The organism is Chroococcus sp. FPU101 (genome assembly GCF_017312365.1).
Taxonomy (GTDB): Bacteria; Cyanobacteriota; Cyanobacteriia; order Cyanobacteriales; family Microcystaceae; genus Chroococcus.
Window position 1 is genome coordinate 1 of sequence record NZ_BLJI01000009.1, and the last position, 115343, is coordinate 115343.

Here is a 115343-nt window from a genome sequence, read left to right on the forward strand (position 1 = left end):
GCTACAATTCGCAACTTGGTATAATGTGCCAATGGACATCATTCTCGTTCAAAGAAAAGGGAAAAAGTTGAGTGCTGATGCAGCTCAACCGATTTGGCTAGCTTGTTTGATTGAAAAAATGCCATTACTCGAAAAAATTTGGCCGTTCTATCAACGACGCTTTGCCGTTGACCATTGGAATCGGTTTGCCAAACAAAGGCTACACTGGACTCTGCCAAAACTCTCGACTCCTGAACAAAGCCAACGATGGAGTGATTTAATGCCTTTGTTAACTTGGTCGTGCCGCTCGCTGACTTTGAAAGTCAGCGATACGGCGCACGACTGCCTTCCGCAGCAATTATGGCTGGCTCGTGAGATAGTAATTGATAACCCCCTACCTTGGCAAAAACCTCAGCACTCAGAGCAGTTAACTCCTGGAAGGGTTGCTCAATCTTTTGTCGGAATTTTAGTGGCGATTGGTACACCAGCCTGTGAACCCAAACCCAGAGGAAAGTCTTCAGGCTGGCCTAAAGGTCAGAAACGGCAGAAGAAAATCCGTTATCCTGTTGTCAAAAAACGCTATTCTCCCACAACTAAATCGAAAGAAACCGCCTCTTAATCCCTCATCATTCTTTTTTCTCTCTTTCTCAGCTTTTCCCCTTGTCTGAGTCACTTTTTGTGGCAAATTAGTCTAAACTCCAGATACAAGATGTTGATACAAAAGATACAAGATGTTGATACAAAAATTCACCAGACTACGATGGCGAGAATGCTCGAGAAAGAGAAATATTTTTGAGTTTGTCGATGATTGTCCAGACAATAGAGCGTGTACGCGATTACAAGCTCTAAGACGAATATGATCGAGTCTGAGTGCATTCCACCTTGTTGTAGGCAGTGTAAGTGAGCGTATTTAAACAAATACTGTGGCAATCTAAGCAATTATGAATATAATAGTGAATTTCTGGGTTAATTTGATTCAAGTTAACTGATGAATCATGATTTTTTCCTTAATTGTTTGGAATACAAGCAAAGTCTTTAACTTTGTATTTTTATCTTAGTTAACCCCTCACTTCTTCACTCCTGTCTTTTGCAGTAATTCAACATTTCAACTATTGATACTTTTAATTTCATCCTAATTTCATTTTTAGCTGTAACAATTTGTTATTAAAGTCTTCGTTACGATTTCTGAGCAAAAAATTATGGCTTTTCGCTTAACACACCAGTTAGCTAAACCTTTTAACATAAAGTTAGTTACTTAAAAAAGGAGTTCAAAGATATGTCCCTTCAACTAACTGTACCTAATATGGCTTGTTCTGCTTGTGGAGATACTATCACTAAAGCGATTCAAAAAATTGATGCCAACGCAACAGTAAAAGCAGATCCAAAAACCAAATTAGTCAGTGTTGACACCTCAGCATCTCCTACCGAAATTAAACAAGCGATTCAAAATGCGGGCTATACCATTACATAAAGGAGGCTAAAGTGGAAAATGCTACCCTCAAACTGCGTGGGATGAGTTGTGCTTCCTGTGCGAGTAATATCGAAAATGTTATTCGTTCTGTTGCGGGTGTTGAAAGGTGTTACGTTAATTTTGGAGCCGAACAAGCAACGGTTACTTATGACTCTAATCAAACTAGCGTAGCAGATATTCAAAGTGCAGTGGATGAAGCGGGTTACTCTGCACAACCGATCCAAGATGATCGACTGGATATAGAAGATGATAGCGAAAAACGGACACGACAAGCTGAAAATCGTGATCTAACCCGTAAAGTTTGGCTGAGTGGCATGATTAGTAGCATCCTCTTCATTGGTTCACTTTCTGCAATGACAGGTTTACCAATTCCTCTCATCCCAATGTGGCTACATCATCCATTGTTACAGCTTATCTTAACTGTACCTGTGCTGTTTTGGGCGGGTCGTTCTTTTTTTATTAATGCTTGGAAGTCTTTGAAACGTCGTACCGCAACGATGGATACTCTTGTTGCACTCGGTACTGGTGTAGCATTTTTATATTCACTTTTTCCGACTTTCTTTCCTCAATGGTTTATTACTCAAAATATCGAACCAGATGTCTATTTTGAGGCAGCATCAGTCATTATTACTCTCATCTTATTAGGAAAACTCCTAGAAAATCGTGCTAGGGGACAAACGTCAGAAGCAATTCGTCAATTAATCGGTTTACAAGCAAAAACGGCTAGAATCATTCGCAATGGACAAGAATATGATGTACCGATCGCTGATGTTATTTTAAATGATCTGATCCTAGTTCGTCCAGGTGAAAAGATTCCTGTAGATGGGGAAATTGTTGAAGGTTCATCCACCATTGATGAAGCGATGGTAACAGGTGAAAGTCTTCCAGTAAAAAAACAAGCAGGTGATGAGGTGATCGGTGCGACACTGAATAAAACGGGTAGTTTTAAATTTCGAGCAACACGAATCGGAAAAAATACATTTTTAGCGCAAATTGTCAAGCTCGTCCAACAAGCCCAAAGATCAAAAGCACCCATTCAAAGATTAGCGGATCAAGTAACAGGTTGGTTTGTCCCTGTTGTGATTACTATTGCTCTTGTGACGTTTATCTTTTGGTTTGTTTTCATGGGTAATTTAACAATCGCTTTAATCACCACAGTCGATGTTTTAATTATTGCTTGTCCCTGTGCGTTGGGTTTGGCGACACCTACATCCATCATGGTAGGAACGGGAAAGGGTGCAGAGAATGGAATCCTGATTAAAGGTGCAGAAAGTCTAGAATTAGCCCATAAAATCCAAACGATCGTATTTGATAAAACAGGCACGATTACCCAAGGTAAACCGACTGTGACCGATTTTATTACACTTAAAGGTATAGCTAATCACAATGAGTTAAATCTTCTACGTCTAGCGGCTTCAGTCGAACACGATTCAGAACATCCTTTAGCAGAAGCGATCGTACAATATGCCCAATCCCAAGGCGTTGAGTTAGCGAATGTTCAGTCTTTTGAAGCGGTTACAGGAAGTGGTGTACAAGGATTTGTCCGAAATAAATTAGTACAAATTGGCACACAGAGATGGTTTAAAGAATTAGGAATCAATACAAACGAATTACAACAGGATTGGGAACGTTTGGAATTTCTCGGTAAAACGGTTGTCGGGATGGCTGTCGATGGACAAATTGAAGCCATTATGGGAATTGCCGACGCGGTTAAACCCTCCTCCGCTAGTGCCATTCGGAATTTACAACGGATGGGTTTCAAGGTGGTGATGCTGACAGGTGATAACTATCGAACTGCCGAAGCGATCGCATCATTAGTCGGTATTAGAAAGATTATCGCAGAAGTACGACCCGATCAAAAAGCCGCACAAATCGAAAAACTACAGAAAAAAAGAAAGATCGTGGCAATGGTGGGAGATGGCATTAATGATGCACCAGCCTTAGCTCAAGCCGATGTCGGTATTGCGATTGGAACTGGAACCGATGTCGCTATTGCTGCTAGTGATCTTACTTTAATTTCAGGTGATCTACAAGGGATTGTGACAGCGATTCAGTTATCTAAGGCTACAATCTCCAATATCCGACAAAATCTATTTTTTGCTTTTATTTATAATGTAATCGGTATTCCGATCGCTGCTGGTGTTCTAATTCCTTTTTTTGGATGGTCATTGAGTCCTATGATCGCAGGAACAGCAATGGCGTTTAGTTCTGTATCGGTTGTTACTAATGCTCTACGACTACGGAATTTTCGACCCAAAATTATCTTGAATTGATTCTTTACCTCACCCCGCCTTCGGCACCCCTCAACTAATAAAATTAATTCCACTTATCCCCCTCCTTCAGGAGGGGCTAGGGGAGGTGGAGAGGGGGAGAGGAGAGGTCATCACCCCTATTGATTTAGATTGCGCTTTCGATCACCTTATCAATCAAACCGTATGCCACTGCTTCATCTGCAGACATGAAATAATCACGATCGGTATCTTTTTCGATCTTCGATAAAGGTTGTCCAGTGTGTTTGGCTAACAATTCATTTAATTCACTACGCACCCGTAGTATTTGTTTAGCCTCAATTTCGATATCAGTAGCTTGACGACGACCTGTCCCGCCGAGGGGTTGGTGAATCATAATACGACTATGGGGTAACGCCAGACGTTTTCCTTTAGTCCCTGCGGCAAGGAGAAAAGAACCCATCGAAGCGGCTAAACCAACACAGATCGTAATCACTTCACACTTGATATACTGCATCGTGTCATAGATCGCCATTCCAGCAGTGACTGAACCCCCAGGAGAGTTGATATAAAGATAAATGGGTTTGTTAGGATCGTCAGAATTGAGGAATAACATATAAGCAACGATCGCATTAGCAATACCATCATCGACTTCTTCAGTTAAAAAGATAATCCGTTCCCTAAATAGACGATCTTCAAGGTCGATCCACTGTTCATAGGAACCACCAGGCAGACGATAAGGAACTTTTGGAACACCGATAGGCATAGTTTTTTCCCTTGTGGTAGACGTTTACAGTTTGGTTGTTTCTAAAACGCGATCAATTATTCCGTATTCTTGGGCTTGAGATGGGGTTAAATAGAACGTACGATCAGAATCTTTTTTAATCCGTTCGACGCTTTGCCCCGTTTCTTTGGCCAAAATCTCTAAAATCGTGGCACGTTTATCAATTACTTCTTCTGCATTAACTTGGATATCACTCGCTTGTCCTTGGGTGCCTGTTTTCGCTGAGGTTAGGACGATTTCGGCGTGAGGTAAACTAACTCGTTTGCCTTTGCTTCCTGCGGCGAGTAGCAATGCTGCCATTCCCACCGCTTGCCCTAAGCAAATGGTTGTCACCTCAGATTTAATGTGTTGCATAGTGTCGTAGATAGCTAAACCTGCGATCACTGAAACCATTCCCGCACTAATATCGCCCATCCCTAGATCAAGAGGATCACCAATGGAATTGATATACAAATTAATTGGCTTACGATTATCTTCCGATTCGAGGTAGAGTAACGCCGAAATAACAGAATTAGCCACACCATCGCTTAACGGTTGATTAAGAAAAATAATCCGTTCTTGGCTTAAACGAGTATAAATACTTACCCACTGCCAATAAGGACTTCCAGGAATGTTATAAGGAACACGGCGGATATCATTGGTAATCAACATAAAAGCCTCAACTTAGACCAAAGCAGGAATCGGTTTAGGCAGATCTTTAACGCTTTCTAAGACTCGATCAATTAACCCGTATTCTTTAGCTTGTGGTGGAGTTAGATAAAACATCCGATCAGTATCTTTAGCAATTTTTTCGGGGGGTTGTCCCGTATTTTTGGAAAGAATATCTAGCATCGATGTTTTATTCGCTAGAACTTCTTTAGCGCGAATTTGAATATCGGTAGCTTGGCCTCTAGCACCTGTTCGGGGTTGGTTGAGAACGATCGTCGCATGGGGTAAACTAGCTCTAAAGCCTTTTGTCCCTGCTGAAAGAATCATCGCGGCAGTTCCCATCGCTTGACCTAAACAGATCGTATGAACAGGCGGTTTAATATAATTAATCGTATCGCAGATAGCAAAAGCTTCAGTTTCAAAGCCGATCGCATCTCCTGTATACCACGATGTCCCTGTAGAGTTGATATAGAAATAAATCGGTTTTTCAGGATCATCGAACTGTAGATACAATAACTCAGCAATAATCAGTTTAGTGACATCTACACCGATTTGACGCTTATACTGATCATCACTAAAAAGGGGCGTTCCTAAGTAGACAATCCGTTCCTTAAGGAGTAAGGAAGGTAAGTCTGGCGGTGGTGTACGGTAAGCTGCGTCCCCATAATATGCAGTTTGTACTGCTTTGATTGGTGATTCCATCTTAGTGTGTCTACTTATTCTTCAGTTGTCTTGAATTTGATTCTAACTTACTTCTGTAAGGGTTTTTCCAATCCTAAAGGTGGGCATTACCCCCCATAACTTTAAAACGACTCAAACCCTATCCAAAATTTACAGTCAAATCGCTCAAGCTAAGATATGATGTAATATGCAGCCTATCTGTTGAAGCTAATTTTAGAAAAATGCTTGCGTCTAATCAATCAGACGGAAGAAAATTTTTTTAAGATTCGAGCGATAAAAATACATTTGGCATGATATAACATTTTTTAATCCGATCTGTTGTCGCGTAATTTATAACTCACGCAAGTGCTGTTGCATGGTTCTGTCAGGAGGAATCAACCCAAAATGAAAAATCTATTTCGTGTTTGTGCTATTCTGCTAGTTTTGATCAGTGGACTATGGTTTAGTTCTCCCGCTAATGCGGTAATCTCCAGCCGTACTAATGAGGCTGATGCTAAACTCTCTACCGAATATGGTCAAAAAATTGACTTAAATAATAGTCATATTCGTGAATTTCGTGAACTACGTGGCTTTTATCCTACATTAGCAGGTGTCATCATTAAAAACGCACCTTATGATAATGTCGATGATGTTCTAAAAATTGCTGGATTAACCGAAACCCAAAAAGAACGTTTACAAGCTAACCTTGATAAATTCACCGTGACCGAACCTTCTAAAGAATTAATCGAAGGTGACGATCGGATTAATCCAGGTGTTTACTAAATCGATATTCTAAAAAAAATAACCCATCTCTATTTATTTAGAAATGGGTTGTTTTTTAACCGTTAATAAAAAGATTATTGATTTTGTGCTTGGGATAAGGTACCAACTGGAATATCTAAATTAACTGTTCTGCCTTGTCGATCTAACTGTAAAGAAAGACGTTGACCAATAGGTGTTTGCTCAACCAAATCCTGAACTTTACTCGGTTGTACAACTGCTTCACCATTAATATTAGTAATCACATCTCCCGCTTTAATTCCACCATTATCCGCAGGGGAATTCGGCATCACTCTGACAATCAACACGCCTTCATTTTTGTTGACCGTGAATTGTTGTTGACTGGCTTGTAATTGCTCTTTAAGTTCTGGGGTTAATTGTACCATTTGTACACCCAAATAAGGATGATCAACCTTGCCATTAGCAATCAGTTGTTCGGCAATAGTTTGAGCTTTAGAAATCGGAATCGCAAAACCTAAACCTTGAGCATTCCGAATAATCGCTGTATTAATGCCAACGACTTCACCTCTTTCATTGAGTAAAGGCCCACCCGAATTACCAGGGTTAATTGCCGCGTCGGTTTGAATAAAATCAACCCGTCTATCAGCGACTCCAATTTGTGAACCACTTCGTCCTGTTGCACTGATAATTCCAGTAGTGACGGTATTATCTAATCCTAATGGGTTACCAATTGCGATCGCCCATTCACCCACTTCTAAATTATCAGAATTACCCAATTTAGCAACAGGTAAGTTATTTGCTTCGATTTTAACGACTGCAACATCAGTTAAGGGGTCAGTTCCTAATACTCTTCCTTGATAGGTGCGACCATCTTTGAGAATAACAGAAACTTTATCTGCTCCGTCAATGACATGAGCATTGGTTAAAATCTTACCATCGGTACTAATAATAAAACCTGAACCCGTCCCGCGCTGTACCTCTTTATCTGGAAAAGCAGGCATTTGAGAACCAAAAAAGCGACGGAAAAAAGGATCATTAAACATCTCTGGTTGCTTGACAGAAACGGTTCGAGATGCGTTAATCTGAACTACAGCAGGCCCAACTTCTTTGACGACTTGGGTCACAAAATTGGTCGGTACTGCGATCGAGGTTTGGGGTTGAGTCGAGGGATTTTTTTGAGTTTGAGCAATCGCCGCAGGATTTACTATCTGCGGATTATTTAAAATATATGATCCGCCAATCCCCACACCTGCGCCCGTTAGCAACAATGCACCATAACCTATTACTTTATTTAAAGGGGAAGCCACAGTTTTAGTCATCTCTAGTCGATTATTTCTATTTTTTTCTATTTTAAACAATAATGAAAGTCAGCCAATCGGTGTAAGGAGCGTTCGGGAAAACGGCATTCGGCTGACACTTTCTAATATAGGCAACAGATGTGGCGTTTCAATGTCAATCGTATGAAATTTTGATTGCACGAAGATTTTGGCTTAGTTCAAAGTCTTTTAAACGTTTAGACTGCAACGCCTCTAGGTTAGATAAACATCAATACATTGGATTGAAATTAGGCTTTTTTAGCCGACAAAAGACCTCATAATTAAAAGCTTGTCTTTTTGGCACGCTCAGACTCAATATTGTATCCTAACTGCTTTAAGATATTTATTAAAAAAATATTAAATTTTATAATTAAAAACTTTTTTATAGATTGGTTGTCTTTTGAGGAAGATGTTATATTATCTAAAAAAAGAAACTGAAAACTAATCTGTGTGTTTACTGAAAAAATTCGCAAACTTTTCCGAGCAATGGCTTGACCGACAGGATATAATCGGAAATAGTTTAAAAATTTAATTTAAAAATATAAAATTTAGTTAATCAACTTATGAATAGTATTAAACAAAAAATTGAATCGATATTACATCAGTTGCCCGACGATTGTTCCGTAGAAGATATTCAATATCATTTGTATGTATTAGAAAAAGTGCGTCAAAGCTTAAATCTCACAGGAATTGAGAACACATTAAAGCAGGAGGATGTTGAGGGGATTCTCAGTAAATGGCTTATCGAGTAATTTGGTCATCAAAAGCAGTTGAAGACGTTGATGCAATTGCGACTTATATCGCCCGTGATTCCCCTTCCTATGCGGCTGCGGTGGTTCGTCGGATCTTAGACACCACCCGCCAACTTCAAGAAGAACCCATGACAGGTAAAATTCCACCCGAATTTACTACAGAAACGATTCGAGAAAAAAATGCTTACACCTATCGAATTATTTATCAGGTGAAAGATGATTTAGTATTTGTCGCTGCGATCGTTCATACTAAAGCTTTAATTGTCATGGAAGTATAAAATAGTATTTATTTAAGATGATCATGCAAACTTCCCTTTTGTCTTCAGTTAATGCCGATCGCATTTTACTAAATGATGTCAGTTGGGAAACGTATGAAAAATTACGAGAAATTTTTGCTGACTATTCATCAATTCGTCTAAATTATTACAAAGGTTTACTAGAGTTAATGACTCCGCTTCTGGGACATGAAATCTATAGTTGGACTCTTGGACGTTTAGTAACGATTTTATCTGAGGAATTGGATTTAGAGATTAAAGGCTTAAAATCCACAACTTGGCGTTCTCAAACTCAAGAAGTAGGAAAAGAGGCTGATGAGTGCTTTTATATTCAAAATGAACCTTTAGTTAGAAATAAATTAAAGATAGATTTACAAGCCGATCCACCTCCTGATCTAGTCATAGAAGTCGATTTAACCCATTCAGCCATTAATAAGTTTTTAATTTATGCAGGATTGAAAGTCCCAGAAATTTGGTGTTATCAAGACGGAAAGCTACAGATTTATTTATTAACAGCGACAGGCTATCAAGAATCTCAAACCAGTTTAGCTTTTAAATCTTTTCCAGTAAAGCAGATCGTTCAATTTATGCAGCTAGATCTGAATAAGGGAGAAAATGCCAGAATGAAAGAGTTTAGAAAATGGGTCAGAGAAATATTAAGTAACCAGAGTTTTGATTAAGCACAAAGTCTTAAGTTTAAAAAACAATCATTTCAACCAGTTGAAAATTCTCTTGAATATTGATTAATTTATCAATTTTTGATATTTTCGACTCAAAACTAGACGACAATTTCTACTATATCAGTTAGGGAATTTACTTATTAATTGAGGTAAATATTAACTCATATCAAGGATTAATGCAACAAAATTAATTTTTCTATGAATGACACCGTATTTCAATTTTAAGATTTTAAATTAGATTTACTTTTTTTCATACTTGTTTAAACAAAACTCAGGTTAAGTAGCTAACGCTTCACTATTTCGGTTATCACTCCCTGATCTAGTCTTTCATCTGAGGGATTCTTTGCGTTAATCTAGGCTATAAATATAAGTCCGCAAATGGAAAGAAGAGATATGACTGCAACGGTAATCGAAAATCCTCTCCTCATTGGTCAAGGACTACCGCCTTTTGAAAAAATTAAATCAGAACACGTTATCCCTGCGATGACGCAACTTCTCGAAGAACTCGATAGTGAATTAACCCAGTTAGAAACTAACTTAACCTCCACATGGTCGGGTTTAGTCGAACCTCTGACCCGTCTTGAAGAACGTTTAAACTGGAGTTGGGGAATTGTTGCCCATTTAATGAGTGTTAAAAATAGCCCAGAACTTCGTCAAGCTTACGAAACTATTCAACCGCAAGTCGTCCAATTTTATACGAAACTCAGTCAAAGCCAAGCCATTTATCAAGCGTTTAAAAATCTTAGTGAAAGCGATACTTGGTCAAGCTTAGAACCCGCGCAACAACGCATTATAGAAGCAGCAATACGAGATGCAGAATTATCGGGTGTGGGACTCGAAGGTGAAAAAAAAGAACGCTTTAACGCCATTCAGCTAGAAATGGCAGAAATCACCACGAAGTTTTCTAATAATGTTTTAGATGCAACTAAAGCCTTTAAACTAAAATTAACCTCACCAGAAGACATTGCAGGTTTACCCGATAGTTTACTGAGTCTAGCCGCCCAAACCGCCCGTACTGAAGGGGAAGAAAACGCGACACCGACTGATGGGCCTTGGGTGATTACTTTAGATTATCCGAGTTATATTCCCTTCATGAAATATAGCGCGAATCGGGAATTAAGAGAAAAAATCTATAAAGCATCGATTAGTCGGGCATCTAGCGGAGAATGGGACAATAATCCTCTGATTGTTCGAATTCTTGAACTTAGAAAAGAACAAGCACAACTACTCGGCTATGATAATTACGCTGAAGTCAGTCTAGTGCGAAAAATGGCGGGTAGTGTTGCAGAAATCGAAAAACTATTAGAAGAACTCCGTCAAGTCAGCTATGATGCAGCTAAACAAGATTTAGATAATCTAAAAGAGTTTGCCCAAACCGATGATTTAGCCCCTTGGGATATTGCATATTGGTCTGAAAAACAGCGAGAAGCTAAGTTTAGCTTTACTGCCGAAGAATTACGCCCTTATTTCCCACTCCCTCGCGTTTTAGATGGGTTATTTGGTTTGGCTAAACGAATTTTTGGTGTAACGATTACTTCTGCTGATGGACAGGCTCCCGTTTGGCAAGAGGATGTAAAATATTTTCAGATAGCCGACGAAACTGGTGAAGTAATTGCACATTTCTATCTCGACTCCTACAGTCGTCCTGCTGAAAAACGCGGTGGCGCATGGATGAATGACTGCATTGGACGGGCAACCATAAAAGTAGATAATCATGTGACAACCCGTTTACCTGTAGCCTATCTCATCTGTAACCAAACGCCACCCGTAGACGGAAAACCCAGTCTAATGACCTTTGATGAAGTGAATACGCTTTATCATGAATTCGGTCACGGTTTACAACATATGTTAACCAAAGTCGATTATTCTGGGGCGGCGGGTATTAATAATGTCGAATGGGATGCGGTTGAATTGCCGAGTCAATTTATGGAAAACTGGTGTTATGATCGCCCGACGTTGTTTAATATGGCCAAACACTACGAAACAGGCGAAACGCTACCCGAACACTATTATCAAAAGTTACTAGATGCACGTAATTATATGAGTGGTTCGGCCATGTTGCGTCAGTTACACTTTAGTTTAGTCGATCTAGAATTACATTCGCGCTATCAACCAGGTGGCAGTGAAACCCCCAACCAAGTTCGAGAACGCATCGCTAAGAATACAACTGTACTGGCTTCTTTACCCGAAGATGCTTTCTTATGTTCCTTCTCTCATATCTTTGCAGGTGGTTATGCGTCGGGATACTATAGCTACAAATGGGCTGAGGTCTTGAGTGCTGATGCTTTTTCCGCATTTGAAGAAGCTGGCTTAGACGATGAAAAAGCCGTGGCAGAAGTGGGACATCGTTTTCGTGATACGGTTTTAGCATTAGGTGGGAGTCAGCATCCGATGGAAGTGTTTAAAGAATTCCGAGGACGTGAACCCTCTACCGAACCGTTACTGAGACACAATGGTTTATTGCAAACCGCATAATAAATATAGGTGGGTCATTCCCCACCTTTCTCTTTAACACTTATGTCTCAATCTACTCCAGAACGAATTGTACGCCGAGGTCGCATTTTCGGTGAAATTCAATTGACAGAAGCAGAAAAAGTGTAACATCAAGTCAAACAAGAGGCTTTTTATTTACTACAGTCGCTCAATATAGTACAAACTGGAGAACTCTTGAATATGTCTACTGTTGAGATTTACGATCGCTCTTTTTGCGGTATCCTTGAACTGACAGGCAAGGATCGAGTACGTTTTCTGCACAATCAAACAACCAACCAAATTAATTTATTAAACTCTGGACAAGGGTGTGATGTCGTTTTTGTCAACTCAACTGGACGAACTTTAGAGTTAGCGACAGCCTATGTCACTGAAGAAAGCATTTTAATTGTAGTTTCTCCGAACCGTCGTCAATTTTTACTAGACTGGATGGATCGTTATATTTTTCCCATGGATAAGGTCACTGTATCAGATCTATCCCCAGAATTAGCGATTTTTACTTTACTAGGTTCTGAAAGTCGTGATTTTCTAGAACAATTCGGCATTAGTAGTAATATATTAGACCAAAGTGAAGCCAGTCACGAATTAGTCGCTCTAGCAGGCATTCAAGTCAGAATTGCGGTAGGAACAGATTTAGGACTATCGGGCTATACTTTAATTCTGCCCATTGCTCAAGCGGCAAAACTATGGAAAGAGCTAACCGAAAAAGGTGCCATACCAATGAGCGATCGCCAATGGGAGGAATTACGCATCTCCCAAGGTAGACCCATGAGCGAACAAGAACTAACAGAAGACTATAATGCTTTAGAGGCTGGATTATGGCGAGCCATTTCTTTTGATAAAGGCTGTTATATTGGTCAAGAAACGATCGCACGTTTAAATACCTACAAAGGCGTTAAACAGAGATTATGGGGACTTAAACTCAATCAAAGCGTCGAACCCTTGACCCCCATTAGTTTAGATGACGAAAAAATTGGTGTTTTAACTAGCTGTCTGGAAACAGATGAAGGTGCAATCGGACTAGGGTATATTCGTACTAAAGCGGGTGGGGCTGGAATGACTGTTAAAATTGGTGAAGCGATCGCACAAGTAATTGCAGTGCCTTTTTTAAGTCATGATTATTATGATCCGTCGTCGGAAACAAAATAAAAGTAATTAATAGATAGTTACTTCTCTATTGATCCCTGATAGAATTAATCCAATGATGTTTTTGCAAATACCCTTTGCTTCTTGATCCCAATTGTTGTAGCATAATCGACAAGTCATAAAAAATTTAATATTAACTGCCTAAGTAATAATGCTTTCAATTAATGAAAACAATTTTTCCAAGCTTGTTCTAGAATGTCCATATCCTGTACTGGTTCATTTTTGGGCCCCTTGGTGTGGACTGTGTCGGCTGATTCAACCTAATCTTTTAGCATTTCAAGCACAATGGGAAGGTCAAATACATTTAGTGGGAGTAAATGCCGATGAGAATTTTCGTTTAGCCAATAAGTATCAACTCCGCAATTTACCTACATTAATTCTCTTTGATGGCGGAAAGCCCATACAACGCATTGAAGGAATGACGAGTCGAGATGAACTACAAAAGATTTTAAACACTATAGCGATTCATTCTCTGGTTAGATCAGCTTAACGCCCTAAACTGTGAAGTTGATTGATGAGTAACGCACATTGAGCAGTAGTCTGTTCCAAATCTTCTCGTTTAGTCGAATGAGGTGGCTCGATCAAGTTTCCGATACGAACGGTTACTGGAACCGAACGAGGATAAGAAGAACCTTTGAGCAAGATTTTCTCAGTTCCCCATAGACTGACGGGTAATAGGGGAACATTTGCCTTAGCTGCGATTAATGCTGCCCCTAATTTCGGTTCAATAATTCGTGCATCTGGTGTACGGGTACCATCTAAAAAAATTCCTGCCGCCCAACCCTGTTCTAAGACCTTTAAAGCGGCTCGAATGGCATTATGATCGCTGATCCCTCGTTTAACTGGATAAGCCCCATAAAGGCGCATTCCTTGGTTAAGAAGAGGAATTTTAAATAATTCTTCTTTAGCCATATAAGCGACGGGACGACAGACTGCACAAGACAACAGCAAAGGATCAAAATAACTAGCATGGTTACTGACTAGAACAAAAGGCCCTTTTTGGGGAACATTTTCCACCCCATCGACTTTCCCTCGAAAATAAATATTGATGACTGGACTGACGATCGACCATTTGAATAGATAATACAGAACGAGACTCGATAAAGGTTCACGTTTTCTAATTAAGGACGTTTGGGCCATCATTAAGATTGATTTCCTCAAATATGTATATCAATACACAATATTAATATCTTGTCGAAACCCATACATAGATGATTTTATGTTTTATGAGCGAACTATCCGTTTAGCCGATACCGATGCAGCAGGTGTTATTTATTTTGCCTCGCTTCTGTCAATTTGTCATGAAGCTTATGAAGCCTCGCTAGAAGAAACAGGGATCAGTTTACAATTATTTTTGAAAGATACGTCAGTGGCTATTCCTATCGTTCATGCTGAGATTGATTTTTTCCGTCCCCTCTACTGTAACGACAAGATTAAAATTACCCTTAAACCCCAATGGCTGAACGAACATGAATTCGAGATTGAATATTTGATTGCAGGCATCTTACAACCCGAAAAATCAATAGCTAAGGCTAAAACACGCCATGTCTGTATTGACCCCCAGAAAAGATGTAAGATTACTTTACCTGATTCTTTCAGGGCTTGGTTTGGTGCAAAGAATTACTAAAAAATAGAGAAACTGTAGGAATGTTTACAAAAATTTCCATTTCTTAGATGGTAGAAAGTGTCAGGCTAGATTTATAAATAAATAGACGAAGACTAGCAATTTAATGAGGAGTTAAGAACTTGAAAAAAGTAGAAGCGATTATTCGACCCTTTAAACTAGACGAGGTGAAAATTGCTCTCGTTAATGCGGGAATTGTTGGTATGACCGTTTCCGAGGTACGTGGTTTTGGTCGTCAAAAAGGTCAAACTGAACGTTACCGAGGTTCTGAATATACGGTTGAATTTCTCCAAAAACTGAAAGTAGAGATCGTAGTAGAAGACAATCAAGTTGATATGGTTGTCGATAAACTAATCTCGGCGGCCCGCACTGGTGAAATTGGCGATGGTAAGATCTTTATCTCTCCTGTCGAACAGATTATACGAATTCGGACTGGAGAAAAAGACTTAGAAGCCATTTAAAAAAACAAGGGTGGGAATATTAATCCCCCACCCTTTAATTATAAAATCAATGCCCATTGAATTCGGCTTTAGAGATGCGTTCAGAGATCGGAATATAGGGCATATCGTGAAAGCCTGTATAAACCTGTGTCGGGCGAAAAATACGGTTAACTGATAATTGTTCTTTCCAGTGGGCTAACCATCCCGCGACACGTGCGATCGCAAAAATCGGTGTAAACAAATCATCTGGAATTCCCAATTTTCTATACACTAAACCTGAGTAAAAGTCAACATTTGGATAAATTCCTTTACCTCCTAATTTTTCTTCGACGACTTTTTCGACCTCCAAAGCAATATCGTAATATTTGTCTGACCCTAACTCAGAAAATAACTGTTCAGCCATACTCTGTAGGATGATAGCGCGAGGATCTTTAACCTTGTAGACTCGATGTCCAAAGCCCATAATTTTCTTTTTCTGTTCAATGAGAGATTCAATATAAGGGCGGACATTCGCAACCGACCCAATTTCCTCTAACATAATTAGTACTTCTTCATTCGCACCACCATGCAGAGGCCCCGCCAACGTTCCGACAGCAGAAGCGACTACCGCATAAGGATCAGTGAGAGTCGAAGCCGTCACTAAAGCGGAAAAAGTCGAGGCATTGATCGTATGTTCTGCATGAAGCGTTAAACAAACGTCAAAGACTTTAGCCGCATAGGGAGTAGGAATTTTTTCGGTCAGCATATAAAGAAAATTCGTTGCATAGTCTAGCTCGTCTTTGGGCATGACTGCATAATTTCCCTTGCGTACCATCTGAAAAGCGGCGACCATCGTTGGAATTTTGGCTAATAGTCGGACAACAGCTTGACGAATATAAGCAGGATCATCGAGGGCGCGACGGGCATAAAATAAACCTAATGCTGCTGCTGAAGTTTGCAAGGCATCCATCGGGTGACCATCATTGGGAAAAAGTTTGAGCATATCCCCAATTTGGTATTTCATCCGTCGATGGTAGCGAATTTCTGTTTCAAAAGATTCTAATTCGTCTTGGGTGGGAAGTTCTCCCCAAATCAGTAGATAGGCGACTTCAATAAAGCTACTATGAGTAGCTAATTCTTGAATAGGAATGCCACGATATTCGAGAATACCTTCTAGTCCATTGACATAGCTAATGCTTGATTGTGCCGCAGGAATTCCCTCTAAGCCGGGCTTATATTCGCAGACTGTCATAGTTTGTTTACCTGTAACGTTAAACTTAATCTAAAATTTTTTGATCTTAACACCCTCTCAACGCCTCTCATTCTACAAAAGAAGCTTTGATCTGCTCAAGCTTTTCTAAAATAACCATTTAGGTGAGGAGAGCAAAAATAAATTACTTTTACCAATGGGGTCACTTCCTACAGGTAATTCTAATCCAATTACACCCGATTTTTTGAGAACAAGTTTATCTTGTGGTTGTCCCCAAATCAATGTTTCTGCCCAATGTCCTAAGTTAGGCTCGTGTCCAACGAGGGCAAGACTTGACTCTTCTAACTTGTAGCGAGATTCTAGCCACCAGTTAACCCATTCTTGAATATGACCATTGGGGGCTAGGGCGGAAAATTCTTCTAATTCGTCACTTAAACCGTGTTTTTGTAAGATTTCTGCTGTCTGTTTGGCTCTCACTAAAGGACTGGTTAGGAGCAAATCAAAGTGAATGCCGATTTCTAAAAAACGTTGAGCAACTTTTTCGGTTTTCTGACGACCTTTGTCAATTAATGGACGTTCTTCATCATTTTTGTATTCTGTCTTTTCTGCGGCAATACCATGACGAATAATGTACAGTTGCATAGGTTTAATGGTGACAACAATTACGTCTAATTTTTATTCTAAATTTATTTTAGATAACTTAGATCAAGAAAAAATTCTTCCTGAGAAGTAATTGTTTTAGTGTTTTCTCAGATATTTACAAAAATTAACTTTTGCAATTAAGCTAAAACCGTTAAGCCCTGCAAATAATCGGTTAATTGTTGCTCATGATCGTGACTCAAATTTCCTAATGGTAAATCACTAGGTGAAAAGGCTTTGACTTCTGTAACTTCTAAAACATCTTGAATATTAAAAGTTCCATCAACATCGGCTTCAATTAAAATCGAAATTGAATGAATTCTCGGATCTCGATGAGGAGAGGAATAAACCCCCACCAAACGACGAATTTTTAATAATTTCAATCCTGTTTCTTCTTTAAGTTCCCGATGGGCGGCAGTTGAAATATCTTCACCCCAATCAATAATCCCACCAGGTAAGCCCCATTGTCCCGTATCTTGGCGACGGACTAAAACAATTTGACCATTAGGTAAGATCGGAATAATGGTCGTCCCCGTAATGGGATGTCGAAAAATTATTCCGAGTACCGTTTGAAAAATTTGCCAAAGACGACCCATAAACAATGTTAAAAAACTTAGATGGTTGCCTCAGAGTTTAGCAGAGTTTTGGCTTTGGTGATGGCCTGTTTTATCTGATCAAATCCCGTACCTCCGTAACTATTTCGTGCCGATACGACTTGTTTTGGTGCGATCGCATCATAAATATCGGCTTCAAACCCTGGGTGGAGTTCTTGCCACTCGTCTAAGGTTAAGTCTTTCAATAACTTACCCGATGCGAGACTGGTTTTAACCACTTTCCCCACCAAGTTATAAGCTTCTCGAAAAGGTACCCCTTTTGCGGCTAAATAGTCGGCGACATCTGTGGCATTAGAAAAGTCTTCGGCGACAGCTTGGGCAAGGCGTTCGGTACGAAAAACTAATCCTTCACTTAACAAAATTGTGGCGGCTTCTAAACAAATCTTAACAGTTTGCACACTATCAAAAATGGCTTCTTTGTCTTCTTGCAAATCCTTATTATAAGCTAGGGGTAAGCCTTTCATCAGTGTCAGCAAACCTTGTAAATGTCCAAAAACTCGACCCGTTTTGCCGCGAATGAGTTCGGGTACATCAGGGTTTTTCTTTTGGGGCATAATACTCGATCCAGTGGCACAGCGATCGGTCAGTGAAATAAAACTAAACTCTTGGGATGCCCACAAAATCACCTCTTCACTCAACCGACTTAGATGCACCATAATTAGACTAGCAGCACCAAGAAACTCAATGGCAAAATCACGATCGCTCACCCCATCAAGGCTATTATCATAGGGTTTATCGAAATGAAGCAAAGTCGCGCTGTAGTGACGATCTATCGGAAATGTTGTACCCGCTAAAGCTCCAGAACCGAGAGGAGAAATATTCGTCCGTTTGCGAATTTCTCCTAAGCGTTCCCAGTCGCGTTGTGCCATCTGAAAATAAGCCATCAAGTGATGAGCTAAACTAATGGGTTGAGCGCGTTGTAGGTGGGTATAACCAGGGATCAAGGTTTCTAGATGCTCATCAGCTAAAGACAACAGGACTTTTTGAAACTCTCGTAAAAGAGAACGAATTTGATCGATTTGATCTCGTAAATAAAGACGGATATCGGTTCCGACTTGATCATTACGAGAACGTGCGGTATGAAGTTTTTTCCCCACATCGCCAATTAGTTCAGTCAGTCGTCTTTCTACAGCAAAATGAACATCCTCTTGATCAATGCCTGGGTTAAATTTTCCGTCTCGATATTCAGCGCGTATTTGTTCTAAACCCGCTACGATCTGTTGACCTTCTTCGGGGGAAATAATACCCGTATGGGCTAACATTTGAGCATGAGCCACAGAACCCGTGAGATCATATTCAATCAGTGCGATATCAAAACCGATACTGGCATTGAATAATACAATTGACGGATGTAGGGTACCTTCAAAGCGATCGCTCCACGTTTTTTTCTCAGTCACAGCTTTTTGGGGGTAGTCAATAATAAGTTAGTAGGACGTAAAGCCTTTAAACATATATCCCACCACAATACCAATAATTAAAGCCCAAACTTGTCCAGTGACAACAAATTTATGAAAAGCTGTTTGCACATTACCGATAATATCGACATCTTTGTCACTAATGGTGGCTAAAAAGTTAATCATCGCAGGATGATAGAGCCAAGTTTGTGATCCCGTCATTAAACTTAAAAGATATTGTTCGGCCAAGTGAATCATAATCAAGTTACTCCTTGTGACTTATGCGATCTTCATCACAATCAAAGTCATATCGTCACTGTTATTATTCCCAACTCCGATAAATTGTTGAACTTGGTTGAACAAATAATCTAAAATTTCTTGTGGATTTTGCTCCATCTTACAGGCTTGATGTACTGCTTGTTGCCAACGTTCCTCCCCAAAGCGTTCCCCATTTTGGTTCATCGCATCCGTAAAGCCATCGGTATAGTAAACGATCGTATCATTTGATTGTAGTTGGATCTGAGCGTCTTCATAGTCTGAGTCTGGATCTAAACCGATTAACATTCCTTTGGTATCTAAAGCAAAAATTTGATGATTTGCTGTTTGCCAGATCAACGGTGGGTTATGGGCTGCATTACTATAAGACAAGATCCGCGTTTTGGGATTGTATTCAGCATAAAACAATGTCACAAAACGATGAGAATTATCTAAATCTGCATACATGACTCGATTGAGATGCTGCAAAATATGGGAAGGGGTGTGACGGTTTAAGACTTCTGCTCGTAACATTCCTCGCGTCATGGTCATGATTAAACCAGCTGGAACTCCTTTACCCATCACATCACCAATTACGATACTCCAAGGAACCGAAGTCGAAACGGTTTCCTCTGAATGATTAGAGCGTAGTTGATCATAATTGGTGGGAATGAAATCATAATAATCGCCACCGACTCGATTGGCTGTTTTACATTTTGCCGCTAAAATGACTCCTTGAATGTTGGGGCATTTTCTCGGTAAGAGACGTAATTGGATATCTGAAGCAATTTCAAGTTCTCGATCTTGACGTTCTTTGGATCGCAGTTCTAGGGTTAATTCATTATTGGCGATCGCTACAGCCGTTTGATCTGCTACCAATTGTAAGAGTTTGCGTCGGGTTGGAGTCCACACATATTGAGGAGGGCGGCTAAATACATAAAGCCTTCCTCGTTCGATATTTTTAACTAAAATTGGGGTGCAGTATGATTTCAGGGTGGGATTGAGAATTTGTCTAATTTGATAGTCTAGATAATCAGGCAAAGAAGCGTTCGCTTGAGGCGGTTGTTGAGTTAGCTCAGATGTATTAACTTGAGCGATGACACTTTCTAGTTTTTGACGAATTTCTTGACTGACTTGAGCATCTTGGAAATGAAGATGAGCCAGTGTAATTTGTTCATTGGGTTTGTATAAAATCAGTGCGCCGCCATCCGCATCAGTAACGCGGGCTGCCATTAGAGGAGTTAATTCTAAAAACTGATTTAAGTTATTAAAACTCCGTAGCGCAAACCCAAGAGAACTTAACAAGTTTTGCACCTTGGTTTGTTCCCGATATACACTCGCCACCAGTTCCTTAAGAGCTAAAACTGATGTCGTCTCTGGGGGAAATTCTCTGGGGGATGATGGCTGGTGAGGGAAGGGAAGGGCAGTCATGAATGATTAAAGGATTTATATTTAAAGAAAGTATATCGATTTTTGCGTAAAGATCTTGACAACTAGACGCTGATCTGGGCTAATGTGCTTAGTTAGACATAATAGTATAGTTGATTCGTTAGACAAATTGGCGAAATAATCACATTATTTTTTTAATGATTAAGAAGACCCAACTTGCTTTTCATCTAAGATTAGGTTGATCTACTTATTAATAATGTTGATGATGACTCGATTGACCCAGACTTTTTTTCTAGCCATCTTCTTATTGTTCGTTTACACCATGAACAGTACTGTTAAGGCTAATCCAGTTCCGAAGCTCAGTGACAGCCAAATTCAACAACAGCTAATACGTTTACCCGATTGGACGCAACAAAATCAGCAATTACAACGAACCTTTATTTTGAAAAATTTTGTTGAAGCGATTGCCTTTGTTAATCAATTAGTCGAACCGTCTGAACAACTGCAACATCATCCTGATCTTTTAATAAACTATAACAGAGTGACCGTTACTCTATCGACTCACGATGCGGGAGGAATTACACAAAAAGATTTTGATTTAGCTAATATAATTTCTCAAATTGCCGAAACTAGGACAGGCACTCAAAAATAAACACCGAATTAAATTAATAACCCATTTTCTTTGTGAGCTACCTATCCTAATTAAGAGAGTCTAGTTTTTTGGGCTAGATTCCTTTTCAGAATGAAACAGATCTTCACTAAATAAATCTTCAAGGTTGACTTGAGCGTCAAGTTCTAAAGATTCTGTTGATTCGGAATGATTTTCGTCTAACATTTTGAAGAAATCGAGGTCAGCATCAGGTTGATAAGTCTCAAATTCACTTTTAAAATGACCATTAGAGCCATTGGTGTAACCATTATGTGACATTTCTGCATCTAGATTTAATTCTTCATCTTTTGACGAATCAAATAAATCGAATATATCTAAATCAAGGCTTTGTTTGTCCTCTTTGATTTCTTCTGCTGATAGCACTAAGTCGGAATTTTCTTCATGTGTAAAATCATTGCTAACAAAAAAGTCTTCCGAAATGTTAGTCAAATCTCCCAGTTCAAACTCATTATTGTGAGCATCTATTTTGAAGGACTCTAAAAAGTCCATTTCATCAACTAGAGTTTGACTGTGAGAAAATTCGCCTTCAACCTTATATAAGTCTTCAAGTACGAGATTAGCTGGTTCGTTTTCTTCTGTCTGTGAGGTTGATTCAGTTTCTAATTGCATCGAATCTAAAAAGTCAATATCACCAATCAGAGTTTGACTAGCTAGGAATTCGGCTTGCTGACGAGCATCCATCATCTCGACTTCGTCGTCGTTGACTTCTTCTAAGTGCATTGAATCTAAAAAGTCAATATCACCAATCAGAGTTTGACTAGCTAGGAATTCGGCTTGCTGACGAGCATCCATCATCTCGGCTTCGTCGTCGTTGACTTCTTCTGAGTGCATTGAATCTAAAAAGTCAATATCACCAATCAGAGTTTGACTAGCTAGGAATTCGGCTTGCTGACGAGCATCCATCGCCACTTCTTCAGGTTCATCTGAAAGCTGACTGGTTAAATCTGCTAATTCTTCTAAACTAGAAATCTTTGCAATATTTTCTTCTTGAGCTTCAGTAAAAGACGTATCTAACAATGTATTTTTAGAGAAATCTTCATCCCAAGGTTCAGTAAACTGAGCAGGTAGCCTCATTTCGTCAGGACTTTGTGACATTCGACTGACTGATGAATCATATTCAGCCTCAGCCTGTTGTAGTTCAAGCATTTGAGATTGATAAGCTTGCTCTAGTTCCCGAATTTGATGTTGATGAGTTTTTTCTAATTCTACAATTTGATTTTGATAAGCTTGCTCGATCTCTTGGAATTGAATGTAATAGGTTTGCTGTTGTTCGGCAAGTTCAGCTTGATGGGCTGATTCAATTTCTTGAAGTTGAGTAGAATAAGTTTGTTGTAACTCCTCGATGTACGCTTGATGATGTTGCTCGATTTCTTGAATCCGTATTGGAATTTGTTCAGGTTCAGGTTCGGCAGAAGGCGTAACTGCTTTTTCTAACTCTAGGATTTGAGTTTGATAAGCCTTAATTTCATCTTGATAATCGAGTAATTGAGCTTTGGCTTGTTCTAATTCGGCTTCTAGTTTAGGAGAAACATTAAGCGGGCGTTGGATGTCCTCTAACTGTTCTTGGTAAGAACGTTCGATTTGCTCTAGATGGCTCCGATAGCTGACTTCTAAATTTTGCAATTCTGATTTAGCTTGGGCTTCATCTGATTTAGCTCGGGCTTCAGATTGACTTAAAGCTAATAGTTGCGCTTTTTTCTCTTTTAATTCGGCTTCTGCGTTCTCAAGATCTTGACGCGTCTGTGAATATTTTTGATCATATCGTTGAGCGACTTCTGAGATTCTCCCTTTTTGTAGGAAGTATGATACGCCTCCGCCCACACCACCGCCTATCAGCAAGGGTAATAAAATTTCTCCTATATTCATTTTGAATGACTCCAATTAGAAATTTACCTTTAATATGCCCAATATAGTCCCAGCAATTATCAAAAATGTTAAGAAGCTATGATTTTGGCTGAAAACCTACGTGCAACCGTGATCGAAGTGTTAAGATGCCTGAGACCAAGTTCTGTCAATCAGAGTTTCAAGAACACTTAGCTTTCTTTTAGTGTATCGCTGTAGGCATTTTTCCCATTAATTTTGATCTCTAGCAAAAAACATTCTTAAAAAAATGTGAATTTGTCCTCTATTGCTAAGACCAACGAAGACGGAGAATCACCCACAGGAATCGCGTGGCAATTAGTGGCATGAGTATGTCAAAATTGATCAAGGAATATTTTTGGCTGGAGTATGATTAAATTACGCTTAAAACGTTTTGGTAAAAAAAGAGAAGTGAGCTACCGAATTGTAGCAATGAGAGGGACTAGCCGTCGCGACGGTCGTCCTTTAGAAGAACTAGGCTTTTATAATCCTAGAACCGATGAAACTCGTTTAGATGTTCCTGCGATCGTAAAACGTTTACAAGAAGGCGCACAGCCTACAGAAACCGTTCGTAGCATACTACAAAAAGCTAAAGTATTTGAACAAGTCAATGTCTAATGTGACCACATTACCAGCTTATGCCACTGCTGCTAGTCCCGATTATTCTGGACTAGTTAGATTTCTCGTAGAACCGTTTTTAGAATCTCCAAGATCTATCAGTGTAGATTGTGAACAAATCAAACACAATCGACGAGTCTGGGTTCGTGTGGCGATTGAAGGTGGCGATAAAGGAAAAGTCTATGGGAGAGGTGGACGAAATCTGCAAGCAATTCGGACTGTTTTAGAAACAGCAGCAACCGCAGCCGGTCAATCTCTGCACATCGAAATTTACGAAAGCAGCGATGAAGACCAATTTCGACCTGAACCCCCTAGACGTAAACCTAGTATCAACAATGAACGACGACCACCGATTAATTCAATGAATCGTAAACAGCGTTCTCGTCGTCCTGAACCTCCAAGATTCTAATTGTCCAGAGACGTTGCGATTGCGCGTCTCTCATTTTTTAGGTAAAAATTCGCTTCAATCACCTAAATTTACAGAATTACATCGATTCGTGTCTTTCAAAATGGATTACTATAACTTTGAGAGTCACTATAATCTTACTTTACAGGGATTTTAATTATGATTCGTGCTTACGCTGCCTCTGAACCAGGGGGCGAGTTAACTCCTTTTGAATATGATCCAGGGCCACTAGGGGATGAAGATGTAGAAATTCAAGTCGAGTACTGTGGCATTTGTCATAGCGATCTGAGTATGCTCGATAATGAATGGGGTATAACTCAATACCCTTTTGTCCCTGGTCATGAAGTCGTCGGAACAATTACAGCAACGGGAACTAGAGTTAAAGATCGACAAATCGGACAGCGCGTCGGTTTAGGTTGGTTTTCCAGTTCTTGTATGGGGTGTGAGTGGTGTATGTCAGGAAACCACAACCTTTGTTTGACCGCAGAAGGTACAATTGTTGGTCGCCATGGGGGTTTTGCGGATCGAGTTCGCGCCCATCACAGTTGGACAACTCCTTTAAATGATGGCATTGATCCAGCCAAAGCTGGCCCTCTATTCTGTGGCGGAATTACGGTTTTTAATCCGATTGTACAGTTTGATATTAAACCAACCGATCATGTGGGTGTTATTGGAATTGGTGGTTTAGGTCACATGGCGTTACGGTTCTTAAAAGCTTGGGGATGTGAGGTAACTGCTTTTTCGGGTAGTCCAGATAAAGAAGTCGAAGCTAAGGAATTAGGCGCAACTCATTTTGTAAATTCCCGTGATCCAGAAGCCCTCAAAGCGATCGCTAGTTCTTTAGATATGATTCTTTCTACGGTTAGCGCGGATCTTTCTTGGGCTGACTATTTAGCTACCCTACGTCCTAAAGGTCGTTTACACGTTGTTGGTGTTGCCCCCAATCCTCTTTCATTTCAGGTTTTTCCGATGATTTTAGGTCAAAAATCGATTTCGGGTAGTCCCCTGGGCAGTCCTACAACCGTTGGTAAAATGTTAGACTTTGCGGCTAGACATGGTGTAGAACCGATTACAGAAATGTTTCCTATTTCTCAGGTAAATGAAGCTCTCAATAAACTCCGCCATGGTAGCCCTCGATATCGCCTTGTTTTAAAAGTTTCCTAATGACTAGCGACTTTTGGCCACTTCTTTTGCTCTTGTGGCCGAAGGTGCGCTTAAACTGCGAGAATAGAAAGCCCACGCTGTCCCCAAAAAACCGAGATAAGCAGCAATCTGTACTAAATATAAGCGATCGGTATATCCAAATAAACTACTTAAAAGAAACCCTGGAAATCGATCAACTGGTAATACTTTTTCTAAATTCCAAACCATCGGGCCTAATACACAAGAATGCACTTTTGTAAAGCGTCCATAGAAAAAACAAAGGCTTTCTGAGTTTCGATCAATCTGCGATAGTGTTGACATTGCCGAATCAAATAAACCTAAAGCAGTTACGACTAAGCCCGCAACAATAAACAGTAGGATAATGCCCATAATCTGGAAAAAACGGCGTAAATTAATCCGAATTCCCCATTTAAAGAGAGCCACACCTACGCCTGATGCTGTCAGTAAACCACCAATTGCACCTAAAGCAGCAGGGATACTTTCGCTTAATTTTGCTGTGATAAAAAGAACCGTTTCAAATCCTTCTCTAAGGACGGCAATAAAAATCAGACTGAAAATACCCCATTTAGAACTATTTTCCGATTTTAAGGATTGATTGACGGCTCCTTCAATTTGCCCTTTGAGGTGCCGACTCTGTTTTGTCATCCAAATCAGCATCCAACTGAGTAAAATAATCGCCAAGACGCTGAAACTTGCTTCTAACAAAGGTTCAACGACGGGGGCATAGGTTTTGTTAGCCGATTGCAAGGCATACATCAACTGACTCAAAAGTACGCCAAGCATCGCACTCGCCGTGATCGCAGTTCCTACTGCTGTCCAAACCCAGATATTAAGCTGACTACGATCTGATTTTTTGAGATAAGCAAGGACAATACCAACAACGAGAGCCGCTTCTACACCTTCTCGAAGGGTAATAACAAAAGTGGGTAATGCAGAACTCCAATTCATGTTTTTTAGTCGTCAAATTAGGAAAAATACGGGTAAATAAGGATTCTAAGACGGAGGGATAACCACACTTTGGCTATTTTGCTCAATTTTTTTAACTAATTGAGTGACTTCATCAGGTGTTTTGACAGGGGCGGCAGGTGCAACCACTTCTGGCCATGCTTTAGCTAATTCTGCCATTGTTGTCATCATGGTTTGATGCGCTTCGGGGTGTTCTTTTTCCATTTGAGGGGCGATCGTTTTATATAGGTCTTGTGCGTAAATGACGAAGCCTCGTGAATCTTGATATTCAATGATTTGAGAAATTTTACCATCGGCTATAGCCGCAGTATATTCAGCGTTGGCGGTTTCTAAAAGACCGTTAATCACTTGTAAAACAAAACTTGGTGACTGACGTTGTGTTTCGGGTAAAGCAGCGATCGCAGTTTGAATACTGGATATTGAGCCTTTAAACTCGGTTCCGACTTTTGTTGTGTCTTTTGCTCCCGCTTTGACTAAATCTTGTAATGCGATTAAGCTTCCTTTAAATTCTGGTACATTGCGTTCGTTAAGTTGATCTTCGACATCTGCATAAATTTCTTCTACGGGATGTCCGATATGAGGTTCAGCTTGATCGGGTTTTTTCAAATCTAAAAGTTCTTTAGCCACTATCATATGACCTTTCATTAAACCGAGTTTGGTCATATAATCTACGTCTTTAGCTTCTCCTGTCAGAACAATATCTTGAATTGTGACCATCTCTTTGATTTGATCGTATTGTTCTTGTGTGATCACATTTTTAGAAACCAGTTCCTCAGTATTTCCATAGGGGCGACTGGCTTGTATTTTATTGGATAATGCAGGAACACCTAATTTTGCTTCTAACTTATCTAACTCAGATAAAATCGCGCTATTAATATTAATTTTTTTGCCCCCGTGCATCGAATGATCCATCTCAGTCGGAGAACTAGTAGTCGTCGGAGCCGATGAGGTGGTTGAGTTATTCGATGTATTGTTACTACAGCCCGTGAAAGCCATCAAACTGGTAACAAGAGTTATTGCAGATATGGAGCGTAAATACTTTTGAGAAATCATCATCATAACAGTTAGAGTCATAAAAATTTTCAATAGGAAGAATAGTATATCCTAAAATACACTTTAATTTTTTGAGAAGCTTTATCAATTAAACAAAATTTTATCTTTTTTGCCTTAAGTTGTTTACTCTCGAACGTCAAAATAACCCATACAACCTTCTTCAGCAATTAGATCTTGATGGGGGTGGAACATAAACTTACCAGTGTAGGGATAGCTCAATTCTAAGATATGCCGTTCAGCAGTTCCCATGGTAATCACATCCGTTTCTTCAGTGGGGGTTAAGGTACGTCCTGTACGATACACTTGGAACATATTGGCATGAACATGAAATGTTGCTACAGGGTCAAATTCAATCATATTCAAGACATACAACCGAATCAGTTGATCTTTCCAAACGGGGATCGGATGGTGCATATAATAATCGGGTAACCCATTAAACGCATAGAGTTCATTTTTTTGATCATCATCAATGTCATAACCTGCCATGATTAAAACCATCTCATCGGCTGGGGGTCTGGGTTCTGGCGGATCGATAATAAACATTCCATAAAGACCTTTGCTGATATGGCGCGTTACAGGTGCAATATGACAGTGATACAAATGAACGCCATAGGGCTTGGCATCAAATTCGTAGATAAAAACTGAACCATTTCTGACGGGGCGCACTCCATCCATATTCGCCTCATGGATGCCGTGAAAGTGCAGAGAGTGGGAGTGTCCACCCGCTTTATTATAGAAAATGACCCGAATGCGATCGCCTTCTGTTGCCCTAAAAGTTGGGCCAGGTACTTGTCCATTGAGGTTCCAAGTAATAAACGTCACAGCTTCATTCAGTTTGACAGGGGTTGTACGGGCTTCTACCCTAAATTCTCGAATTTTACGACCATTTTCTTCAATAATCTTGCCATAATCGAAATGACGAGCGAAAGCTAGGGGATTAATCCCAATTGATTCGATTTTGGTCGTGTCGGATATTTCGGGAATCGGTACTATTTTACGTTGAGTCGGTTGTAAAGCCTTAAGTCCAACGGCTGTGCCGACTGCACCTACTCCTGTAACAAGTCCCCATTTGAGAAACTGGCGACGATTTCCTTTAATTAACTTGGTGAGATCTTGAGAATTAAACATCAGCAGAGAAGATTAATCACCAGTTGCGTTTTAGGTCAACTAGCAATAATTAAAATCAATAAACTTGTGAAAATTACAAATCATTTTTATCGTAACGTTTTTTTTAATAACTACTAATATTTCTCAACAATATCTTTAACTCTTAAAGCTCAAAAATTAACACATGGTTAAGCACAGTCTAATATTGTATGTATAATATGTGATTTGGCAAAAATTTACTTTTTTTGTTAATTAACCTGAATTTATGTTAATTGCGGGGGAAAGAAACAGATAAAGCTTTAATTGGGTAACTTTTTCTTTAGCAGCCATGACATCTCCTCCATAAGCTCGATATCAACTCTAGCAATGGAGCGAGGTTGTACATCAAAGTGGCAAATTGTGCCAAAGACTTGACCATATTGATCGACAAGCGGCACTCCACAGTAAGATTGTACCTCTTGTTGAGCGGGATGATTATGTACTCGTTCGTCGTTTAAAGAATTCTCCATCGTAAACTTTTGCCCAGAATTACGGACAAAAACGCAATAGGAAGTCATCGCGGGAACGTCGGGGGATGACTCTACCGTTGGATTTTCACGATCGTAAAAATAAATATTTTTTAACGCTTCATCATCAAACCGATAAAGACCACTGAATCGATGCTCGGTTAGACTATTAAGAAAAATTAATGCGGCTCGAATTCCTTTGCTAAACAGAATATTTTTTAGTAAAGGCAATGTTTCTTTATTTGACAGACGATTCATGAATAAAATACGAGGAACAATTAAACGCTCTATAACTATTGTAATCTTGATACAAGATAAAGTTTTTGTTAGCTTTAAGAATCAAAGTAAAATTTTAAAATACTATTAAGCTAGAAAGCAATAACTCTAGATGTTGGCAACTGGAATAATTATTCCTTCATAGTAAAATGAGTCGGTCGATAAACTTCTAGCAAGCCAAATGGATTCGGAAACCGTAATAATTGAGCCATCTGCACGATAAATTTGAGACTCTAAATTTGTAATTTTTTCTTGAGTTTTTAAAAGCTTTAAAATTTCATCCCAACGATTTGATTGAATATATAGATTATTTTCTGGACTGACTAAATGAGTGATCATTTGTTCAGGTGAATCATAGCCATACAGTTTAGCTAAATAATCATTAACACTTTGATATATTCCTTGTGATGATAATTCAAAAATACCGAGATCAGAATATTGAAAAAAACGATGGTACTTTTCTTGTGTATAAATCGCTTTTTGAGATTGTTCTTCTAGCTGTTGTTGCAAAAAACGAATTGTGAGTTGAGTTTCAACACGAGCAATTACTTCTTCAAATTGAAATGGCTTAGTAATATAATCAATTCCACCCACCGCAAAAGCTTTAACTTTATCTAAAACTTCATCTAAAGCACTAATAAAAATTACTGGAATATGGCTAGTCAAAGAATTAGCTTTTAGTTGTTGACACACTTCATAGCCATTGATTTGAGGCATATTAATATCTAGTAAAATCAAATCAGGTGGTGCAGATTGAGCCGCCGTTAAAGCCATTTGACCATTGAGGACTTTACGGACTTGATAACCTTGATCTGTTAGCATATTCGCAATTAGACGCAGACTATCAATCGTATCATCAACAACCAGAATTTTGAAACTTGGTTTATCAATTTTTTGAGCTAAAAACATTTAATTTAAACAATAAATTCATTAATTTATGTATATATCTTGAACATTTAATATTTTATTTTAATGTGTTTTGTGCTTTTTCCATGATCTGCTCAAACTGAAGATTTTCAACCAATGAAGTTAGAGTTTGAGATAAAAAAGCTTCAGATGACGGAATTTGTTGAATTAGCGTCAAAATTTGAGATTCATCGGCTTCACTTGCTGCTTGATAAAGTTGTTGTCGCCATGAGATAGGCATCACATTAAGATCTTGTATCATTGTATCATCGTTGAAAATAGAGTCAGTAAGCATTGTTGAATCTTGAGCAAAAACATATTGAATTCCAAGATGTTTAGCCATTTTTTCAAATATTTCTGCTGTTTGAAAAGGTTTACTAACAAAATCGTCACATCCTGCTGATAAAACGAGCGATCGCTTTTCTTCAAATGCACTCGCCGTTAATGCAATAATTACTGTAGCCTGTCCCATTGTGGTCTTCTTGATGCGTTGTGTTGCTTCATATCCATCCATCACAGGCATTCTCATATCCATCCAAATTAAATGAGGTTGCCAATTTTGCCAAATTTCTATTCCTTGTTGTCCATTTTCTGCTTCCTGAATTTCAAAGCTCAGGGGTTCAAGAATTCGGCGTAAAAGTTGACGATTTTCCCATTTATCCTCAACAATTAAAATACGATATTGAGGTTGTTCTGAAGCCAAACCGATCACTTTTTGAAAAGTTGTTAGTGGCTGTATATTAATGTCTTCAGCAATTTTTAAAGGAATTTCAAAGCGAAATAAACTGCCTCTTGCCAATTGGCTAGTAACCGTTATTTCACCACCCATTAGATTAATAAACTGACGACTAATAGGTAAACCTAAGCCTGTTCCTTGATTAGAATGTTGCTCTGCTTCGCTTTGAATAAAGGCTTCAAAAATACTGTTTAAATCATCATGAGCGATTCCTTTTCCAGTATCTTCAACTTCAAAAACCAGAGTTTTTTCTTGAGAGGTTTTAACTCTTAAAATAACTTGTCCATTTTCAGTGAATTTAATTGCATTTCCCAATAAATTGATTAAAACTTGTCGTAGCTTACTTTCATCCGTATAGATATATTGTGGTAAATCTGAGGCAATTTCAAACCGAAGTTGTAAACCTTTAGATGTAGCTTTAAGATATAACATTTCTTCAAGGGTTTTCAACAGATACAAAAAATCAAAGCTACTTTCTTGAAGTGTGATTTTTCCTGCTTCGATTTTTGCCATTGATAGAACATCATTAATTAATGCTAACAGATGTTCACCACTTCTACCAATAATTTCTAAGGTTTGCTCATGACTTTGTAATAAAAGTAAAGGATTACGAATTAAATCGCGATTCATCACTTGAGTAAAGCCAAGAATTGCATTAAGAGGCGTTCTCAATTCATGACTCATATTCGCTAGAAATTCGCTTTTTGCTCGGTTTGCTTTCTCAGCCGTTTCTTTCGCTTGTTGCATCGCTTCTTCGGCTTGTTTTCGTTGGGTAATATCTCGAACCACAGCCATCACTGAATCAAGAGAAATTGGCGAAATACTACAATCAAACCAGGTTAATTTTTGACTTAGCGATAAACTATATTCAAAATGTGTTGTTTGTCGAGTGTTTAAAGCGGTTTGAATATAACTTAAAAAAAGATCCGCTTGTTCAATGGAAAAAACTTCATGTAGGGTTTTTCCTAAAATTAATTCAGTAGATTGAATTAAGGTTTGATTATTCGTTGGTGCAATTTTTAAATACTTTCCTTGAGCATCCAAAACAAAAATCAGTTCCGTCATCGCTGCGAATAAAGCGCGTAACTCAGCCTCAGACTTAGCTTGAGCCGATTCAGCCGTAATGCGATCGGCTATTTCTTGTTGTAAAGCTTGTGCTTGTTCTTCGAGTTCGTGACTATAGTTTTCTAGCTGTTCACGTGACAAGGTTAACTGACGCGATAACCAATAAACTCCCATCATCAGAGTTGCAACAGACACTAAACCGACTAAAACAATCGTTGTAGCAAGACGACGTGCAGGTGCAAACGCTTCATCTTGTTCCATTTCCACCAACAACGCTAAATCTTGATATTTCAGCCAACGATAGACACCCAAAACTGGAATATCTGAATAGTTGCGATATAAACCTGAACCATTGATCCCCTGTATAGCGGCATCAATACCAACACTATTGACACCATTGGGAAACGCATTCATATTATTTAATTTATCCATCGAAATTAAAGTGTTTTTGGTAACAATTGAACCAACCAAATAAGTTTCGCCACTCTCACCTAAACCCGTACTTTCTCGGACTATTTGATCGATACGATCTAAGCTAAGATTTGCAAGTAATACACCTTGACGTGTTCCTTGTTTATCCCGTATTGGAGTTGATAAAGTAACCGATGGTTTCCAGTTACTGGAGAAACATAAAAAATTGGTGTAAAAGGCTCATTATAATTAACTTGATCGATATAAGTTATATTGGCTAAAATCTCATAGTTTCCTTCACGTTGTGGGTTAGTTGAGAGAATAATACGGTTACTCCGATCTAAAATAAAAACTTCTTTAAAAGGGAGTTTAATTTTTACTATATCTTTAAGATATTGGCTGAGTAATTGCTTGGCTTTTGGATAAGAAGGATCGCTGGGAGAATTATTTAATAATATTTGTAAATTGAATTGAACATCAGGAAACTTGATGAGTAATAAAAAATCTTCTTTTTGATCATCAAACCAACGGGTAATTTCCTCTTCTTTTAAAGTTGCTGTTACTTGTAAACGGTCAAATGCAGCTTGTTTTAAGGCTTCTCTCGCTCGTAAAAAAGCCACTCCACCAACGACCCCAAGCGTTAACAAGGATAAAAATAAAAATGCTCCTGCTACCTTTTTGGTTAAGTTCTGTTGCCAGAAATTCATTGCCATTCATCAAATATTTCTTTTATTCTCGCAATTGCTTCATCGGCTGCTTGTTCGGGAGGCACTTTTTCAATGATGACTCTAGAAAGAGCTTTTCCCCAAACATTTTCTTTAAGAACCATACTGTAAGCAGGATTATCAAAAGTGTAGAATAATCGTGAAGGATGCGTCACAAAAGTATGAGTTGCTTTAGAAACATGAGGATCTTTTGGGTTTGTCCAAAATGGATCTTTCCAAACTGATTTTAAGACAGGTGAATGACGACCTCCTGATGCTTTTAAATAAGTATCAATTGTGTTAGGTTTAATTAAATAAGCTAGAAAACTTTTAGCGTCTTTTTGATGTTCAGAGTCAGCAAATAAAATCACTTGCTGTACAGTTACCAAATAGCGCATTGGTTGACCATTGGGTTTATTAGGTAATTCCAAAAGACCTAATCTATTTTGATATGTATCAGGATCAGTTCGGACTGCTGTTGCAATTGAAAGAGTATCATTAGTCGTCATTAAAACTTCTCGATTGAGCATACTTCTGTTATTATCAGGATTGAGCCAGTGCAATGCTTTAGGAGAAAAATAGCCTTTTTGATAGGTTTGACTATACCAGTTTAAGAGTTTAATCATACCTTGACGCACTTGAGGATCATCAATTTGTAAGCGTCCTTGAGCATCTAAAATTTTAACATTATAAGCTTCTAATAGTTGCTCAAAAGTTTGATATGTATCACCTGCTTCTACAGATAAAGGTAAGCCTAAACCATACATATCAATATTTTCTTTTGCTTTTAATTGTTTTTGTGCTTTTTCCCAAAATAACCAAAATTGCTCCCAATCTTTGGGGATATCTTCTTCTTTATAACCAATTTTTTTTAGAATACCTTTCCAGTAGTAAACGTGTATGGTTGCTTGATGTATTGGAAGCGCATAATAACTTCTTTTTTTCTCAACATTATTATACAAATTAACAGATTTTAGAGCTAATTCTTCATAATCGTTTTGATGAGGTTTGATCACATCTGAAACATCTGCTAGTTTTCCGTCCCACGCTAAACGAGAGGTGAGGGATTTTTCACTTTTAAACATAGCAATAATATCAGGAAGCTCCCCTGATCTTAATTGGCGTTCAACTTTTTGGGAAAGTTCATCTGTCGTATAAAAAGACAGCTTAATTTTTTTACCACTTTGCTTTTCCCACTCTTGAACAAGTTTCTGTAATGCTTCGTCTTCTTCAAGTGTAAAACCTTTATCCCACCAAATTTCTAGCGTTTCTCTATCGAGTGTAGTTCCTTGTTCTGGAGTCCGACTCGCTTCTGTTGTCCCTGAACAACTCGCCAAAATTAATAAAAGCGGTAGAGTAACGACTGTTAAACCGTTTTTTAAGGAATTAAGAGTTAGGGGAGAACGCAGAGCAAACATAATATTTTACACTTTTCATAACTATCTCTGTTTGAATACTACACACAGACGATCAACGATTTCCGTAATGGAGTGTAAAGATTTGTAAGCAATTTTTTACAATTCAATTGTTATCTACAGTTTATAATTACATAGATTACTTAATCTGCTTGTCATGACACGATTTATTCACGACCTCTTCGCGAAAGATTATTGAGAAGAATTGTTATCGCTTTATGGACAAGTTAAACCTGATCAAAAAGTGGCAGGAGAAAAAAGAGAAATTGATGTTTTGTTTATTCCTAATACCACTTCAGAAATTATTACTCAAAATCTAGGTTTATTGGGGAAACTAGCGCAAAATGATGCAATTTTTGAGCCATTTCGCAATCCTGTGACAATTAATGAAATTTGTACCTGTCTATTAAAAGCTTTAGAAGTACGAGAAAGCATTCAGCGTTAGATCAAAAGAAAAAATGTACCTTCTGAAACGCTCAATTCTCCCTACTTATGGATTTTAACCCCTACGGCTTCAGAATCGATTCTAGAAAGCTTCCGCGCTATACTAGATGACTATGAGTTATCAGGTGTTTATTTTCTTGCCAAAGCTCTAAAAACTGCTATTGTCGTCATTCATCAGTTACCCAAAACACCTGATACACTATGGTTAAGAATCTTAGGAAGGGGTAATGTACAAAAACAAGCCATTGATGAACTAGAATCATTACCAAGCAATAATCAACAAAGATTAAGAATCTTAGAACTTTTTTATCAATTACAGGAAAACTTGAAAATTAATCAACGTTTGGAAGAAGACGATCGGGAGTTAATTATTGAGATTAAAACCACTATATCAAGAAAAACTAGCTGATGTTGAACAAAAAGCAATTGAGCGCGGTCTAAAAACTGGTCTCCAGCAAGGTCTCCAGCAGGGAGAACGCCTAGTTGTAGAAAATATGCTTAAAGTTCGCTTTGGTGAACTAGATGCTGAATTATCTGGAGTAATTGAAGCAATTTTAGCTTTACCTCCTGAAGAATTTACACCTTTATTAATGCACCTATCTCGTGAAGAGTTGGTCGCTAGGTTTAGAAGTACTTAATTTAGATTAAAAGTAGCAGGGTGAGTAAAGCCCGCTCTCAATACTACTCACTGCGCTGCAATTTTTGGTTTTGTTTTTCTTTGTGCTAAGAGCAAATAATCCTCAACTGGATTTCAAGATAATTAGAGCAAGTCGATGAAAATCAAGCTTAATTGTTTAAATTTACTTTTGAAAACCAAACCTTTTGTATCTACAACAACCAAAAATAAAATTAGTATTGTCTTGTTTGTCTTGTAAAGTATCCGAATATCGGGTTTTGATAACAAATGCTTCATTCAGCCAGGGATGAACCTGATACAATAGCCCTTTAGTCGTTTTTGAATAAAAGTTTATGGGTCGCGCCAACAGAGTTGTATTAGCTTATTCGGGTGGAGTGGATACTACCGTTTGTATCCCCTACCTTAAGCAAGAATGGGGAGTAAACGAAGTTATTACTCTTGCTGCTGACTTAGGTCAAGGTGATGAACTAGGGCCAATTCAAGAGAAAGCCCTGAGAAGTGGTGCAATTGAATCTTTAGTAGCAGATGCTAAAGATACTTTTGTTAAAGATTATGCTTTTCCTGCAATTCGAGCTAATGCTTTATATGAAAATCGTTATCCTCTCTCTACTGCCTTGGCTCGTCCGTTGATTGCTAAATTGTTAGTTGATGCCGCCGAAAAATATGGTGCTGATGCGGTGGCTCACGGTTGTACTGGAAAAGGAAATGATCAAGTGCGCTTTGATGTAGGGATTATGGCACTCAATCCTAAAATTAAAGTATTAGCCCCTGCTCGTGAATGGGGGATGAGCCGAGAACAAACGATCGCTTATGGTGAACGATTTGGCTTAGAATCACCAGTCAAAAAATCTTCCCCTTTTAGTATTGATCGAAATCTTTTAGGCAGAAGTATCGAAGCGGGGCCACTCGAAGATCCGATGACGGAACCTCCTGAAGAAATCTATCTGATGACCAAAGCGATCGCAGATACTCCCAATGAACCTGAATACGTCGATATCGGCTTCGAGAAAGGCTATCCTGTTAGTCTTAATGGTCAAACTCTTGATCCTGTTTCTCTGATTTCTCAACTTAATGAAATTACAGGGAAACATGGAGTAGGGCGACTGGATATGATTGAAAACCGTGTGGTAGGCATTAAATCACGAGAAATTTACGAAGCACCTGCTTTACTCGTTCTCATTGATGCTCACCGTGACTTAGAAAGCTTAACTCTTATCGGTGATGTTACTCACTATAAACGAGGAATTGAGGAAACCTACGGACAATTAATTTATCAAGGACTTTGGTATAGTCCACTCAAAGAAGCTCTTGACGCTTTTATTGATAAAACCCAAGAACGAGTTACTGGAACCGTTCGCGTGAAGTTATTTAAAGGAACTTCTAAAGTAGTCGGACGTAAATCTGATTATTCAATTTATGAACCCGACTTAGCAACTTACGGTGAAGATGATCAATTTGATCACAGAGCAGCAGAAGGTTTTATCTATGTTTGGGGACTACCAACTAAGGTTTGGGCTTCCAAAACAAGAGGATAATACAGTAAACAAGTAATTAGTCTAAAAAACTCAAAACTCTTAAATGGTTTACAACTTAAAAACATCAAATACTGATGACTGATAAGTGTATGGGTTTGGTCGCCAAACCCTTTTTTATACTTTTTGGTCAATTCTAAAAAAAAGTAATGGTTTTTCATTAACATCTCTTCTTTCAACCAATTTCATGCCAAGTCTTTCAGCTAGTTTTCGAGATTCAAAGTTTGGTTCATCACAACTAGCCATCAAATATTTGTACCCAAGCTGCTTAAAACCATACTGAATTAAGTAACTGACTGCTTCTGTCGCGTATCCTTTTTTGGTCGCATTTGGTAACAGTGCATACAGTAATTGTGGCTGTGGTTCATCAAAAAAATACCAAAAACCGACAAAACCAATCAATTCATGTGTTGATTTCGTGTACATCAACCACAAGCCAAATTGCTGCTCATCAAAGTTTTTTTGACTAACATTTATAAATTCTTGAGCCTGTGCAAGTGATAAAATCTTGTCATCACAAAGGTACTTTCTCACAAATGGATCAACTAAAACCTCATGAAAAACATAAAGCTCGTTTTCTGTAACCGCTTTTAGTTGTAGTCTCTCAGTATTTAAAGACAGATACATTTCAAAGCATTCCTATTTTTGGGTTAATAGGTTAGTTCTTCTACAAGATTATCTTTATTTAATGCTTATTTTTTGCTTCCAGCAGGAACTGCTAAAGGTACAGCATCTTCAAACAAGAATTCATATAAGAATTTTTCTGACCATTCATGACCAAAATAGCTACTAAATAAGCCAGATGCGGGATCGCGATCAGCACTATATTGATCGTAATCTTTTTGTGCTTTAACAATCCGTTGGATATCTTCAGGATCAGTATAAGGCGTTGCGTTTGCTAAAGTTTCCCAGTACAAACGTATGTATTCTTGATAGGCGGGAAATAAACGAGTAACTACTGTTTCAGCATCGGTTTTCGCAAAAAGGATATTTTTAGAGAAGTACTGATTAGCGTCATAGAACTTCATTTCTAAGTTTTGTGCTAATTCATTGTATTTATCTCGAATTACTCGCATTGGTTCGATATATTTTTCTAGATAAGCTTCATCCCTAAACAACGGCTGAAAATCGAGAACGACTAGAATTTTTTTCTGTCCGAAGGCTAAAAAGTCAATTCCCAAAAGAGGGATATCATACTGATGACTCGGATAAATGACACTATTAAAAATTTGGGACATTTCCCCCGCATCAATATAGGTGTAGCGAATCTTGCGAAGTTCAGGACATTGATAACACCAACTTTTGATTGTTGCAGGGTTTCTACCGCGCTCACTGACTTGGTACTCTAATCCTGGGGGAATCGGACTACTTTGTAAATCAAAACGACCGAACAGTTCTTGCTCTAAAAATTCCTGAAACGGCTGAAACATAGACTAAGCTGGGATACTAAAACTCTAGAACGAGGATAGATGAGAGCCTTTTACATCGTCTCATTTATGAGAAACTAATTAACATTTTGTAAAGTTGTCGGCGTTGCTTGATTCAGTCAAGACAATTGTAACTTTGGGATTGACAGAAACTTAGATAACGATCGCGCTCTATCTCCCTTAAAATAGAAAAGGCGATTGTTTACTTATCTTTATATGGTTACTACCTCCTTATCTTTAACTGAAATTGCTCGAAATACTCGGACTGCAGCACGTCAGTTAGCGACACTATCGACTGATGAATGCAATGCAGCTATAGAAGCGATCGCACAAGCTTTAGAATCCGCTACACCCGAAATTTTGATGGCAAATGAAGCCGATTGTCAAGCCGCACAACAAGAAAGTATTTCCCAAGCGTTATATGCTCGTTTGAAATTAAGTGCAACGAAACTCAAAGCAGGAATTGAAGGGGTCAGAGATGTTAAAAAACTGAGTGATCCAGTTGGAACAGTTCAAATACACCGAGAATTAGATACAGGATTGGTTTTAAAGCGAATTACTTGCTCTTTAGGTGTTTTAGGGGTTATTTTCGAGGCGCGTCCCGATGCACTGATTCAGATTACCAGTTTGGCAATTAAATCAGGTAATGGTGTGATTCTCAAAGCAGGAAAAGAAGCGACGAAAACGTGTCAAGCACTTGTATCAATTATTCATAAAGCGTTAGCCGAAACGAAAGTTCATCCTGATGTAGTGCAGTTACTCACCACACGGGAAGAAATACGAGCATTATTAGATTTAGATGAATATGTTGATTTGATTATTCCGAGAGGTTCTAATGCTTTTGTTCGCTATATTCAAAACAATACAAAAATACCAGTGTTAGGTCACGCCGATGGAATTTGTCACCTGTATATCGATCGCTCTGCTAATTTAGAAAAGGCTATTTCGATTACAGTCGATTCTAAAACACAATATCCCGCCGCGTGCAATGCTATTGAAACCTTACTGGTTCATCAAGATATTGCACCTGAGTTTTTACCCCTTGTTGCAGAAGCATTATTCTCGAAACAGGTAGAATTAAGAGGGGATGCAATGACACAAAAATTGATTCAAGTTTCAGCAGCAACCGAGGAAGATTGGTTAACCGAATATAGTGATCTGATTTTGTCGGTTAAGGTTGTAGAGTCATTAAACGAAGCGATCGCACATATCAATACTTACGGTTCAAAGCATACGGAAGCTATTGTTACAGAAGACGAACAAGCAGCAGAAATCTTTTGTAGTCAAGTCGATGCAGCAGGAGTTTTTCAAAATTGTTCGACACGCTTTGCAGATGGGTTTCGTTATGGGTTTGGTGCAGAAGTTGGTATTAGTACCCAAAAAATGCCGCCGCGTGGCCCTGTTGGTTTAGAAGGTTTGGTAACGTACAAATATCAGCTTATCGGTGATGGGCATATTGTAGCGACCTATGCGGGTGATGATGCAAAACCGTTTACACATAAAGATTTAGGGTAAATCAGTATTTAGAAAAATAATACTTTTGCAAAATAGTATATTTTTACTGAGATAAACTACAGTAATTTGAAATAGCGATACGCTAGTTGAAAATATTATAAAAAAGTTGTTGATTTTAAAATAAACTGCTATTCTTGATCAAGTTGATTGTTTTAAAATCCTAACTTTGTTGAAGTAATCTAGTCTTACTAAAAGTATGTTTTATTAGATATTACTTCTCAAACACGCTTGCTTGATATGGTTTGTAGAAATTTAACGGAAAATAATTCGATATTTTTCAAATGAGTATTGAGTTAATAGAATTACTTAGATTTGGAAAAATTAATTATTTTCTTTCCAATGAAAACTTTGTTGTTCATTTTCAAGTGTTTTTCATCATGTTTTCTTTGGAATTCCTACAAATATTTTATCCAAAACCATTCAAAAAGCATTATTTACTTGTGTAAATAGTGTGTTAGTAACGTGTTAGTAACGTGTGTGGAACCTTGCTTGCCCCATCAATTAATCTAAACATAGGAGATGAAATAATGACTTTTCCAGCAGTTTTTCAACTGTCGAGCCTTAATGGAACAAACGGCTTTATTATTAATGGAATTAATCCAAATGACGAGTCGGGCTTTTCCGTGAGCAATGCAGGGGATGTCAACGGTGATGGATTTGATGACCTTCTCATCGGCGCACCAGAATCCAATGTCAACGGCGGTAATTCTGGACAAAGCTATGTGATATTTGGTAAGAGTGGCGGTTTTGGTACTAATTTTAACCTTTCAAGTCTCAACGGTAGCAACGGCTTTGCGATTAATGGGATTGATTTTGGTGACTATTCAGGTCGGTCGGTGAGCAGTGCAGGAGATGTTAACGGCGATGGTTTCGATGACATCATTATCGGCGCACATCGTGCTAGCTCCACTAACGTTGATGCGGGACAAAGCTATGTGGTTTTTGGTAAGAGTGGCGGCTTTACGGCTAATTTTAACCTGTCGGGTCTTAACGGTAGCAACGGTTTTGCCATTAATGGGATTAATATAGGTGACATTTCAGGCTATTCTGTGAGTGGCGCGGGAGATGTCAACGGCGATGGCTTTGATGACCTGATTATTGGTGCATTTGACTCAAACGTCAATGGCACTGAAACGGGACAAAGCTATGTGGTGTTTGGTAAGAGTGGCGGTTTTAGTGCTAATCTTAACCTTTCAAGTCTCAACGGTAGCAACGGCTTTGCCATTAATGGGATTAATCCTAATGACTATTCAGGCGTTTCTGTTAGTAATGCAGGGGATGTCAACGGCGATGGCTTTGATGACCTCATTATTGGTGCTGATGGTGCTGACCCCAATAGTAGTCGTTCGGGACAAAGCTATGTAGTGTTTGGTAAAAGTGGCGGTTTTAGTGCCAGTCTTAATCTTTCGACTCTAAACGGAACCAACGGCTTTGCTATTAATGGAATTGGTCAAAATGACTTTTCAGGCGGTTCTGTCAGCAGTGCAGGGGATGTCAACGGTGATGGGTTTGATGACATTATCATCGGTGCCTATTCGGCAGATCCCAATAGCGTTACTGGTGCAGGTCAAAGCTATGTGGTGTTTGGCAAAAGTGGCGGTTTTGGGGCCAGTCTGAACCTTTCAACTCTTAACGGAACAAATGGCTTTGCGATTAATGGAATTAATTCTTTAGACCGTTCTGGCGTTTCTGTGAGCAGTGCGGGTGATGTTAATGGCGATGGGTTTGATGACCTAATTATTGGTGCACTTCGTGCCGACCCCAATGGTGCCAGTTCAGGACAGAGTTATGTGGTTTTTGGTAAGAGTGGTGGCTTTAGTGCGAGTCTGAATCTTTCAAGTCTTAACGGAACAAATGGCTTTGCGATTAATGGGATTAATGGGACTGACTATTCAGGTAGGTCTGTGAGCAGTGCGGGTGATGTTAACGGTGATGGTTTTGATGACCTGATTATTGGCGCTTGGTCTGCCGACCCTAATGGCACTCAATCTGGACAAAGTTATGTCATTTTTGGACGGAGTACGGGAACAACTTTACCAAGTATTACTCTTGCGGTTTCTCCTACAAGTGTGACCGAAAATGGTACCGCTAATCTGATTTATACTTTTACTCGTAACGGTTCTCTGACTTCACCTTTAACGGTCAATTATACGATTTCTGGAACAGCCACTAGAGGAACTGACTACGCTAATATTGGGACAAGCGTCACTTTTGCTGCTAACTCTAGCACCACGACGGTTACCGTTAACCCAACAGGCGATACAACGGTTGAACCCAATGAGACTGTTATTTTGACTTTAGCTAATGGGACTGGATACACGATCGGTACTACAACACCAGTAACGGGAACCATTCTTAATGATGATACGCGCATTGCTCTGGCTGTATCTCCTGCTTCTGTTACCGAAGATGGTACAGCTAACCTCATTTATACCTTTACCCGTACAGGTGTTCTCACCAATCCTCTGACTGTAAACTATGGGATTACAGGAACAGCCACTAGAGGCACCGACTACGCTAATATTGGCACCAGTGTAACTTTTGCCGCTAATTCTAGTACTGCTAGAGTGACTGTTAATCCGACAGCCGATACAACGGTTGAATCTAATGAGACTGTTATTTTGACTCTAGCCAATGGCACAGGATACACCATCGGTACCACAACACCAGTAACGGGAACAATTCTTAATGATGATTCGACAACCTTACCGCGTATTACTTTAGCTGTCTCTCCTGCAAGTGTTACAGAAAATGGTACCGCTAACCTGATTTATACCTTTACTCGTACTGGTTCTCTGACTAATTCACTAACGGTGAACTACACTATTGGGGGAACAGCAACTAGAGGAACCGACTACGCTAATATTGGGACAAGCGTCACCTTTGCGGCTAATAGTGCAACGGCTAGAGTTACCGTTAACCCGACTGGCGATACAATTGTAGAAGCCAATGAAACGGTAGCCCTTACTCTTGCTAGTAGTACTAGATATACTATTGGTACTACAGGTGCAGTTAGAGGAACCATTCTTAATGATGATCCTGCATCTAGTTTCATAGCAACTAACAGTAATGATGTTCTAACAGGTAGCACAAGTGCTGATTCTTTAATTTTCTCTAATCCCTATGATAGAAACGCTCGTATTACTGATTTTACGCCAGATGATGATCTAATTGTCGTTTCTGCTTCGGGTTTTGGTGGTGGACTAACGCAAGGTGAGCTTTTTTCCTCTGAAGAATTTATCATTGGTACATCGGCTACTACTGCTACTCAGCGTTTTATCTATAATGATGCGACGGGTGCTTTGTTGTTTGACGCAGAGGGAACGGGTATGGCAGCAGCGATACAGTTTGCGACTCTAAGTGCGGGTTTAGCTTTGACTCACGAAGATATTTTCGTCAGTTAATTGTGTGATGGATGGTAGAGACGCAATATAAACTCGTCTCTACATTCATTTCACGGTAGAAAACCATTGATTATTTATTTTTCTTGGCTTTGGCTTTTTCTTGCTCTTTAGCTTTTTTCGCGGTGGCTTTAGCTTGTTGTTCGGCGATTAATTTGGCTTGACGGGCTTTTTCTTTTTCTTCCTCGATTTTTCTTAAGTAATAATCATAATCTCCGTTATACACTCGTAATTCACCATCTCGAATTTCAACAATTTTATTAGCGACCTGGGAGATAAAATAGCGATCGTGTGAAACAATTAACACCGTACCATCATAGTTTTGCAAAGCTTCCTCTAACATCTCTTTAGCAGGAATATCTAGATGATTCGTCGGTTCATCGAGTATTAAAAGATTAGCAGGTTGAAGAAGCATTTTAGCCAAAGCAAGACGGGCTTTTTCTCCACCACTCAAGGCAGCTACGTTTTTAAATGCGGTATCCCCACTAAATAAAAATTGTCCGAGAAGGGTACGAACTTCTTCATTTTTCCAGTCGGGTACTTCATCATGTATTGTATCCATAACCGATTTATCGAGATCGAGAGCTTCGGCTTGATTTTGCTCAAAATAAGCAGGAATAACGTTATGGTTCCCTAATTTGACCTTTCCTTCTGTGGGGTTCTCCATGCCCATAATAAAGCGTAGTAAAGTCGATTTACCTGCTCCGTTGGGCCCAAGAAAGGCAATACGATCGCCCCGTTCAATTAATAATTCTGCACCTAAGAATAAAATTTTGTCTTCGTAGGTATGAGTTAAATCTTTGATGATTACTACTTCTCTGCCGCTACGAGGTGCGGGAAGAAACTGAAAGCGGAGGGCCTTCAAATTATTGACTGGAGCCTCGATACGCTCAATTTTCTCCAGTTGTTTTTCGCGACTTTTGGCTTGAGTACTACGAGTCGCACTGGCACGGAAACGATCTACAAATTGCTGTTGACGTTCAATTTCTAGCTGTTGACGTTCGTAGGCACTCAGTTGCATCTCGCGGTTGAGGGCTTTTTGTTCTAGATATGAGGAATAGTTACCCAGATAAGTTGTTGATACTCCGCGTTCTGTTTCAACAATTTGGGTACACAGACGATCTAAAAATTCTCGATCGTGTGACACTATAACCATTGGTGTCGTTAAACTTTTCAGATAGTTTTCGAGCCATTCAATGGTTTCTAAGTCTAGATGGTTAGTGGGTTCGTCGAGTAATAATAAATCTGGTGCTTGTAGTAAGATTTTTCCTAAACTCATTCGCATTTGCCAACCACCGCTAAAGGCACTCACCAAAGCGTCGCCGTCTTCTGGTGTAAATCCCATTACTGGTAAAATCTTTTCTATACGCGCTTCTAAATTATAGCCGTCTAGTGCTTCAAACTGACGTTGTAGTTTATCGAGTTGGTGAATGAGTTGATCTAATTCATCCCCTGTCGCGTTTTCCATTTGGTGATGTACAAAGGATAATTTTTGCTGAATTTCGTTGGCTTCCGTAAAAACTGTCCAAAATTCCTCTCTAACAGTGCGAGTCTGTTCGACTTCAAATTCTTGGGTTAAGTAACCGATATGAAGGGATGCGGGGCGAATGACTTCTCCTGTTGTGGGGTTTTCTTTACCCATAATGATCTTAAGTTGGGTGGTTTTGCCTGCACCATTAACTCCAACTAAGCCAATGCGATCGCCTGATTTCACTTCCCATGTTACATTTTTAAGAAGCTCACCTGTAGAATACGTTTTACTAATTTGTTCGAGTCGTAGCATATTATAAAGACTGAATGGCTAGGGCTAAACCTTGACAAACCTGAGTCAAAAAATCTAAGTCTAAGGTGTCTAAAGTATCTTGGGCTGAATGATAATAAGGATTTCGCATATTTGCTGTATCCGTGACCATGATAGCATTGTATCCAACATCCCAAAAAGGTACATGATCACTGCGTCTGGTATCAGGAATGGGATAACCTTTTAATGGGACGGGTAACCATTCACAGGGTACGGTTTGACGTATATTTTGACTGAGTTTTCTTAAATCTGGCGTGGCTTCGATATTGCCAACGAGTGCGATAAAATTTCCTGTAGAGGGGTAAAAGTATTTTAATCCTGCGGGATATCGTTGAGAATTCGGGCGATGATCACAGTAACCGAGCATTTCTAGGGAAAACATCAGACGTATGGCTTGTTTTTGTTCTTTAATTTGTTTAGCATAGGCTTTACTGCCTAAAAGTCCATATTCTTCTAGATCAAAAGCGATAAACTGAAGAGGATATTTTTGAAGAGGATGTTCACTAAAAATTCTGGCTAGTTCTAATAATACTGCAACCCCCGAACCATTATCATCGGCACCCACAGAACCAGGTACGGTGTCATAATGTGCGCCAATTATAATCGTAGGCTCAGACAGGTTAGGATTTAATTTTAAGACAATATTTTCAAATGATTTCCCTTTGATTTCAAATGGATGACTTTCGACTTGTCCAAGATGGCTCAATTCTTGACGGATATATTCTTTAATAAAGAAATGTCCGCCATTCGCTAGATAAGGATCTCTTTCTCGGATAATTTGATTTAAGTGATTAATTAGATTTTGTTTAATGATTTCTGACATAATGAATTTTTGGCAAACGTACCATCATTCAAAAAAAGATTAATACAAGTGTATTTATTTTTTAAGTTCTTTTTTTAATCGTTCTAATTCTTCATCCATATCCCACTGCTGGAACTCTTTTTCTAAAGGATCAGTTTCTTTTTGATAACGATTGGTTGAATAACTTTGTTCTGCCCATGCTCTAGTATTAGAATTAGCGGTTGTTTGAGTATTTGCTTGTTTTGTTTTAAGTTCTTTTTTCTGTAGCTGTATTTGCTTAAATAATTCTTGTGCTTCTGTAAGACGTTTTTTGGTTCCTTCCATGCGTCCCCAAAGCTGATTACCCTGACGTAATAAAGCAGCTTCTCGTTCCTGTGCGGCTTGTGCTAGATCTAACCGATTAGCGTTTTGTGCTTTATTAATTCTAGTGTGCCATTTCTGAATGTCTTCGGCAATGGCTAGTATTTCTGTTTCTAAGCGTTGTTGCTCATTTTGCAAAGAACTGATTAATTGTGTGGTGTCCCGTTCTTGTTCTTCAACTTGATCGAGTAATGCTTGTAATTCCAGATGAGGATTATTTTTTAGGAATTCGTCGAGTTGCTGTTCCAGTAAGCGGCTGACATCATCGAATAGTCCCATAATGACACAATTTAAGTTTTTTTTACTTTAGCACTATTCTAGAGATAGTTTAAACCTCGATGATGGCTTTACTTTCTTCATTGTATATGACCGTTTGATTGCGTCCTCGTTTTTTAGCTTGGTATAATGACTTATCAGCCGCATTGATTAGGGCTAATGCCGATAAATGACGAGAAGGAATAAAAGTCGCCACCCCCAAACTAATCGTAATATAGGGTAAGGGTTGTGCGGTGTAATTAGGAATTAATAACTGTTGAACCGCGTTTCTAACTTCTTCAGCGACGGTAAAAGCCCCTTCTATAGAAGTATAGGGTAAAACTATCACAAATTCTTCGCCACCATATCGTGCCACTAGGTCAGCAGGACGTTTGACTGAGTGTGCGATCGTTTGTGCTACTTTTTTTAAACAATCATCACCCTGTAAATGGCCATATTGATCATTATAACTTTTGAAATTATCAACATCGCACAGAATCAGGGATAAAGGTTGTTTCTCACGACACATTCTCAGCCATTCAGTTGATATACATTTATCAAATTGGCGACGGTTAGCGACTTCTGTTAAACCGTCCAAATGGGCTAAACGATCTAATTCTCGATTTAGTTTTTCTAGTTCTGATGTTCTTTGTGAGATAATTTTTGATTGTTCTTTGGTTAATCTTTCTAATTCTTCGTTAAGTTGTTTAAGTTTAAAAGTTTGTTCTTTTAATTTTTTATCTTGTAAATAACTATGAACAGCTTCAACGACTGTTAGCTTTAGGTCTTCTATTTGCCAAGGCTTTGGAAGATACCGATAAAGTTTAGCATATTTGATCGCACGACCAACGGCTTCTAAATCGGCTTGTCCTGTTAGCATAATTGTGAGAGTATTAGGTGACATTGAATGGATTTTTTTTAAAACCTCATCCCCCTTCAAGTCTGGCATGATATAATCTGATAAAACCACCGCTACTTCTGAACCTTCTGCTAATAATTCGTTGACTAATTCGATGGCATCGGTTCCTCCTTCTGCAGTTTCAATAATACATTCTTCACCAATTGCTTTTTTAAGTTCAATTTTTAAACTATTAATAACAGTTGCTTCGTCATCAATACAGATAATTACAGGTTTACCCATGATTTGTTAATCCAGATTTTATAATGGTAATCAATTGCTCAAAATTCCAAGGTTTTGGTAGACATTCATATAGGTTAGCTTCTTCTTTCGCTCTAGAAATTGCTTCATCATCAGCTTGACCTGTTAACATGATTTTAACTATTTTTGGGTATTTTTCATGAACTTTTATTAAAAATTCATCTCCTTTAGTCCCAGGCATTAGCCAATCTGAAACAATGACTAAAATTGGGATTTTATCACTTTGTAATTCGTCGATAATCTCAATAGCTTCCTCGGCACTTTCGGCGGTTTCATAACTATAATTGTTTTGAAAGGCGTTCTTAAGCTGTATCTTTAAACTATCTAAAATTACTTTTTCATCATCTACACACAGAATAATCGGTTTATTCATCATTTAAGTTTCCTGATTTTGTTCAATAGGTAATGAGATAGTAAATGTTGTTTTTCCAGATCTAGAATGAAGTTCAATTATTCCATGATGTTTGTTAATAATTTTTTTGACTATATCTAATCCTAACCCGCTTCCTTCTCCTTGCGTTTTTGTAGTAAAAAATGGTTCAAATATTTTTTCTTGTATTGCTAAAGGAATTCCATGACCATTATCAGTAATACTCACTTTTACCAGTTGTTCTTCTTGCCAAACATCAATCATTAGAATGCCTTGATTATTCATGGCATGAATCGCATTATTAATTAAATTTGTCCAAACTTGATTGAGTTGATCGGGATAACAGGCTATCAAGGGTAGACGACGATAATTTTTAATAACTTCTATTCCTCTTTTTAACTGATTATGATAAAGAGTTAATATTGTTTCTATACCTTCAATCACATTCGCTTTTAAGACAGTCTCTTTAGATTCAAAGTAAGCATAGCTTTTGAGAGCATAAACAATTTTAGAAGCTCTCTCGGTTGCTGTGTGAATGGTTTTGGTACTGGTTTCTAATGTAGTTAGTTTATAAGTTTTTTCTAAAACTTGATATCCTTCGGGTTGTTTGAGTAGCGGTAAAAATTTTTCTAAGACTTCACTGGTATAAACTCCTAAATCTACTAATGTATCAGCTATTTCATCAGCTTGAGTAATCTGATGTGTTTCTAATATGTTTACTAATTGTTTTCTAATTTGTCTTTTTTCTCGACTAGAAAGATGTTCGGTTTGCTGTTGAAAAATTTGAATGATTTGTTTCATCTGTTCATGAAATTCTAAACTAATTTCAGGGTAAATCTTCGGAAGATTCATTAATTGTGATTCAAAAAAATTAGCAATATTTTCAATTGAGGAACGAATTGCCCCCATTGGGGTATTGATTTCATGAGCAATACCTGCAATTAAATTACCTAAAGCTGCCATTTTTTCGGTTTGAATAAGTTGCTCTTGAGTTCGGGTTAATTGCTCTATTATTTCCATTAAATATTCATTTTTTTGAGTCAATTTTTTTTGTAAGGAACAGAGATTAAGATGGGTTGCCACTCTTATTAAAACTTCCTCAACTTGAAAGGGTTTAGTAATATAATCAACTCCCCCTACTTGAAACGCTTTTACTTTATCAATTACTTCATTAGCCGCACTAATAAAAATAATGGGAATGTCCTTCGTTTTTTCTAGACTTTTAAGCTGTTGACAAACCTGATAGCCGTCAAGTTCTGGCATACAAATATCAAGTAAAATGAGATCAGGGGGTAATCCTTGGGCTGCCGATAATGCTAATTTGCCATTATTGACAGGTCTCACTAAATAGCCCTGTTGTTGTAAAATTTCAACTAAAAGTCGTAAATTAGCTGAAGTATCATCGACTACTAAGATATTTCCCTGTGGATTGAATTGATTCATTTTAGTTAAGATCGTCTGGAATTAATAAAAGTATTTTTTCATATTCAAAGTTATCTACATCAATTTGAATTGACTTAGCTAACTCTTCATCTTGAGTGCGAATCATGGCTATTATTTGATTAAGCTTAATTAAATCCACATACAACAAAGCTTGTTTTAATTCTACTAACCATTGGGGGGTTAAAGATGTGATTCTAGTCACGCTTGTTCTGTTATCTTTTTCTACAATAATGCTTGACTGTGGCTGAGATTGAGTATCATACACATAACTAACCCCTAAATGTTGACTCAACATTAAAAAAATTTCTTCTTCTCGAAAAGGTTTTCTTAAAAAATTGTCACATCCAGCAGAAAGAATGACGGCTTTTTCTTCTTCTAAAACACTGGCAGTCAGAGCAATAATAGCAGTTGCTTGACCTTTGGTGGTGATTTTAATCTGTCGGGTGGCTTCATATCCATCAAGTACAGGCATTCTCATATCCATTAAAATGAGATGAGGTTGCCAGTCTTCCCAGATTTCTATTGCTTGTTGTCCATTGGCTGCTTCTTTGACTTCAAAACCGATAGGAGTCAGCAATTTAACTAATAATTGACGATTGAGAGGTTGGTCATCGACTGCTAAAATACGGTAAGTCGGTTGATTGGGTGCTATAGCAATTACTCGTAAGGGGTGAATCTTATTTTCGATTTCATTAGCGGTAACAGTTTCGACTCGAATGGTAAAAGAAACCTTTGTCCCTTGATGGAGTACACTACTGACTTGAATATCTCCCCCCATCAGTTGAATAAATTTTTGACTAATAATTAGACCTAATCCTGTGCCTTCTTGAGTATTTTTACCTGCTTGTGTCTGTACGAAAGTTTGAAAAAGATCCGATAATTCGGTCTCTGCAATACCAACGCCTGTATCTTCGACTTCAATGCTTAGGATATAAGTAGTGTTTTGTTGCTGACTGACTTGTATTCTTAAAGCAATGCTACCAGAGGCAGTAAACTTAATAGCATTATTGAGGAGATTAATTAAGACTTGTCGTAACTTAGTTTCATCGGTGCAGACGTATCTAGGAATCTGCTCAGATAGCTCGAAAATCAACTGCAAGCCCCTTTCAACCGCTTTTAGTCTAAACATTTCCTCCAAGTCATCTAACAAACGGTACAAGTCAAAATTTTTCGGATTAAGGTTAATACGTCCAGCTTCAATTTTAGATAAATCTAACACCTGATTAATCAAATTCAAAAGATGTTCACCACTTCGCAAAATAATTCCGACATTTTCTTGATGCTCAAGGGGTAAAGTGTCACTCCGTTGCATTAACTGGGCAAAACCCAAAATCGCATTAAGCGGGGTACGAAGTTCATGACTCATATTAGCAATAAAAGTACTTTTGGCTCGGTTTGCGGCTTCTGCGGCTTCTTTGGCTTGTTCTAAAGCAATTTCGGCTTGTTTGCGCGACGTGATATCTTCTACTAATCCTTCATAGTATAATAACTTTCCTGCTTCGTCTCGAACGGCTCTTGCGTGTTCTGCAATCCAGATAATGCTACCATCGCACCGATAGACTTGAGCTTCAAAATTTTCGACAAAATCTTTTTTTTCTAGTAATACCTGAAACTGTCGTCGCCGATTTGGATCAACATACAGTTGTCCTTTAAGATTAGGTTGGGCTTGCATTAATGCTTCTGATGATGTGTACCCATACATCCTGACTAATGCGGGATTCACATTAATATATTGTCCATCAGGTGTGGTTTGAAAAATTCCTTCCAAAGCATTATCGTAAATACTGCGATACATTGCTTCTGTCGGTTGTTGTTGACTATTTTGGCTGTTCATCTCATATTATCGTCGATAGTCTATCTCTTTTTCACGATAACTTATTCATTTATCCAACCAAAAATAAATCCTCTAGCAATAGAGGATCAATACTTTACTGTTTAGTTTTATAACTGTTAACTAACTGAAGTTATTTTTTTTGTTTTTTAGCAGTTTGACGCTTGAAGAAAGCTCCCAAACCAGCCGCAGCACCAGCACCCAACATGGTTAGGGGTTCAGGAACCGCACCAACGTTATCAACGAATAAAACCATGTCATTGAAATCTCTGTCACTAGGGTTATAAAGGTCTTCCCAAGCTAAAATCCAATCTTCCCCTGGCTCGAATATGGGTCTGTTGTTACCAGTTTCAGAACCACGTAGATTTAATTGTGAGCCAGTACCACCGTAAACTAGAGCTTGAGGAGATCCAGCAATATTCTCGTCATCTTCAGTGTAGAAGATTCCAGAGTTTGGTCGGGGGGGTTGACCTGGAGAAGGAGTACTATTTATATAGAAACCAAAGTTAGCACTACTGATAAAACCAGTCGTCGGTAAACCTTCATTAGTACCAAGTTCTGTAACCGTAACATTATATCCACTACCGCTTGGAGTAAATGTAATTGTTGCACCTTCTTTTAAGTTCGCGTTACCTACATCATTGCCTTCAAAGATTTGGATAAGATTATTTCGGTTGTTAGCGTCGTAGATACCAAATCTGTTACTATTAGCCAAACCTGCTAGTTCAATAATCAGCGTAGTACCAGACTGTGCTGTATTAGGGCTTGCGGCACTCCACAAAGCGACATTAGATTGTTGAGTAGTGGCATTGGTAATACCAGAATTGATGTTATTTAAGATAGTCGTTATAGAATCAGGGTTGCCTTGATTTGTAAGATTAACGGGACGATTATTGAAAGCCGCCGCCGAAGCACTTTCTACACCGACTAGACTGCAAACTGTTCCTGCAGTAGCGATAACTGCGAGTTTTTTGAGTAATGTATTCATTTTGCTAACCTCAAGAAAATAGTAAAACTGTGTTTATATCTATTTCATTTTTTGTCTTACTATAAAAATTATTAGCTATCAATGTTAGAGATAGTGTATAGGTAATGTTAGACTTATGTATAACCTTAGAAATTAGCACGTATAACTTACTGTAAAACAGATGATTTTTTACAAAGTTTGATTTAGCCTTTTTATAAACTTCATAAATCATGCTTTGTGAATTGCTTTTGTCTATCATTACTCTAGAGTCTAACCGTAATTATACTTAGGCTGTTTACTATGATTCCGTTGCCGCTAACCGCTAATTCTGTTTATCAGCACACTCTTTATCGACGCTGGCATCGTCATCAAGCTAAGTGTCAAATTTTACGATCGCAACTCGGATTTAATCAAATTGAGTCTTCGCGTCCGACGACTTGCCAAGGGTGCATTCACTATCATGGTAAAGCTTATGGACAAAATCGGGATACACGTTCTTTTTTAATTTGTGGCTTTCATCCCTATGGCTGGACTGAAGCGGAGAATTGTCCAGATTATACTACTTAAAATAGGGGCTTGTTGATCAAACCCCCTGAAAAATATTATTACTTACCAACAATTTTTAATTAAGCAGTCGGTAGATTTTGACTCGCATAAGCGTCTACCGTGAATGCAGGCACACGGTTACTAAAATCGGTTTCTTGTCCAGTGACAGATTGAGCAAGTTGTTCAAAAGAATCAGAACGCCAGTTACGTTCATGGATGGGTTTCGTTTGTTCGCCTAAAAAGTAGGCTTGTGTACCGATAACTGCTGCTGCAACCCAACCGACTAAAAGCACTGCGAATAGGATTAACATTTTTTTGACCTCTTTGTAAACTTTTCTTTCCTTATGTAAATTATTGTAAAGAAAAATTGCCAAAAAAAACAACCTATGATTAGGTAGTGAAAACCGAACCCATCAGTAACAGCCTTAAGGTAAATATTTTTGAACGACGCTCCAACCCGTCAAGGAAACAAAACAAAAGGCAAGAAAGAGAATTATATTCGTCTTTACGTGAATGCTACGCCAGGATGGATAGTAATTTGAAATCATTAAGCCACTGGTTGCCGAAACTAAAACCAGCACCACAACCATTAACCCTGCAATTAAATGAGAAGAATGACCTAAACTTCCATAATGACCTAGAGTACCAACGATACCCACGAGTAGTAACAAAAAAACTAAACCGACCATAATTCCGCCAATGGTGTAATGTAGGGGTCTTAACCAAGTCGGACGAGGACGCTTAGAAACACGACGATTAAGCATCCAAATGCCACTAATTGCTAATAAACTATAAGCAAAAAGTGATAAACCCATTGACCAAGCTGCAATCTTCCACAGCCAAAGAAAAGAAGGTAAATCCAAGGGAAAACATCCTTTATTAATAAAGCCTATTGATTATTGTTGCTCGATTTATTTTTTATATGCTTAATTTCTATCAACAATTTACAAAAAAATTTGTATAAAATAGTACGAATGTCCTAAAATAAAAACAAGTTCAGTTAAACATTAATTCGCTGAATTCATTATTACATTAAAAAAAGAGGAAATTCAATGGAATCCCTCACCCAAGCTCAACAAGAGCTATATGATTGGTTGATTGAATACATTCGCTCAACACAACACGCTCCATCTATTCGGCAGATGATGCGAGCCATGAATCTCAAATCTCCAGCACCGATTCAAAGTCGTTTAGAACGATTACGCTCAAAGGGCTATATTGATTGGACGGAAGGAAAAGCCCGAACAATCCGTATTTTACGCCCTCCTGCACAAGGTATCCCCGTCTTGGGTGCGATCGCAGCAGGTGGCTTAGTCGAAACCTTTACCGATGTTGAAGAAAAACTTGATTTATCCAATATGTTTGGACAGCGTAATTGTTTCGCTTTGCGAGTCAATGGTGATAGCATGATCGAGGATCTTATAGCAGATGGTGATCTAGTCATTATGCGTTCTCTGGCTGCCGATGAACCCCTGAATAATGGAGAAATCGTTGCTGCTAGAGTCGCAGGACATGGAACAACTCTGAAGCGTATCTATCAACAAGGTGAAAAGATTACTCTAAAACCTTCTAATGCTAAATATCAGCCGATTAATATTATGGCTGATCAAGTAGAAGTACAAGGGATTTTAGTAGGCGTTTGGCGCGGCTACACTTAAAAACAAGTGATCAGTTATCAGTGAGCAGTGATCAGGAAGCCTATTAATTTGTTAACTATTCACTGTAAACTGTTAACTATTCACTGTTGACTGTAAACTGTTGACTGATAACTGACGATGCCCAATCCTTCTACTGTAGCTCCTAGTCAATCAACGCAAGTTGTCCAAAAACCCTACCCAAACTATAAAGTCATTGTTTTAAACGATGACTTTAATACCTTTGAACACGTCGCTAACTGTTTAATTAAATATATTCCAGGGATGACTCCTGATGTAGCTTGGAGTTTAACCAATCAAGTTCATTTTGACGGACAAGCGATCGTTTGGGTAGGGCCTCAAGAACAAGCAGAACTCTATCACCAACAATTAAGACGTGAAGGGTTGACGATGGCTCCTTTAGAAACCGCTTAATGATTAATAACTTAATTTAAGTGCATTGACAGGAACCTCATCCCAAGATTCAACTGTTCTTAGTCGTGTGATCCAACCCTGCTGTTTTTGTTCTTCGGTTAGATTTTTTGTCCACGTTTGGTGACAATCTTGGGCCGCTTGTTCATCACGACAAGCAATACAGGAGTAAATCAAACCACAGGGATCAATCTGTTCATTTACCCAAATCGTCATCTTTTTAATCCTTACTGTCTAGTTATTATTTAGGATAACATTTGATCCGCTTCTAATCCTCTAGTTTTTTCAGTGATTCTGCTTTGTGGGCTGCCAATGAGCCAGTTTTGTCACTTTTAACCAAATATTGAGGATTTTCTTGACTAGCAGCAACATGATGACCTTTAATCTCAGTGGGTTCTGTTAGCTTTTTCTCCACTTTACCGACAATCTTCTTACCAGACGAGTTCCATTCTACATGATCGCCTTTTTTAAATGGTTCAGTCATTACTTTTTACCTTAAATCAAGAGTATTGTTTTTAAAGTAATGAATCTCTCAAGAGCGCGTCTTCTGTCTGAAGTTAGGTAAACTTTTTTGTCTAACCTGAAAGTTGCTGATGATTTAATAAAGTTCATACTTCAGAAGAGTACAGGGTAATGAACCGTTATAAACTGCAATTCGGCGAGAAGTTCGTAAACCGACTTGTTTTCCGAGTTCTTTGTTTCCTGTCAGAATATAAGCTGTCCAACCTTTAAAGCGTTGTTTAAAAACATCACCCAGTTGTTTATAAAGTAAAGCTAATTCTTGGTTGTTTCCTAAACGCTTACCATAGGGAGGGTTACAAAGAATTACACCACGATCGCTCGGTGCTTCTAAATCTGCAATCTGTTTTCGACTAAACTGAATATACTCCTCTATTTGACAAAATGCAGCATTTGATCTCGCTTCTTCTAACACGGTTCGATCTGCATCACTGCCGAAAATCGGTGCATCTAAAGAGAATTTCTGTCGTTGATTTGCTTCATTTAAGAGCTTTTTCCACAGTTCGGGGTTAAAATCGTGCCATTTTTGAAACCCAAATTTAGAACGATATAAACCAGGTGCAATATCTAATGATTTTAGCGTGGCTTCGATGGGTAAGGTTCCAGAACCACAACAAGGATCTAAAAAAGGTAAATCTGGTGTCCATTGTGCTAAGTCTAACAGAGCAGCAGCAAGAGTTTCTTTAAGAGGGGCAACACCCATTGCTCGATGATAACCCCTACGATGCAAACTTCCACCCGAACTATCTAGACTGAGTAAACAGCGATCGTTTTCGATATGTGCGTTAATCTGTAGATCTGGCTCATTAATATCGACTGAGGAACGTTGTCCTGTTTGTTCCCTTTGTTGGTCGATAATTGCGTTTTTAATGCCTAAAGCGGTGTAATGAGTGTGATTGAGATTGTAATTTGTTCCAGTACAATGAACTGCTAGAGTTTGTTCTGGTGTTAGATAATCTCGCCAGTCGATGTTTTGGATATTTTTAGACAACTGATCTGAATTTTGACATTGAATCTCTGCAATTGGTACTAGAACGCGAAAAATAATTCTTGACCAAAGATTTACCCGATAGAGTAATTCTTGATCTCCTGTAAAGTGTACTCCAGTAAAAACAGTTTGGATGTCTTGTGCGCCGAATGTTTCTAATTCTGTGGCGGCAATTTCTTCTAAACCTTTAGCAACAGTAGCAAAATAAGAATGGGTCATCTTTTCAAATTTATTTACAATTAGTTATTATAAAACAAAGAAATAATGAGTTAAATTTTAATATTTATGACTTAATTATGAGCCTATGAAGAAATAATCGATTTTATTGCAGCAGGTACAACATCCGATAGTGTTGCTGTTTTCAAACCATCAGAAGAAACAAAACAGCGTGTGGCTGATCTAATTTATCGTCAAAAGACAACTGATTAACAGCCGACGAATCTTCTGAATTAGACCATTATATGCAATTAGAACATTTAATGCGTTTGGCTAAAGCTCGTGCGCGAAAAAATCTTTCTGTTAACTAACCGTGAGTACCAGTTACATTAATGTAGAACTCCGTCGATTAGTTGTGACACGGGCTGATAGAGTGTGTGAATACTGTCTGCTACAAGAAGATGATGCTTATTTTGGTTGCGAGGTAGATCATAATTATTAGTGAAAAGCATTGCGGTTTAACCAATGCAGAAAATCTAGCATACGCTTGTATGACTTGTAACCGTAATAAAGGAAGTGACGTCGGTTTTATTGTAATGCCCCATGATAGTAGTGTTTTTAGTCGATTTTATAACCCACGAATTGATTCATGGCACGAACACTTTATGTTTAACGATTCTGATCTGATTACTATCTTGCCTTTGAGTCCCATAGGTGAAGTTACAGTACGCATTCTAAAGTTTAACAGTGTTGAGTGTTTGCAAGGTGCGAAAAACTTTGCGTGATATCGGTCGATATCCGACAGCAGAAGCATTACGACGTATTAGACCAAACTAATACCCTAATGCTAATCCATCAGCGCGAGATTCAGAAGCGGCTACTAAAACCCCATTTTGTCTGATAATCATTTGACCTTTGCCAAACATCGTATGAGGACTCATCGAAATCTGATGACCGCGATTCACTAAATCTTGCACAATTTCAGGGGGTATACCTCTTTCTAAAAGTACTTTATTTTCACGCAAAAATCGCCATCGAGGAGCATCTAGACAAGCTTGGGGATTAAAATGGTAATCCACTAAATTTGAGGCGACTTGGAGGTGTCCTTGCGGTTGCATTGGCGCACCCATTACCCCAAATGGGCCGATCGCTTGTTGATTATAAGTCAGAAATCCAGGGATAATCGTATGGAATGGACGTTTAGAAGGTGCCACTTGATTCGGATGATTCGCTTGTAGGGTAAATCCTGCACCTCGGTTATGTAAAGCAATACCTGTATCTGGAACTAAAATTCCTCCCCCAAATCCTTCATAATTAGATTGAATCAACGACACCATTAAATCTTGATCCGCAGTACACAGATAGACGGTTCCTCCAGTGGGTAAACCTGTATTAAATAAAGAAGTAGCAGTATCTTGGATCAGTTGTTGTCGTTGTTTTGCATAAGTTTTATTAAGTAATTGCTCACAAGTGACACTCATATGCTCTAAATCGCCAAGATGATGATACACATCTGCAAACGCTAACTTCATTGCTTCTATTTGACGATGCAACCTTTCCCCACTCTCATATACACAGTTTTTCATATCGAATTCTTCTAAAATATTGAGTGCTATCAATGCAGCTATTCCCTGTGTATTCGGGGGTATTTCCCAAACATCTAGGTTTCGGTAAGTGATAGAAATAGGATCGACCCATAATGTTTGATGCGCGCTAAGATCATCTAGAGTAAGAATTCCTTTCGTCTCTGCGGCAAAATTTGCGATCGCTTCTGCTAATTTCCCGTGATAAAAGCTTTCTCCTCCTGTTGCTGCTATTTCCTTGAGAGTTTCTGCGTGTACTTGACTTCCCCAAATTTCCCCTGTTTTTGGTGCGCGTCCAGAGGGAAAAAAGATATCTTTAAAGGGTTGATATTCTTTTGCTTTGAGGGGTAAATAAATACTTTCTGCACGTTCCCAAGCTTCTGCTGTAAGTGGAGATACAGGAAACCCTTCTGTTGCGTGACGAATTGCAGGTATAAATAATTCTTCAAAGGGTAACTTTCCCCATTTTTCCCACAAACTACGCCATAAAGCAACTGCACCAGGTACCGTTACAGCTAACCATCCACGCAAAGGCATTTCCGAAAGTCCTGCAAAATGATCTAGACTAATATTCTGGGGACTTTTTCCAGATCCATTAATTCCGTGTAGTTTACCATCCCACACAATTGCAAACGCATCACCCCCAATTCCGTTAGAAGTCGGTTCAACAACTGTTAGAGTAATAGCAGTTGCGATCGCAGCATCAACCGCATTCCCTCCTTTATTAAATATTTCTATCCCTGCTAAGGTTGCTAAATGTTGACTGGTAGCAACCGCGCAATGTTTTCCGAGAATTACACGACGTTGGGAAGGGAAGGGATAATAGTTTAAATTAAATTGCATTTTTTAATCATCAAATTAAAGATTTAGTTTGCTACAACACATTTTATCAGTAATTTTTTTTGAGAAGGTAATGTTTATTTTTTCTTTTTTATGGTAATGGAAGATAAATAATTTAATTAAATTATCTGAAAAAATTTTACATCAAATTTGTAGGTCTAAAGGTGGACAGTTATTTTTTAATAATATAGTTTATACTGATAAATAGATTACACAAAACTAGGTAAAACACTTGGCTAACATTATCGATACTGCTGTTAATGCAGGTTCTTTCAATACTCTAGTTGCTGCAATCAAAGCCGCTAATTTGGTAGATACTCTCAAAGGTGCTGGCCCATTTACTGTTTTTGCACCTACCGATGAAGCGTTTGCAAAACTTCCCGAAGGTACTGTTGATGCTTTGCTTAAAGACATTCCAAAGCTCACAAAAATTCTGACCTATCATGTTGTTTCTGGTAAAGTTCTTTCAGGAGATGTGGTTAAGCTAAAATCAGCAACCACTGTTGAAGGATCAGACGTTAAAATCGATGCTTCTAATGGTAGTGTCAAAATTAATGATTCTAAAGTTGTCACACCAGATGTTACTGCTGATAACGGTGTCATCCACATTATTGACACAGTCTTGCTTCCTGCATAAGCGATCGTTTAAATAGAGTCTAAAATTGTAGGACAGCGATTCTTGATAGATCGTTGTCCTATAAATGTTTAAATCTATTAATCTGTAATACTAATTGCTTAAACCGAGATTCTGGATTTTGTCTGCTGTTGATAATAAAATTATTTAAACTAAAATATTAGTATCTAAAACGACTTTCATGGTTAACGTTGATTTCGTCTAATTTCTTTGAAGATTGCGCTAATTTCCTCTAAGCTTAATTCCTCTGGATCTTCTAAGCGTTTTTCTCATTTATCTCAGTTAAATTTCTTCGTTTTTTTTAAGTAATCGTATCTTCTGTCAGAGTGAGGATAAACTTTTCACCTACTTTAACTTTTTCCCTAATTTCGGGAGGAAGTTCTAAATTATCGTTTGGTGTAACGGTAGCAATGAGTGTTGTTTGAATTTTAGCCTCTAATTTTTTTAACTTTATTCGGTAACATAATCGCTTGATCATCAGGAATGATCATAATATACCCTTGTTTATCTGTAAGATCGCTGAGTAGACAAATTGTAATATCTGTAGTATTGTAGTATTGTAGAGAAATCGGTTAACTTTTGTTACAACAGTGACCGCATATCGTTATGGCTTCTTTTAAAGATATTCTCAGTTACTATCGTCAATATAAAACGATCGCTATTTTAAGCATCGTTGCATCCAGCATTTTTGAAATATTCGATCTTGTTGTTCCCTATGCAATTGGACAAATTTTAAATGTACTATCTAATCAACCCTTAGATAAACCTATTCATGTTTTAAGCACCCAGATCGCCAATATTACACCATTTACAGAAGGAAAACTGCTGACATTGGGTGTACTAATGGGATTAATTTTTCTCGTTACTGTGGTGCGTTCTCCTATTGAACCTTGGTTGGGAATATGGTTTCATTGGGAAATATCTTTGAGGGCGCGACGTGATAAACTCAAACAAATCTTGGAAAAAATTCTCACACTTCCCCTATCTTTCTATGATGAGAATAACCCAGGACGCATTGCAAACCGCATCGCTAAAGGGATAGAAAACCACACTTATAGTTATCCAGAATTTGCAGGGGAATTAATTCCTAAACTCGCAAGAGTTCTCGGTATATTTGTGATTATTCTGTTTATTGAAAAATGGACAGCGATCGCTTTTCTATTTTCCTTTATCCTCATTCTATATTTTGGTCTGCGGGATCTGAAGGAATTAATTAGACAAGAAGGACTTTTCGACAGATATAGCGAAAATACCCAAAGTCGTGTCTCAGAAATTGTTACCAATATCAAAACGGTAAAAGCTTTTGCGACAGAAGGAATAGAACTCGAAAGACAACGACAACGACTCGAAAAAGAGTTTCAATATGTTGTATATCGTATCCATAAAGGTTATGTCGATCTGATCACTTGGCAAAAAACAGTGATTCATGTGTCTTTATTTGCAGTAATGCTATTTACCCTCATTGCAACAGTACAGGGAAAAATGTCGATCGGACACTTTATTACAACCTATACTGTAGCATCGATGGCTTATGCAGAATTGACACCAATTAGTCAACTTGCAGAAGTATTTTCCCGTCGTTATTCTTCGATGGTTCGTTTACATGATTTTCTGAACCTTCCATCGGGTACAGATGCAGGAAGTTTACACCTAAATACAAGTGATTATTCCTATCAGTTTACAGGTAAGGTTGAATTTTCTCATCTGACGTTTGGATATGATGCGAATCGTCCTGTACTCAAAGACATTGATCTCTTGATTAAACCATATCAGACTATCGCCTTAGTGGGTAGGTCAGGTTCAGGAAAATCGACATTAGTTAAACTGTTGTTCCGTTATTTTGAACCTACTCAAGGAAAAATCTTAATTGATGGGGAAGATATACGCACTCTTGATGTATCATCCTATCGTCGTCGGTTAGCGATCGTGCATCAAGAAGTCGATGTTTTCAATGGAACAATTTTAGATAATCTCACCTATGGACATCCTGAAGTTAGTTTCGAGAAAGTTGAGGAAGCGTGTCGTATTGCTAGGGTAGATGAATTTATTCATGAACTGCCTAGAGGATACTATACCATCGTCGGTGAACGGGGGGTACGTCTTTCAGGGGGACAAAGACAGCGTTTAGGGATTGCAAGAGCGTTAATTGTCGAGCCAGATGTGTTAGTCTTTGATGAAGCGACTTCTAGCTTAGATTATGAGTCAGAACGTGCGATACAATTGGCAATGCGATCAATTTTAGGAACACGTACTACCATTATTATCGCTCACCGTTTAAGTACCATTCGAGAAGCTGATCAAATTGTAGTTCTCGATGCAGGTAGAATTATTGAAGTCGGTAGTCATGATGAGTTACTGAGTCAACAGGGTATCTATCAACGCTTACATTATTTGCAAGAAACAGGAGAATTATTAGCTTAGATAGGAATTGTAGAGATGATAACGCGTCTCTACATCTATCTTTCTTTGGGTAATAAATTTCTCAGTTCTAATGGAATGACTCTTTCTAAATAACGCTCAATATTGCGATAATGTCGTTGATACATAACACCAATATAGATAATCGCTAAACCCAAAATCGTTAAACAAAAGGGAAATAAAATAGACTCTTCAAAAACTTGATAAGCTAAGTAACCTAAATAGTAAAATACTCCAATTGCACCAAACACCATAAATAGACGACGTTTTAAGAGTAAAGATAAAACAATTAATCCTAGATTAGTCAGACAATACAAAAATCTTGACCACTCGGTATCATCCCCCAAAAAAGGAAGGCTAAACCAAAAACTGAACAAACCAAATAAATATAACCAAAAAGCAAAATCACCTTCACTTCTTCTCGTTTTTAAATCAATTAAATAGGCAACAATAAGACAAACGATGCCGAACCACATTGAAATTAATGCGCGATTTTTCCAATCAAAATTATCTTCACCAAAAATTATTGGCGTTAAATCCATTGACATAAACCATAAACAAAAAGCAATAGGAGCAGTTAAAAAAGGAAAACGAACAAACTTTAAAGTAATCAGTGCAGCTATAATTGTTCCTAATTCCATCAAGACCCAACTACCTTTCACCCATTCATAGAAACCTCGATAAATGCCTGGCTCAGTTTGTATCCAAAATCCCGTCCAACGCTGTAAACCATAAATGGCTAAAGGAATCATACAGACAGCCATTGTAAATAATAAACTGCCTGATATTTTTAGATTTTGCTGAAAATAAAGACTTTTACCGACTAAACTAAAACTAATTGCATAAGCAACAGCAATAAAAAAGAGTCCCGCACCGCCAAAACTTTCCCAAGCTTTTGTCATAAACCATCCCATCGCTAGGATGACAATTAATGCACCAAAATAGTAAGCAAAATTAGCAAAATTAAAACGAGGTCTATTTTGATAATCCTCAGAATGTTGATATCTTTGTGATAAAGCATCCCATAAAATTTCGGCTTGTTCTGGGGTAATAATTTCTTCTCGTGCAGCCCAGTCTAAATCTTCTCTTTCTAACTTCATCTCTCAAATTCCTACTGATGCTATTTCTATAATGCTTATAAACGAAGAAAAAAAGCTAAATTATATGACGGTTTAAGAATTGTCCTAAAATAATTTTTCTTTGAGTGAACATGACTATAGTAGTAAATTTGACAGATCATTTCATCTGAGGCAATAGCTTTCATAATAGAAGTAGTGCAAACATTGGAGTTTATCCAAGATGTCAACCGTAACCGAGTCAGAATTAAAAGAACTAAAAGATTTAATTTTAGGAATAGACAAGAAACTAGATGTATATATCGCTCGTCCTGATGAAAAGTTTAAATCAGTAGATCAACGCTTTGATAAAATTGAAAAAAGTATAGACTCAATAAATGTACATCTAAACATCTTTACCCTTGGCTTTTTGAGCATTGTTAGCATTTTAATCACAGTGTTATTAGGAATTGTAACAAAGGTCGTATTCTTTCCAAACCCTTAAGCGCGAGTCATTAGATATCTAGATAAACTGTCTACTATAGATTGCAGACTACCCTCAAGATAAAATACATTGAGTAATATAAGACTACCGCTAGTATTAAACTAGACACTGAATCACACTTGGGCAACGTAAAGATTATGACTTCTCTTGTTGACTATTCTGCTATACACTCACTCTCAGAAGTTTGGCCAATTACAGCGAAACGGTTTACGAATATTGTTGCCCTACATGACCCCCATAGTAAACCAGAAACCATACTCACTTATTCGCAATTGTGCCAGAATATTCAACACTTCGCATCAGGTCTACAAGCATTAGGGATTAAACCAAGATCAACGGTTGCTCTAATTGCTGATAATAGTCCACGTTGGTTGGTTGCTGATCAAGGTATGATGATGGCAGGATGCGCTAATGCTGTGCGCTCGGCCACAGCAGAACGCAATGAGTTACTTTATATTCTAGAAGATAGTGATAGTATCGCTCTAGTTGTAGAAGACCTAAAAACACTACAAAAACTACAACCTGAATTACAAAATTTACCCATTCAATTAATTATTCTGTTATCTGAAGAAGAAATATCAGATCAAACTCAAATCAAAACATTAAGCTTTCAACAGTTGCTCAAACTCGGTTCATCTTCTCCCCTACAACCTTCTCATTTAACCGAAAAAGATTTAGCAACGCTCATTTATACTTCGGGAACAACGGGAAAACCGAAAGGAGTGATGTTATCTCATGGCAATTTATTACATCAAATTAATACGATCGGTGTGATTGTGCAACCCGAACCCGGTGATCATGTATTGAGTATACTTCCGTCTTGGCATTCCTATGAGCGTAGTTGTGAGTATTTTCTGATTTCCCAAGGATGCACCCAATTCTATACCAATATTCGCTATTTTAAGAGTGATTTAACCCAATATAAACCGCGTTTTATGGTTGGTGTGCCGCGAATTTGGGAATCTTTGTACGAAGGAGTGCAAAAACAATTTAGAGAACAACCCGAAAAGCGTCAGAAATTAGTTCAATTTTTCTTGAAAAATTCAGAAAAATATGTATTAAACAAACGCATTGCTGATAACTTAAGTTTAGATCATCTCCATGCTTCACCCAGTGAGCGTATGATTGCTCGTCTCAAATCTTTATTCTATGCACCAATTCATCTTTTAGGCGATCGCTTAGTTTATAATAAAATCCGTCAAGCAATTGGGGGAAATCTTCGCGCTTTTATTAGTGGGGGTGGTTCTTTAGCGCGACATATTGAAACTTTTTACGAAATTATTAATATACCTGTACTGGTAGGTTATGGACTCACGGAAACATCACCCGTCACCAATGCGCGTACCTTCTCTCATAATCTTAGAGGTTCATCGGGAAAACCCTTCCCCTTTACAGAAATTTGTATTGTAGACCCTGAAACTCGTCAAACCCTCCCCAATGGAGAAAAAGGACTGGTTTTGATACGTGGCCCCCAAGTAATGCAAGGATACTACAAAAAACCCGAAGCGACTGCTAAAGTGATTGATGCTGATGGATGGTTTGATAGTGGTGACTTGGGTTGGGTGACTCCTCAAAATGATCTTGTTCCACAGGACGGGCTAAAGATACAATTGTATTATCTAATGGTGAAAATATTGAACCTCAACCGATTGAAGATGCTTGTGTACGAAGCCCCTATATTGATCAAATCATGCTCGTGGGTCAAGATCAAAAAGCATTAGGGGCCTTAATTGTACCCAATTTAGAAGCGTTACAGAAATGGTCGCAAGAAAAGCAATTAAATCTCACTATTCCAGATGTTCACGCATCAAGAGCAGAAATCGAAAAAAGTGATCTCTATAGCAAACCCGTCCAAGAATTATTTAAACAAGAACTCAACAGAGAAGTCAAAAACCGCCCAGGATACCGCGCTGATGACCAAATTAAGGTCTTTAGAATGATTTTAGAGCCTTTTTCGATAGAAAACGGAACCATGACCCAAACCCTTAAAATTAAGCGTCCTGTTGTTACTGAACGATATCAGGATTTAATTAATGGGATGTTTGAGTAGTAAGTTAAGCTTTTTCTGTACAATAGGATTGTCTTGAAGTAGGTGTTGAGCAAACAATGACTACCGTTAATCCATCTTCTGTCAATACAACAGTAGAATTAGCACCGAATTACAAAATACCTTTGGTGTTAGTTGGTCTTTCTGTGCCTGTGTTACTGATTCAACCTTGGATCGGTCTAATTTTCTCATTGTTTAGTCTGTTTTTGATGATTCAGACTGCCACGATTCGACTACAATTTACAGAAACAGCCCTAGATGTCTATCGTTCGGGTAAATTAATTCGTCAGTTTCCCTACCAAGATTGGCAAAATTGGGAAATTTTCTGGACAAAGGTGCCAATTTTATTTTATTTTAAAGAAGTCAAAAGTATTCATTTTTTACCGATTATTTTTGATGCTAAAATGCTAAGAACCTGTTTAGAGAAGTATTGCAGCAAACAGTAAAAATACTTTAAGGTAAGCTGAATCAATTGTAATAGGTATATTGAATTAATGAACTCGGAAGATTTTTTAAACGACTTAAATAAATTCCCTCAAGGCAAAGAAGTGCAAAAAACTTCTAAAGAATTTGATGTTTTGCCCTCACCTTTCGATGAAGATGATGACGACCCAATTTTAAATATCTTAGAATTAGATGCAGAGATTGACTCAGAACCCAATCAGTTATTACGTCTAGAGTCAGAAAAAGAAGACATTTTAGAAATTGTTCCGCAACAAGAAAACGACTCCCCTCAAAAACAAGTAGAAGACCTAGAACAGCAAAAACAAAGGCTACAAGCTGAAATAGCAAGTTTAAAAGCTGAAAAAGAAAGATTATTAACTGAACAAGTTCAAGATATTCAAAAAACCATTGAAAAGATGATCAAAGATGGGTCAAAAGAACTCGAACAGCAAAGACAAGCCCTGGAAATTTCTATCGAACAATTAGAAAGACGACGCGATCGCATTAAAGAAGAAATGCGAACCACTTTTGCAGGGGTTTCTCAAGATCTAGCGATTCGTGTTCAAGGGTTTAAAGATTATCTTGTGGGCAGTTTACAAGATCTAGCCGCCGCCGCCGAACAGTTAGATTTACCCAGTTATGAACCGCAACAACGTCCTGTAGAACAACGCCCGAAAACTCAGAGTATGCGGACACCTCCTCCACAAACTGAACCCCAACAGCCTCAGTTGGCATCTAAACAAGGAGGGTTTCAAGATCAAAACCGTCGCATCCGAGAACTATTAGACCAATATCGCAGTCGTCCTGATTATTATGGCCCAGCGTGGCAATTACGGCGTACATTTGAACCGATTCATGCAGAACGTGTACAAAATTGGTTCTTTAACCAAGGTGGACGCGGTGCAATTCGAGGCATGGGCAGCCGTTTACAGAATATTTTGATCGCATCGTCGATTATTGCTATTTTACGGAGTATTCACGGCGAACGCTGTCGAACTCTGGTTTTAGCAGATAGTCCCGAACGGCTAGGAGAATGGCGCAGAGGGTTACAAGACTGTTTAGGCATCTCTCGCGCTGATTTTGGGCCAGAACGCGGTGTAGTATTATTTGAGTCTCCAGAAGCATTATTACAAAAAGCCGATCGCTTAATGGAAGAAAAATTACTGCCGTTGATTATTATTGATGACACGGAAGATCGGATTAATCTTTCTCTGCTACAATTCCCCTTGTGGTTAGCCTTTGCGCTCGATCCGCAACAAATGTCAAGTTATTATTATTAAAAACGATGATTAATCCTTTTTTAGCCAGTAGTCTGCTATTTTTAGTTGCTTATCTACTTGGTTCACTTCCTACAGGCTATTTACTGGGAAAATATATCAAAGGCATCGATATTCGAGAATATGGCTCTGGTTCAACAGGTGCAACAAATGTACTAAGAACATTAGGAAAACCCGCAGGAATCACAGTTTTAGTCATTGATTTATTGAAGGGAATGATGGCGATCGCACTGGCTAAAGGAATTTATTTAGCAGATTTTAACCCATTTCCCGAAACTTGGAAACCTTGGTTAGTAACTTTAGTCGGAATAGCGGCCGTGATTGGACATAGTAAATCTGTATTTCTTAATTTTAGCGGTGGTAAATCAGTCGCCACCAGTTTAGGAGTCTTATTGATGATGTCTCCTGCCGTTGGTTTAGGAACATTAGGCAGTTTCTTGGCAGTTTTAGGAGTTTCTCGTATTGTTTCTCTAAGTTCGATCACAGGTGCGATCGTTGTTACTTTTTTGATGATCTTTTTAAAACAACCTTTACCTTACATACTTTTTGCAGCAGTTGCAGGAATTTACGTTATTGTACGTCATCGCAGTAATATTAATCGACTTCTTGCAGGTACAGAACCGCGTCTCGGACAAAAGCTAGAAGACAATTTGACAGCCGAACCTTAAAAGAGTTTAGTTTTTCGGATTTAGAATATTAGAATAAACATCCGACCAAGATCAGAAACGATGCAAACCCAAACCCGTTATTATACTCCTGAAGAATATTTGGAGTTAGAAGAAAAAGCCGAATTCAAAAATGAATACAGAGATGGAGAAATCGTAGCAATGACAGGAGGAACGACTAATCATAATGAAATTGCCTTAAATTTAGCTGCTCATCTCAAATTTAGCCTCAGAAGTAAAAATTATCGCGTTTATATGGGTGAAGTTCGAGTTTGGATACCGCGCTATCGTCAGTATACCTATCCTGATGTCATGGTTATTGAAGGTGAACCGATCTATACAGAAAAAGGAACTACAACTGTTATGAATCCTAGCCTAATTGCTGAGGTGTTGTCTCCTTCTACCCAAAATTACGATCAAGGTGATAAATTTTTCTATTATCGGTCAATTCCAGAAATGAAAGAATATATTATCATTGACCAAAAACAATATCATGTGATGCAATATGTTAAAACCAGTGAAAATCAATGGTTATTAACTGAATATGAGGATAAAGATGCTACAATTAAATTCAATTCAGTTGATTTCACGATTTCATTAAAAGAGATTTACACAGGGGTTAGTTTTGAAAACTTCTAATAGCCGTTTCTGTCATGTCGTGAATCATCTCTAAAGTTGGTAATGACTTTTGTTCAGCGACATTTAACCAGAGTAGATATTCTATATTACCTGCTGGCCCTGTAATCGGTGAATAGGTTAAGCCAGCATATGACCATCCTAATTGTTGAGCAACTTGTAATACATTAAAGATACTATTAGCTTGATCGAGAGGACTTCTGACTACACCATTTTTACCGACTTTTTCCTTACCGACTTCAAACTGGGGTTTCACTAATAAAATTACTTCCCTAGGGTGAATCAGCAAATCCCATAAAGGCTGTAAAACTTTAGTGAGGGAAATAAATGATAGATCCATCACCCCTAAATCTGCTGGTGTTGCACTGCCATATAAAAGTTCAGGAGTGAGATAACGAAAGTTTGTGCGTTCTTTTAAGATAACCCGTTCATCTTGACGTAAATTCCAAGCAACTTGACCATATCCGACATCTATTCCATAAACTTGTTTTGCCCCTGCTTGCAAGAGACAGTCCGTGAAACCACCTGTTGAAATACCACCATCCAAGCAAATTCGATCTTTGACCGAAATTTGAAAACTGCCTAAAGCTTTGGCTAATTTTTCGCCACCACGAGACACAAAATTCGGTTTAGCTAATAGTTCAATTTTCGCTGTCGGATCAATTTCTGCACTAGGTTTATCAATAGTTTGCTGATTAACTTTGACTTCTCCTGCGCGGATGAGGGTTTGCGCTTGCTGACGAGAAGAACAAAGATTAAGCGTAACCAGTAAAGTATCAAGTCGCTGTTTAGCCAAGAAAAATATTATCGCTCAAAATGTTCACTTTTATATTGTAATAGAGACGCGCTCTCCACACGTCTCTACAAAATTAGAACAAAGGTGATTTAGAGAGCATTCGCACCCGCAACAACTTCTAAGATTTCTTGGGTAATAGCTGCTTGACGTGCTTTGTTATAGCCTAAAGTCAGTGATCCAATTAAATCACTCGCATTATTACTTGCATTACTCATGGCGGTCATTCGTGCTGCAAGTTCACTTGCGGCTGATTCTTGCAAGGCTCTTAGTAATTGGTTGTTGATATACAAAGGTAGCAAAGAATCTAAAATTTGTACTGGATCTTGCTCAAAGATCATGTCTTGCGGGAAAGATGCGACTGAAGTACCGACTTTAGTCCGTTCTACACCTAATCTTCCACCTTTGTCAATGAGGCGGAAAATTTCATCATCTTGTTCTTCTAATCCTTGGGGAGCCATTGGTAATAAGGTTTGCACAACAGGACTAGAACTTATCAAAGAGACAAAACGAGTATAAATTAATTCTACGCGATCAACACTTTCTGAGAGGAAAAGAGACAGCAATTCATCGGCAATTTTTGACGCTTCATCAGCCGAGGGAATTTGCTCTAGGTTAACATAAGAAGCAGCGATCGGCGCATTCCGACGCTCGAAATATTGTACCGCTTTACGTCCTGTGGGAATCAATTGATAGTTAATTCCCTGTGCTTTTAGTTCAGCAATCCTTTGTTCAGCACGACGAATTACGTTAGCATTATAACCACCACACAAACCACGATCGCCAGAAATGATTAATAAGCCGACTGTTTTCACTTCCCGTTGATTAAGTAGGGGTAGGCTAACGGCACCAAATTGAAGACGGTTTTGTAACCCGTAGAGGACTTGTGCTAAAGCATCAGCAAAGGGACGGGTAGAAAGAACTTGTTCTTGGGCGCGACGAACTTTAGCCGCAGCAACCAGACGCATCGCCTCGGTAATTTTCTTTGTATTTTTAACAGATTGAATGCTATCTCGAATGGCTTTCAGATTAGGCATATCGATTCATTAGACCATTTTGGATTTTAATTTTAAGATTGTGGGCTTGAGCTTCCAAGCCCCTACAGATGTTACATCAAATTATTGACAATCATCACGCTTTGTGCTATTGAGATGAATTATTGACCAAAACCTTGCTTGAATTCAGTAATTGCTTCTTTTAGCATAGTTTCTGCTTCATCACCCAATTTTTTCTCAGAAGCAACAAGTTCTGTATATTTAGGTTTGCTATTTCTGAGATAATCACGCAAGCCTTTACTAAATTCAGTGATTTTAGCGGCGGGGATATTATCTAAATAGCCATTAAGACCTGCATACACGATCGCGACTTGTTCCCAAACAGCCAGAGGTGAATTCTGTTGTTGTTTAAGAAGTTCCCGTAAACGTTGGCCCCGTGCTAGTTGAGCTTGAGTCGCTGCATCTAAGTCAGATGCAAACTGAGAAAATGCTTCGAGTTCAGCAAATTGAGCCAGTTCTAACTTTAATTTACCTGCAACCTGCTTCATGGCTTTGGTTTGAGCGGCTGATCCTACGCGAGATACAGAAACCCCCGCATCGATAGCTGGACGGAAACCAGAGTTAAAGAGGTTAGAAGAAAGGAATATTTGACCATCAGTAATCGAAATTACGTTCGTCGGAATATACGCTGAAACGTCACCCGCTTGGGTTTCAATGATCGGTAGTGCAGTCATACTACCGCCACCAAGTTGATCATTCAGTTTGGCGGCTCTTTCTAATAAACGGGAGTGGAGATAGAAAACGTCTCCAGGATATGCTTCGCGACCGGGAGGACGACGCATGAGTAAGGACAATTGACGGTAAGCTTGAGCTTGTTTGGTCAAATCATCATAAATTACGAGAGTTGCTTTCCCTTGATACATAAAGTATTCCGCCATTGCTGCACCCGTATAAGGAGCAATGTACTGTAGGGTCGCGGGTTCGTTGGCATTCGCAGCAACAATGATAGTGTAATCCATTGCGCCTCTTTCGGTCAGGGTATCAATCACCTGAGCAACGGTAGAAGCTTTTTGACCAATGGCGACGTAAACACAGATGACATCTTCCGATTTTTGATTAATGATCGTGTCAATTGCGATCGCTGTTTTTCCAGTTTTACGGTCACCGATGATTAACTCACGTTGTCCGCGTCCGATGGGAATCATCGCATCAATCGCCGTAATCCCCGTTTGCATGGGTTCACAAACCGATTTTCGAGCAATGATACCAGGTGCCATTGATTCAACGAGACGGGTTTCACTGGTCATGATTTCGCCCTTGCCATCGATGGGGCGACCGAGTGCGTCAACAACACGACCCACTAAATTATCACCTACGGGAACCTGAGCAATTCTACCTGTTGCTCTGACGGTTCCACCTTCTTGAATTCCGAAGCCATCACCCATTAATACGGCTCCCACGTTATCTTCTTCTAGGTTTAGAGCGATACCGATGGTGCCATCTTGAAACTCTAGAAGTTCTCCTGCCATTGCTTGCTCTAGTCCGTAGATACGAGCCGTGCCGTCACCTACTTGTAAAACGGTTCCTACATTAGATACTTGGATGTCTTGGTCGTAGGATTCGATCTGTTGGCGAATAATGCTACTAATTTCGTCGGGTCTGATACTAACCATAGTCTGATGAATGTTGTTATTTGGATTTTGAATAGATTGAAAAAAGTATGGGGGTTATTTGCTCAGGTTCAAACTAATACGACGCAGTTGTCCGCGTAGACTCGCATCATAGACTTGAGATCCCACTTTAATTACCACACCACCCAATAAATCTGGATCGACACTGGTTTTAATTTCAACCGCTTGCGCCCCTGTTAAAGTTTTGACTTTCTCTTCAACAGATTGACGCTGTTCTTCGCTCAATTCTGTTGTTGCCGTCACTTCGGCTAAAACCGTATTGGTCAGTTTCCGTTGCAGTTCTAAGTATTGCTGACACACTTCTTCTAAAAAGATGATGCGTCGTTTATCAATCAGCAATAACAAAAAACGCTTTAGATAAGGATTGCTAACCTCTTCGACGACTTTTTCAAGAACTGCTTTTTTATCGGCTACTTGAACAACTGGACTACCCAAGAACAATTGTAAGTCTTGAGAGTTTTTTAGTAAATCTAATAACGCCCGAATGTCTTGGCTGAATTGTTCGGTCAGATTTCTGTCTTGAGCCAAAGACATTAAGGCTTGAGCGTAGGGTTCTGCGATTTCGGTGCTTAAAGCACTACCTTTCATAACTTAACCTCCCAAGCGAGCCAAACCGCGATTAATTAACTGTTGTTGAGCAGAGTCGTCTAAATCACCCTTAAGACGGCTTTCGACTTGAGCTAAGGCAAGGGCTGTCACTCGTTTTTTGAGATCAGCCATAGCCCGCTCTTGTTCAAGTGAGAGGTCTTTAGTTGCTGATTCTTGCAAGCGTTGGACATCAAGTTCTGCTTTTGCTGCAATTTCGACCTTGAGGGACTCTGCTCGTTTGAGGGCATCCGAGCGAATTTTTTCGGCTTGTGTTTTAGCATCTGCCAATTTTTGCTGTTCAACGACAAGAGCATCGGCGGCGGCTTTGTTACGCGCTTCAGCTTCTTGTAAGATTTCAGCAATTTTAGAGCGTCGATCGTTGAGCAGATTGGTTAGGACTTTACGACCATAGAAGACAAGTAATCCGACCAAAATGGCTAGGTTAATCAGGTTGGCTTCTAAAAAATCGGTGTTTAAGCCAAAACCATGATGTTCTTCTGCTTCAATCGCTTCAGCCGCTACCGTACCAGCTACCATTAAAAAAGCATCTATCATAGTCTATTTATTCCATTAAGGGCAGAATCGAAGTTACTTAACTAGCTCTGGCCCTAATATTTTTTCTATGATTTGACGGCTCAGAGCTTCCACCTGTTGTTCAAGTGATTGCATTGCTGCTTCTTTTTGTTGGGCAATCTCTAAAGATGCCGCTTCTTTCTGGGCGATCGCTTTAGCTTGTGCTTCGGCGATCTGTTGAGACGCAATTTGTTGCGCTTCCGCTTGGGCGGCTGCTAGGATCTCTTGCGCTTGTTTCCGAGCATCGGAGATTTGCAGTTCGTATTCTTTGGTTAACCCTTCTGTTTTTGACAGTTTCTCTTTAGCTGTGCTTTCCGAGGAGCGAATAAACTCCGCCCGTTCATCTAATACTTTGCCTAATGGCTTATAAAAAATGGCATTGAGAATAACTGCTAATAAAATGAACTGCAATGCCATCAGGGGCAATGTGGCATCAAAATCAAACATTGTTGACTGTTCCTGTGATTTTTTTTAACAGCAATAAAGTCTTTTCTTTTGATTAATTGAGTAGGAGACGAAAAGAGTAAAAGAATTAACTAACACTTTTATTCATCTCCTAATCAATTGAACTAAATAATAATTAGAAAGACTTAAGCAAATGGGTTTGCAAAAAGTAATACTAGAGCGATAACTAGACCGTAAATGGTTAGAGATTCCATGAACGCCAAGCTCAATAATAAGGTTCCACGAATTTTTCCTTCTGCTTCGGGTTGACGAGCAATACCAGAAACAGCTTCACCAGAAGCAGTACCTTGACCAACACCAGGGCCGATAGCAGCTAAACCAACAGCTAAGGCAGCAGCAATAACAGAAGCAGCAGCAATTGTAGGGTTCATAATGAACTTTTCCTCTTTAATCAATGAATAACAGTTGTCAAGTTAGTTGTATGCGTGAAAGTGAAGTTTCCCAAGCCATCAGTGATTTGCTAAGGTTCTCATCAGGACACTTTAAAGAATTCTTGCATATTGAATTCCCAAAGAAGAGTCTATGCTATTATCCTATCTTTCGGATCATTTTCTGCATTCTTTTAGGAAGCAAATTGATCTATTTATTTTCACGGATACTAACCATGTTCTTCTTCATGGGTGTCTTCTAAAGCTTCATGGATATAAGCTCCAGCCAGAGTCGCAAAAACCAATGCTTGAATTGCACTGGTAAATAGTCCTAACGCCATCAGGGGCAAAGGAACGATTAATGGGACTAAAAACACCAAAACTCCGACGACCAATTCATCCGCCAAGATGTTACCAAAAAGACGGAAGCTTAGGGAAAGAGGTTTAGTGAAATCTTCTAATATTTTAATCGGCAAAAGAACGGGAATCGGTTCAACATAGTGAGCAAAATATCCCAATCCTTTTCTACTTAATCCCGCGTAAAAGTAAGCTAAGGATGTTAGTAGAGCTAAGGCTACTGTGGTATTAATATCGTTGGTTGGTGCTGCTAATTCTCCTTCGGGAATTTCTAACACTTTCCAAGGGATTAATGCTCCAGACCAATTGGAGACAAAAATAAAGAGGAATAGGGTACCAATAAAGGGTAACCAAGGACGATATTCTTTTTCTCCTAACTGGTTTTTCGCTAAATCACGCAAGAATTCTAAAACATATTCCATGAAATTTTGCATTCCACTGGGTATTTTTTCGATCTTGCGAGTGGCAGCTAGGGAAGCAAAAATCAGTAAGCCCATGACAAACCAAGAGACTATTATGACTTGTCCATGAATTTTTAAGTTACCGATGCCCCAATACCAGTGTTGACCAACTTCTATGGCGGCTAAGGGCAGATTAACAAGGTTTAAATCGTGTAACATTTCCATTACTTTTGTTTATTTAAACCATACTGATCACCTCATTCTTTTGATTGTTGTTCTAGCGTAAAAACGCTTTGTAACATATAAAGAATGATGGCGGCTTTGTAGGTGAGAAACCCCAGAAAAACTGGAACAATATGAAGTCCTTGCCATCGACTAGCGATAACAATTAGAACCACGAATAAACCTAGCCCTCTCGAGCCTGCTCGTTGTTTCGGTGAGCCAATTTTTTCGACATCTCCCGCTAATAATTTGAGATAAGTAAACCCCACTGAGGCACCCAATAAGTAGTTAAGAGCCGTATTTAAGGAGTAAACTGCCCAAACCATTAAAAAGATAATCCCACTCAAAACCAGTGTCGTCAGCAACAAGGTACGTTGCAATCGATAGTAGTCTTGCATTGAATTGCCCGCAGAAGTTCTTTGAGTCATCCGTTCACCGCCTTGAGAAGGCGGTGCCTGCGGATGACTGCCTTCTGCAGTTTCTTCAGGAGTCGGATTAGATTCGGGAGACTGATTAGACAGGTTCACAAGCGATCAACGTCAGGACATTCTCAAAGGGTGGTCAATTGGCTCATCACCAGAAACCTTAAAAGATTCTGAAGAATTGCCACGAGTCATCATATCACGTATGGGTAACAACATTTGAAGAATTGTAAATTTTAAAAATCTATGTGGCGATCGCATTTAGATACCAACAAAAGCCTCGTAACCACCCAATAATCAGTCTAAGATATAAGTAACAGGTTCTCTTCGATTCATCTCTCCATATGGCTGCAACTCTGCTTCATTCTCCCACGCTAAATTCTCCAACAATTCACCGCTTACCCAATGGTTTAACGATTATTGCCGAACAAATGCCATTAGAAGTGGTTAATCTTAATGTTTGGCTTAATGTCGGTTCAGTAGTTGAAACTAATGAAATTAATGGAATGGCTCACTATCTAGAGCATATGGTTTTTAAAGGCACGAAAAACCTCAAAAGTGGTGAGTTTGAGCGTCTAATCGAAGCCAAAGGAGCGATTACGAATGCGGCAACCAGTCAAGAATACACCCATTACTACATTACAACGGCTCCTCGTGATTTTGCTGAATTAGCCCCACTACAGTTGGATGTAGTACTAAATGCTCAAATTGCTGATGAAGCGTTTGAACGGGAAAGATTAGTGATTCTAGAAGAAATTCGCCGTTCACAAGATAACCCGCGTCGTCGCATTTATTCAAGAACGATGGAAACTTGTTTTAATACGCTTCCTTATCGTCGCCCCGTATTGGGTTTAACTTCAGTCATTGAACAGTTAACCCCCCAACAGATGCGAGATTTTCATTCGAGTTGGTACCAACCCTCTAATATGACGGCTGCTGTAGTTGGTAATCTACCTGTTGAGCAGTTAATTGAGATTGTAGCTCAGTCTACAGATAGTCAAATCACTTCGTTATCGTCTTCTGTTACTGAAAATCTACATCCTGAAGCCCAATTTAATACAATTGTTCGTTCTGAATATGAAGATGAATCCCTACAACAAGCCCGTTTAGTCATGGTGTGGCGCGCTCCAGGGCTAAAAGATCTTGATCAAACATATGCACTTGATGTACTCGCCTTAATCTTAGGACAAGGTAAGATATCTCGTTTATTTAGGGAATTAAGGGAAGAAAAAGGGCTAGTTTCTTCAATTAGTGCTAGTAATTCTAGTTATAACATTCAAGGGATTTTTTCAATTTCCGCGCAACTCCCAGTCGAAAATATTGCCGAAGTCGAAGAAATTATTATCAATCATCTTCGTCAAATACAAGCGGACTCCATTACCGAAACCGAGTTAAAGCGGATCTCTACACAGGTGGCTAACCGATTTGTATTTAGTAATGAACGACCAAGCGATCGTGCTAATTTATATGGTTATTATTATTCTCAACTAGGAACCTTAGAACCTGCCCTCAATTATCCAAGTTATATTCAGTCTTTAGATAGTGTTGAAATTCAACAAGCGGCACAACAATATCTATCTTGCGACGCATATGGGGTGATTGTTGTGAAGCCGACTGTCTAGAATAAGAGAACTTGTTATAGTTTTAAGTATGAATACTCTAAACTCTCTCGCTGAATTTTCTCGTATCCATTGCATCTCAATTTGTGCCTTTCTAGTCCCTGCTAACTTAGTGGCAACTTTCCTCACACTAAGATTTTCATTCATTCAAGCCTCTACACGTCAAATGCTCCCTATTGTTGCTATTGCCTCTACTTTGGCTTTGGCTCTTTTCCTCCACGTCGGAACTTGGTTCATCGTTGGGGTGATTATGCCACCGACTTTTATTTTATGCGGTTTAGGGCTGACTTGCTTAGTCGTCAATTATATTGCTTTAGTGCATCGGCAAAAAGTGTATGAAGCCTTGCAAATGGTTCGTTTAATGCTTAGGGCGAGCAATTCTTAGGGCAGGAATCACCCCACCCTAATGTTAACTAAGCGCTTACAGTGACTTGGCTGCTATCGACAACCGAAGCCCCTTGTACATTATGAGCAACTGAGATCATTTTATCGAGTGTTGCTTGATCGGAAACAGTACCTTTTAAAACAACAGTACTACCCGTTTGAGCAACCCAAAGTCTATCCTCATCTGTTAATGCAGAATCATTGTCAAATGCTAAAGCAACTCGTTTAGCAAGTCCACTATCATCATATTCGCCATTGAGTCCCACTCTTTCGGGGGGAATATCTGGGGTACTCGGTGCAGGATTCACTTTAGCGTTTTCTGGGGCTTTTTTTCCGAAGATTCTGTCAAACCAACCCATATTTTTACTCCTTATTCTTGTTTTCTACTTAAATTCTAACAATATCTACAAACCAAGGGTAGCTTTTAATTGAGCTAAAGCGGCGGCTTCAGTTGGGCTAACTTTTTCACCCGTACCAAATAAACCACTACCTGCGGCATTGGCAACCGCATCAGCACAGGAATAAATAAACTCTTTGTACTCTTTGATTTCTTCAGGTGTTGCTTTAATTTCAAGAATGGCTAAAGCATCGGTAATCGCTTTGTTCGCGGTAGCAACAGCAGTTTCAGGCTTCATATCTTCTGCTTTAAGTTCAACTTTAGCGGTTCCTTCTGCCTTAGCTTTTTCAACCGCTTCTTCAGAAAACAGTGATTGAATAATGCTGTTAGTCGGGTATTTTTTAGCCGCGCCAGAAACTTCTTTAGCCATTGCCGCCGCTTCAATAGCTGTTGAGATCACACCCATATCAACCATCGCTACAGCCATACCACTAATCATTACAGCACCCGCAACTTTAGCGATTTCATCTGAAGAATAATCAGGTAAAGTCATTGAGATTGTCTCCTTAAAATTAAACAAAAAAGTAGCTTACATTACAAAATAGTCAACTCCAAATAATTCTTAATGACCAAAATAGCTGAACTTTTGGTAATTTTTGAACTTAGAGTTAACCTTAGCTTAAAAAAGTATTAAACTGATGCTGAGATGCTTCAGTCTATCGATTAAAACTATACCGCTTAAAAGAGCAGAAATATTCAAGCAAAGATTAAAATATTCTAAATTATTGTTTTTTTTAGAATTTTAGTTGAAAAATGATCCCAAAATTGAGTTAAATGTTGTTTAAAAGCTTACTATCAACACAAGGAAAAATATGACACTTATTTACGATATTTTAAGCTCGATTAATAACCCCGAATTACAGGGTGATGTCGGTTCCCTAGAAACAATAACCAAAACAGTCCAAGATGTAACACAGCAAAATGGTATTGATGCTGCAACCACACAAACCATGATTTCTACCGTTGGGAATTATCTTCGTTCTGCTTTGGCTGATCAACGCAGTACCGTCGGCAACCAACAACTAGAAAACTTAATTGGTCAAGCAACAGGCGGTAATATGTTAGGCGGTTTAATGGGTGGCTTGGGTGGTTCAGCCTCAACTGCTTTAATCCAATCTCTAATACCTGCTTCAGTTCAGCAACAAATTGTTACTAGCATTTCCCAAAAAACGGGATTAAAAACCGAAATGATTCAAGGCTTGCTCCCCGTTCTGATTCCTGCAGTTTTAGGTTTGTTAAAAATGGGTACACCGAAAACCTCTGGTTTACCTGGAAATAACTCACTACTCAACACCTTTTTAGATGGAGACAAAGATGGTGATGTTGATTTAGGAGATGTGTTTAAATTTGCCAGCCGTTTTCTAAGATAAAAAAAATCCCCTAACTTCCTCACTGAATAGGAGGAGGCTAGGGGGTAGTCAAGTTTAAAAGATTTATTCAACCTTTAAAACATTCGATTTAGCCAGTGGTAGCCAGCGACCCTCTTCAGTAAGATAACCGAGTTCAGCTACATAATTGCGATCGCCACCATAAATCCGTACAATTTTTTCAGTCTCAAATTCTTCGCACTCGTATTCCCAGACGCTATCGGGTTGACCATCTAAGTTAGTGTCTGTTAGATCGTAGACTCGTAAAGCCAATCTTTGACCGCCATTTTGACGAAGGATTTCTTTTTCAGAATCAGAAACTCGCCAAGAAACAAAAGCCTCTTCTGAATTACGCCATCTGAGAGTAATTTTATCTTGTACGCCTTCTTTAGTCTCATCGCCATCAAAGAAATCACGAACACCGCCTACTGCTGCTCCTAAACCTGCCGCGATCGCAGCACTACTCGCCGCGACAGTCGCACTACCCGATTTAAAAGTATCACTAGAGCGAATTTCATCAACTTTGTCACGACCTGTATCAAAAAGATCTGCTAATACATCTCGACTCGTATCAAAAAAATCATTGACTTTTTCTCTGTCCGTCGGAACGGTTTCGGATGTCGACACCTCATCAACCTTGTCATGATCAGTATCAAAGAGATCGGCGAATATATCAGGACTGGTATCAAAATTGTTCGCTTTTTCGCTTCCCGTCTGAACCAAACCTGTAGCAGTTGGTACATTAGTGATTAATTCAGATTCTAGGGGGTTAACGGGGGCAACTGGCTCACAAGCAGGTACTCGCGTATAAAGAGAACGAGCCAAACGATACCAACTACCATCAGCCGCTTGATAACCCAGTTCTGCTACATAATCTCGATCATCGACTGAGATGGGTACGTGTTTATCCTGCTCATATTCGCTGCATTGGTATTCTTCAACAGCATGGGGGGGTTGCTCATCGAGATCTAAATCCGTTGCATCATAAATCCGAAGCATTAATTTTTCGCCTCCTTGATTTCGCAAAGCGGCTTTATGTTCGTCGGGAATTTCCCAGTAAACATAAGCTTCTGTACAGCTACGAGGAGTTAGAAGAATCCGACCTGTCTCAGGAGCCGATAGAGAATTAAGAGCAATGGCACCCGCCGCCGCACTCGCACCCGCCGCCGTTGTGGGTGTATTAATTTGAGGTTGACAAGCAGGAACACGAACCGCGTCTGATTTAGCGATCGGATACCATTCCCCGACTTGATCGGTCACATAGCCCAGTTCTGCCACATAATCTCGATTATCAACGGCAATGGGAATATGTAGATCTTGATCCCACTCGTTGCACTCATATTCCTCGACACGGTGAGGATGATCATCATCTAGATTAATATCGGTCGCATCATAGAGCCGAATTACTAATTTTCTGCCGTCGCCTCTAAGTTGTGCAAAGCGTTCTGAGGGAACCTCCCAATAAGCATAAGCATTTCGACAGTCACGAGGCGTTAAAATTAACCGACTAGGAGCTACAGGCGCGGCGACGGGGGTTGGTGGAGGTGGTGGAGGCGCAGGAATCGGATCGCGGATCACTTCGGGTTCGGGTTCAGAACGACCTCTGAGGAAAAAGGGTATTAAGAGTAGTGGAGCCAAAAGAAGTAACCACCAGGGGAAACCACTGTCTCTATCTGGCTCTGTAGTAGTCGGTACGGTTGTGGTAGTTGTTTCTGCGGGTACAGGTGCGGGGGCTACATCTGCTCTTCTTGCGTCTTCAATGACGGTAGCGTTATCGGGGGCTGTCGCATAGCCCAAAAAGGCTTTAGCTGCGTCACTGGGTGCAGCACCTTTATAAACATAGATGAGGGGTTGGGAAAAGGGATAGCGTTCATCATTGGGTAGTGTTTCGTGCATTTTCAAGATTTTGACATCTGTACGTCCTTCAACCTGATCTGCGATCGCATATCCAATTCCATCTTTACCTAATTCAGCAATCACTAAATCAGTTTGGTCATCAGCGACGGTTTTGGCGTTATCGCCTGTTTTTAAAGGGGCTTTTTGAAAGACGGGATAGTTATTAAATGCTTGACGAGTATCGCTCGTTGCGGGACGATCAATGACGCGAATTACACCGACTACACCGCCGACTTTTGACCAGTCTTTGATTTCGCCGCGAAAAATTTGAGCAAATTGTTCGATGGTTAAACTTTGATTGAAAGGATTTTCTGGCCCGACGATCATGGCGATCTTGTGTCGAGTTACGGCATATTGTTTAAAGCCCTCTGCTTGTTCGGCTGGGGTTAGGGGACGACCGATCGCCGCGAGGTCAATTTTGCCTTCTCGCAATGCTTGTAATGCTTGGTCTGTTCCACTTTCTGATAGAGTAACTTCGGTTCCGCTAAATTTTGACTCAAATTGTTTTTCAAGAGCTTCGTTGATGTTTTTCATGCTACTAGAGCCATCAACTCTTACTTGACTCCCACTCGATACAGAAGTTGGTAGGGGAAAAGGCGCGGGTTTAGTGGGTGTAGTGGGAATGGTGTTATCTGCGATCGCTGGTGAGTGACGAATTAAAATGGGTTCACCAACTAGCGTTAATAAAATTGAAATTGCTAGTAAAGCTGTATTTTTTTTCGTAATGGGTAACATTTTAGTCGAAATCTATTTTTTCTCAAAGTACGCTCATCTTACACAGAAGTTCCATCTTTACTCAAAGATCCTCTAATTTTTTTAAACTTGAGGTGAATCTTGAGTAGAAGGGTTACTGAAACGACTATCTAACAAAAGGGTACTCAGAACGATGAGCCATCAACGTTAACATTTATTACAAAATATCTGATATTTTTTTTAAGGGGATAAGCGTTCTCTGAGCCATTGACTTGTTTCACTTCGACGATAGGATAAGCGATCGTGGAGGCGGCTAGGTCGTCCTTGCCAGAATTCAATCAGATCAGGTATGACGCGATATCCTCCCCAATGTGGCGGACGGGGAACTTCTTGACCTGCGTATTTTTGTTTGAGTTCTGCTAAACGCTGTTCGAGGATCTCTCGATTTTCGATAATTTTACTTTGTTCAGAAGCCCAAGCCCCAAAACGAGATTCATTGGGACGACTATAAAAATAGCGGTCGGATTCTGCTTCGGTAACTTTTTCAACTTTTCCTTCGATCCGTACTTGACGCTCTAAAGTATCCCACCAAAAGACTAAAGCAACCCAAGGATTTTGATTTAATTGTTGTCCTTTGGCACTGTTGTAATTAGTAAAAAAGACAAATCCTCTTTCATCAAAATCTTTTAATAAAACCATTCGTGAGCTTGGTTTTCCCTCTGGTGTTACGGTAGCGAGGGTCATGGCGTTAGGTTCTAGAATTTGCGCTTCTAGGGCTTTTTCAAACCAGTTTTTAAACTGAATAAAAGGATTTAGATCAGCTTGGGCTTCAATTAGTCCAGTCAACGTGTAATTTTGTCGAAGATCTGCGATTGGTTGGTTCATTGGTTACTTTTCTTTAGTAATTGCTTTTTTAAGATATCACAGATGTTATTTCTTCTTTTTTCATCATCACCAACAATCTAGTTTATGATTACTTAATGAATGCTTTTTTTTATGAAATGCTTGATTTTTATCAGTTTATTAAATCACGTTTTTGTGATTTTTTTTTGTTTTTAATTACTTTTAATTTTAAAAATTACACAATTTTTAAAGAAAGAAAAGAGAGAGTTGACGCTACAATGGAAATTATGGCAAATTGTCAAAAAGTTTCTGTTTTCCGTTCTGGGTTGACTGACGATAATGAAAGCCGATGGGTAAAGCAGTATACAACAGTCAATTAGATTGATCTACCTAGTATGTTCGCTCTAACTCTTTCAGGACGGAGGAGAAGCACTAAAACAAGATTAACCCATCTTGACTGATTGAGACAACTAGACGCTGAAATAAAAATAAAAATGGTTACAACCCCCATTTCTGAAACTCGTAAAGTCTCTAAAGTAGAAGGGCTAAAAGAACGCAGTAACTACTTAAGAGAACCTGTTGCGACCCAACTGCTAGAGAACACCACTCATTTTACTGAAGAGGCTACACAAATCCTCAAATTTCACGGCTCCTATCAACAAGATAACCGTGATAACCGAGTCAAAGGGCAAGAAAAAGACTATCAGTTCATGTTACGGACTCGTAGTCCAGGCGGTTATATCCCACCTGAATTGTATTTGACAATGGAAAAGCTTTCAGAAGAATACGGCAATCATACCCTTAGAATAACGACCCGCCAAGGGATGCAAATTCACGGCATTCTCAAGAAAAACTTAAAAACAGCGATCGCAGCAATTGTGCGGAATATGGGATCTACATTAGGAGCCTGTGGGGATCTTAATCGTAACGTCATGGCACCGCCCGCACCCTACAAAAACCGACCCGAATATCAGTATGCTTGGGAATATGCGGATAATGTGGCTGATTTACTCACCCCACAAACGGGAGCTTATTATGAAATTTGGCTAGATGGCGAAAAAGCGATCAGTGCTGAAAAACCAGAAGTAAAAGCAGCCAGAGAACGTAATCAAAACGGAACTAATCTTAATGATCCCATTGAACCACTTTACGGGGAACAGTATATGCCTCGTAAGTTTAAATGTAGTGTCACGGTTCCGGGGGATAACTCCATTGATGTTTATACACATGATGTTAGTCTGGTCGTCATTACAGACCCCTACGGCAACTTAGAAGGATTTAATATTCTAGCAGGGGGCGGTTTAGGAAGAAGCCACAATAATGAAGAAACCTTTGCGCGGATGTCCGATCCAATCGGTTATATCAACAAAGATGATATTTATAGTGCAATAAAAGCGATCGTGGCGACTCAAAGAGACTACGGCGAACGCTTTAACCGTCGTCATGCTCGGATGAAATATTTATTGCATGATTGGGGTGTAGAAAAATTTAGAGAGACTCTAGAAAGCTATTTGGGACAGCAACTAGAGCCATTTAAACCCCTGAAAGAGTGGAAATATCAAGACTTTTTAGGATGGCATGAACAAGGAGACGGACGGTTATTTTTTGGTCTTTCCGTCGAAAATGGACGCATTAAGGATCAAGGAAGCTTTCAATTGAAGACTGCTTTACGGAAGATTGTCGAGCAGTTTCAAATTCCGATGCGACTGACTCCAAATCATAATATTATTCTCTATGAGATTGAACCGACTAACAAAGGGTTGATCGAGGACATCTTACAGCAACACGGTGTGATTACGGATGCTCAAGAAATCGAGCCGCTAGTGCGTTTTTCGATGGCTTGTCCCGCACTCCCCACCTGTGGTTTAGCCATCACTGAATCAGAACGAGCTTTACCTGGCATTATTGATCGCATTCGTGGTTTACTCAATAAGCTAGATCTAAAAGATGAAAATTTCGTGATTCGGATGACAGGATGTCCTAATGGTTGTGCTAGACCATACATGGCTGAATTAGGCTTTGTGGGTAGTGCACCGAACGCTTACCAAGTTTGGTTGGGCGGAACACCCGATCAAACCCGTTTAGCACAAGCTTATGTCGATAAGCTACCTGATGAGCAAATCGAAACATTTCTAGAACCCTTGTTTGTTTACTTTAAACAAAGTAAAACCAAAGGTGAAAGTTTTGGTGAGTTTTGTCATCGAGTGGGTTTTGACTCCTTACGCGAATTTTCTGCTAATTATCAACCGTCTGATCAAGTTCCTATGAAACAAACGACTACTAAGCCTCGTAAAGATCGTAAAAATCAAAATCGTGTCAGCGTTCCAGATGAAATGTTTGTGCGTCTCAAAAGCGCGGCACAAGAGGAAGGCCGGCCCATGAACCATATTATTAATGAGGCTTTAGAGGCTTATTTCTCTTCAAAGAAAGAGTAACTTTAAATCAGTTATCACTAACCAGTAATCAGTCATCTGTAATATGATGACTGATTACTGGATGCTGACGACTGTAATTACCATCCTTTTTCTTGCCAAACGGGATGAGTGTATAAAGAAGCGGCTACTCTGACTCCGCGTAATTGATTTAATAAAGGAAGATGTCCTACTGGCGCACTGAGATCCCAAATAAACTCATTTGGGTATTGTGTCCAATTGTTGCCATTTTTCCAGTTAATTTTCGGCCAAAGTTTTGGGAAATCTTCACCTACAGATAGCCAGATTTTGCGCTGTACAGAAAAGCCAAATTTACCTTCAGAATGAACCCACCATAGAGAATTAATAGTGTGTAAGTCGGTGCTGGGAAACTGATCGACTTCAGTAAAATAAAGCCATTTGCGACTAACTGCCGCAACGCCAGCAAGTTCACAAAGCTTCTGACGAGTGAGACTATCGGCGGTTTGAAAATCACCCTCAGCCAGTAATTGCTGGAGTAAACGATAATCAATAGAGCGATCGCTCTCTAACGGTACCACACCTGTCGGGAAATGGGTTTGTAGAAAATCTTGTGTTTTAGAGGATTTAACTTGATAAAGGGTTTGATACACTTTCCCTTTTACTAAATTAACGGGTGCATCTTGAATAGAGCTTAAGTAATCGATCAGAACATCTAAACCCGCGTCTCCCGCACTGGCTAGATGTGAAATCATTTGTAACTGATTTTTTTCGGACTCAGAGCGAAATTGATTCGCCAACTGCGAAATATTTACACTAGATTCTTTTAAAAGGGTCGTATCGGGATCAGTCATGTTGGTATGGCAAAAAAATTGATTCTCTAGCACTTAGCTTACTCATTTGAACGAGAATCTTTAATCGATCATATCAGACTGTGGAGTTGTCCTTGGCGATTTGCTTCCTTATAAATATTTTTCGTTTCCAGCCATAACGCGCTCCGATCCCTAATCCTAGTAAAACTATTATTAGGAGTAGACTGCGTGTCAAAGGACTAAAATGAGGAAACCAACCCCTTTGTGACGCAATAATCTTGACTGAAGTTATCGCACCGATCGCATCAATTTCTACGGAATTAGCGGTGTTTTTTGGTGTCTGTTGTGCTGTTGAAAGGTCATAAGTTAAACGAACATAAGAAAAAAAATCTTTTTTCCCCCAACCCCATTGATCAAGGTTAATTCCTCCTTGTTGACCATCAACATAGCCTACATCATACCAAACCATTCCATCTTGACTAATCGCCACCATGAGGGGATGCTTAAGAGGTTCACTACTAAAAATCCAAAGATCGTTTTGAGAATTTCCATTCCCACTCAATAAATTGTCTGTAAATTTTACATTTAAAGTCCCAGTTGGGCCGAGTGTAACTGAATTGTTTGGCTGATCGAAAAAGAAAAAGCGTTTGCTTTGTTTTGCATTAGGAATACCTAAAGCCTCCAAAGGGTGATTGAGCGTTTCGTGATCTGAAGTTAATTCAATTGGCACAGCGTAAGCATTTTTTTGATAGTAAATGACTTCATCAGCAAAAGAAATCCCGCCTTGGGGAAATTGCAACCCTTTAAAGGTTTGAACTTGATTGAAAGCAACTGCCAAAATTACAACGGGTAAGATAGAAAGAATTAAAATGAGACTGATCTGTGCTGATTTTTTGAGGAGATGCCAAGATTGATTTGTTCTTAAATTTTGCAACTGTTTTAAGATTTCCCACGATGACCACTGGGGTATTCGTTTTGTGGTTTCTGAACGATAGAGAGGTAAGCTCACCTGAAAACAACTGCCCTTACCCATTTCACTACTCACCGTAATTTGTCCACCATGAACACGAGCGATCGCCATGGCAATGGCTAAACCAAGTCCTGTTCCTCCTTGACGATAAGTACGAGCTTGATCCGCCCGCCAAAACCGATCAAAAACAAAGGGAAGGCTTTCTGATGGTATGCCAATTCCTGTATCTTTAATGCTCACTAAAGCGGTTTGGTTATGTTGTGTGAGACGTAATCTAATTTTTCCGCCTTCTGGAGTATAGTTGATGGCGTTTTCTAAAAGATTTGAAAACAACCGACTTAATTGTGCTTGATCTCCTCTAATTTTGGCTTTGGCTAAACAATCATATTTAAAATGAATGTTTTTTGCTTCGGCGACGGGTTCGAGCCACTCAAATAAGTCGTCTAGTAGAGCATCTAAAGCTAGACAATGCCAATCTTGCTGGTTAAGAACGCTACTTTTTGCTTCACTACGAGCCAAAAATAGCAAATCTTGGGTTAAATGGGTCATTTGTTCAGTAGCACTAGCGATCGCTGCTAATTTTTTAGCATCTTTGGTCTCAAAGCGTTCGGGATGATTTCGCATCACATCAACTGAGGCTTTAATGGCTGTTAATGGCCCCCGTAATTCATGAGACGCATCGGCTGTAAACTGTTGTAGTTGTTTAAAGCTTTGCATAACGGGTTCTAAGGCTTTTTTGGTCAGCCAAAGCCCACCAAGGGCAATCAACCCTAAAACCGTTAGAACACTAAAGCCCAACTGCCATAAGAATTGATTTTGAACGGTCTGTATTTCTTGAGTTGTTTGACCACCGCGAATATATCCTACTAAAGTGAGTTGCTCTGAAATGGAGCTTTTTTGTTTAATAGGAAGCGTATATGTGCGTATTTGATAGGGTAGTAAATCTTTTTGGCTAATTAGTGTCCAAAACCCTTGTTTAGGAGGAAATAATAACTTTAAGTTTCCCTGACGTGCTAAAAGCCGACCTTGAGCGTCGAACCATTCTAAACTTTGCTGCTCTGAATTAAAAATCTCGCGCCAAGAAACATTATCTAAATTGCTTAAATCTTTGTTTTCTTGACTAATCTGAGTAAAAGAAGGCGCAGTGACCAGCACCAAGGATTTTAAACTTTCATCTACTTGATTATAGAGGCTGCGACTAAATAACCAAAAAAAGGCCGCGCTAAATAAACATAAAATAGCCGCCATTACTAATAAGTAATATAACAGTAGGCGACTTCGAGAACTTTGGAACATCTGATGATGTCGCTTTTTTGTTAATTAGTCTTATCCATCTTAGCCAATTTTTTGAGGCTTATAAGGAAAAACTAAGAAGAAAAAAATATTACTCTACATTTGGACTGGCTTGACTAATTTCAGATAATTCAGAAAGACTGCCAGGGCGATTTTCTCCCCACTTAATTAATTGATTTAAAACTGAGGGGGTTAGGTTCGCTAGGCGGGCGGCATCATTAAGATCTTTTCCGCTACGCAAAGCCCTAATTGCGGTTTGAACTTTTTTATACGTTTTTGTTCCGTAATTAATCTGACCTTTTTCATCAGCGACCATGAGACCTGCAACAATATCATTAGCGTGGCTTAGATGTACATCGGATTGCTGAGGTGACGGGTTGACGCCCCTACTATATAAGTAATCTCGATAAACTTGTTTAGAAAGTTGCTGGGCTTTGAGGGCTGTTCTATTTTTAAGTTCATTGCTTTTATAATCCGTTTGGTTCGGAGTGATAAAGCTATCTAATGGCTTTTGCGGTGGCTGTGTGGAAAACAAAGCTCTCGAGTCGAGTTTAATTTCAGCACTAGAGGGTTTAGGTTTAGAGGCTTGAATCGTAGAGTGAGGATAAGAAAGATTAGTAGAGGGAGTAAAAGACACTGATCCAGGGCCCGATGCAGGTAACCTAGATTGAATTTGAGGGTTTTTGTTTTGGGTACTTAGTTTCTCGCGTAAGGAATTTTGAGAATTGTTTATTTGAATAGAAGAGCCTAAAACTCTGAAATTGTGTTCAGAGGAATGAGTTTGACCACTTTTAATGATTTGATTTAGTAATGAGCCAGCCTGACTATTAAGAGACGGTAAATTTTTTTTAATAATTAAGGGATAATTAGTATTTTGAGTGGAAAGGGTGGGCTGATTGTTTTTGTCTAACTCCAGACTTTTAACTTGGTTTTTGTAGGTTTCTATTTCTCCTTCTAGTTTTTTGATTTCCTGTTGGTGCTGGGCAATTTTTTGATAGCTCGTTTTTAATTGGGCTTGTTCTGCGCTGGTTTTCCCTTTAACAGCCGTATAATAAGAATCTGTTGGCTCTGCTACATCTGGTTGATTACTGGTTAGCTGGGTTTGTTGCGATCGCATTAGTGGCACAATCAAGACCGCTATGATCGCTGTAGCCATATTTAGCTTTATTAGGTTTTTGACAACAGAAGGTAAGGTTTTCATCCTTTCTACTCCAAAACTTAGCTTCTTTGATATGCCCTAGCACATGGGAACGCTAAAAGAGGGTTAATGGGTTATTTTAGTTCTAGATAGGCACTTAAACGAATGTTATCGAGGTAACAGACGCTCTGATGTTCTATCTCAGCTTGATGCCTTTAGCATACTATAGTTTATTTCTTGATATATATTCAATAATTCCCGATGTTGATGTGGAAATTTCTATTTTAACTAACTCAATTTGTCCGCCATAAGCTTGAACGGTTGGAGCTTCGGGTAAAGTGGATAGGGTATAATCACCCCCTTTGACGTAAATATCGGGTTTGAGGGTTTTAATTAAATGATTAGCCGTTGTTTCATTGAAAATGACCACACCATCAACTGCTTTTAGTGCGGCAATGACTTCTGCTCGTTGAGTTTCAGGAATAATCGGACGAGGTGGACTCCCTGCTTTATGGGGTTTAATTTGACCCACTGAGTGATCACTATTTAAACCGACTACTAAGGTTTTACCATAGGTTTTTGCCGCATTTAAATAGCGCACATGACCCACATGGAGTAGGTCAAAGCAACCGTTTGTTAAGACTAGGGGTCGCCACTGTTCAGGATAAGTAGCAATCGCGAGTTCTAATTCATACAGGGTATAAACAGCAGTCATGTTAAGTTAGATTGGTAATTTCAATGGGATCTATTGTATCGGCCATTGAAAAACCAAAAATACGAGAATAAAAATAGTATTCCCCATCAAGGGCTTTTTTAATTGTTTCAGCGCGACGAAATCCATGCTGTTCCCCGACAAACGGAACATACGCAACGGGTAAACCTTTCTTTCTCAAGGCTTTTACCATTATTTCGGCTTGGTTAGGGGGAACGACTTTATCTTCTAAACCTTGGAAAAAAATTACGGGACAAGATAAGCGATCAATAAAATGGATAGGCGACCGCTTGACATATATCTCTTTTTGTGCAGGGTAAAGACCGATTAACCGATCTAGATAACGAGATTCAAACTTATGAGTATCTTTACATAAAATTTCTAAATCACTGACCCCATAGTAACTGGCTCCTGCTTTAAAGGTGTCATGAAAGGTTAAAGCAGCTAAAGTCGTATAACCTCCTGCACTTCCTCCAGAAATGGCTAAACGGTTTTCGTCTACTTTCCCTTGTTTGACTAAATATTTGGCACCGTTGATACAATCTTGAACATCGACGATTCCCCAATTGTGATCTAAACGTTGACGGTATGAGCGTCCATATCCTGTACTACCGCCATAGTTCACATCTAGATAACCAAAGCCACGACTTGTCCAATATTGGATTCTTAAGTTTAACCCAACTGAGGCGGCGGCGGTTGGCCCTCCATGACTTTTGACGAGTAAGGGGGGTTTTTCGTCTAGCCCTAGTTGATAGTCTGAGTTTTTTGGCGGATAATACCAAGCATAGGCGGTTAGTCCGTTGTCTGTGGGAAATGCGATCGCTTCTGGACAAGAAATATATTTTAGATCAATCGTCAGTTCACTAGCGTTTTTAAGAATAGTGGTTTCTTGAGTTTTAAAATCATATTGAATAATGGCTGCTGTTTGAGTGGGAGAACTGCCGATAAAAACCAGCTTTTCTTCTTGAACTTTTAGACAAAATATATTAGTGTAGGGTAAATTAATCGGTTGAAGTTGTTGAGTTTTTAGGTCAATCAGAGCGAGATACCAGCGACCATTTTGAGTATAAATACAAGCTATTTTATCGGGATTAATAAAACCATAAGTAGAGATGCCAAAAATCCAATGAGGATAGGCGAATTCTGCTTCAGTTTGATAAATAGATACTGGCTCATTTTGATAGCGATAGAGATTCCACCAAAGTGTATGATCGCTACTAAAATAGAGATAACCATCGGGCGACCATCTAGGTTCACAAATCGATTCTTCTATATTTGCAATTAGACATTGACGGTTTTCTAAATTGCCTCTCTTATCAAAATTAGCCCGCCATAATTGACTTTCATCCCAAGGCATATGAGGATGGTTCCACTCAATCCAAGCTAATTGATTTCCATCTGGGCTTAAACGAGGTGAGGTATAAAAATCGGCTCCAAAAGCTAACTTTTTGATGGTTCCATTTTGAAGATCAATACTAGCTAAATAATTTTCGGGTTCTTGTTCAGAATCAGTATGATCTTCACATACACAAATTAGGCGATCGCGATTTTTATCTAGAATTAAATCAGCATAACGCAATTTAGTTATTGTTGTTAAAGGTTGTGGCGTATTCGTATCAACTTGTTGTCGATAAATTTGTTGATCAGCGTAATTAACAAAATAGATAATTCCGTCACTAACAAGGTAAGATCCCCCGCCATATTCATGAACCCGAGTCCGAATGTTATAAGGTTGGGGTGTAATTTCTCTTATTTCTCCATCTGATGAGTGCTTTACTAATACGTTTCTTCCCCCTTCGGATGGTCTTCCTTCTAACCAGTAAACATCATTTCTGTCAATAGATGCCTCACTTAAGCTGATTGTTTCTGCTACAATCAAGTCGGAAGTAATCGGAGATTTCCAAGAACCGTAATGACCTTGCATAGTTAGAAAATGTGTTAAAAATTACTTAATCTTATTTTATAAGTTAATTGTTGTCAAAACATCAAAAATTATAGATTAAAAAAATGTTAAGTTTTTAAAAATCATCTGGTTTTTTAAGTCAATTCGTAATTATCATAGAGTTTAAACTGTAGTGTTCCCTAATTAAGATGAATTTTCCTTTTAAAAGAATGATTGGTACATCATTCATTTCTAGTGCTTTAGCCATCGGTCTTATTTTTCCTAGTTTTGCACAAGAAAAAACTGTTGTTAACCTTCAAATAAAAAGAGCAATTGATGCAGCACAAGAGATTGATAAAATTCCTAATGCTGGCGAATTGGATGGAGATTACACTTATTTTACCTTAGCTGATGGCGTGATTTGTGGATTTCTTTTTAAAGAAATGCCGAAAGCGGCTGTCTATGTGATTTGTCAAAATCAAGTCGTGTCTCGTTCTTTAACCAGTGTTGAAGAAATTGAAGCAGTAGCTGATTTATTTGCCGAACAGTTACAGACTCGTTCTAATAATGCAGGACAAGAATTGGCGAGAAAAATACAAGAGAAATGGCCAACTGAAACGGATACAGAATATCAAGTTTCTAACTCTAATGGTCAGACCTTAAACTCTCAATAAATTACTGCAATTAGCGGCTTAAATTGCGGTGTTTAGTGGCAGTAGATGAAGGATTTTGTCGATCTAAACTATAAGCTCCTGAACCATAAGCGACAATCATAAACAATCCTCCCATTAGTCCTAAATTCTTAAAAAATGAAATTTCTTCGTCAGGGAAGTTAGTATGAAAAATGAGGGTAGCAGGAATTAAAAAACCAATCAAAAGCAGTGCGCCCCAACGAGCTTGATAACCTAATAAAATTGATAGTCCACCGACAATTAAAACCAAAATAGTAGCAACTAAAAGCAGACCTGGAAAAGGTAACCCTTTAGCTGCCATATATTGCTGTGTTGACATGGGATCTAAAACTTTATCAATTCCAGATTTGATAAAAATAGTTGAGAGTAAAATTCGAGCAAGTAAAGGAATAAACTTTTCCATAATAATTAGACGATCGCTTGTTGAATACTATGACAGAATTCCCTTACTGATTGTAATCCCTCTTCGGGTGTTCCTTCGGCGAGTTTTTTGACGATGGCACTACCAACAATTACGCCATTTGCCCCCCATTGCTTGACTTGTAAGGCTTGTTCGGGTGAAGAAATGCCAAAACCGACCCCAATCGGTTTATCAGTGACACTACGGATTAAAGAGATTAATTCTTCAACACGGGTAGCTACTTGAGTACGCATTCCCGTCACACCCGTCACACTAACGAGGTAGATAAAACCTTGAGACTGTTGTGCGATCACTTTGATTCGTTCTTTAGAGCTTGTCGGAGCGATCAATAAAATTACCTCAATCCCCCGTTCAATAGCAGCATTTAGTAGGGTGTGAGCCTCTTCTAAGGGCAAATCAGGAACAACCAAACCTTTAACCCCTGCGGCGGCAATTAGATCCAAAAAAGACTCAACACCTCGGTAAAAGATCGGATTATAGTAATTAAAGAGAACGATCGGGGCTGTTATTTCTGAGCTAGTCGTTCTGACGATTTCTAAAACATCCTCTAGCTTGACTCCTTTTTGTAAAGCGCGAGTTGCTGCCGCTTGAATTACGGGCCCATCTGCGAGAGGATCAGAATATGGAACACCTAACTCGATTAAATCTGCACCCCCAACATTAAGAACTTTTAATGCTTTGGCGGTTGTTTCTAAGTCAGGATCTCCAGCAGTCAGAAAAGGAATAAAAGCACATTTATTTTGATGGCGCAACGATTGAAAACAAGCAGAAATAGAAGTCATTATTGAGTCAAGACTAGGTTTTAAAAGTGAAGTTTTGTTTTTTTAGCTTTTTGCTAACTTTCTATTATATCAGTGTGGTGCATTTTATATGATTAGCTATCTCAAAGGTCAGGTGATTGATGTTGTCAAGAATGCGAATAATCGGCTGATTTTAATTTTAGAAGTTAATCAGATGGGTTATGAAATTCAAATTCCGTCGCGTCTAGCTAGACAATTTTCTGAAAATAAAAGCGAAATTGAATCTATTTTTACTCATTTTCAAATTCGAGAAGATCAAGCCATCTTATACGGTTTTGCCAGTGCAGCAGAACGCGATCTCTTTCGTCAATTAATCGCTGTATCAGGAATAGGAACCCAATTAGCTATTGCTTTAGTTGATACACTGGGGATTGAAGAATTAGTGCAAGCAATTGTGACTGGAAATATTAAAACTCTTTCTAAAACCCCAGGAGTCGGGGCAAAAACAGCCGAACGAATTGCTTTGGAATTAAAAACTAAACTTTCTGGAGGGCGCAAAAGTAGCGGCGTTTCTACAACTTTATCGACGGCTATTCCTTCTCGTGAGATTATCGATGATGTGGAGATGACTTTACTCGCTTTGGGTTATACTCAAGAGGAAATTAATCAAGCTTTATCCGCACTGAGTCAGGATCAATTATTGCTAAAAAATACTCATGTAGAGGAATGGATTAAAAGTGCGATCGCATGGTTAAGTTAGCTTTCATCTCCTAATAATACATCTTCATAGATGCTAGATAGAGAACAAGAATAATCAATACTGGTAAATTTGATTTCTATTTCTTCTGGAGTAAGATTGGTTTCATCAAGATTATATGACGTTAATTCCCATTTATGATTATGATTAAGTCGATAGCAGTCCAAACTCATTTTATTGGCATTAATCAAAACATATTCTTTTAAGGTACTACTTTGACGATAGTGTTTAAACTTATCACCTCGATCAAATGCTTCTGTACTTGGGGAAAGAACTTCGATAATGAAACAAGGATAATTAACTACTTTACGGGCTTTTTGATCTCTCGGATCGCAAGTGACCATAACATCAGGATAATGAAACGGGCCTTTTTCAGATATGCTTACCTTTGCATCTGACATAAAAACTCTGCATCCTTTTCCGCGAAAATAGTTTTTTAATAATGATGCTAAGTTTAAGGCTATTTCATTATGAGGAAGTGTTCCACCTACCATGTCGTAAATTTCCCCATCAATGTAGCCATATTTAAGGGGTTGTTGTTCCTCCCAGTCTAAATATTCTTCGGGAGTCATATAGGTGATTTTAGGATCAGCCACCATCTTTTTAAAATCCGAACGTTTGTATTGATTTTACTATTGTAATTCTAGTTAATGTCGTTGTGGCCAACGTTTGATGGACTTGTTGTTAATTTATCTGTTTGATAGGGAATACTAATTCTGAAGAGTTAATCTGTGCTAAACGTGACTTATGATGACAGAAGAAGAAATCCTTCAGACGGTAGAACAACAATGTCAGGAAATGGGAATTTATTTTCAAGTTTTTTTACAAGTTCCTTATTTGTATATTTATATCAATCGTGAAACCGACTATCCTGTTGATTATCCGCAACTAACAGACAAGATTTTTAAGACGATCGCAAAACTACCTCTTTCAGATATACAAGGCATTTCTCTTCATAGTCGCATTTTAGGTATTGTTGAACCTGACTGGGAAACTTATTTAGAATTACCTACACTCACGACAGATACAGATGAAGTCATCCAAGAGAGCATCACAGCACCAGAAAATAATTATATTGAATTAGAACAAAAATCATTATCCCCAGAAAACGAGCGATTACCCGAAATAGTTATAGAAAAAATTCAAGAAACAAACTTAAATGAGTCCTCACCCGAAATAGCTGTAGAAGAAACCCCAGAAACAATCTTAAATGAATCATCGCCAGAATTAGAAAAAACTTTAGCTACAGAAGTCGTCGAAGAACCTACCGCTAAACCCTTTGAATTATCAAAATACTGCTTTACCCGTAACCGATCGCTCTTAACGGCAACATTACCGCATCCTCCCACCAATATAGCCAAAATGGTTGACTTTTTTCACGTTTTACCCAATAAACAGATCGTTGTTTCATTCTTAGAAGAGATTTTTAACACAGGTCAAACATCGAATACACAAAATCATCCCGAAAGTATACAACAATGGGTTAAAGAAATTTTGGCACTAGACGCAGAGAAAAAGCGAAAAGCTTCGATCTGGTTTAGTCGTTATTGTCTTAATCCAAACGCAACAATGGAACAAGTGCAAGCCGTTTTAGCAATTATTGCAGAACAAACCCCTGCAACAACCGAAAAAACGCCAAACCAACCCAGAGAAAAGACAGAACCCTCTTTATTAACCCCATCTAAAGCTAAACCGCCACTACCTGCCGAAAAATCACCTAATCAAACAACTGACTCAAATTCTCGTTCTAAAACAGTTTCTAAACGTAAAAAAATACCCACTTGGCAATTTTCATCACTCCATTTAGCGATCGCATGGATTATTGTTACAGTATTCGCCATCATGATCAATTTTCGGACGATGAGTGCAGCCTTAGAAACGTCTCCTTTGTGTACAAATTCCCCTGCATCGGATGAATGCGAACTTGCCGTACAAATAGTGGGCGCACCTGCCATTGAATTAGCCACTAAAAGCCATTCTGGAGAACCTTCAGAACGAACCAAAGCCGCAGCCGAATATGAAGGCGTGACAGCCGATGTCTATACCATTCCTTATGGTCTTTCAGAGTCGGCGGATCGTACTTGTGCGTTTTATGGAACTATTAAAGCGGGCATGACGTTTAAAGAAGTGGCAAAAATGATGCCCAAACCGATCTCAACAGCAGGCAAAATTATTTTACCTGGGGTTTATTTTGTTGATGTTCAGCAAAACAACTTTAAAGGGGGTTCAGAAGCCATTAGAACAGCTTGCGTTTTTCGTTATCAAGAAACAAAACAAAACGTAAACGTTGATACTTTAGCAATTGAAGTAATTCCGACACAATGGCCAAAAGAAAGCTATGAAGCAACATCTCAACCCGTCGCTATTCAAAAAGCATCAGGTTTATTTAGTACGCTAAGTGTTTTGGGAACAGGAACATTATTTACAGCTATTGGTATGTTTGTCGCTATTCTCTTAGGTTTAGGAATTCGTGCTAATAGCTTAGACACGATTTTTAAAGCATCTTTCTTTTTAGGCATCATTGAAACACTTTTATCTTTTCTTCCGATTTTCTTTATCGCTAAAATTGCCTTAGAAACCCTAGCTTTAGGTTTAACTTCTGCTATCGTCAAGGATTTTAAGGTTGAGTGGAGTTCTGGTTATCCCGTTGTCGCGGCAGGTGCGATCGTTATTATGGGTCTTAGAACATTGCTCAATTGGATCGTTTTTAGTTTATTACTGGCTTCGGTGAGTTAGTCTTGAGCAAAGAAACTGCTTAAAAATACATGAATTTATTGACTTTTTTCAAAAAAATTAATAAATTTTATTAAAATCAGATTTTTTTTGATGTTAGGATTTTAGAATCATCGCTAAATTAAATGTTTCCAAGGCTCTAAAAAAAAATTAAACATTTGATGTTGTAGAAAAAGGACTTTATTTATGACTACCCCAGAAACGTTACCCTTAAGTCAAGAATGCTTGAAAGGACTTGCAGAGAAGATCGCTCTATTTTTTGCGCCACATCAAGATGAAATTCCATCTGCAGAAAAATATCGAAGAATATCACCTGTAATTGCTGAAAATCTTCAAATTGAAATAAATGTTGTAGACAAATCAAATTCGTCATCTCAAAAGACACCCAGTGTAAATGAGAAATGTCTGACTGAAATAACAGAACAGATGAATGAATTTTTAGATAAACATTCGATTCCACAAGACACGATCGCAGCTTTTCCCAGTCAGCAATGTCTTAACGAATTAGCAGATCTTATGTCTGATTTTTTTATTCACAATCAGATCCCACCCGAAATAGTCGATACCCTTGAAGTTGAGATCAAATATCAATCTGCAACTGATCAAGAAATTATGGCTTTGACTATGGGTTGTGTTCCAGGTGGGCCACCTCATGCGCCTTGTCTGCACCTCAAAAATGGGGTATCAAATAATTAAACACGATAAAATAATGTTTGCTCAAATCTCTACACAGTATCTATTTGATTGGGCTTCTTGCATTTCGCGTCATTTAGGGTTAGTTAGCTTAATTTTGGCGGCAAATTTACTGTTTCTTGACAGTGCTGAGGCTCAATCAAATCAAATTCAAAGCGATCAGACTTTGGGTGTAGAAAGCTCAGTTATTAAACCCAATGTTGACATAAATGGTCTTAGCAGTGATGTGATCGAAGGGGGGGCAAGTCGAGGCGAAAACTTATTTCACAGTTTTACAGAATTTAACGTTGGTGAAGGAAATAGAGTTTATTTTAATAACCCTTCCCAAATTCAACGTATTTTTAGCCGAGTGACAGGTGGTCATCAGTCGAGCATTTTGGGTACATTAGGCGTGTTAGGAAATGCCGATTTATTTTTGCTTAATCCGAGTGGGATTATTTTTGGCCCTAATGCAGCTTTAGACCTCAAAGGATCATTTATCGCCACTACTGCTAGCGATCTCATTTTCTCCGATGGAACACAGTTTAGTGCGGTCAACACTGAAACTTCTCCTTTACTTACGGTTAGTATTCCAGTGGGTTTACAGTTTAGGAATACACCTAGTGCGATCGTCAATCAATCTCAGACGTTGTATGACACAGAAAAAGGCTTTATAGACATTGGAGGTCTTCGAGTACAGCCTTTGAAAACCCTAGCCCTCATTGGCGGTGATGTCATACTCAAAGGGGGATTTCTAAATGCTGATGGAGGTAGAGTTGAAGTTGGTAGTGTAGCAGAATCAGGTCAAGTGAGCATTAAACCGATCGCTAAAGGTTGGATGTTAAGCTATGATGGTGTACAAAATTTTGGCGATATCCGTTTACAGCAGGATGTATTCCAATTAGAGCCAGTTTTCCAGATTTACTCTCAAATTAATGCTAATGGAAGTAATAGAGTACAGGAAGGTGGAGATATCCAGCTACAGGGTCGCCATATTATTTTAGCTGATGGTTCCAGAATTTTTGCGGCGGCGAATGCACAGAACAAGCCTGGCGGAACCTTGACTGTAAATGCTTCAGAATCAGTTGAGATTGTAGGAAATTTATTATTAGGTCTTCCTGCCATTTTATCAACATCGATTATCAATGAAGGAAATGGCGGAAATCTAGAGATCAACACAAAACAAGTTATCTTGCGGGATCTGGCTTTTATTACATCACAATCTATTCCTGAGACAACGGGAAAAGTAGGTAATGTGACTATCAATGCGTCTGAGTCCGTAAATGTCAGCAACAAGAGTGAAATTTCAACTTTAGCTCAAGGTGCTGGAGATGCTGGAATTTTGCAAATTAATACCCGACAGTTAACGATTAAGGAGCAAGGACAAATTAGTGCTGCGACTTTTGCTCAGGGAAACGGTGGTCGTATTGTGGTGAATGCTGAAAAAGTTAACATTCATGATGGAGGGAGTATTTTTGTTAACAGTCAAGGTACAGGTCAAGCAGGTAACATAAACATCAATGCGTCCTCAATTGGTTTGTCTAACTTTGGCTCATTGAATGCAGAAACACAAGCAGGGGAAGGCAATATCACACTTAATATTCAAGATGAAACGATTATACGCAATAACAGCAAAATTACCACAAATTCAACAGGGAACGAGAGCGGAGGTAATATCATTATTAATACAGGGGTTTTAGCTGCCTTTGAGAATAGCGATATTACAGCGAATTCAGTAAACGCCACAGGTGGACAAGTCATCATCAACACTCAAGGAATTTTTCAGATTCTTAATAGTGACATCACTGCTACATCGGCTCTTGGGCCAGAATTTAACGGTATTATCGAACTCAATACGCCAGAAATTGATCCCAGTCGCGGTCTAGTATCATTTCCCGAAACCGTAATCGATCCAACGGCTCTAGTTGTTCAAAATCCCTGTAAAAAAGACAAAGCTAACGGATTTACTATAGCTGGACGCGGGGGTTTACCGCCTAATATTAATGATGACTTTAATCGGGATGCTGTTCAAGTCGATTTAGTTGAACCCGTTTCTCCACAAAATCGCCCTAAAAAGTCAGAACAAACTCTTACACTACCTCAACCGATTAAACCGGTTCAGGGATGGATTTTTAATAATAAAGGTGAAGTGGTGCTGACCGCTTATAATCCTATAGTAACCGAGCCACAACGAGACAAAGAAAAATCGGTTAGCTGCCCTGCTCTATGAAAATACTGAGACGATTAAAACGGCTTTTTCGATGGTCATCTTTGAGTTTGGCTATTTTATTATTTTTTCTATCTGTGAAAATTACGCTGTCGTTTCCATTAGTCGAACAAGGCAAAAAACTTTATCAATCCCAACAATATCAAGAAGCGGCTCAGATTTGGCAGAAAGCGGCTGATGATTTTGCGAGTCAAGGTGATGCTCTTAATCAAGCGATGGCATTAAGTAATCTCGCTTTGAGTGAGCAACAACTAGGAAAATGGAATCAAGCCACGTCAAATCTTAATTTAAGTCTAAATCTTCTAGAATCTCTGAAAAATACTTCTGAAAAACAGCAAATTCTTGCATCAACTTTAGACATTCAAGGACAATTGCAACTTGCGATCGGACAACCTACACTAGCCCTCGAAACTTGGATTAAAGCAGCAAATGTTTATCGAGAAATAGGCGCACGCAATCATCTTACTCGAAATCAAATTAATCAAGCCCAAGCGATGCAAGATTTGGGGCTATATCCGAGAGCCTGTGACACCTTGTTGACCACTCTAGAAATAGAACATCAAAGCTGTACTATCTCAGAACAACAACTGCAACAATTTACAAAGGCTACACCCATCGAAATTTTAGGGTTACGGAGTCTGGGTAATGTTCTGCGAGTCCTTGGGCAAACTGAACAATCTCAAGAAGTCTTAGTCATCAGTGGACAATTAGCCCGACAAATTGGAGATACGCAAAATCTGACGGCTATTTATCTGAGTTTGGGCAACACAGCAAGGGCTATGGGTGAACGTAAAAAAGAGCAAGAAATATCATTAAATGAGCCTGTAGAGTGCTTAGAAAAGAGTTCAGACCATTTTTTATCAAAAGCAGCAGTTTGCTACCGTCAAGCCGCATCTTTCCCAACAACTCAACTTCAGGCTCAACTTAATTTACTGAGTTTGTCGGCCCTCATTCAACCGTCTGAAGTACCGATCTTAATTTCAGATATTAGAGCAAATCTGACCACTTTACCACCGAGTCAAACATCGATTACGGCTCATCTTAAACTTGCACAAAATCTGATCTGTCTTCAATCTAAAGATTCTCTCTCACAACCGAAATCGCCTATATTGCAACAATGTCCATCGATTCAACCCGTTTCTACCAATACGACATCGTGGTTAGAGATCGAACAAATTGTCAGATATGCCTATCAACAAGCACAATTGCTCGAAAATCAGCGAGGAGAAGCAAATGCACTGGGTTATTTAGGAGAAATCGCACAACAACAAGGAAATCTAACCCAAGCTCAACAGTTAACTATACAAGCTTTGCAGTTACTTTCTGCGATGAATAGTCCCCATCTGACTTATCTTTGGCAATGGCAACTAGGACATTTGTATCAAATTCAAGGCGAGACTCAGAAAGCAATTAAATCATATACCCTAGCCTTTGAAAACCTGCAATCGCTACGTTCAGATTTAGTGGCAACAAATCGAGATATTCAGTTTACCTTTAGAGATAGTGTAGAACCCGTTTATCGAGAGTTAGTTAGTTTGCTTCTGCAAGATCAAACCCCCAGTCAGGAAAATCTTAATTTTGCTCGTAATGTCATTGAAGCTTTACAAATTGCTGAACTGAATAACTTTTTTCAAGAAGCGTGTTTAGATGCAAAACCGCAATCAATTGAACAACTCGATCCAAATGCAGCGATTATCTATCCGATTATCTTACCGAATCGTCTTGCGGTGATTGTATCTGTTGCTAATCAACCGTTGCACTATTACACCACGACATTTAAAGAAACTGATGACATAGAAAATACCTATAATGACTTATTGGCCAACTTGAACCCATTTATTTCAAGTCCAGAACCATTACGATCGCATCAACAGTTTTATGATTGGTTAATCCGTCCTATTCGCTCAGAACTAGAACAAAGCGGAATCAAAACTTTAGTCTTTGTGCTAGATGGACTGTTGCGTAACATACCGATGGCCGCCCTGCACGATGGTCAACAGTATCTCATTGAGCAGTATAATGTTGTTCTAGCCCCTGGGTTACAATTGATTAATCCACGTTCATTTAACCGCAAAGATTTAAGAACACTCGTGGGTGGCTTAGCCGAAGCCCGTCAAGGGTTTTCGCCTTTGCCTGGGGTTAAAAAAGAAGTACAAGACATTGCCCGAATTGTTCCGACTGCCGTATTTTTGGATGGAGAGTTTACAAGCGATCGCATTAAATCTGAAATCGCCTCGACGACTTTCCCTGTAGTGCATTTAGCCACTCATGGTCAGTTTTCTTCTCAAGCTGATCAGACTTTTTTATTAACTTGGGATCAGCGCGTCAACGTCAAAGACATTAATCAATTACTTACTGAACGTGAACAAGATCCGATTGAACTATTAGTGTTAAGTGCCTGTCAGACAGCCGCAGGGGATCAACGCTCGGCTTTAGGAATTGCAGGATTTGCTGTACGATCTGGCGCACGTAGTACCGTAGCAACCCTTTGGTCGGTGCAAGATCAATCGACTGCTAGTTTAATTACTCGTTTCTATTTCGTTCTTAATCAACCCCAGATGACAAAAGCGGAAGCACTACGCCAAGCACAATTGACTTTATTGCGATCGTCTCAGTATCAACATCCTTATTATTGGGCCCCTTTTGTTCTGGTCGGCAATTGGTTATAACTCTTATTCAACGCTATAACCTCGTTCTTTTAAGCAGTTCGCTAAAACCTGATTATAAGCTTGTATTTCTTGTTGTCTTCTCTGTCGTGAGGCTGGGGTAGGATTGCTATCATCTTTAGAAGGGAGCCTTGGGTCTAACCCCGTTTGTTGTCTAGCTACTGCATAACAATCGTGAATGTCTCGGTTTTGTTGTTCTTGATTTTGCCCTTGATTGGGAGAAATTAAGGAAACTCCGTAGCTTGGACTCACCAAGATCACACTAAATCCGATCAACACAATAGTTTTAATAGAAATTTTGATCATTTTGGGCAATAATTAAAATGTCATATAGTATTAAGCTTAACAATTTACAAGCTGCAACACTGCATCAGCTTACTTTGCTAAGAAACTATAAGATTTTTTAACAATTCATTTAATAATAAACAATTTATTGAAAAACAAGATTATTTTTAAGTAGAAATTAATGCTTGAGTAAAATTTATTTATGAGCCTTTCGCAAGATCAAGATTTTTCCCGTGTTTATATATTGACACCCAAAATTAAATTAGAAGACGCTCAATCACAATACACTTGTTCTCTAGCAGTCGTTAAACGCTCTCAAAACCTACCTAATCAAAATCCCATCCAACTTTATCCTCAATTTGAAGAGATCAAAGCTAATTGCACAAAAGTTCTTCAAGACCTTGGCTTGAAATATTATGAAGATTTCCAAAGTTACTTGAATCTCTTAATTTTTTTGAATAAAGGGATTCAAGAGAATAACTTAGAAGCTGTACAACAACTTCTCGCACAGAATCAAGAAATACAAAACCAAGGTTTAACGCTTTTTCAACATTTCTTGAGTTGGAACGAAGAAATTAAAGACAAAGGCTTAGAGCTTTTACAAAAGTTTCAAGATTTCAATAATCAAATTAAGGATCAAGGTCTAAAAATGCTCAAAAACTTTTTAGATGAGATTGATTTGACCAAGATCGATAGCTTACAACAGATCAAAGAAAAAATCCAAGCCGAGTTAAACTCTCAACAGCAAGGTATCTTTCAAGAATATGAAGCATTAGGAATGATAATCGCTCTATTTCCTAATGATCAAGTAAAAGAGGAAGCTAAAAAGCAACTAGAAAAAGATTATAGATTTATTCCCAATTTTTCTTTATCGCTACCTGAGCGTATTGCTTCAGAAGCTAAGACAACGACTCAAATCTGGCCACCTGAAAATAGTGGAGTAGCCCTTGCACACGAAAAGGGAATTAAAGGAAAAGGCATTTTAGTCGGTGTTTTAGATAGTGGTATTGATGCCGATCATCAAGAATTCTGTGATCGATTGATTAATTTTCGGTATATTTCCATCAATCCTAACCCCGCTAGACGAACCACTAGAGATATTAGAGGTTTCGATCCTGAAGGTCATGGGACTCATGTTTGTGGCATTATTGCAGGTCAAACGATCGGCATTGCCCCCGATGTTGAATTATATGTTGCTTCGGTCATTGAAAGCGAAACAACTTCCACAAGCTTTGCAAGAGTCATTAATGGTTTAGAGTGGCTGTTGACTGAATTTAGCAAAGACGAAAACAAAAACAAACCCGCGATTTTAAATATGTCTATTTGTTTTTCATTGGATAAAGCGACTGATGAAATTCGGACGGATCAGGATTTTGAAGATCTTCTTGAAAAGATAAGAAATGGATTGCAGAATCTTCTTAGCAAAGCCAATATTTTACCGATTGTTGCAATCGGTAACAAAGAAGAAGGAAATTGTACTTATCCTGGGGCTTTTAAAGAAATTTTGGGTGTTGGGGCGGTCGATTTTGAGGGTAAGGTTGCCTCATTTTCTAGTAGTGGTGTGATTAAAGGAGAAGGAGTTACTAAACCCGATTTAGTGGGCTATGGTGTTGATATATCTTCTAGTGTTGAACGTAATCAGTTGGGGAAATCCGTTTACAAAAGTTATAGCGGTACCAGTATGGCGGCTCCCTATGTCGCTGGTATTGCAGCATTATATCGCTGTCAACATCCTTCATTAAAGGTAGACGAAATCAAACAAATGATCCTAAAAAATATTCTTAAACTAGAGGATCAATCGTCAGATCGAGTCGGTGCTGGATTAGTTCGTTTTGTGCTTTAGTTAATTAAATTTTGCTAAAAAACTGGCAATGCTCAACGAAAACGTTTAGTATTGCTTAAAATCCTATTTTTTTAGGATAAACCAACAAATCTTACTAAGAGATAAAATTCATGAAAAAATTTCTGATCAAAATTGCTGGCTCACTTATTTTAGTAGTTGTATTAGCTCTAACGCTCATCTTGAGTTATCCGATAGTGGTTTTGGCTCAAGGCACAACACCTAGTACAGCACTCGAATTGTTAGAAAAAGGAATTCAAGCTGATGAAAGTGGTGATGATAATGAAGCAAAGCGTTCTTATAAAAAAGCTATTGAGCAGGTTTTAGAAGACAGAGATGTTGAAGTATTCATCGTCGCGAAGACTCGTTTAGCCAATCTAGAAGAAAAAGCAGGAGCTACGAGATTAGTGACCAAATTACGTGAAGAAGCACAAGCAGCAGAAAAATCGTTAGGAGCAGATACTGATGGCGGCGGAATCTGCGGAGAATGTCCGCCTGATGGATATCCTGCTGGAACAACAGGGGAGTTTCGTAGTTCAGGGCTTTTGAAAAGATGCGTAAAATGTCCTTCGCCTTAACATTATTGTCATTCCCTCGGTGATTCAAAAAAGATTGTTCCTAAACCTTCCCTTTAAACAACTATCCTTATAAGATGAAATTCAAAAAAAGGAAATAAATGACAAAAATTGCTTATTCGCTTATTTTGATCATTGTTTTAGCTATAACTCTAATATTGAGTCTATCTACAGTTGCATCCGCTCAAAGCAAATCCCAAAATAAAACCTTGGAATTGTTAAAAAAAGGAATTCAAGCTGAGGAAAAAGGAGAAGAAGCTAATGCAGATTTTTTTTATACACAAGCGATTAATCAGGTATTAGAAAACAGAGAGCTTGAAGTGTTAATCGTTGCAAAAACTCGCCAAGCCAAAATAAAAGATCAGCAAGGAGCCACAAGAGTAGCGACCAAATTACGTGAAGAGGCACAAGCAGCAGAGAAAGCATTAGGAGAAGATACAAATATTACCGAGCGATGCGGAGAGTGTAAGACAGATACAGGTGAGCTAGGACAGTATACAGGTTCAGGGGTATTAAAAAGATGTATCAAATGCTAAACCAAATCCATCACTCTAAGTTTTACAAATTGTTTCATCTTACGGCGATTTTTTGGCTATACAGTTTGAGCTTAATCAGTTCAAGTCAAGCACAAGTTAGCTCAGATGGAACACTGTCTACTGAAGTAACAACCCCAGATCAACTAAATTTTACAGTTACAGGTCAAAGTCAAGCAGGCGGAAATTTATTCCATAGTTTTCGTGATTTTTCGGTTCCGACGGGTGGCTCAGTTATTTTTGATAATGCACCCAACATTCAAAATATCTTTAGTCGAGTAACAGGTGGTTCTATTTCTAATATTGATGGCTTAATTAAGACTCAAGGCAATGCAAGTTTATTTTTACTCAATCCTCATGGAATTATTTTCGGGTCAAATGCTCAGATAGATATTAAAGGTTCTTTTATTACCAGTACAGCTACTCAGATTAACTTTGCTGATGGGAGCGTTTTTAGTGCGACAGATGTTCAAGCACAACCGATATTAACCGTTACTATTCCAATCGGCTTACAGTTTAGAGAACAACCAGGAGATATTGTTAATCGCTCGATCGCTGACGGTGGCAATGGACTTCTTTTACAGTCAGGACAAACTTTAGCCCTGATTGGTGGTAATGTTTTGCTAGAAGGAGGAATACTGACTGGGTTAGGTGGGAGAATTGAAGTAGGTAGTGTTGCTGCTCCTGCTCTTGTGAGTCTAACTCCAATCGCTCAAGGTTGGTCATTTGGTTATGATACCGTTCAAAATTTTCAAGATATTCAACTGTCCCAAAAAGGGATCATTCAGTCATTAGTGCTAGGGACGGGAGAAGATATACAGTTACGGGGAAAAAGAATTACATTGAGCGATAATTCTGAGGTAAATAGATTTAACGATGGAGCCGATGCAGGAGGATTGATCAAAATACAAGCAACTGAGTCACTAGAAGTTAGTAAGGATAGCAATATCAGCGCACTAGCCTTTTCGTCTGGAACATCGCCCGATATAATTATTGAAACGAAACGTTTATTAATCCTAAATCAGGGTTCTTTTGTCGATACGGCTACTTTTAGTGACGGAAGAGGTGGTAATTTAAGCATCAATGCGACTGAATTTATTGATGTCAATGGTACTGGAGATTATGCTATTTTACAAACTTCGACCTCTGGTAAGGGGGATGCAGGAGATGCTCAAATCAGAACAGGTCGCTTGATTTTTCGTAATGGAGGTGTTTTAAGAAGTTCAACGGATCGCAGTGGTAACGCAGGACAAATTAATATAGAAGCGTCGGATGGAATCGAGATTTTCGGTCAGGGAGTATTAATTGGCAGAAATTATCCTAGTGGTATTTTTTCAACTACAAGTAACCCTCTAGGATTAGAAGTTACGGGTAATGGCGGGGTCGTTAATATTAGAACCAGTCGTTTAACGATCCAAGATGGGGGTACTATTTCGGTGGCTGCTTTCGACGGTAGTATAGGTCAAGCAGGAAATATCAATATCAATGCTTTAGAATCAGTTATCGTTAGTGGCTTTGGAAGTTCCTTGTTAGCTGAAAGTACAAATTCTCAAGCTGCGGGTAATTTACTTATTAATACGGCTCAATTAAACATTCAAGATGGCGGTAGAATCAGTGTTAGCACATCAGGTGAGGGTTCATCAGGCAATCTTCAAATCAAAACAGATCGCTTATTTTTCCGTAATGGAGGTGTCTTAACAAGCTCAACCATTGGCGCAGGTGATGGGGGACAGATTAATATAGAAGCGTCGGATAGGATCGAGATTATTGGTCAGGGAACAGGTGATGATCAACTGTTTCGCACTGGTATTTTTTCTACTACAAGTAACCCTATAGGTGTAGAAGCGACGGGTAATGGCGGGGTCATTAATCTTAAAACCAGTCGCTTAATTCTTAAAGATGGCGGTACCATTTCGGTAGCAGCCTTCGGAGGAAGTACAGGTCAAGCAGGAAATATCAATATCAATGCTTTAGAATCAGTTATCGTTAGTGGTTTTGGAAGTTCCTTGTTAGCTGAGAGTGCAAGTCCTCTAGCGGCGGGAAATTTAAACATTAATACGACTCAATTAAACATTCAAGATGGCGGTAGAGTCAGTGTTAGCGCATCAGGAACAGGAGCATCAGGCAATCTTTTCATCAATGCTTCTACGCTCGGTTTGACTAACTACGCTGTATTAAGTGCAGATACCACCGCAGGCGAAGGGAATATTACACTTCAAGTGAGCAACGATACGATCTTACGCAATAATAGCCAAATTACAACTAATGCGACTAGAGAAGCTAGTGGGGGCAATATTAATATTAATACAAGTGTATTAGTTTTGAGAAATAGTAGTATTACAGCTAATTCAGTTAACGCATCAGGTGGTAGAGTGAGGATCAATACTAAAGGAAAATTCTTGACTCCAGACAGTAGCATTACGGCTAGATCGGAGCGTGGCCCTGAGTTTAATGGTATTGTTGAACTGAATACCCCTGAAATTGATCCAAATCGCGGATTTCTTAAATTACCCGAAACAATTATTAATCCGAGGGCTTTAATTACCCAAAACCCTTGTAAAAAAATGGAAACCAGTCAATTAACGATTACTGGACGAGGTGGTTTACCCCCAAATCTTAATGAAAACCTTAGTAGTGATGCTGTCCAAGTTGATTTAGTCAAACCTGTCACCCCACAAAATCAATCTATAAAGCATCAAATGATCGTACCACCTGCTACACCCATTAAACCTGCTCAAGGCTGGATTTTTAATGAGAAAGGCGAAGTAATGCTGACGGATTATGATTCTACTGTAACCGAATCACCCCGTCTGCCAGAACAATCAGTAACCTGCCCTGCGGATGGCGAATAATGTTGCTTAACAATGGGTGATCAACATAAACCTGATTTTTCAGATTTTTAACAGGACAATCACGTTAAAATTGATCCGTAAAGTGAGCGAAATAGCTTGAAGTAATACTAGCGGGATCTCTAATCCTCAATTTGGGTTAATAAAATGTTAAATCCTAAAAGCTTGCTTCCTCTATTTTTTGTCGGACTGTTGTTTGCGTCAATTTTGCCACTGATGGCCCAACCGAGCAACCGTTCAGGTAATGATCATGCAATTCCGACAGTATCCTTTAAACCACCACCAAACGAAGGCAAACCCGATCAAACTTCGGGAGCGGGATCTCGTCAAGATAATCAATGTTTTCAGGATACAACTTCAGTTTCAACTATTCCAGAACATTCATTGATGCCTCTTGTTCCCACCTCTAATTATGGTTTAACTGTCACAGAGCGACCGACATTTTTAATTGCTTTGTCGAAAACAACTGCCAAACAACTGATTTTAAGTATTAAAGAGAATGGCACAATACATCATTCTCAAACGGTCTTATCGCTGAAAGATTCGTCTGGAATTATTAGTGTTAGTCCGTCTGAAAACTCACCCCCTTTAGAAATTGGTAAAGAATATCAATGGTCTGTGGTCTTAGTGTGTGGGGAAAAACCACGACCTGATGATCCTGCGATCGCATCTTGGGTACGTCGTGTTGCTCCACCTCAAGCCATACCCTCTAAACTAAATCAAGAAAATGCACTGACTCAAGCAAGATGGTATGGTGAGCAAGGACTGTGGTACGATGCGTTATTAGCTTTAGTTGAAGCCAAGCGATCACAACCTGAAAGTGAAGAGATGACTGAGATTTGGTCTAATTTTTTGGCATCCGTTGGACTCCAAGAAATCTCATCTAGGCCACTTCGTTTTTAAGGTATTTTCGATTAAAGCTTGATTTTCTTTGGTTTCCGACTGTTTGAGATATTCGATCGAAATGCGTCCAGCAGTGGGATTATTTGAGCTAACGATTAAAAGATACGCAAAAGTACGATCAAATAAAAGTTTATTCATTTGTCGGTTTGCCACAATTGGGATGATTACTGCTGCTCCAACCAGAACCAAAAACGGAGGAATGACAGGCAACCACCACCCTTGTAAAAAAGCCAGATAGCAGCCAATCAATAGCCCACTACTACCTATGATCAGACAAACCGCGATCGCCACAGGTGACTTTAATAACCAAGCTAGTCCCGCTCCTAAAACAGCCCAAACCAACATCCATAGACATTCTAAGGGATCAGTCCAAACTCGTAACAAGGGACGTTTATCGAGAGCAGTACTAATAATTTGGCTAATGATGTTAGCGTGAATAAAAACTCCTGGCATCAGTTCTGGAGATTTCGACAAACTAACACTATAGGGTGTGTAAAACAAATCATTTAAACTGGGTGCTGTTGTGCCAATCAAAACCAGACGTGAACGGAAGATATGCGGTGGAATTTGGTGATTGAGGACTTGTTGTAGAGAAACTGTAGTAAAAGTACGATGAGAACCGCGAAAATTCAATAATATTTGATAACCTCCCGACTGCGATCGCACATATCCACCATCATTGCTTTTAAATCGCTCAAAGGTGGCTGTTCCCAAATAGATTTTTTGCGGATCTTGTTGATCCGTTTTTGGGGTGATGTTTTGAGTTGCTAAATAGTGTAGGGCCAGTTTAAGGGCTAAACTATAATTTTCTTGCCCATCAGAAAGCCAAACCGATAACAAAGCACGACGGAGCGTACCATCAGGATCGACGACTTGATCAGAAAAACCGACTTGTCCGCGTTGTTTGAGTTGAGGAGGTGGCGGTATCTTCGGCTCAACTACTTTTTCAATTCCAAATAAATTAGGCGTTGTTTTAAAGGTTTGTACTAATTTGACATGACCAGGCTCGACAGGTAAATTACGATAAAGATCTAGACCAATTGCGGACGGGTTTTGTGCTTTGATCTCGCTAATGACTTGGGTTAAGATCTGATCATCAAGGGGCCAGTGTCCAACTTTTGCAAGATCTTTTTCATCAATCGTAACAATCACAATTCGTTTTTCTGGAACTTCTGATGATCGCCAACAAAAAAACTGATCCAGTAGATTCCATTCAAATCCCTGTAAGAGTCCGAGCATTCGTACTAATAGAATGGGGAGCGTAACCCCCATTGCAACGAGAGGTATCCAAAACCAATGAGGTCGGATGTGCTGGACTTCCTGCGCTGCTGTCTGTCGGGCGGTTGCTAACAATTGATTGGCATATTCAACAACTTCGAGTGCTGATTGAGCTTTTTGTTTAGCGAGTTCTTGACTTGCCCCTAAAAACTGATAATCTGCGTCACTCAGACTTTTACCTAGCGCCCAAGTTAAGGCATCTTGTAATGTTTGATCTTGGAGTAACTGGGTTTGATCCAGACGATCTGAAGCTAACCATACAGTGATTTGATTAGCATAGGGACGCAACTGAGCTAGTTTCTTTTCTAGCCAATTTCGGTCAAAAACAGTCTGATAAATCCGATTATAAACCTGTAACTTACCTTGGCGCTCAACGATTAAACCAGATAACTGTAACTCTATCTGTTCTGGACTGCCATTAGGCTCAAGCTCACCGTTTTCTAAGATTGTTTGATAGAGTCCGAGAAGACGACCAGTATTAGAAACATCTCGATAAAAAATGCGATCGCGGATCGTTCTTAAATGTTCTGGCTCGTCTTGGAATTCCCAATTGTCGATAATGCGTTCTTTAACAACTTGTTCGACCGAGCGTACCTCAGCAACCATTGACTGCTCAACCATCAATCGACAGAGTTTTTGAGTCAGAAACGGTTGTCCACCCGTCCAATTTAAAATTTCTTGCATCATCAGTTGAGGGTGATCTACTTTGCCTTTTAAACCATCAATAAGCGGCTGTACTTCATCTAAATTAAAACCGCTTAATTCAATCGCCCTACCAATATTAAAAGGCGCTTGGGTCTTATCTTGAATCAAATTGCTCGGAGTTGCCACCCCAAGAAGTGCAAAAGTCAAACGCTGATATTTAGCATCATCCTTTCGTTGATTTTGAAAAAATCGAATCAGTACCCAGAAATCATCTAAAGAAAACTTTTGACTTAGAACTCGATCAATTTCATCGACAAAAATAATAATCGGCAGTTTAATCTCAACTAACAACACTTCTTCAATAAATAGACCCAAGCGTTGCACAGGGGAAAATAAATCTCGTCTTTCGCGCCACCAAGGTCGCCACTGAATTTGCTCCGTTAGCTCACAACTGCTCACCAAAGATTGTATAAAACCTGCATACCACTGTTCTATCGTGATATCCGTTCCAATTCCCGTCAAATCGACAAAAGCGCAGATATAACCTTCGGTTTGTAGTCTTTGCATCGCTCGAACTCGTAAGCTAGATTTTCCCATCTGACGAGAGTTAAGAACATAGCACAATTCGCCTGCTTTGAGGGCCTCATAAAATACGTGATCCGCTTTTCGCTTCACATAGCTTGGAGCATTACTAGCAAGACTGCCACCAACTTGATATTCAAAGTGAGACTGGGCTTGACTCATAAGTATTTTTGCTTATTTTTCTGACAAGACACGACGGAAATACTCACGATACAATTGACATCGTGGTTTAACTTGATTATCGAGTCGTCGAACCAGTCCCATACTGTGCAACTTATAAATCTGCATTGAATCTAATTCGATAGGTTTTGCTGAAGTAACAACCTCTTTAAACGCTTGCTTTAAAGCTTGTGTTTCGGGTGTGTCTTGTTGCAGTGTTTCTAAGTGTCGCCGCAGATGATTGCTATAAATTCCTGCTTCTGTTGCTGCCTCTTTCAAGAGTTGGTCGAGCGTGACTTTTTGTGTACTCACCTCATACATCGCCAACCTGACTAAATAGGGATGACCGCCGATAATTTCCATTAAATTTTCGATTTGGGTTTTGTTCCAATTTAATTGATGGAGATGCGCTAGGGATGTGATTTGCTGTTGATTAAACTCGCTTAACTCTACGGGAATTCCCGCATTAAATGGAGATTGATTCATATCCAAAGGAATATAGACCTCAGTAGAATGAGCAATGACTAAATGAAATTGTTTCCACTTTTGTGAAATCTTCCCTTTTTCGTGCCAGCTTCGTAGCATTCCAAAGAAATCTTCAATAATTTCAGTATAGGGAAAAAGTCGATCAACTTCATCTAATCCTAAGACTAAAGGCTCTTTGATAGAGGTGAATAAATACTCTTCAAAATAGACAGTACAGTTGTCATTACTACCCAAAATTTCGGTATCCCAATAAGTGTTTAGTTGATTTTCGACCTTTAACTGTCGGCTAACCGTCAAACACAGCCAACGCAAAAATTTCTCTAATGAGATTAAAATCGAGCGTTCTACACTTCTTAGGTCGATATACACTGCTTGACATTTATGGGCTTGAGCATGAGCCAAAACTCGCATGATTAATGACGTTTTACCCATGCCAGAAGGTGCCTTAATCCGAAGTAGGGAACCCGATTTTACTACTGTCTCATAACACAGAGATTCTATTCCCTCTCGCTCGATATAAAAAGGTGAACTGAGAGGGACTGAACCTTCAGGAAAAGATAAATTATTAGATGATGAGGCTTGCTGTTTTTTCCAAGCTCTTTCTAATGCTCCTTTAAAATTATTTTTCGTAACTTCTTCGGCTAAAGCAATCGAAAGTTTATGCCATAACTTTGGCCCAATATCACCTCTAATATAATTGACGGAGTGATGATAAGTTTCAGCAATTTGGTCATAGGTTAGACCCTCCCATGAGCCTTGAAGCAATTCAAGTTCAATATCTTTTAAATACTCTTGAAAGTGTTTGAAGATTTGGGAATTGGCGATCTCTTTTGCTTCTTCCCAAGTCAAAGTTAATTGTAAGTTCATTACTTAAGGCAAAAAGGATTCATTCTTTATCATAAAGTTTTTGTCGGAAAAATTACTTTAATGAGATAGATAAATTTATGAAAAATAGATAAAGATTTGATGACAAACTTTTTGCTCAGGTTAAACTAAGCTATCAAACGTTGTTCGTAATATCCATATTCGATATAATGTTTTGTTGCCGCTTCTACATCATTACCATAAGCAGCAAAAACATCAGGGTTACGCTCAAGATAGGCAGTCGGCTCAAAGGTGATTTGTCTTCCTTCTATGCGTCCTAAATTTAGATAATGAGTCGAACCGCTTGCTAAATTGTATCCAAATGCTTCGATTAAATCCCCATAAGAAGCAAGATAGCGAGCGCTTGAAAATAAATTCGGGTTACGTTGTTCATAAAATCCGTTAGTTAGATAATGTTGCGTAGCAGCTTCAAGATTTGTACCATAAACACCGAGTAAATCATCATAAGAATCAAGATAGCGGGCGGGATCAAATGCGGTTAAAGAACGTTGTTCAGAAAAACCAAAACGGATATAGTGTTCAGTTGCCCTGGCTCCATCGGTTCCAAAAACAGGTATTAAGTCTGGATTTGAGGCGATATAACGAAATTCATCAAATAGATCGCTTTGCCTGCCTTCAAAACGCCCAATGGTGTAGTAATGCTGGCGTAGTGCGTCTAAATTATCGCCGAGATTTTGGATGAGATCGCCATAGGATGCCCCATATTGTACGGGGTCTAGATTTGTAATTGTCCCGACTCCCTGAGCATCGTTAATGATTGCATGATTAGCACTAGATAAATTTAGTACAAATGTTTCAGGTGCTTCGACTAGGGTATCGGCTGTAATGGAAACGGTAATCGTTGCTGTGTTTTGTCCTTGTCCAATGGTTAAAGTTCTAGAGACGGGCGTATAATCAACTGAGGCGATCGCAGTCTCATTGGCCGAACTATATCTGACAGTCACAGTTGTCGAACTAGGATTACTGAGCGTAACTGTAAAAACAGCATTAGTCAAACCTTCGGGATCATCAATGACGGTAACATCATTAATACTAAGCTGGGGAATCTGATTCTGTGCCTCAAATGCTCCTATATCAACCGTGCTACCTACAATCCGAGCATAACCCGTTCCGCGCTGATCGTTTGGTAAGGGTTCAGTGATATTACCATCTCCATCAAGATCATTGACATCAGAGGGAATGATGGCATTGTTTCCCGCATCAAGGGCAGGACTATCGAAGAGTAGAGCTTGGGTGAAAGTTGG

The 115343-nt window shown here is 38.9% G+C and carries 110 protein-coding genes and 4 pseudogenes (1 of these 114 running past the window's edge); 50 read left to right on the top strand and 64 right to left on the bottom strand.

Features of this window, described 5'->3' with window-relative positions:
* The 3 genes and pseudogenes from CFPU101_RS25535 to CFPU101_RS10255 all read left to right on the top strand — a co-directional run.
* Nucleotides 1-598: pseudogene (locus tag CFPU101_RS25535) on the top strand (hypothetical protein); the annotation flags it as partial.
* A gap of 657 nt (nucleotides 599-1255) precedes the next feature.
* The gene (locus CFPU101_RS10250; protein ID WP_206815258.1) at nucleotides 1256-1450 is read left to right on the top strand and encodes a heavy-metal-associated domain-containing protein; all 195 of its coding nucleotides are present in this window, start codon (nucleotides 1256-1258) and stop codon (nucleotides 1448-1450) included.
* 11 nt (nucleotides 1451-1461) lie between these two features.
* Nucleotides 1462-3723 carry a heavy metal translocating P-type ATPase gene (locus CFPU101_RS10255; RefSeq protein WP_206815259.1) on the top strand — a complete coding sequence of 754 codons (2262 nt, stop codon included), beginning with the start codon at nucleotides 1462-1464 and terminating at the stop codon, nucleotides 3721-3723.
* A gap of 124 nt (nucleotides 3724-3847) precedes the next feature.
* On the opposite strand, the gene CFPU101_RS10260 is transcribed toward CFPU101_RS10255, so the two are convergent.
* From CFPU101_RS10260 to CFPU101_RS10270, 3 genes are read right to left on the bottom strand one after another with little or no spacing between them, the layout of a single operon-like run.
* Nucleotides 3848-4444, bottom strand: a complete 597-nt coding sequence (locus tag CFPU101_RS10260) for an ATP-dependent Clp protease proteolytic subunit (protein ID WP_206815260.1) — start codon at nucleotides 4442-4444, stop codon at nucleotides 3848-3850.
* A 24-nt stretch (nucleotides 4445-4468) separates the two neighbouring features.
* Nucleotides 4469-5113, bottom strand: coding sequence for an ATP-dependent Clp protease proteolytic subunit (locus CFPU101_RS10265; protein WP_374191942.1), 645 nt, complete (start codon nucleotides 5111-5113; stop codon nucleotides 4469-4471).
* Between the two features lie 12 nt (nucleotides 5114-5125).
* Nucleotides 5126-5812 (bottom strand): ATP-dependent Clp protease proteolytic subunit, encoded by a 687-nt coding sequence (locus CFPU101_RS10270; protein ID WP_206815261.1) that lies wholly within the window; start codon nucleotides 5810-5812, stop codon nucleotides 5126-5128.
* A gap of 363 nt (nucleotides 5813-6175) precedes the next feature.
* Between CFPU101_RS10270 and psbU the strand changes: the two genes are divergently transcribed.
* A complete protein-coding gene (psbU, locus tag CFPU101_RS10275; RefSeq protein ID WP_206815262.1) occupies nucleotides 6176-6553 on the top strand; it encodes a photosystem II complex extrinsic protein PsbU in 378 nt (125 codons plus the stop codon).
* Between the two features lie 74 nt (nucleotides 6554-6627).
* Here psbU and CFPU101_RS10280 read toward each other — a convergent pair whose 3' ends face one another.
* Nucleotides 6628-7830, bottom strand: a complete 1203-nt coding sequence (locus tag CFPU101_RS10280) for an HhoA/HhoB/HtrA family serine endopeptidase (protein ID WP_206815263.1) — start codon at nucleotides 7828-7830, stop codon at nucleotides 6628-6630.
* Nucleotides 7831-8390: 560 nt separating this feature from the next.
* Between CFPU101_RS10280 and CFPU101_RS10285 the strand changes: the two genes are divergently transcribed.
* The 6 genes from CFPU101_RS10285 (at nucleotide 8391) to CFPU101_RS10310 (ending at nucleotide 13660) form a co-directional block, all read left to right on the top strand.
* Nucleotides 8391-8579, top strand: a complete 189-nt coding sequence (locus tag CFPU101_RS10285; protein ID WP_206815264.1) for a hypothetical protein — start codon at nucleotides 8391-8393, stop codon at nucleotides 8577-8579.
* Entirely contained in the window at nucleotides 8564-8857 is a 294-nt protein-coding gene (locus CFPU101_RS10290; protein ID WP_206815265.1) for a type II toxin-antitoxin system RelE/ParE family toxin, read from the top strand. The genes CFPU101_RS10285 and CFPU101_RS10290 overlap by 16 nt, the downstream gene beginning before the upstream one ends.
* Before the next feature lie 23 nt (nucleotides 8858-8880).
* Nucleotides 8881-9534, top strand: coding sequence for a Uma2 family endonuclease (locus CFPU101_RS10295; RefSeq protein ID WP_206815266.1), 654 nt, complete (start codon nucleotides 8881-8883; stop codon nucleotides 9532-9534).
* A gap of 393 nt (nucleotides 9535-9927) precedes the next feature.
* Complete coding sequence (locus CFPU101_RS10300) at nucleotides 9928-12009, top strand: M3 family metallopeptidase (protein ID WP_206815267.1); 2082 nt, start codon at nucleotides 9928-9930, stop codon at nucleotides 12007-12009.
* A gap of 198 nt (nucleotides 12010-12207) precedes the next feature.
* Nucleotides 12208-13173, top strand: a complete 966-nt coding sequence (locus CFPU101_RS10305) for a folate-binding protein YgfZ (RefSeq protein WP_206815268.1) — start codon at nucleotides 12208-12210, stop codon at nucleotides 13171-13173.
* Nucleotides 13174-13318: 145 nt separating this feature from the next.
* The gene (locus tag CFPU101_RS10310; RefSeq protein WP_206815395.1) at nucleotides 13319-13660 is read left to right on the top strand and encodes a co-chaperone YbbN; all 342 of its coding nucleotides are present in this window, start codon (nucleotides 13319-13321) and stop codon (nucleotides 13658-13660) included.
* On the opposite strand, the gene CFPU101_RS10315 is transcribed toward CFPU101_RS10310, so the two are convergent.
* Nucleotides 13657-14313 (bottom strand): lysophospholipid acyltransferase family protein, encoded by a 657-nt coding sequence (locus CFPU101_RS10315; RefSeq protein ID WP_374191943.1) that lies wholly within the window; start codon nucleotides 14311-14313, stop codon nucleotides 13657-13659. The two genes, CFPU101_RS10310 and CFPU101_RS10315, sit on opposite strands and share 4 nt — an antisense overlap.
* Nucleotides 14314-14389: 76 nt before the next feature.
* Here CFPU101_RS10315 and CFPU101_RS10320 point away from each other — a divergent pair, with 76 nt between their 5' ends.
* A complete protein-coding gene (locus CFPU101_RS10320) occupies nucleotides 14390-14797 on the top strand; it encodes a thioesterase family protein (RefSeq protein ID WP_206815269.1) in 408 nt (135 codons plus the stop codon).
* Nucleotides 14798-14916: 119 nt separating this feature from the next.
* Nucleotides 14917-15255: a P-II family nitrogen regulator gene (locus CFPU101_RS10325; protein WP_106455319.1), complete on the top strand. Its 339-nt coding sequence runs from the start codon at nucleotides 14917-14919 to the stop codon at nucleotides 15253-15255.
* A 46-nt stretch (nucleotides 15256-15301) separates the two neighbouring features.
* On the opposite strand, the gene CFPU101_RS10330 is transcribed toward CFPU101_RS10325, so the two are convergent.
* The 6 genes from CFPU101_RS10330 to CFPU101_RS10355 form a co-directional block, all read right to left on the bottom strand.
* Nucleotides 15302-16465, bottom strand: a complete 1164-nt coding sequence (locus tag CFPU101_RS10330) for a citrate synthase (RefSeq protein ID WP_206815270.1) — start codon at nucleotides 16463-16465, stop codon at nucleotides 15302-15304.
* 105 nt (nucleotides 16466-16570) lie between these two features.
* On the bottom strand, nucleotides 16571-17065 hold the full coding sequence (gene sixA / locus CFPU101_RS10335) for a phosphohistidine phosphatase SixA (RefSeq protein ID WP_206815271.1): 495 nt from the start codon (nucleotides 17063-17065) through the stop codon (nucleotides 16571-16573).
* A 137-nt stretch (nucleotides 17066-17202) separates the two neighbouring features.
* The gene (locus tag CFPU101_RS10340) at nucleotides 17203-17658 is read right to left on the bottom strand and encodes an NUDIX hydrolase (RefSeq protein WP_206815272.1); all 456 of its coding nucleotides are present in this window, start codon (nucleotides 17656-17658) and stop codon (nucleotides 17203-17205) included.
* A 17-nt stretch (nucleotides 17659-17675) separates the two neighbouring features.
* Complete coding sequence (argH, locus tag CFPU101_RS10345) at nucleotides 17676-19073, bottom strand: argininosuccinate lyase (RefSeq protein WP_206815273.1); 1398 nt, start codon at nucleotides 19071-19073, stop codon at nucleotides 17676-17678.
* Between the two features lie 27 nt (nucleotides 19074-19100).
* Nucleotides 19101-19328, bottom strand: a complete 228-nt coding sequence (locus tag CFPU101_RS10350) for a hypothetical protein (protein ID WP_242577861.1) — start codon at nucleotides 19326-19328, stop codon at nucleotides 19101-19103.
* Between the two features lie 21 nt (nucleotides 19329-19349).
* Nucleotides 19350-20756, bottom strand: coding sequence for a PP2C family protein-serine/threonine phosphatase (locus tag CFPU101_RS10355; protein WP_206815274.1), 1407 nt, complete (start codon nucleotides 20754-20756; stop codon nucleotides 19350-19352).
* Between the two features lie 280 nt (nucleotides 20757-21036).
* Here CFPU101_RS10355 and CFPU101_RS10360 point away from each other — a divergent pair, with 280 nt between their 5' ends.
* Nucleotides 21037-21366 carry a 4a-hydroxytetrahydrobiopterin dehydratase gene (locus CFPU101_RS10360; RefSeq protein WP_206815275.1) on the top strand — a complete coding sequence of 110 codons (330 nt, stop codon included), beginning with the start codon at nucleotides 21037-21039 and terminating at the stop codon, nucleotides 21364-21366.
* A gap of 60 nt (nucleotides 21367-21426) precedes the next feature.
* Here CFPU101_RS10360 and CFPU101_RS10365 read toward each other — a convergent pair whose 3' ends face one another.
* Nucleotides 21427-23250: a hypothetical protein gene (locus tag CFPU101_RS10365; RefSeq protein WP_206815276.1), complete on the bottom strand. Its 1824-nt coding sequence runs from the start codon at nucleotides 23248-23250 to the stop codon at nucleotides 21427-21429.
* Nucleotides 23251-23613: 363 nt separating this feature from the next.
* On the opposite strand from CFPU101_RS10365, the gene rpsP reads away from it, so the two are divergent.
* The 3 genes from rpsP to CFPU101_RS10380 all read left to right on the top strand — a co-directional run bounded on the left by rpsP (nucleotide 23614) and on the right by CFPU101_RS10380 (nucleotide 25432).
* Nucleotides 23614-23862 (top strand): 30S ribosomal protein S16, encoded by a 249-nt coding sequence (gene rpsP / locus CFPU101_RS10370; protein WP_206815277.1) that lies wholly within the window; start codon nucleotides 23614-23616, stop codon nucleotides 23860-23862.
* The gene (locus CFPU101_RS10375; RefSeq protein WP_206815278.1) at nucleotides 23855-24271 is read left to right on the top strand and encodes a KH domain-containing protein; all 417 of its coding nucleotides are present in this window, start codon (nucleotides 23855-23857) and stop codon (nucleotides 24269-24271) included. Before rpsP ends, CFPU101_RS10375 begins: the two co-directional genes overlap by 8 nt.
* Nucleotides 24272-24427: 156 nt before the next feature.
* Nucleotides 24428-25432: an NAD(P)-dependent alcohol dehydrogenase gene (locus CFPU101_RS10380; RefSeq protein WP_206815279.1), complete on the top strand. Its 1005-nt coding sequence runs from the start codon at nucleotides 24428-24430 to the stop codon at nucleotides 25430-25432.
* 3 nt (nucleotides 25433-25435) lie between these two features.
* Here the strand turns inward: CFPU101_RS10380 and CFPU101_RS10385 are convergent, their stop codons facing one another.
* The 9 genes and pseudogenes from CFPU101_RS10385 to CFPU101_RS10420 all read right to left on the bottom strand — a co-directional run bounded on the left by CFPU101_RS10385 (nucleotide 25436) and on the right by CFPU101_RS10420 (nucleotide 34580).
* Complete coding sequence (locus CFPU101_RS10385; RefSeq protein WP_206815280.1) at nucleotides 25436-26380, bottom strand: FTR1 family protein; 945 nt, start codon at nucleotides 26378-26380, stop codon at nucleotides 25436-25438.
* 45 nt (nucleotides 26381-26425) lie between these two features.
* Nucleotides 26426-27472 (bottom strand): helix-hairpin-helix domain-containing protein, encoded by a 1047-nt coding sequence (locus CFPU101_RS10390; RefSeq protein ID WP_206815281.1) that lies wholly within the window; start codon nucleotides 27470-27472, stop codon nucleotides 26426-26428.
* 102 nt (nucleotides 27473-27574) lie between these two features.
* Nucleotides 27575-28579, bottom strand: coding sequence for a multicopper oxidase domain-containing protein (locus CFPU101_RS10395; RefSeq protein WP_206815282.1), 1005 nt, complete (start codon nucleotides 28577-28579; stop codon nucleotides 27575-27577).
* Nucleotides 28580-28857: 278 nt separating this feature from the next.
* The gene (locus CFPU101_RS10400) at nucleotides 28858-29322 is read right to left on the bottom strand and encodes a GAF domain-containing protein (protein ID WP_206815283.1); all 465 of its coding nucleotides are present in this window, start codon (nucleotides 29320-29322) and stop codon (nucleotides 28858-28860) included.
* Between the two features lie 126 nt (nucleotides 29323-29448).
* A complete protein-coding gene (locus CFPU101_RS25540; protein WP_242577870.1) occupies nucleotides 29449-29814 on the bottom strand; it encodes a PAS domain S-box protein in 366 nt (121 codons plus the stop codon).
* Nucleotides 29800-30249: pseudogene (locus CFPU101_RS25545) on the bottom strand (response regulator); the annotation flags it as partial. The pseudogene CFPU101_RS25545 and the gene CFPU101_RS25540, both read right to left, overlap by 15 nt.
* A gap of 55 nt (nucleotides 30250-30304) precedes the next feature.
* Nucleotides 30305-32479, bottom strand: a complete 2175-nt coding sequence (locus tag CFPU101_RS10410) for a PAS domain-containing sensor histidine kinase (RefSeq protein WP_206815285.1) — start codon at nucleotides 32477-32479, stop codon at nucleotides 30305-30307.
* Nucleotides 32480-32577: 98 nt separating this feature from the next.
* Nucleotides 32578-33165: a cache domain-containing protein gene (locus CFPU101_RS10415; protein WP_206815286.1), complete on the bottom strand. Its 588-nt coding sequence runs from the start codon at nucleotides 33163-33165 to the stop codon at nucleotides 32578-32580.
* A complete protein-coding gene (locus tag CFPU101_RS10420; protein WP_206815287.1) occupies nucleotides 33162-34580 on the bottom strand; it encodes an ABC transporter substrate-binding protein in 1419 nt (472 codons plus the stop codon). Before CFPU101_RS10420 ends, CFPU101_RS10415 begins: the two co-directional genes overlap by 4 nt.
* 202 nt (nucleotides 34581-34782) lie before the next feature.
* Between CFPU101_RS10420 and CFPU101_RS26255 the strand changes: the two genes are divergently transcribed.
* The 3 genes from CFPU101_RS26255 (at nucleotide 34783) to CFPU101_RS10430 (ending at nucleotide 37193) form a co-directional block, all read left to right on the top strand.
* Nucleotides 34783-35022, top strand: a complete 240-nt coding sequence (locus tag CFPU101_RS26255) for a hypothetical protein (RefSeq protein WP_374191944.1) — start codon at nucleotides 34783-34785, stop codon at nucleotides 35020-35022.
* A gap of 370 nt (nucleotides 35023-35392) precedes the next feature.
* On the top strand, nucleotides 35393-35659 hold the full coding sequence (locus CFPU101_RS26260; protein WP_374191945.1) for a hypothetical protein: 267 nt from the start codon (nucleotides 35393-35395) through the stop codon (nucleotides 35657-35659).
* Between the two features lie 331 nt (nucleotides 35660-35990).
* A complete protein-coding gene (locus CFPU101_RS10430; protein ID WP_206815288.1) occupies nucleotides 35991-37193 on the top strand; it encodes an argininosuccinate synthase in 1203 nt (400 codons plus the stop codon).
* A gap of 114 nt (nucleotides 37194-37307) precedes the next feature.
* Here CFPU101_RS10430 and CFPU101_RS10435 read toward each other — a convergent pair whose 3' ends face one another.
* Entirely contained in the window at nucleotides 37308-37817 is a 510-nt protein-coding gene (locus CFPU101_RS10435) for a GNAT family N-acetyltransferase (RefSeq protein WP_206815289.1), read from the bottom strand.
* 65 nt (nucleotides 37818-37882) lie between these two features.
* Nucleotides 37883-38620 (bottom strand): 15,16-dihydrobiliverdin:ferredoxin oxidoreductase, encoded by a 738-nt coding sequence (locus CFPU101_RS10440; protein ID WP_206815290.1) that lies wholly within the window; start codon nucleotides 38618-38620, stop codon nucleotides 37883-37885.
* 213 nt (nucleotides 38621-38833) lie between these two features.
* Here CFPU101_RS10440 and CFPU101_RS10445 point away from each other — a divergent pair, with 213 nt between their 5' ends.
* Complete coding sequence (locus CFPU101_RS10445) at nucleotides 38834-40132, top strand: glutamate-5-semialdehyde dehydrogenase (RefSeq protein WP_206815291.1); 1299 nt, start codon at nucleotides 38834-38836, stop codon at nucleotides 40130-40132.
* Between the two features lie 527 nt (nucleotides 40133-40659).
* The gene (locus CFPU101_RS10450) at nucleotides 40660-43536 is read left to right on the top strand and encodes an S-layer family protein (protein WP_206815292.1); all 2877 of its coding nucleotides are present in this window, start codon (nucleotides 40660-40662) and stop codon (nucleotides 43534-43536) included.
* Between the two features lie 70 nt (nucleotides 43537-43606).
* Here the strand turns inward: CFPU101_RS10450 and CFPU101_RS10455 are convergent, their stop codons facing one another.
* From CFPU101_RS10455 to CFPU101_RS10490, 8 genes are all read right to left on the bottom strand, one after another.
* Nucleotides 43607-45316 carry an ABC-F family ATP-binding cassette domain-containing protein gene (locus tag CFPU101_RS10455; RefSeq protein ID WP_206815293.1) on the bottom strand — a complete coding sequence of 570 codons (1710 nt, stop codon included), beginning with the start codon at nucleotides 45314-45316 and terminating at the stop codon, nucleotides 43607-43609.
* A gap of 1 nt (nucleotide 45317) precedes the next feature.
* Nucleotides 45318-46157 carry a M20/M25/M40 family metallo-hydrolase gene (locus CFPU101_RS10460; RefSeq protein WP_206815294.1) on the bottom strand — a complete coding sequence of 280 codons (840 nt, stop codon included), beginning with the start codon at nucleotides 46155-46157 and terminating at the stop codon, nucleotides 45318-45320.
* A gap of 54 nt (nucleotides 46158-46211) precedes the next feature.
* Complete coding sequence (locus CFPU101_RS10465; protein WP_206815295.1) at nucleotides 46212-46775, bottom strand: TIGR04376 family protein; 564 nt, start codon at nucleotides 46773-46775, stop codon at nucleotides 46212-46214.
* Nucleotides 46776-46824: 49 nt separating this feature from the next.
* On the bottom strand, nucleotides 46825-47892 hold the full coding sequence (locus CFPU101_RS10470; RefSeq protein WP_206815296.1) for a diguanylate cyclase domain-containing protein: 1068 nt from the start codon (nucleotides 47890-47892) through the stop codon (nucleotides 46825-46827).
* A complete protein-coding gene (locus CFPU101_RS10475) occupies nucleotides 47885-48286 on the bottom strand; it encodes a response regulator (protein ID WP_242577862.1) in 402 nt (133 codons plus the stop codon). The genes CFPU101_RS10470 and CFPU101_RS10475 overlap by 8 nt, the downstream gene beginning before the upstream one ends.
* On the bottom strand, nucleotides 48287-49723 hold the full coding sequence (locus tag CFPU101_RS10480; protein ID WP_206815297.1) for a sensor histidine kinase: 1437 nt from the start codon (nucleotides 49721-49723) through the stop codon (nucleotides 48287-48289).
* A gap of 1 nt (nucleotide 49724) precedes the next feature.
* Complete coding sequence (locus tag CFPU101_RS10485; RefSeq protein WP_206815298.1) at nucleotides 49725-51557, bottom strand: ATP-binding protein; 1833 nt, start codon at nucleotides 51555-51557, stop codon at nucleotides 49725-49727.
* 130 nt (nucleotides 51558-51687) lie between these two features.
* A complete protein-coding gene (locus CFPU101_RS10490; RefSeq protein WP_206815299.1) occupies nucleotides 51688-52542 on the bottom strand; it encodes a DUF4114 domain-containing protein in 855 nt (284 codons plus the stop codon).
* 279 nt (nucleotides 52543-52821) lie between these two features.
* Here CFPU101_RS10490 and CFPU101_RS10495 point away from each other — a divergent pair, with 279 nt between their 5' ends.
* Nucleotides 52822-53088: a hypothetical protein gene (locus tag CFPU101_RS10495; protein WP_206815300.1), complete on the top strand. Its 267-nt coding sequence runs from the start codon at nucleotides 52822-52824 to the stop codon at nucleotides 53086-53088.
* Between the two features lie 59 nt (nucleotides 53089-53147).
* Here the strand turns inward: CFPU101_RS10495 and CFPU101_RS10500 are convergent, their stop codons facing one another.
* A complete protein-coding gene (locus tag CFPU101_RS10500) occupies nucleotides 53148-53378 on the bottom strand; it encodes a photosystem II protein, Psb35-related (RefSeq protein ID WP_206815301.1) in 231 nt (76 codons plus the stop codon).
* A gap of 114 nt (nucleotides 53379-53492) precedes the next feature.
* Nucleotides 53493-53930: a DUF4079 domain-containing protein gene (locus CFPU101_RS10505; RefSeq protein ID WP_206815302.1), complete on the bottom strand. Its 438-nt coding sequence runs from the start codon at nucleotides 53928-53930 to the stop codon at nucleotides 53493-53495.
* 189 nt (nucleotides 53931-54119) lie between these two features.
* Here CFPU101_RS10505 and lexA point away from each other — a divergent pair, with 189 nt between their 5' ends.
* On the top strand, nucleotides 54120-54725 hold the full coding sequence (gene lexA / locus CFPU101_RS10510) for a transcriptional repressor LexA (protein ID WP_206815303.1): 606 nt from the start codon (nucleotides 54120-54122) through the stop codon (nucleotides 54723-54725).
* Between the two features lie 117 nt (nucleotides 54726-54842).
* Entirely contained in the window at nucleotides 54843-55136 is a 294-nt protein-coding gene (gene clpS / locus CFPU101_RS10515) for an ATP-dependent Clp protease adapter ClpS (RefSeq protein ID WP_206815304.1), read from the top strand.
* 3 nt (nucleotides 55137-55139) lie between these two features.
* On the opposite strand, the gene CFPU101_RS10520 is transcribed toward clpS, so the two are convergent.
* From CFPU101_RS10520 to CFPU101_RS10530, 3 genes are all read right to left on the bottom strand, one after another.
* On the bottom strand, nucleotides 55140-55349 hold the full coding sequence (locus CFPU101_RS10520; RefSeq protein ID WP_206815305.1) for a glycogen debranching protein: 210 nt from the start codon (nucleotides 55347-55349) through the stop codon (nucleotides 55140-55142).
* Between the two features lie 52 nt (nucleotides 55350-55401).
* Nucleotides 55402-55617, bottom strand: coding sequence for a DUF2945 domain-containing protein (locus tag CFPU101_RS10525; protein ID WP_206815306.1), 216 nt, complete (start codon nucleotides 55615-55617; stop codon nucleotides 55402-55404).
* A 114-nt stretch (nucleotides 55618-55731) separates the two neighbouring features.
* Nucleotides 55732-56859: a class I SAM-dependent RNA methyltransferase gene (locus CFPU101_RS10530; protein ID WP_206815307.1), complete on the bottom strand. Its 1128-nt coding sequence runs from the start codon at nucleotides 56857-56859 to the stop codon at nucleotides 55732-55734.
* 310 nt (nucleotides 56860-57169) lie between these two features.
* Here CFPU101_RS10530 and CFPU101_RS25975 point away from each other — a divergent pair, with 310 nt between their 5' ends.
* A complete protein-coding gene (locus tag CFPU101_RS25975; protein WP_277988743.1) occupies nucleotides 57170-57298 on the top strand; it encodes a hypothetical protein in 129 nt (42 codons plus the stop codon).
* Between the two features lie 49 nt (nucleotides 57299-57347).
* On the top strand, nucleotides 57348-57581 hold the full coding sequence (locus CFPU101_RS10535) for a hypothetical protein (protein WP_206815308.1): 234 nt from the start codon (nucleotides 57348-57350) through the stop codon (nucleotides 57579-57581).
* Nucleotides 57582-57629: 48 nt separating this feature from the next.
* Here the strand turns inward: CFPU101_RS10535 and CFPU101_RS10540 are convergent, their stop codons facing one another.
* Nucleotides 57630-59222: a gamma-glutamyltransferase family protein gene (locus tag CFPU101_RS10540; protein WP_206815309.1), complete on the bottom strand. Its 1593-nt coding sequence runs from the start codon at nucleotides 59220-59222 to the stop codon at nucleotides 57630-57632.
* 229 nt (nucleotides 59223-59451) lie between these two features.
* Here CFPU101_RS10540 and CFPU101_RS10545 point away from each other — a divergent pair, with 229 nt between their 5' ends.
* Complete coding sequence (locus CFPU101_RS10545; protein WP_206815310.1) at nucleotides 59452-59856, top strand: fasciclin domain-containing protein; 405 nt, start codon at nucleotides 59452-59454, stop codon at nucleotides 59854-59856.
* Nucleotides 59857-60154: 298 nt separating this feature from the next.
* Here the strand turns inward: CFPU101_RS10545 and CFPU101_RS10550 are convergent, their stop codons facing one another.
* Entirely contained in the window at nucleotides 60155-60331 is a 177-nt protein-coding gene (locus CFPU101_RS10550; protein WP_206815311.1) for a hypothetical protein, read from the bottom strand.
* A 128-nt stretch (nucleotides 60332-60459) separates the two neighbouring features.
* Between CFPU101_RS10550 and CFPU101_RS10555 the strand changes: the two genes are divergently transcribed.
* Nucleotides 60460-62274, top strand: coding sequence for an ABC transporter ATP-binding protein (locus CFPU101_RS10555; protein ID WP_206815312.1), 1815 nt, complete (start codon nucleotides 60460-60462; stop codon nucleotides 62272-62274).
* Nucleotides 62275-62309: 35 nt separating this feature from the next.
* On the opposite strand, the gene CFPU101_RS10560 is transcribed toward CFPU101_RS10555, so the two are convergent.
* Complete coding sequence (locus CFPU101_RS10560) at nucleotides 62310-63371, bottom strand: DUF2157 domain-containing protein (RefSeq protein ID WP_206815313.1); 1062 nt, start codon at nucleotides 63369-63371, stop codon at nucleotides 62310-62312.
* 199 nt (nucleotides 63372-63570) lie between these two features.
* Between CFPU101_RS10560 and CFPU101_RS10565 the strand changes: the two genes are divergently transcribed.
* The 6 genes and pseudogenes from CFPU101_RS10565 to CFPU101_RS10590 all read left to right on the top strand — a co-directional run bounded on the left by CFPU101_RS10565 (nucleotide 63571) and on the right by CFPU101_RS10590 (nucleotide 68903).
* A complete protein-coding gene (locus CFPU101_RS10565) occupies nucleotides 63571-63831 on the top strand; it encodes a hypothetical protein (protein WP_206815314.1) in 261 nt (86 codons plus the stop codon).
* Between the two features lie 137 nt (nucleotides 63832-63968).
* Nucleotides 63969-65881 (top strand): annotated as a pseudogene (locus CFPU101_RS10570) (long-chain fatty acid--CoA ligase).
* A gap of 56 nt (nucleotides 65882-65937) precedes the next feature.
* Nucleotides 65938-66324, top strand: a complete 387-nt coding sequence (locus tag CFPU101_RS10575) for a DUF3119 family protein (protein WP_206815315.1) — start codon at nucleotides 65938-65940, stop codon at nucleotides 66322-66324.
* Nucleotides 66325-66372: 48 nt separating this feature from the next.
* Nucleotides 66373-67602, top strand: coding sequence for a DUF3086 domain-containing protein (locus CFPU101_RS10580; protein ID WP_206815316.1), 1230 nt, complete (start codon nucleotides 66373-66375; stop codon nucleotides 67600-67602).
* Between the two features lie 5 nt (nucleotides 67603-67607).
* Nucleotides 67608-68267: a glycerol-3-phosphate 1-O-acyltransferase PlsY gene (gene plsY, locus CFPU101_RS10585; RefSeq protein WP_206815317.1), complete on the top strand. Its 660-nt coding sequence runs from the start codon at nucleotides 67608-67610 to the stop codon at nucleotides 68265-68267.
* 60 nt (nucleotides 68268-68327) lie between these two features.
* Entirely contained in the window at nucleotides 68328-68903 is a 576-nt protein-coding gene (locus tag CFPU101_RS10590) for a Uma2 family endonuclease (RefSeq protein ID WP_206815318.1), read from the top strand.
* On the opposite strand, the gene CFPU101_RS10595 is transcribed toward CFPU101_RS10590, so the two are convergent.
* The 9 genes and pseudogenes from CFPU101_RS10595 to CFPU101_RS10635 form a co-directional block, all read right to left on the bottom strand.
* Entirely contained in the window at nucleotides 68884-69696 is an 813-nt protein-coding gene (locus tag CFPU101_RS10595; protein ID WP_206815319.1) for a TlyA family RNA methyltransferase, read from the bottom strand. The two genes, CFPU101_RS10590 and CFPU101_RS10595, sit on opposite strands and share 20 nt — an antisense overlap.
* Before the next feature lie 89 nt (nucleotides 69697-69785).
* Nucleotides 69786-70730 carry a F0F1 ATP synthase subunit gamma gene (locus CFPU101_RS10600; RefSeq protein ID WP_206815320.1) on the bottom strand — a complete coding sequence of 315 codons (945 nt, stop codon included), beginning with the start codon at nucleotides 70728-70730 and terminating at the stop codon, nucleotides 69786-69788.
* 119 nt (nucleotides 70731-70849) lie between these two features.
* On the bottom strand, nucleotides 70850-72361 hold the full coding sequence (atpA, locus tag CFPU101_RS10605) for a F0F1 ATP synthase subunit alpha (protein ID WP_206815321.1): 1512 nt from the start codon (nucleotides 72359-72361) through the stop codon (nucleotides 70850-70852).
* A gap of 54 nt (nucleotides 72362-72415) precedes the next feature.
* Nucleotides 72416-72967 carry an ATP synthase F1 subunit delta gene (gene atpH, locus CFPU101_RS10610; protein WP_206815322.1) on the bottom strand — a complete coding sequence of 184 codons (552 nt, stop codon included), beginning with the start codon at nucleotides 72965-72967 and terminating at the stop codon, nucleotides 72416-72418.
* 3 nt (nucleotides 72968-72970) lie between these two features.
* Nucleotides 72971-73522, bottom strand: a complete 552-nt coding sequence (locus tag CFPU101_RS10615; RefSeq protein WP_374191946.1) for a F0F1 ATP synthase subunit B — start codon at nucleotides 73520-73522, stop codon at nucleotides 72971-72973.
* Nucleotides 73523-73555: 33 nt separating this feature from the next.
* Nucleotides 73556-73996 (bottom strand): annotated as a pseudogene (locus CFPU101_RS10620) (F0F1 ATP synthase subunit B'); the annotation flags it as partial.
* A gap of 134 nt (nucleotides 73997-74130) precedes the next feature.
* The gene (gene atpE, locus CFPU101_RS10625) at nucleotides 74131-74376 is read right to left on the bottom strand and encodes an ATP synthase F0 subunit C (RefSeq protein ID WP_106456717.1); all 246 of its coding nucleotides are present in this window, start codon (nucleotides 74374-74376) and stop codon (nucleotides 74131-74133) included.
* A gap of 227 nt (nucleotides 74377-74603) precedes the next feature.
* The gene (gene atpB, locus CFPU101_RS10630; RefSeq protein ID WP_206815324.1) at nucleotides 74604-75356 is read right to left on the bottom strand and encodes a F0F1 ATP synthase subunit A; all 753 of its coding nucleotides are present in this window, start codon (nucleotides 75354-75356) and stop codon (nucleotides 74604-74606) included.
* 32 nt (nucleotides 75357-75388) lie between these two features.
* A complete protein-coding gene (locus tag CFPU101_RS10635) occupies nucleotides 75389-75751 on the bottom strand; it encodes an ATP synthase subunit I (protein ID WP_206815400.1) in 363 nt (120 codons plus the stop codon).
* A gap of 368 nt (nucleotides 75752-76119) precedes the next feature.
* Between CFPU101_RS10635 and CFPU101_RS10640 the strand changes: the two genes are divergently transcribed.
* Both CFPU101_RS10640 and CFPU101_RS10645 read left to right on the top strand, forming a co-directional pair.
* A complete protein-coding gene (locus CFPU101_RS10640; protein WP_206815325.1) occupies nucleotides 76120-77397 on the top strand; it encodes a pitrilysin family protein in 1278 nt (425 codons plus the stop codon).
* A 28-nt stretch (nucleotides 77398-77425) separates the two neighbouring features.
* Entirely contained in the window at nucleotides 77426-77779 is a 354-nt protein-coding gene (locus CFPU101_RS10645) for a hypothetical protein (protein ID WP_206815326.1), read from the top strand.
* 28 nt (nucleotides 77780-77807) lie between these two features.
* Here the strand turns inward: CFPU101_RS10645 and CFPU101_RS10650 are convergent, their stop codons facing one another.
* Together CFPU101_RS10650 and CFPU101_RS10655 are read right to left on the bottom strand one after the other, a co-directional pair.
* Complete coding sequence (locus CFPU101_RS10650) at nucleotides 77808-78137, bottom strand: BON domain-containing protein (protein ID WP_206815327.1); 330 nt, start codon at nucleotides 78135-78137, stop codon at nucleotides 77808-77810.
* A 45-nt stretch (nucleotides 78138-78182) separates the two neighbouring features.
* Nucleotides 78183-78668 carry a hypothetical protein gene (locus CFPU101_RS10655; protein ID WP_206815328.1) on the bottom strand — a complete coding sequence of 162 codons (486 nt, stop codon included), beginning with the start codon at nucleotides 78666-78668 and terminating at the stop codon, nucleotides 78183-78185.
* A 319-nt stretch (nucleotides 78669-78987) separates the two neighbouring features.
* Between CFPU101_RS10655 and CFPU101_RS10660 the strand changes: the two genes are divergently transcribed.
* Nucleotides 78988-79545: a DUF937 domain-containing protein gene (locus CFPU101_RS10660; RefSeq protein ID WP_206815329.1), complete on the top strand. Its 558-nt coding sequence runs from the start codon at nucleotides 78988-78990 to the stop codon at nucleotides 79543-79545.
* Nucleotides 79546-79608: 63 nt separating this feature from the next.
* Here the strand turns inward: CFPU101_RS10660 and CFPU101_RS10665 are convergent, their stop codons facing one another.
* Together CFPU101_RS10665 and pdxH are read right to left on the bottom strand one after the other, a co-directional pair.
* Nucleotides 79609-82173, bottom strand: coding sequence for a DUF4912 domain-containing protein (locus CFPU101_RS10665; RefSeq protein WP_206815330.1), 2565 nt, complete (start codon nucleotides 82171-82173; stop codon nucleotides 79609-79611).
* A gap of 198 nt (nucleotides 82174-82371) precedes the next feature.
* A complete protein-coding gene (pdxH, locus tag CFPU101_RS10670; protein WP_206815331.1) occupies nucleotides 82372-83016 on the bottom strand; it encodes a pyridoxamine 5'-phosphate oxidase in 645 nt (214 codons plus the stop codon).
* Between the two features lie 95 nt (nucleotides 83017-83111).
* Here pdxH and CFPU101_RS10675 point away from each other — a divergent pair, with 95 nt between their 5' ends.
* Nucleotides 83112-83354 (top strand): hypothetical protein, encoded by a 243-nt coding sequence (locus CFPU101_RS10675; protein WP_206815332.1) that lies wholly within the window; start codon nucleotides 83112-83114, stop codon nucleotides 83352-83354.
* A 114-nt stretch (nucleotides 83355-83468) separates the two neighbouring features.
* Nucleotides 83469-85409, top strand: coding sequence for a sulfite reductase, ferredoxin dependent (gene sir / locus CFPU101_RS10680; RefSeq protein WP_206815333.1), 1941 nt, complete (start codon nucleotides 83469-83471; stop codon nucleotides 85407-85409).
* Between the two features lie 77 nt (nucleotides 85410-85486).
* On the opposite strand, the gene CFPU101_RS10685 is transcribed toward sir, so the two are convergent.
* The 5 genes from CFPU101_RS10685 to CFPU101_RS10705 all read right to left on the bottom strand — a co-directional run bounded on the left by CFPU101_RS10685 (nucleotide 85487) and on the right by CFPU101_RS10705 (nucleotide 92213).
* Nucleotides 85487-86218 (bottom strand): GUN4 domain-containing protein, encoded by a 732-nt coding sequence (locus CFPU101_RS10685; protein ID WP_206815334.1) that lies wholly within the window; start codon nucleotides 86216-86218, stop codon nucleotides 85487-85489.
* A 73-nt stretch (nucleotides 86219-86291) separates the two neighbouring features.
* Nucleotides 86292-88442 (bottom strand): cell wall metabolism sensor histidine kinase WalK, encoded by a 2151-nt coding sequence (locus CFPU101_RS10690; protein ID WP_206815335.1) that lies wholly within the window; start codon nucleotides 88440-88442, stop codon nucleotides 86292-86294.
* An 88-nt stretch (nucleotides 88443-88530) separates the two neighbouring features.
* Nucleotides 88531-89640 (bottom strand): hypothetical protein, encoded by a 1110-nt coding sequence (locus CFPU101_RS10695; RefSeq protein WP_206815336.1) that lies wholly within the window; start codon nucleotides 89638-89640, stop codon nucleotides 88531-88533.
* 160 nt (nucleotides 89641-89800) lie between these two features.
* Complete coding sequence (locus CFPU101_RS10700) at nucleotides 89801-90292, bottom strand: adenylyltransferase/cytidyltransferase family protein (RefSeq protein WP_206815337.1); 492 nt, start codon at nucleotides 90290-90292, stop codon at nucleotides 89801-89803.
* A 1-nt stretch (nucleotide 90293) separates the two neighbouring features.
* The gene (locus CFPU101_RS10705; protein WP_206815338.1) at nucleotides 90294-92213 is read right to left on the bottom strand and encodes a S9 family peptidase; all 1920 of its coding nucleotides are present in this window, start codon (nucleotides 92211-92213) and stop codon (nucleotides 90294-90296) included.
* 167 nt (nucleotides 92214-92380) lie between these two features.
* Here CFPU101_RS10705 and CFPU101_RS10710 point away from each other — a divergent pair, with 167 nt between their 5' ends.
* A complete protein-coding gene (locus CFPU101_RS10710; protein WP_206815339.1) occupies nucleotides 92381-92845 on the top strand; it encodes a hypothetical protein in 465 nt (154 codons plus the stop codon).
* A 10-nt stretch (nucleotides 92846-92855) separates the two neighbouring features.
* Here the strand turns inward: CFPU101_RS10710 and CFPU101_RS10715 are convergent, their stop codons facing one another.
* Nucleotides 92856-93266 carry a DoxX family protein gene (locus tag CFPU101_RS10715; RefSeq protein WP_206815340.1) on the bottom strand — a complete coding sequence of 137 codons (411 nt, stop codon included), beginning with the start codon at nucleotides 93264-93266 and terminating at the stop codon, nucleotides 92856-92858.
* A 5-nt stretch (nucleotides 93267-93271) separates the two neighbouring features.
* Nucleotides 93272-94066, bottom strand: coding sequence for a tryptophan synthase subunit alpha (gene trpA, locus CFPU101_RS10720; RefSeq protein WP_206815341.1), 795 nt, complete (start codon nucleotides 94064-94066; stop codon nucleotides 93272-93274).
* Nucleotides 94067-94154: 88 nt separating this feature from the next.
* Between trpA and ruvA the strand changes: the two genes are divergently transcribed.
* Nucleotides 94155-94784 carry a Holliday junction branch migration protein RuvA gene (gene ruvA, locus CFPU101_RS10725; RefSeq protein WP_206815342.1) on the top strand — a complete coding sequence of 210 codons (630 nt, stop codon included), beginning with the start codon at nucleotides 94155-94157 and terminating at the stop codon, nucleotides 94782-94784.
* On the opposite strand, the gene CFPU101_RS10730 is transcribed toward ruvA, so the two are convergent.
* Nucleotides 94781-95380 carry a Uma2 family endonuclease gene (locus CFPU101_RS10730; protein WP_206815343.1) on the bottom strand — a complete coding sequence of 200 codons (600 nt, stop codon included), beginning with the start codon at nucleotides 95378-95380 and terminating at the stop codon, nucleotides 94781-94783. The genes ruvA and CFPU101_RS10730 overlap by 4 nt on opposite strands.
* A gap of 148 nt (nucleotides 95381-95528) precedes the next feature.
* On the opposite strand from CFPU101_RS10730, the gene CFPU101_RS10735 reads away from it, so the two are divergent.
* The 4 genes from CFPU101_RS10735 to CFPU101_RS10750 all read left to right on the top strand — a co-directional run bounded on the left by CFPU101_RS10735 (nucleotide 95529) and on the right by CFPU101_RS10750 (nucleotide 103082).
* Nucleotides 95529-97517, top strand: coding sequence for a phage holin family protein (locus CFPU101_RS10735; protein WP_206815344.1), 1989 nt, complete (start codon nucleotides 95529-95531; stop codon nucleotides 97515-97517).
* Between the two features lie 183 nt (nucleotides 97518-97700).
* Entirely contained in the window at nucleotides 97701-98210 is a 510-nt protein-coding gene (locus CFPU101_RS10740) for a hypothetical protein (protein WP_206815345.1), read from the top strand.
* 13 nt (nucleotides 98211-98223) lie between these two features.
* Nucleotides 98224-100416, top strand: a complete 2193-nt coding sequence (locus tag CFPU101_RS10745; protein ID WP_206815346.1) for a filamentous hemagglutinin N-terminal domain-containing protein — start codon at nucleotides 98224-98226, stop codon at nucleotides 100414-100416.
* Nucleotides 100413-103082 carry a CHAT domain-containing protein gene (locus CFPU101_RS10750; protein WP_206815347.1) on the top strand — a complete coding sequence of 890 codons (2670 nt, stop codon included), beginning with the start codon at nucleotides 100413-100415 and terminating at the stop codon, nucleotides 103080-103082. The genes CFPU101_RS10745 and CFPU101_RS10750 overlap by 4 nt, the downstream gene beginning before the upstream one ends.
* Before the next feature lie 3 nt (nucleotides 103083-103085).
* Here CFPU101_RS10750 and CFPU101_RS10755 read toward each other — a convergent pair whose 3' ends face one another.
* A complete protein-coding gene (locus tag CFPU101_RS10755; RefSeq protein WP_206815348.1) occupies nucleotides 103086-103385 on the bottom strand; it encodes a hypothetical protein in 300 nt (99 codons plus the stop codon).
* Between the two features lie 181 nt (nucleotides 103386-103566).
* Here CFPU101_RS10755 and CFPU101_RS10760 point away from each other — a divergent pair, with 181 nt between their 5' ends.
* The 5 genes from CFPU101_RS10760 (at nucleotide 103567) to CFPU101_RS10780 (ending at nucleotide 110064) form a co-directional block, all read left to right on the top strand.
* Nucleotides 103567-105207, top strand: coding sequence for a S8 family serine peptidase (locus tag CFPU101_RS10760; protein ID WP_206815349.1), 1641 nt, complete (start codon nucleotides 103567-103569; stop codon nucleotides 105205-105207).
* 110 nt (nucleotides 105208-105317) lie between these two features.
* Nucleotides 105318-105782: a hypothetical protein gene (locus tag CFPU101_RS10765; protein WP_206815350.1), complete on the top strand. Its 465-nt coding sequence runs from the start codon at nucleotides 105318-105320 to the stop codon at nucleotides 105780-105782.
* Nucleotides 105783-105880: 98 nt separating this feature from the next.
* A complete protein-coding gene (locus CFPU101_RS10770; RefSeq protein WP_206815351.1) occupies nucleotides 105881-106315 on the top strand; it encodes a hypothetical protein in 435 nt (144 codons plus the stop codon).
* Nucleotides 106309-109164, top strand: coding sequence for a filamentous hemagglutinin N-terminal domain-containing protein (locus tag CFPU101_RS10775; RefSeq protein WP_206815352.1), 2856 nt, complete (start codon nucleotides 106309-106311; stop codon nucleotides 109162-109164). The genes CFPU101_RS10770 and CFPU101_RS10775 overlap by 7 nt, the downstream gene beginning before the upstream one ends.
* 144 nt (nucleotides 109165-109308) lie before the next feature.
* Nucleotides 109309-110064 carry a DUF928 domain-containing protein gene (locus tag CFPU101_RS10780; protein WP_206815353.1) on the top strand — a complete coding sequence of 252 codons (756 nt, stop codon included), beginning with the start codon at nucleotides 109309-109311 and terminating at the stop codon, nucleotides 110062-110064.
* On the opposite strand, the gene CFPU101_RS10785 is transcribed toward CFPU101_RS10780, so the two are convergent.
* The 3 genes from CFPU101_RS10785 to CFPU101_RS10795 form a co-directional block, all read right to left on the bottom strand.
* Nucleotides 110041-112731, bottom strand: coding sequence for a CHASE2 domain-containing protein (locus tag CFPU101_RS10785; RefSeq protein ID WP_206815354.1), 2691 nt, complete (start codon nucleotides 112729-112731; stop codon nucleotides 110041-110043). The genes CFPU101_RS10780 and CFPU101_RS10785 overlap by 24 nt on opposite strands.
* 12 nt (nucleotides 112732-112743) lie before the next feature.
* The gene (locus tag CFPU101_RS10790) at nucleotides 112744-114081 is read right to left on the bottom strand and encodes an AAA-like domain-containing protein (protein ID WP_206815355.1); all 1338 of its coding nucleotides are present in this window, start codon (nucleotides 114079-114081) and stop codon (nucleotides 112744-112746) included.
* A 125-nt stretch (nucleotides 114082-114206) separates the two neighbouring features.
* Nucleotides 114207-115343 carry the 3' portion of a choice-of-anchor Q domain-containing protein gene (locus tag CFPU101_RS10795; protein WP_206815356.1) on the bottom strand. Its footprint extends 1110 nt past the window's final position, so the window shows 1137 of its 2247 coding nt (coding positions 1111-2247); its start codon lies beyond the right edge, outside the window; it ends in the stop codon at nucleotides 114207-114209.

Excerpts from the sequence above, each read along its gene's own strand:
- CFPU101_RS10765 (WP_206815350.1), top strand. The coding sequence starts at position 105,318 with ATGAAAAAATTTCTGATCAAAATTGCTGGCTCACTTATTTTAGTAGTT.
- clpS (WP_206815304.1), top strand. The coding sequence starts at position 54,843 with ATGCCCAATCCTTCTACTGTAGCTCCTAGTCAATCAACGCAAGTTGTC.
- CFPU101_RS10280 (WP_206815263.1), bottom strand. The coding sequence starts at position 7,830 with ATGACTAAAACTGTGGCTTCCCCTTTAAATAAAGTAATAGGTTATGGT.
- CFPU101_RS10780 (WP_206815353.1), top strand. The coding sequence starts at position 109,309 with ATGTTAAATCCTAAAAGCTTGCTTCCTCTATTTTTTGTCGGACTGTTG.
- CFPU101_RS10465 (WP_206815295.1), bottom strand. The coding sequence starts at position 46,775 with ATGGGACTATTCGATGATGTCAGCCGCTTACTGGAACAGCAACTCGAC.
- CFPU101_RS10460 (WP_206815294.1), bottom strand. The coding sequence starts at position 46,157 with ATGTCAGAAATCATTAAACAAAATCTAATTAATCACTTAAATCAAATT.
- CFPU101_RS10530 (WP_206815307.1), bottom strand. The coding sequence starts at position 56,859 with ATGACCCATTCTTATTTTGCTACTGTTGCTAAAGGTTTAGAAGAAATT.
- CFPU101_RS10400 (WP_206815283.1), bottom strand. The coding sequence starts at position 29,322 with ATGAATCGTCTGTCAAATAAAGAAACATTGCCTTTACTAAAAAATATT.
- CFPU101_RS10685 (WP_206815334.1), bottom strand. The coding sequence starts at position 86,218 with ATGACTGATCCCGATACGACCCTTTTAAAAGAATCTAGTGTAAATATT.
- CFPU101_RS10600 (WP_206815320.1), bottom strand. The coding sequence starts at position 70,730 with ATGCCTAATCTGAAAGCCATTCGAGATAGCATTCAATCTGTTAAAAAT.
- lexA (WP_206815303.1), top strand. The coding sequence starts at position 54,120 with ATGGAATCCCTCACCCAAGCTCAACAAGAGCTATATGATTGGTTGATT.
- CFPU101_RS10445 (WP_206815291.1), top strand. The coding sequence starts at position 38,834 with ATGGTTACTACCTCCTTATCTTTAACTGAAATTGCTCGAAATACTCGG.
- CFPU101_RS10785 (WP_206815354.1), bottom strand. The coding sequence starts at position 112,731 with ATGAGTCAAGCCCAGTCTCACTTTGAATATCAAGTTGGTGGCAGTCTT.
- CFPU101_RS10365 (WP_206815276.1), bottom strand. The coding sequence starts at position 23,250 with ATGAATATAGGAGAAATTTTATTACCCTTGCTGATAGGCGGTGGTGTG.
- CFPU101_RS10455 (WP_206815293.1), bottom strand. The coding sequence starts at position 45,316 with ATGCTACGACTCGAACAAATTAGTAAAACGTATTCTACAGGTGAGCTT.
- CFPU101_RS10260 (WP_206815260.1), bottom strand. The coding sequence starts at position 4,444 with ATGCCTATCGGTGTTCCAAAAGTTCCTTATCGTCTGCCTGGTGGTTCC.
- CFPU101_RS10485 (WP_206815298.1), bottom strand. The coding sequence starts at position 51,557 with ATGAACAGCCAAAATAGTCAACAACAACCGACAGAAGCAATGTATCGC.
- CFPU101_RS10355 (WP_206815274.1), bottom strand. The coding sequence starts at position 20,756 with ATGACTGCCCTTCCCTTCCCTCACCAGCCATCATCCCCCAGAGAATTT.
- CFPU101_RS10430 (WP_206815288.1), top strand. The coding sequence starts at position 35,991 with ATGGGTCGCGCCAACAGAGTTGTATTAGCTTATTCGGGTGGAGTGGAT.
- CFPU101_RS10320 (WP_206815269.1), top strand. The coding sequence starts at position 14,390 with ATGTTTTATGAGCGAACTATCCGTTTAGCCGATACCGATGCAGCAGGT.
- CFPU101_RS10350 (WP_242577861.1), bottom strand. The coding sequence starts at position 19,328 with ATGATTCACTTGGCCGAACAATATCTTTTAAGTTTAATGACGGGATCA.
- CFPU101_RS10565 (WP_206815314.1), top strand. The coding sequence starts at position 63,571 with ATGTCAACCGTAACCGAGTCAGAATTAAAAGAACTAAAAGATTTAATT.
- CFPU101_RS10525 (WP_206815306.1), bottom strand. The coding sequence starts at position 55,617 with ATGACTGAACCATTTAAAAAAGGCGATCATGTAGAATGGAACTCGTCT.
- sixA (WP_206815271.1), bottom strand. The coding sequence starts at position 17,065 with ATGCAACTGTACATTATTCGTCATGGTATTGCCGCAGAAAAGACAGAA.
- CFPU101_RS10375 (WP_206815278.1), top strand. The coding sequence starts at position 23,855 with ATGTCTAATGTGACCACATTACCAGCTTATGCCACTGCTGCTAGTCCC.
- CFPU101_RS10295 (WP_206815266.1), top strand. The coding sequence starts at position 8,881 with ATGCAAACTTCCCTTTTGTCTTCAGTTAATGCCGATCGCATTTTACTA.
- CFPU101_RS10775 (WP_206815352.1), top strand. The coding sequence starts at position 106,309 with ATGCTAAACCAAATCCATCACTCTAAGTTTTACAAATTGTTTCATCTT.
- CFPU101_RS10750 (WP_206815347.1), top strand. The coding sequence starts at position 100,413 with ATGAAAATACTGAGACGATTAAAACGGCTTTTTCGATGGTCATCTTTG.
- CFPU101_RS10705 (WP_206815338.1), bottom strand. The coding sequence starts at position 92,213 with ATGCAAGGTCATTACGGTTCTTGGAAATCTCCGATTACTTCCGACTTG.
- CFPU101_RS10730 (WP_206815343.1), bottom strand. The coding sequence starts at position 95,380 with ATGGTGGCTGATCCTAAAATCACCTATATGACTCCCGAAGAATATTTA.
- CFPU101_RS10390 (WP_206815281.1), bottom strand. The coding sequence starts at position 27,472 with ATGACTCTAACTGTTATGATGATGATTTCTCAAAAGTATTTACGCTCC.
- CFPU101_RS10490 (WP_206815299.1), bottom strand. The coding sequence starts at position 52,542 with ATGAATACATTACTCAAAAAACTCGCAGTTATCGCTACTGCAGGAACA.
- CFPU101_RS10555 (WP_206815312.1), top strand. The coding sequence starts at position 60,460 with ATGGCTTCTTTTAAAGATATTCTCAGTTACTATCGTCAATATAAAACG.
- CFPU101_RS10580 (WP_206815316.1), top strand. The coding sequence starts at position 66,373 with ATGAACTCGGAAGATTTTTTAAACGACTTAAATAAATTCCCTCAAGGC.
- CFPU101_RS10760 (WP_206815349.1), top strand. The coding sequence starts at position 103,567 with ATGAGCCTTTCGCAAGATCAAGATTTTTCCCGTGTTTATATATTGACA.
- CFPU101_RS10250 (WP_206815258.1), top strand. The coding sequence starts at position 1,256 with ATGTCCCTTCAACTAACTGTACCTAATATGGCTTGTTCTGCTTGTGGA.
- CFPU101_RS10540 (WP_206815309.1), bottom strand. The coding sequence starts at position 59,222 with ATGCAATTTAATTTAAACTATTATCCCTTCCCTTCCCAACGTCGTGTA.
- CFPU101_RS10265 (WP_374191942.1), bottom strand. The coding sequence starts at position 5,113 with ATGTTGATTACCAATGATATCCGCCGTGTTCCTTATAACATTCCTGGA.
- CFPU101_RS10590 (WP_206815318.1), top strand. The coding sequence starts at position 68,328 with ATGCAAACCCAAACCCGTTATTATACTCCTGAAGAATATTTGGAGTTA.
- atpA (WP_206815321.1), bottom strand. The coding sequence starts at position 72,361 with ATGGTTAGTATCAGACCCGACGAAATTAGTAGCATTATTCGCCAACAG.
- CFPU101_RS10520 (WP_206815305.1), bottom strand. The coding sequence starts at position 55,349 with ATGACGATTTGGGTAAATGAACAGATTGATCCCTGTGGTTTGATTTAC.
- CFPU101_RS10470 (WP_206815296.1), bottom strand. The coding sequence starts at position 47,892 with ATGGGTAAACCTGTAATTATCTGTATTGATGACGAAGCAACTGTTATT.
- CFPU101_RS10710 (WP_206815339.1), top strand. The coding sequence starts at position 92,381 with ATGAATTTTCCTTTTAAAAGAATGATTGGTACATCATTCATTTCTAGT.
- atpE (WP_106456717.1), bottom strand. The coding sequence starts at position 74,376 with ATGAACCCTACAATTGCTGCTGCTTCTGTTATTGCTGCTGCCTTAGCT.
- CFPU101_RS10305 (WP_206815268.1), top strand. The coding sequence starts at position 12,208 with ATGTCTACTGTTGAGATTTACGATCGCTCTTTTTGCGGTATCCTTGAA.
- CFPU101_RS10735 (WP_206815344.1), top strand. The coding sequence starts at position 95,529 with ATGATGACAGAAGAAGAAATCCTTCAGACGGTAGAACAACAATGTCAG.
- CFPU101_RS10410 (WP_206815285.1), bottom strand. The coding sequence starts at position 32,479 with ATGGATAAATTAAATAATATGAATGCGTTTCCCAATGGTGTCAATAGT.
- CFPU101_RS10450 (WP_206815292.1), top strand. The coding sequence starts at position 40,660 with ATGACTTTTCCAGCAGTTTTTCAACTGTCGAGCCTTAATGGAACAAAC.
- CFPU101_RS10315 (WP_374191943.1), bottom strand. The coding sequence starts at position 14,313 with ATGATGGCCCAAACGTCCTTAATTAGAAAACGTGAACCTTTATCGAGT.
- CFPU101_RS10270 (WP_206815261.1), bottom strand. The coding sequence starts at position 5,812 with ATGGAATCACCAATCAAAGCAGTACAAACTGCATATTATGGGGACGCA.
- psbU (WP_206815262.1), top strand. The coding sequence starts at position 6,176 with ATGAAAAATCTATTTCGTGTTTGTGCTATTCTGCTAGTTTTGATCAGT.
- CFPU101_RS10480 (WP_206815297.1), bottom strand. The coding sequence starts at position 49,723 with ATGAATCAATTCAATCCACAGGGAAATATCTTAGTAGTCGATGATACT.
- CFPU101_RS10380 (WP_206815279.1), top strand. The coding sequence starts at position 24,428 with ATGATTCGTGCTTACGCTGCCTCTGAACCAGGGGGCGAGTTAACTCCT.
- CFPU101_RS10420 (WP_206815287.1), bottom strand. The coding sequence starts at position 34,580 with ATGTTTGCTCTGCGTTCTCCCCTAACTCTTAATTCCTTAAAAAACGGT.
- CFPU101_RS10745 (WP_206815346.1), top strand. The coding sequence starts at position 98,224 with ATGTTTGCTCAAATCTCTACACAGTATCTATTTGATTGGGCTTCTTGC.
- CFPU101_RS10650 (WP_206815327.1), bottom strand. The coding sequence starts at position 78,137 with ATGGGTTGGTTTGACAGAATCTTCGGAAAAAAAGCCCCAGAAAACGCT.
- CFPU101_RS10715 (WP_206815340.1), bottom strand. The coding sequence starts at position 93,266 with ATGGAAAAGTTTATTCCTTTACTTGCTCGAATTTTACTCTCAACTATT.
- CFPU101_RS10290 (WP_206815265.1), top strand. The coding sequence starts at position 8,564 with ATGGCTTATCGAGTAATTTGGTCATCAAAAGCAGTTGAAGACGTTGAT.
- CFPU101_RS10740 (WP_206815345.1), top strand. The coding sequence starts at position 97,701 with ATGACTACCCCAGAAACGTTACCCTTAAGTCAAGAATGCTTGAAAGGA.
- CFPU101_RS10300 (WP_206815267.1), top strand. The coding sequence starts at position 9,928 with ATGACTGCAACGGTAATCGAAAATCCTCTCCTCATTGGTCAAGGACTA.
- CFPU101_RS10475 (WP_242577862.1), bottom strand. The coding sequence starts at position 48,286 with ATGATGAATAAACCGATTATTCTGTGTGTAGATGATGAAAAAGTAATT.
- CFPU101_RS10790 (WP_206815355.1), bottom strand. The coding sequence starts at position 114,081 with ATGAACTTACAATTAACTTTGACTTGGGAAGAAGCAAAAGAGATCGCC.
- CFPU101_RS10655 (WP_206815328.1), bottom strand. The coding sequence starts at position 78,668 with ATGACTTTACCTGATTATTCTTCAGATGAAATCGCTAAAGTTGCGGGT.
- pdxH (WP_206815331.1), bottom strand. The coding sequence starts at position 83,016 with ATGAACCAACCAATCGCAGATCTTCGACAAAATTACACGTTGACTGGA.
- CFPU101_RS10330 (WP_206815270.1), bottom strand. The coding sequence starts at position 16,465 with ATGACAGTCTGCGAATATAAGCCCGGCTTAGAGGGAATTCCTGCGGCA.
- CFPU101_RS10415 (WP_206815286.1), bottom strand. The coding sequence starts at position 33,165 with ATGAATTTCTGGCAACAGAACTTAACCAAAAAGGTAGCAGGAGCATTT.
- CFPU101_RS10535 (WP_206815308.1), top strand. The coding sequence starts at position 57,348 with ATGACTTGTAACCGTAATAAAGGAAGTGACGTCGGTTTTATTGTAATG.
- CFPU101_RS10550 (WP_206815311.1), bottom strand. The coding sequence starts at position 60,331 with ATGATCAAGCGATTATGTTACCGAATAAAGTTAAAAAAATTAGAGGCT.
- CFPU101_RS10635 (WP_206815400.1), bottom strand. The coding sequence starts at position 75,751 with ATGCAAGACTACTATCGATTGCAACGTACCTTGTTGCTGACGACACTG.
- CFPU101_RS10770 (WP_206815351.1), top strand. The coding sequence starts at position 105,881 with ATGACAAAAATTGCTTATTCGCTTATTTTGATCATTGTTTTAGCTATA.
- CFPU101_RS10560 (WP_206815313.1), bottom strand. The coding sequence starts at position 63,371 with ATGAAGTTAGAAAGAGAAGATTTAGACTGGGCTGCACGAGAAGAAATT.
- atpB (WP_206815324.1), bottom strand. The coding sequence starts at position 75,356 with ATGGAAATGTTACACGATTTAAACCTTGTTAATCTGCCCTTAGCCGCC.
- CFPU101_RS10675 (WP_206815332.1), top strand. The coding sequence starts at position 83,112 with ATGAATGCTTTTTTTTATGAAATGCTTGATTTTTATCAGTTTATTAAA.
- trpA (WP_206815341.1), bottom strand. The coding sequence starts at position 94,066 with ATGACTTCTATTTCTGCTTGTTTTCAATCGTTGCGCCATCAAAATAAA.
- CFPU101_RS10385 (WP_206815280.1), bottom strand. The coding sequence starts at position 26,380 with ATGAATTGGAGTTCTGCATTACCCACTTTTGTTATTACCCTTCGAGAA.
- CFPU101_RS10700 (WP_206815337.1), bottom strand. The coding sequence starts at position 90,292 with ATGACTGCTGTTTATACCCTGTATGAATTAGAACTCGCGATTGCTACT.
- CFPU101_RS10615 (WP_374191946.1), bottom strand. The coding sequence starts at position 73,522 with ATGATAGATGCTTTTTTAATGGTAGCTGGTACGGTAGCGGCTGAAGCG.
- CFPU101_RS10640 (WP_206815325.1), top strand. The coding sequence starts at position 76,120 with ATGGCTGCAACTCTGCTTCATTCTCCCACGCTAAATTCTCCAACAATT.
- CFPU101_RS10690 (WP_206815335.1), bottom strand. The coding sequence starts at position 88,442 with ATGTTCCAAAGTTCTCGAAGTCGCCTACTGTTATATTACTTATTAGTA.
- plsY (WP_206815317.1), top strand. The coding sequence starts at position 67,608 with ATGATTAATCCTTTTTTAGCCAGTAGTCTGCTATTTTTAGTTGCTTAT.
- atpH (WP_206815322.1), bottom strand. The coding sequence starts at position 72,967 with ATGAAAGGTAGTGCTTTAAGCACCGAAATCGCAGAACCCTACGCTCAA.
- CFPU101_RS10435 (WP_206815289.1), bottom strand. The coding sequence starts at position 37,817 with ATGTATCTGTCTTTAAATACTGAGAGACTACAACTAAAAGCGGTTACA.
- CFPU101_RS10395 (WP_206815282.1), bottom strand. The coding sequence starts at position 28,579 with ATGTTTAATTCTCAAGATCTCACCAAGTTAATTAAAGGAAATCGTCGC.
- CFPU101_RS10495 (WP_206815300.1), top strand. The coding sequence starts at position 52,822 with ATGATTCCGTTGCCGCTAACCGCTAATTCTGTTTATCAGCACACTCTT.
- CFPU101_RS10665 (WP_206815330.1), bottom strand. The coding sequence starts at position 82,173 with ATGTTACCCATTACGAAAAAAAATACAGCTTTACTAGCAATTTCAATT.
- ruvA (WP_206815342.1), top strand. The coding sequence starts at position 94,155 with ATGATTAGCTATCTCAAAGGTCAGGTGATTGATGTTGTCAAGAATGCG.
- CFPU101_RS10340 (WP_206815272.1), bottom strand. The coding sequence starts at position 17,658 with ATGGGTCGTCTTTGGCAAATTTTTCAAACGGTACTCGGAATAATTTTT.
- CFPU101_RS10440 (WP_206815290.1), bottom strand. The coding sequence starts at position 38,620 with ATGTTTCAGCCGTTTCAGGAATTTTTAGAGCAAGAACTGTTCGGTCGT.
- rpsP (WP_206815277.1), top strand. The coding sequence starts at position 23,614 with ATGATTAAATTACGCTTAAAACGTTTTGGTAAAAAAAGAGAAGTGAGC.
- CFPU101_RS10695 (WP_206815336.1), bottom strand. The coding sequence starts at position 89,640 with ATGAAAACCTTACCTTCTGTTGTCAAAAACCTAATAAAGCTAAATATG.
- CFPU101_RS10645 (WP_206815326.1), top strand. The coding sequence starts at position 77,426 with ATGAATACTCTAAACTCTCTCGCTGAATTTTCTCGTATCCATTGCATC.
- CFPU101_RS10660 (WP_206815329.1), top strand. The coding sequence starts at position 78,988 with ATGACACTTATTTACGATATTTTAAGCTCGATTAATAACCCCGAATTA.
- CFPU101_RS10360 (WP_206815275.1), top strand. The coding sequence starts at position 21,037 with ATGAACAGTACTGTTAAGGCTAATCCAGTTCCGAAGCTCAGTGACAGC.
- CFPU101_RS10755 (WP_206815348.1), bottom strand. The coding sequence starts at position 103,385 with ATGATCAAAATTTCTATTAAAACTATTGTGTTGATCGGATTTAGTGTG.
- CFPU101_RS10500 (WP_206815301.1), bottom strand. The coding sequence starts at position 53,378 with ATGTTAATCCTATTCGCAGTGCTTTTAGTCGGTTGGGTTGCAGCAGCA.
- CFPU101_RS10575 (WP_206815315.1), top strand. The coding sequence starts at position 65,938 with ATGACTACCGTTAATCCATCTTCTGTCAATACAACAGTAGAATTAGCA.
- CFPU101_RS10285 (WP_206815264.1), top strand. The coding sequence starts at position 8,391 with ATGAATAGTATTAAACAAAAAATTGAATCGATATTACATCAGTTGCCC.
- sir (WP_206815333.1), top strand. The coding sequence starts at position 83,469 with ATGGTTACAACCCCCATTTCTGAAACTCGTAAAGTCTCTAAAGTAGAA.